This window comes from Alteromonas sp. BMJM2, from assembly GCF_027257845.1.
GTDB lineage: Bacteria > Pseudomonadota > Gammaproteobacteria > Enterobacterales > Alteromonadaceae > Alteromonas.
The window spans coordinates 115,344-230,686 of sequence record NZ_JAPVOT010000007.1; the positions used below are offsets into that span (position 1 = coordinate 115,344).

Consider the following 115,343-nt stretch of genomic DNA (forward strand, 5'->3'; position numbering starts at 1 on the left):
CACGGTGCTCATTGCCAAGCAGCCTGATTTAGGCACTTCTCTACTTATTGCCAGCTCAGGTGTGTTCGCCATATTTCTTGCTGGTATGAGCTGGCGTCTTATTTCCTTTGTAGGAGCACTTATTGGTGCATTTGCTCCTATTATGTGGTTCTTCCTCATGAAGGATTATCAAAAGCAAAGAGTGCTGACATTTTTAAACCCCGAAAGCGACCCGCTTGGCTCGGGATACCATATTATTCAATCTCAGATAGCGATTGGTTCCGGAGGCGTTGATGGTAAGGGCTGGCTCCAGGGTACGCAATCTCAACTAGAATTTTTACCCGAGCGGCATACCGACTTTATCTTTTCTGTATTTAGTGAAGAATTTGGCCTTACTGGCGTCATCGTTTTACTGGCTATTTATTTATATATCATTTTACGCGGTTTAATCATTTCTAGTCGAGCTCAAGATGCCTTTTCTAAACTACTTGGTGGTAGTATTACCCTTACCTTCTTTGTTTATGTATTCGTTAACATGGGCATGGTGTCGGGGTTGCTTCCAGTCGTGGGCGTTCCTTTACCGTTGGTGAGCTACGGTGGAACATCTATGGTGACATTGATGGCGGGTTTTGGCATTCTAATGTCAATTGCAACGCAAAAACGTTTAATATCCCGATGACCTTGCCGCTCTCACTATTTCCGCAAATTTCAAAGCTCAGGCATCAGCTTTGTCATACGTCGTTATTGTTGCCACCGGTTTTGTTGCCGTTGCTTTCGTTATTAAACGCGCCAAATTTAGTTAAGCGCTTCATTCATTTATGTACCCGAGGCCTTCTGCTTCTCTCGTGTGTATCGGGGATTCTATTAAGTGGATGTCAGTCAGGCCAAACTGGCCGCTATACACAATCGCAAGACTCCGCCCCTAATTACGTGGCTAAACTACCGGAAACCCTCGACGCAGTGCCCAGGTTTGAAGCCTACCGAACGTTTAATAACAGACCTTATAAAGTCCTCGGTAAGCATTATACGCCAATCTCTTCTGGCAAAGGCTACGAGAAAGTAGGATATGCCAGTTGGTACGGCCAGAAGTTTCATGGCCATTTAACGTCAAACGGTGAAACCTATAATATGTTCGCCATGAGTGCCGCACACAAAACCTTGCCGCTACCCTCATTCGTTAGAGTGACCAACTTAGAAAATAATAAACAAGCGATTGTCCGCGTTAATGATCGCGGCCCTTTTCACGATGATAGAATAATTGATTTGTCTTATGCTGCTGCGGTTAAGCTGGGGTATCACAGCAAAGGTACGGCAAAAGTTAAGCTAGAGGTTATTCACATCGATGAGAACAATAACGTCACGATAGGCAGCAATCCCACCGTTAGCTATGATGAATACTTGGGTATAGATGTTCCGGATAAGATTGCTACGAGTAAAATAGCGCCAAGTCAGATGGCGCACTCAGAAGTCGTAGAAGACACAGCACAACGCAATGAACAATCTATAGCCCCCCAAAATGAAAGCCCCATCAACGCTGGCGGTATGTTTATTCAGGTTGCAGCCCTATCTAACGCAGAGAAAGCAAAATCCATAAGCAATGTGCTGTCTGCTTTGTATCAGCTTCCGGCCCATCTTCCTGTAAGTAACAACATCTACAAACTTCAGCTTGGTCCTATTGAAGATGAACAAATGATTGAAGACGTGTTAAGTCAGCTTAAACAAAACGGCTACCCACATGCTTATGCAATAAAACAGCCTCAATAGCACTTTCATCGAAACTTTTTCGGTAAACCCTAGTCCTACTCTCACCCTTGCGATAGACTTCGGTACTAATGTTAGTTCTATTGTAATTCCTATCGCAATTTCAATGACAATCTCTATGAGTCATTTTGATATGCAATTACTATTCGCTCTTGATGGGTAGTCTTAGTGTTGGGAACATCAATCTAAGAGTAGCTGTAAACTCACACGGATATAACTCGGTAAAAGAAATAAACCATGCTCAAAATAATTAAACGCGCTAAAGCGCCTTCACTGTCATTTGCCTTCTTATTGCTTGGCGTATTTTTTAACATTGCTCACGCTGCTGTTGTTACCCCCCCAGCGCCTACTGTAGCCGCAGAAGGTTTTTTGCTTACTGATTTTGAAACCGGTCATGTCATCGCAGAAAAGAATGCCGATATGCAGCTCGCTCCAGCAAGTCTTACCAAAATAATGACTATCTATGTGATCGGGAAAGAACTTCAGTCGGGCAACATCAGCCTTGATGATGAAGTCACTATTTCAGAAAACGCATGGGCGAAGAAATTTCCAGATTCTTCGAAAATGTTTATCGAAGTGGGTACACAGGTTTCAGTAAGCGATCTACTTCGCGGTATCGTGGTGCAATCAGGTAACGACGCGTGTGTGGCGATGGCAGAGCACGTAGCAGGTTCTCAATCGGCCTTTGCAAGCATGATGAATGCGCATTCCCAGGCCCTTGGATTAACCAGCACCAACTGGGTTAATGCACATGGTTTACACGACCCAGACCACTACACCACACCCCGTGACATGGCAGTGCTATCTCGCGCACTTATTGCTGAAACGCCAGAAATGTATGCGATTTACAGCGAAAAAGAATTTACCTTTAACGGCATTAAGCAATATAACCGCAACAGCTTGTTGTGGGATAAAAGCCTCAATGTTGACGGTATCAAAACCGGGCATACTTCAGATGCAGGTTACAGCCTAATCACATCAGCAGAGCAAGGCGACATGCGCCTGATTTCAGTTGTTATGGGCACCGACAGCGAGCGAGCGCGTAAGGTTGAAAATAAGAAGCTGCTTAAATACGGTTTCCGCTTTTTCGAAACCGTCATTCCTTATGAAGCAGGACAGAGCTTTGTGGCACACCGAATTTACATGGGTGACAGAGAAACTGTAGACCTTGGAATTAATCAATCTACCCCCATTACCATTCCACGCGGTCAAGCTGAGAACCTAGAAGCTAATTTTGAGCTAGATAAAAAGCTTGAAGCACCACTGGCGAAAGGACAAGTTGTTGGAAAGCTTTACCTTCAGCTTGGTGGTGAAGACGTAGCTAGCTACCCCCTTGTTACACTTCAAGAAGTGAAGGAAGGCAGCATGTTCAACCGCCTAAAAGATTACATAATGCTTCAAATTGGTTTTGACGACGAATAAATAATTGCGTTAACACCTAGTTGTGAAGCGGCCAGATTGATACAATCTGGCCGTTTTTTTATATAAGTTTACATACCGAGAATATCGCATGGATACCCGTTTCGACGAACTGTTAGATTTTCCCACACACCAGACGTTTAAAGTAATGGGCGTTGCCCATGAAGACTTACCCGAACAGGTAATATCGTGCTTACAGCAGCACGCCCCTGGTGATTATGCGCCCGCTATTAAGCCAAGCAGTAAAGGCAGCTATCACTCTTTGTCTATTAGTGTGCGAGTAACCAGCAAAGAACATATGGAAACTATTTACACTGAACTGGCCGCCCTCGAACTGGTTAGGGTTGTTCTGTAAGTGAGTACGCAAGAGCAGGTTGCTAGAGCCAGCGATGACGTTAACTCGAAAAGTGACGTCATTATTCGCCAGTTGGGACGTCAATCTTATGAACCAATTTGGCAAGCAATGCAGCGCTTTACGGATGAGCGGGACAACGAAACAGCTGATGAGATTTGGCTTGTGGAACACGAACCTGTGTTCACCCAAGGCCAAGCTGGAAAAGCGGAACATATATTGTTGCCTGGCGACATTCCTGTTGTTCAAGTGGATAGAGGTGGCCAGGTCACCTATCACGGTCCAGGCCAGCAAGTTATTTATTTACTACTCAACATTAAACGAAGAAAGCTCGGTGTCAGGCACCTTGTGACCGCGATGGAAGAAGCGGTGGTAGGGTTATTAGCGCCTTACGATATTAGTGCGTATCCCAAGCCAGATGCACCAGGCGTTTATGTTAACGAACAAAAAGTCTGCTCCCTTGGCTTAAGAATACGTAATGGATGCTCATTTCATGGACTAGCGTTAAATGTTAACATGGACTTATCACCGTTTCAGCGTATCAATCCCTGTGGTTATGCTGGAATGGAAATGACGGACACTGCGCGTCTTAACGGTCCCGATTCGCTTGAACAGGCTGGCGATGAGCTTGTTCGCCTATTACTAAAGGCGCTTTCCTTTTCGGAAACAACATATAAAGAAGGTTTTGATGAGTAACGCACGACCTACAGCGGGGGTTAAACTCCGAGATGATGAAAAAGTAAAACACATTCCAGTCACCATTATTCCTACTGAAAAGGAACAGATGCTGCGAAAGCCTGAGTGGATCAAGATTAAACTTCCCCGCTCTACTGAAAAAATTGATCACATCAAGCGTACGCTGAGAAAGAACAATTTGCACTCAGTATGCGAAGAAGCAAGCTGTCCAAATTTGGCTGAGTGCTTTAACCATGGCACCGCTACTTTCATGATCCTTGGCGATATATGTACTCGCCGCTGTCCGTTTTGTGACGTCGCACATGGTAAGCCTTTACCGCCTAGCGCCGAAGAACCTGAAAAGCTAGCCAAAACCATTGCAGAGATGAACCTTCGTTACGTGGTTATTACATCGGTCGACCGAGACGATTTACGCGACGGTGGAGCACAGCATTTTGTAGACTGCATTAATGCCATTCGAGAGCACAGCCCTACCACCACCATTGAAGTGCTAGTACCAGACTTCAGAGGAAGAATGGACCGAGCGCTCGAGATATTCAAAAATGGCGAGCCGGATGTGTTCAATCATAACTTAGAAACTATTCCTCGCCTTTACCGCGAGTGTCGTCCTGGTGCCAATTATCAGTGGTCCCTTGATTTGCTCAAGAAGTTTAAAGCGCAGCACCCTCACATTAAAACCAAATCAGGTTTGATGATGGGTATGGGTGAAGAAAACGAAGAAATTCAAGGCGTATTAAGAGACCTTCGCGATCACGACGTGGATATGCTGACGCTAGGTCAATATCTACAGCCCAGCCGTCACCATTTCCCTGTGAAGCGATACGTGCACCCTACTGAGTTTGATGCTCTAGGTGATTACGCGAAGGAGATAGGATTTACGCACGCCGCGTGTGGTCCAATGGTTCGCTCAAGCTACCACGCCGATCAGCAAGCCGCCGGTGTAGAAGTAAAATAGGCATATCTATGTCAATAAGAGGCGGCCGTTAATAGCGAGCCGCCTTTTTTGTAGTACCAGTGACAATGCAAGGGTGGCTGCTAAAATACAGCCCAATTCTTGTGGAAAGCGGACAAAGGGTAATCATGCGTAAACATATTTATATCGCCTATACAGGTGGCACCATCGGGATGAAGCCATCGAACCAAGGGTATGTACCTGCTGCTGGATTTTTAACAGAAACACTGGCGAAAATGCCTGAGTTTAATCGCAGTGAAATGCCGCTTTTTACTATTCACGAGTACGACAACTTAATCGACTCTTCAGATATGGACCCATCGGATTGGCAGCGCATTGCAGACGATATTGCCAGTAACTACGACGACTACGACGGCTTTATTATTTTGCATGGTACAGACACCATGGCCTATACCTCATCAGCGTTAAGCTTTATGTTAGAGGACTTAGCCAAACCGGTAATCGTCACAGGCTCTCAAATCCCCTTAGCTGAACTGCGCTCAGATGGTCAGGTAAACTTATTGAATGCCCTGTTTATTGCTGCCAACTTTCCTATTGCAGAAGTTGGATTGTTTTTTAACAATCGTTTATTGCGCGGAAATCGAAGTCGAAAGGTAGACGCGGATGGTTTTAATGCCTTTGACTCTCCCAACTTTCCCCCCTTGCTTGAAGCCGGCATAAATATCAGGCTTAAAGCGGGTGAGTTAGCTAAGCCATCGGATAAAAAGTTAACGGTCTCAAATGTTTCAGCTCAGCCAATCGGCATGGTGAGCCTGTACCCAGGTATTGCGCCTGAAGTGATAAAAAACACACTTCAACAACCTGTAAACGCGCTTATATTACTCAGTTACGGTGTGGGCAATGCCCCACAAAATCCAAAACTCATTGAGCAGCTACGCTTTGCGAAATCTAGAGAAATCCCAGTGGTTAACTGCACGCAATGTGCCCGCGGTAGAGTGAACATGGGAGGCTATGCCACCGGCCACGGCCTGCAAGAGGTTGGCGTGTTATCCGGCAGCGATATGACCCCAGAGGCTGCACTGGCTAAACTGCATTACTTACTTAGTAAAAATCTCTCGTTTGAACAAATTAATTTACTGCTCACCGCAAATTTACGCGGCGAGTTAAGCGAATAAGGTATTAAATTTTGACACAACGCTATTCTGGTGCATTACGAAAAATGCGTACTCATGCAAACGATAATAACGAAGTCTGCTATCAACTCCCTATCGGGGAAAGCATCGTCGATATGAATGCATTGATAGGACAAGAAGTTTCATTGTCGTTTAGCAATGAAATTCACTGCGTGCACTGCAGCCGAAAAACGAAAAAAAGCTTTAACCAAGGCTATTGTTACCCTTGTCTGATATCTCTCGCACAGTGTGATAGCTGCATCATAAAGCCAGAAAAATGCCACTATCACGAAGGCACTTGCCGAGAGCCCGAATGGGGAGAAGCCCACTGCTTTAACGAACACTTTGTCTACTTAGCTAATACAGGCAATGTGAAAGTAGGAATTACCCGAGAAATAACCGAATCTGTCTCTCCTCGCTGGATGGACCAAGGCGCAACGCAAGCCACGGTTATGTTGCGCGTACCAGACAGGTTAACTAGCGGGCTTGTGGAAACGTTATGCAAAAACCATATTGCCGATAAGACTAACTGGCGCACCATGCTAAAAGGCAAGCCAGACGAAGTGGATTTGATAGCGGTAAAACACGAGCTTATGGAGAAAATTTCCGATGAACTTGCTGCGCTAAAACAAGAAAAAGGGCTTCAAGCTGTATCTGAAGTAGAGTCGAAAGTACATCAAATCAACTTTCCGGTAGACACCTACCCAGACAAAATAAAGTCGATTAATCTCGACAAGACGCCTGATTTTACTGGTGTACTTAAGGGTATTAAAGGGCAATACTGGATGCTTGATGGCGACCGGGTTATCAACATTCGAAAATTTGCTGGCTATAACGTCACGCTTCAAGTTTTCTAAAGTCTTATCTTATAGTCTCCGCAAAGAAAATTAACTGATAAAGGGCGCACGCAACGTGCGCCTTTACATTTATCTAAAATAGCTAGAGCTTTTCATTAAATCCAATGTTCAAAAAACGCAGAAGTGTCACGCTCTGGCTTTGGTGCTGGCTCAAAGACTGGGGTACCTAAGTATAAGAATCCCACTAGCTCATCTTCTTCTGACATCCCTAGCCCATTTTTTACTACGGGACACTGCGCATAGCTACCGGTGCGCCACATACCATTAAAACCTTGTGCTACCGCTGCCATTTGCATGGCCATAACACCACAAGAGGCAGATGCTATCTGCTCAACACGAGGGACTTTTTCGTGTTCTTTGTATTGTGCAATCGCAACAATAACCATAGGCGCACGCAAAGGAAGTTGTGGGGCTCTATCTATTTCTTTTTGACTTTTGTCGTTTTCAATTGCAGATGCTTCAAAAAGCGCCCCAAGTTTGTTTAACCCTTTGCCTTGGCATACCACAAAACGCCATGGGGTAAGGCAAGCGTGATCAGGGGCACGTAAAGCCGCTTGCATAATATTCTCCAGCGCATCTCCGCTTGGAGCAGGCTCGTTTAAGCGTGGCTGAGAGCTTCGATTAAGCAGTAGAGTTAGTGCATCCACTTTGGGGCCTCCTTAGTAACGCCTCATTAAAATAATATATTATGGTACTGTGGCATCAGTATTTTGATAAATAAACGAATTGGTTTGCACATCAATCTTACGGAGGACAGCGGTGACTGTCGACCAAAACCACCTCGTTTGGCATTAAATGAGGTCATTCAATCGCAACACCATATATCAGTCTCCGATTCTACGATATTGTTAAGCGTGAACTTCCTATTTCGTATATAACTACGTAATCTTTTTATTGTCAGATTACGTATTTTTAATATTCGTAATGCACTGCAAATAAGGAGATTAAGATTTTGAACAAGCCATCTAATACAACTCCTAACGCTTCTCCATTGTCTCGCTTAATGAAAAAAGGCCAGTCAAAAACAGGTTATAAATCAACCTCAGGAAACTTGCTTATGCAGATGAGTGAAAATGACCACAAACAAATTGCGAAACTTATTGGTACTTGGCTAGAACGAGACAAATAATTATAGCGCAGATGTTACGACTTACTTTTTATTCGTCCTGGTTACAAAAAATTACAATTAACTTAGCGATATTATGCTAAACAGGTAACATAATGAAATTAATGTAGTTGGATTTACCATCACACATAACGCTCTAACATTATAAAACAATCACATTTTTGAAAAAGGTAGTAAAATATGGCGGCCAAGGGAAATTGGACCAAATCCTTGTTTATTGGCTTGTGGACGGTACTGAACTTCACCCGCAAACTTTTCTTCAACGTAATATTCATTGTAATTTTCGTTGGCATTATCATGGCCATCGCGAACCAAGACGGTGATCAGCTAACAGTTAAATCCGATAGTGCGCTTTATCTCACACTCAATGGCCAACTGGTAATTGAAAAAGAGAGCGTTGACCCCTTCGAGCAATTTTTGCAAGAGTCATTAGGCAGCGAACCCGACAATCCAGAAGTGTTGGTACGCGATGTCGTAGACGTGCTTGAAAACGCGGCAAAAGACAGAAGAATTAAAGCACTCGTGCTAGACCTTCAAGGGCTTACTGGTGGTGGACTAGACAAGCTTCGCGTTGTAGCAGAGGCCATTGAGTCCTTTAAAGAATCTGAAAAGCCTGTTTACGCTATAGGCGACTACTACTCTCAAGATCAATACTACTTAGCAGCCCAAGCTGACCATGTGTACCTTAATCCCATGGGTGGCCTATTGCTTGAGGGTTACGGCCGTTACGGTCTGTATTTTAAAGACATGCTAGATAAACTCAAAGTGACTACACATATATTTAGAGTGGGCACATACAAGTCGGCAGTCGAGCCGGTCATGAGAAATGACATGTCTGCTGAAGCAAAAGAAGCAGAAAAGCAGTGGTTAGACGGGTATTGGAAACAATATAAAGAAGATGTTGCTGCAGCCCGCGGTATAGACGTCGCTAACTTCGATGAAACGGCTAACGAATTGCTTTCTAAGTTTGAGGCCGCTGGAGGCGATTTCGCTCAATATGCCCTTGATAACAATTGGGTAGATGCACTAAAGACCCGGGAAGAAGTGAGACAAGAACTTATCGAATTGGTGGGTGAAGGTGATAACCAGCAGGGAATCAATCTAACAGCCTTTAACACCTATTTAAAAGTGATTAATCCTCCGATGCCTAAGATCGATAGTGATATGGACAAGGTGGCAATCGTAGTGGCAAAAGGTACCATCTTAGACGGTAATCAAAAAGCCGGTACTATTGGTGGCGATAGCACAGCACGATTACTGCGTCAGGCTCGCTTAGACGACAATATTAAAGCAGTAGTGCTTCAAATAGACTCACCAGGTGGCAGTGCTTTTGCCTCAGAAGTGATTCGCCAAGAGATATTACAGCTGCGTCAAGCTGGTAAGCCAGTTATCTCTTCAATGAGTACGTACGCAGCATCTGGCGGTTATTGGATAGCAGCAAGCACTGATAAAATTATTGCAAGCCCAAGTACAATCACAGGCTCAATTGGTGTATTTGGTATGTTAATGACCTACGAAAACTCACTAGACTATTTAGGCATACACAGCGATGGCGTTGGCTCTACTGACATTGCAGGCTTATCGCCAGCAAGAGCGCTATCTCCAGCGTTTGGACAAATCCTTCAGCGCAATGTTGAAAACACCTACGGAAACTTTCTATCATTAGTAGCAAACGCTAGGGATATGACTGTTGAAGAAGTTGACACTGTTGCTCAGGGGCGCGTGTGGATTGGTGAAGATGCATTAGCGTTAGGCCTTGTTGATGAGCTTGGTGAGCTTGATGATGCAGTAGCTGCTGCAGCTGAATTCGCTGAGTTAGAAAATTACGACACAGTGTATGTACAGCGCAGCCTTAGTGCTCAAGAACTGTTTTGGAAAGAATTCTTTGGCCAGGCTATGACATTTGTTGGTAAATGGCAGTTCGCTAACAGCAACTCTGCGCTTATCAATGAATTTAAACGCGTCATGGGTGAGTTTAATACCTTAAATGAGCTCAACGATCCAAAAGGCACGTACATATTGTGCTTACCCTGTGATGTGAGATAATATTTAACGTGATCTACCTCACAATGCTTTGAGAAAACGCCGTTTAATACGGCGTTTTTTTATAGATGTACTTTTATAACTTTACTTTTATTAAACTTTGCTCTTTGCACTGTTTTTGTGGCAGCGCACCGAATTGTAAGCCTGTATTTAAAAGGACAAACGCCATCGCTACTCGTGACTTATCTGAGCAACAGCAATATGAAATCCATGCTGCGCTAACCGCTTGTTATGACAAAGCAGAAAACTATTTTAATAGGCAATTTGTCCGCCCTCACCTGTCATTTCGACGCTCGGGTAAAAACGCAGGCACGGCATTCCTACAGCAAAATAGAATTAATTTGCACCCTTTGCTGTTTAAGCAAAATCAACAGGCATTCTTACAAGAAGTGATACCTCATGAGGTAAGCCACCTGCTGGTTTGGACTTTGTTCGGACGAGTGAAGCCTCACGGTGAAAAGTGGCAGAGCATTATGATAGAGGTGTTTGGATGTGAGGCAAAAACAACGCATAGCTTTGACGTGAAAGCGGTGACAAACACCGTGGCTTATTCCTGTGAATGCAGTGAGCATAACCTCTCAATGCGACGCCATAAAAGCATTCTCAACGGTACACGCTATCGTTGTAGGAAGTGTAATTCAGAACTAAAACAGAATACTTAATTAAACCAATTCTCGGTAAACGCATTGTCTAAGTCTTTAAACGCTGTTTTGAGTAACTGCGCTAGTTCTTTATATTTTGGCTTTGATTTAACCGAAGCGACTTTACAGCCCTGCGAGCGCATTGAAGAATGTATTTCCTGATACCAGCTGTTCAACTGGGGCGGTAAATATTGGTCCGAGCGATGGCCTAGCCACAGCAAACCTTGTATGGGGAGACTAAGAAAAAACATGCCCATGGCAATAGTCTGTGGAATAAACTGCGTACCTAAGTTTTGAAGCAACAGTAAACATATCACCATGGTGGCTGGCGGCATGGTCTTTATAGCGAATTTAGTGGCAGCCACAACTCTGCACTCTGGAAAAAAACCATACAGCTCTTTCCTCATGGGCCATGTTTTCATGTATTGTTGACCGTCTTTCAGCATTGTCATCACTGACTGTGACATGTTTCACCTCTGGAAGTACTTATCGCACTGCATACAATCTAATGCTTACCGTAAATTGTAATGCTCTTTATATTTAATACAAGAAACACTGACGTGTTGCCCACTTTTTTTGCCTTATTTTGTCACTAGATTGCCGATTCTTAACTTATATTGACTGAAATTTTAAAATTTTTATCAACGTAGCTGTTCGAATATTGATATCCTTAGCGCCATTATGTGATTTGAAATACTGCCGATTCGTCATTTATCGATACAACGGAGCACATTTCAACAAACACAATTAAAAAGATTAAGATGGAAAAGGTTGATTTACGCCCAAGCGACCTCACCTTCTTGATACTAATTTTCGAATAGTTTACTCACCCTGTCATTGGGTGTTATTGGAGAGGAAAATGTCAGAAAGCAGACACGTCCGTCTACTTATCTTAGGATCGGGTCCTGCGGGTTACTCGGCAGCCGTTTATGCAGCGCGTGCTAACTTAGAACCGGTTCTGTTAACGGGAATACAGCAAGGCGGGCAGCTTACAACCACCACCGAAGTTGAAAATTGGCCTGGAGATCCTGAAGGTTTAACAGGTCCAGACTTAATGGTTCGTATGCAAAAACATGCTGAGAAGTTTGATACTGAAATCATTTTTGACCACATCAACAAAACTGATTTAAGCAAACGTCCATTCACTTTGCACGGTGATAACGGTACTTACACTTGCGACGCACTTATCATTTCTACAGGTGCATCGGCAAAGTATTTAGGTCTTGAATCAGAGCAAGCCTTCATGGGGAAAGGCGTATCAGCATGCGCAACCTGTGACGGATTTTTCTATCGCAACCAAAAAGTAGCCGTTGTTGGCGGTGGTAATACCGCGGTAGAAGAAGCGCTATATTTGTCTAACATTGCTTCTGAAGTTCATGTAATTCACAGAAGGGATACTTTCAGAAGTGAGAAGATCCTTGAGCAGCGTCTACGAGACAAAGCGGAAAACGGCAACGTTGTATTGCATCTAAATAAGACACTAGATGAAGTACTTGGTGATGATATGGGTGTTACAAAAATCCGAATCAAAGATACCGACGGCGATGCCACTGAAGAGCTTGATGTAATGGGCTTATTCATTGCCATTGGTCACAAGCCTAACACAGATATATTTGCCGACCAGCTCACTATGAAAGACGGCTATATAGTTGTGAACAGTGGTTTGCACGGCAACGCCACACAAACTAGCGTAGAAGGCGTTTTTGCCGCTGGTGACGTTAGTGACCACGTTTATCGTCAGGCGATCACGTCTGCCGGCACTGGCTGCATGGCAGCACTTGATGCAGAAAAATTCTTGGACGGAATGGCTTCTGAACAAGGGTAATCGCAGTGTGGGCCTCACTTATCCTGTGAGAAATCGGTGAGGCCTTTATTATGCTAGCACTACACTACATTGAAAATGATGCGCCCTTCCCTGCGGTACATGAGGCCTTAGCCGAACCCAATGGCTTACTCGCTTTTGGCGGCGACCTAAGTCCTCAGCGTTTGTTCTCAGCGTACTCTCAAGGCATTTTTCCTTGGTTCAGCGATGACGAACCTTTACTGTGGTGGTCTCCTGATCCGAGAGCTATCATTGAATTAGATGATTTCTGCGTTTCAAAAAGTTTAAAGAAACTCGTTAGACAGCGAAAGTATACCGTAACGCTTAATCATGCATTTGATAAAGTTATCGATACGTGCTCGGCAATACCGCGGGTTACGCAATCAGGAAGCGGCACTTCTAACGAAACTTGGATTACCGACGATATGAAAGCCGCCTATTCGCAACTTCATGGCTTAGGCATTGCCCACTCTGTTGAGGTATGGGAAAACGAACAGCTCGTTGGCGGCCTTTACGGCGTAGGTATTGGTAAGGTGTACTGCGGTGAGTCTATGTTTCACAAGAAAAGTAATGCATCTAAACTTGCAATGGTTGCCCTTGTAGAGCATATGCGTTCACAAAACATGGCTTTTATTGATTGCCAACTTCCTACCGATCATTTGGCCTCATTAGGCGCGTGCGCGGTCACTAGAGAAGACTTTATTAAGAAACTGAATGAAAATAATCAGACTGTAGCTACAAATGGAGAGCTATGTTCTGAATATTTAGAGCATTGGCGCCCAAGAGTAATAACACCATGAAATTTGGTATCACTCAGTCATTTTCCTGCAGCTACCTTCCTAACGAGGAAGAAAGACTGCTGGTCTATGCAGAAGAAGATGCATCGTTATCATCCCGATATTCTCAGCTGATTCAAGCAGGGTTTAGGCGAAGCGGCGAACAAATTTACCGCCCCCACTGTGTTAGTTGCAACAAATGCCAATCTGTAAGGCTCTCGGTGGATGTATTCACGCCCTCTCGCAGCCAAAAGCGGATTTTGAAAAGCAATGCTGCACTATCTGTAAAGTTTAGTACTTCATTAAAACCAGAATACTATCCGTTGTACGAGCGCTACATCAATGAGCGGCATTCTGATGGCTCGATGTATCCCCCTTCCTATGAACAATTTGATAATTTTTTAAACTGTACATGGATGGCACCACATTTTTTAGAAGCTTATGATAAAGATAAGCTTGTAGCGGTTGCAGTAACAGACGTACTAGAGGACAATGCATACTCAAGCGCGTTATCAGCGCTTTATACCTTTTTTGACCCTGACTATGCCGCATCATCTCTCGGTACGTGGATGATACTCATGCAAATTGAACAGGCAAGGTCATTAGGCCACCATTACGTTTACTTAGGGTACTATGTGGAAGGCTGTCAAAAAATGAGCTACAAGCACAAATTTCACCCCTTTGAACAGTTTATAGACAACCAATGGCATCTATTTACTAAAAAACCAGCTTAATCGCTTTACACTGCACGCAAGATTGGTTAATGTCTGCGCGGCAAAAATTTTGAATTACTGAGGTAACTGCTTTACATGGCAAAAGAAGATTGTATTGAAATGGAAGGTACGGTGCAAGACACTCTACCTAATACTATGTTCCGCGTAGAACTAGAGAATGGTCACGTAGTGACTGCACATATTTCTGGTAAAATGCGTAAGAACTATATCCGAATTCTTACTGGCGATAAGGTCACTGTTGAGATGACTCCCTATGATTTGACCAAAGGTCGTATCATTTATCGCGCAAGATAATGAGCCATTGAAGCGGTAACGCATAAAAAAAGCCCGATAATTTTTAAATTATCGGGCTTTTTAATTTGTGCGTCACTTTACCAATTAACTCGGCTCAGCTTGCTCTGACTTCGTATCCACGCCGCTGTATTCAAACGTTAATTTGTCATCAACGTAATCCACTTTAACGTTTCCGCCTTTCGCCAGCTCACCAAACAGCAGCTCATTGGCCAGTTCTTTCTTAAGCTCATCTTTTATGAGACGTGCCATTGGGCGCGCACCCATCGACTTGTCATACCCTTTTTCAGCCATGTAAGCTCGTGCTTCAGATGTCACCTCTAAAGACACACCTTTCACGTCTAACTGAGCCTGCAATTCGATAATGAACTTGTCTACCACCTGTAAGATGATTTCAGCATCCAAGTGATTAAACCATATGATGCCATCAAGACGATTACGGAACTCAGGGGTGAATATCTTATTGATTTCACTCAGGGCATCGTGACTATGATCTTGTTGCTTAAAGCCTATAGACTTGCGCACAGTTTCCTGTACACCTGCGTTGGTGGTCATCACCAATACCACATTTCTGAAATCAACCTTACGGCCGTTGTTATCAGTCAGTGTGCCGTGGTCCATTACCTGCAGTAATATGTTGTAAATATCGCTGTGGGCTTTCTCAATTTCATCAAGTAACACAACCGAATACGGGTTTTTAATTACCGCGTCAGTCAACAACCCGCCTTGGTCGAAACCAACATAGCCTGGAGGCGCACCAATTAAACGGCTAACAGCATGACGTTCCATGTACTCAGACATATCGAAGCGCACTAGCTCAACACCCATAATATTTGAAAGCTGTTGAGTGACCTCCGTTTTACCTACACCGGTTGGACCTGCAAATAAGAAACTACCAATTGGCTTTGTTTCAGCGCCTAATCCAGAGCGAGACAGCAATATAGCGTCATTAAGCGTCTCTATGGCTTTGTCCTGACCGAACACTACCATCTTAAGGTTGCGCCCTAGGTTTTTAAGTACTTCTTTGTCAGATGCCGATACGGACTTCTCAGGTATACGAGCCATTTTAGCTATAATTTGCTCGATATCACCCACATTGATTGTTTTCTTTCGCTTTGACGGTGCAAGGAGACGCTGACTAGCGCCGGCTTCGTCCATTACATCAATAGCTTTATCAGGTAGGTGCCTCTCATTAATGTATTTCGCAGACAGCTCCGCCGCAGCCTGAATCGCTTTTTGCGTGAATCGCACATTGTGGTGATCTTCGTAACGGCTTTTCAGTCCAAGTAAAATCTTCGTAGTGTCGCTAACACTTGGCTCTGTCACGTCGACCTTTTGGAAGCGACGAGCTAATGCACGATCTTTCTCAAAAATACCTTGATACTCTTGATACGTGGTTGATCCAATACAGCGTAATTCGCCGCTAGATAGTTTAGGTTTTAGTAAGTTAGAGGCATCCATGACGCCACCAGAAGCTGCACCTGCACCAATGATCGTATGAATTTCATCAATGAACAATATGGCATGTTCATCTTTACTGAGCTCTTTGAGTATGGCCTTAAGGCGCTTTTCAAAGTCGCCGCGGTATTTTGTTCCCGCCAGCAGGCCACCAAGGTCAAGAGAGTAAACGGTACTTTGTGCAATAACCTCTGGTACATCGTCGTTCACAATACGGTAAGCTAACCCTTCGGCGATAGCGGTTTTACCCACACCTGCTTCACCAACAAGTAGAGGGTTATTTTTACGACGTCTGCATAAGATTTGAATCGTACGTTCAACTTCAGCATCACGGCCGATAAGAGGGTCGATTTTGCCATCTTTAGCATGGCGGTTTAAATCGGTAGCGTATTTACCTAACGCTGTTCCGTTTTCTTCACCGCCCTCAGCCTCTTCTGGAGTTTCCGAATTTATTGACTCATCATCTTCAGCTTTACTCACACCATGGCTAATATAATTAACCACATCAAGTCTAGTCACGTCGGCTTTCTTCAAAATGAATACTGCCTGCGACTCTTGCTCGCTAAAGATAGCGACTAGCACATTGGCGCCGGTAACTTCATCTTTGCCTGACGACTGAACATGAAAAACGGCGCGCTGCAGCACTCGTTGAAACCCGAGGGTCGGCTGCGTTTCACGCTCGTTCAGCTGCTCGTCTAAAATAAGTGGCGTTGTATCTTTCACAAAAGATAGCAATTCGCTTTTAACGGCCTCAACGTCTGCGCCACACGCTTTTAATGCATCGCGAGCTGCTGTGTTGTCCAGCAATGCCAACAACAAGTGTTCTACCGTCATAAACTCATGACGGTGCTCTCTGGCAAATACAAACGCACTATTTAACGTCTGTTCTAATTCTTTATTTAACATATTGCTCGCCCTCTACAAATTGCCTTATGCCTGCTCCATTGTGCACATCAATGGGTGCTGGTGTTTGCGTGCGTACTGATTCACTTGCATGACTTTCGTTTCTGCAATCTCAGCGGTAAAAACACCACAAACCGCTTTACCTTCATAATGTACGGTAAGCATAAGTTGATTGGCTTTCTCAGCGTCCAAATTGAAAAACTGCGTGAGAACCTCTATAACAAAATCCATTGGTGTATAGTCGTCATTATTCAACAACACTTTATACATGGGAGGCGGCTGCGGCTTTTGTCGCTGCGCGTCTTTTTGTTTTTCCTTTTCAATACTAATAGCGTTGTCTTTACTCATAACTTAATAATAGTGTGTTACTGGCAGATGTCGTTAAACTTTTGGATAAAATTAATTCACATTAGCTCTTGACATAATATGGTTAAAAAATCTACATTTTGATAGTGACATTGAGTATCTGTCTATATCGATACTCAATACACTATGCGCTCGGATCTATAATGGGGGCATAAACGTGTGAGTTCAAGGATTAAGAGGAAGTCGAAGTATGGCGGTTGGCAAAGTTAAATGGTTTAACAACGCGAAAGGTTTTGGGTTTATCGTTCCAGAGGAAGGTGGTGATGACATATTCGCTCACTACTCCACAATTCAGATGGAAGGTTATCGCTCATTGAAAGCAGGGCAAGAGGTTCAGTTCGAAGTGCAACAAGGACCGAAAGGCTTGCATGCAGAGAACATAGGTTTCGTAGAAGAACCAGAGCGTTAAAGCAAGATTCTAAGCAGCCCGACGGCCATGTCGGGCGCTTCTAACTCTCTCTTCACATTAAATAAAATGATAAAGCGCCGCTTTCATTTGTCTATCGTATGGTGCATTTTTATCCAATTCACAACATCCCCCTCGTCACTGAAAGATGGTAACGAGAAATGGTAATACTGCATCAGCACATCGAATATGGGTGTTTTGAAAGGCGTTTTCACTTCGAATTTTTCTGAGTATTTTCCTAATTAAACTCGTTACCCTACGCATCTTGAATATAATTTCACCTAAAGTATGGAAAATTTGTAATAACAATTTGTCTATATCATTCACTTGCACTTAACCGCACAGGTTAGTTTCTAACCACTTTGGACTGTTAAAATATAGGACATCTCCTATTTTGGCTTTTCAATGCTCCGGCCCATTTCGTCAACTGAAAACTCACAAAAAGTATCACTCATGCAACAGACATTAAGGACTCTCTACTCTTGAATGTGATATGTGCCATTTCCCGGCATTTATGCCGCCATTTTATGTTGGCGGCTGCCATGCAGATTGCGGACAGTCGAGCATTTAGTTAGCCGGCTTAAAAAATAGATTGAGGTGCTAGTTACTTAGCAGTATTTTCGAACCTGAACCGTCGCTACGCCCAAAGTCTCAGCCCAATTAAGCCATTACTAAGCAATAGGACTGCCAAAAATAAATTAGCTAAGGTAAATAAAGTTGTGTGCCATCTAGTAAAACTGTTTATCGGTAATTTTCTGAGTTTGTACCACATCCATACCGACCACACAGCGCTAAACAGAAATCCTAAACTTCCCACAAAAATTAGTACCGACAGCAGCGATACTGAACCTGCTATTGAATACATACTGGGCGAACTCGTAATGATGCGTAAACAAAGTAGCGTCACAATTGCAATACACAGCGAAAGTAAAGGCCATGACCTATAGGCAACCGCTTGGCTCGTAATCGATTTTTTAACAAAAAAACGAGGAAGCCAAATTAACATGAATAACACGCTCGATAAGGCCATGAGTACCCAAAACATAATCACCAACAACGGCAATAATGCACTGACTATATTCGTTTTAATGAATGTTTGCGGGCCATAATAAATCCCATCACCAAAATCGCTATCCTTGATAGGAAGTAACACCGTAAGCCCGGTTGTATTTTGTTTAAATCCCTTGTTGGCATCAGGGATCAGAATACGGGTCGGTGAGCCTATCAATGGTTTTATCGTACTGCTAGTGTCTCCTATCTGTAATTGCCATGGAACAATAGTCGATAGTATCGAATAGGTTGCAGATATGGGTGCAGCGTTTTTGTACCAGCCTGACAGTGCCTTATCTTCTTGGCTCACTTCTCGCTCGGCTTTTACGTTTGGTACTGTAATATCTTTAGTTAAGTAATGACTTACTAAGCGATGTATTTGGCTAACCGCAGGGCTATTGTTATTAGCCGCGATAACATAAGCAAATTGATATTCTGGGTTGTAAATGAGCATTGCAGTAGCGCCGCGTAAACTACCTTCATGCCCATAAAGTACGACGCCATTTGCATGAAATAATTGATTTCCTAAGCCCCAACCAAAGCTAAGGCCTCTTTTTGCTGCGAGCGTGCCTGATGGCTTTCTAAATGATGCAAGTGCATTTCGACTGACGATATTCGTACTTTCTTCATTGGCTAAGAATTGCGCGAAACTTAGCATATCCCCCATTGTGCTATTGAGGCTACCTGCTGCGCGGTTGTTGAGGTGACGATAAGGTTGTTCTTGTTTGTTGATATATAAACTGACGGCCGACTCTCGGTATGTGTCTGAAAAATAGTACCCACTATTGTCCATTGACAATGGCTCGAAAAAACTACGTGTAACGTACGATTCAAATACCTCACCCGTCATCTTTTCAACGATATAAGCGCCAGCCAAAAAGCTCGTGTTATTGTAGGCCACACGGCTGCCCGGTTTCCAGCGAGACAAACGAGAGTGAGGGTGGGCATTTAATGCATCGATAATAGCAACTGGAGTATCTGATAGTGCCTTTTGCTCGTTGAAATGCGGACTGTCCCAGCCAGATGAGTGATTTAATAAATGCACAATTCGCAGCGGTTCCGTTGTCTCCCATGGATTCGTAAATTCAATTTCAGGCGCAAGGGTTTGCAATTTATCGTTCAGGCTAAGCTTGCCTTCCTCTTCAAGCTTGAGCAGTGACAAAGCTACAAACATTTTGGAAATTGAGCCAAAGCGAAATTGACTACTATCGTTTAGCGGTATTTTTGACTCAATGTTCGCAATTCCAGAATAGTAGCGCCAATGAGGCTGCCCGGCTTGCACTACTCCCACTGCAACGCCTTGTGTATTTGTGCGCACGCGTACTTGGTCTATCGCTATACTTAGCTCTTCTAAGCTATTAATCGGCTTTTGTTTTACAGGCACTTGTGCCATTGAAGTGCCAGAAAAAATAGCACCGAATAAACACAGTGTTATCGCCCAATATATTCTCATGATAAATCCCTTAACCTTCATTGTTAGTCGTGTTACAACTATTTGCACTGTCGCTTTTTTTCTTATCATGGTAAGCACTTTTCGTTGTGTGCTATTTTTGTATGCAAAATGACGGCACTACACAAATGATTCTTTATGACCGTGTGTGGCGAAATACGTTAACGCATGGCCACATCCTCTAAGTCACTGAATTTGATTGGTAAATATATAAAGCGAAATATGAGCATATGCTGTACGAATTTGGTGAATTTCATTTTAACGAGAGCACTTGTGACCTTTTTTATAGACAAGCACCGGTAAAAGTTGAACCACAAGTTGCGCAACTTTTGCGTTATTTTTTACAAAATAAAGGTAAAGTCTTGTCTCGCGATGACTTAATGCTAGTGTTGTGGTCTGACAGGGTAGTCACAGATGACGCTCTTCGTTCCAGTATCAAGAAATTACGTGACATTCTAAAAGACGATGCCAAATCACCAAAATTCATCAAAACACTACCCATGAAAGGCTATGAGTTTATCGGTGAGATAGAGCTTGTAACGTCTAAAACCTCATCGCTTGTTTCGATGAAAACTAAACTACTAGGTACTATATTTTTTTTGTGTTTACTCGTGCTATGTATTTGGCAGTCGGGCATTGTTGGTCCTACAAACAATAAACCACATATAACCAAGCTAACCGATATCGCGGGGTCTGAATTACTACCAAATTACGATCCTATCAACAAACGCTTAATTTTTTCACACCGCGCAAACAAAGATGACTTTTTACAATTGTATGTAAAGGAAATGGATAGCGGTAAGGTAACGCGCCTGACATGGGATGAGGCGAATTATGGCAACCCGATTTGGTCTCCCAATGGCGATCGTTTTGCTTATATTCGCAGTACCACTACATCAATGAATCACTATATTAGTGAGTTCGATACACTCAAAGGCATGATCAATTCAAACAAACTAGATAACGATATTCTATCTACTCATTATTTGCTGGGCTGGTCATCTAAGAAAATGGGGCTTTACTTAACTGACAAAACAAGTCCTTCTCGCCCACAAGGAATATGGTTTTTCGATATTATTAGGAACACGACAGAACAAATAACGTCGCCTAGCGTCCACGGCCAAGGTGACTACTTCGTTAAAGAGTCGTTTGACGGTACCCAACTCGCCATACTGCGAAGCCTATCCCTCAATAAGCATGAATTATTAGTACTGCATTTAAGCACTGGTGAAATATTATACGCTAATCAATTACCCAACAAAATGCATCGACTGGTTTGGAGCAACGACGATAGCAGTATTACCTTAGGAAATTTTGATGGCACATTGCTACGAGTCACCCTGAGTAACCGAGAGATCGAAGACATTACGCCCAAAGCCGACTTTGTTAACCACCTTTTCTATCAATGCGGACAAAACTGTTATTACATGCGTCAGCACAATGGAAACTATTTAGATATTGCAGAGCAACCGAACCCCTTCTCTGAAAAAAGTATAGGCTCTTTTGGATATTTTGAACTGAGCGGCGCAAATTCCTTTCCGGTGTATGCGAATACCGATAACAAAATTTATTTTTTTAGTCAGTATGGCCAAACCAGTCGAATTGAATATATTGATGGGAATGGTGCTCTAGCAACAGTGCTAAATTTTAAAAATGTTGTTGAAATACAGAGTTTGGCGCTTAACCGTGACGATACATATTTTGTAGGTTTGGTGGACTCAAGTTTGTTCATCTACGATATAAATAGAGGCGTGTTCAGCTACCTGAGTAAACAAACCGACATCACCTATCCGCCACACTGGCTTGATGAGAACCATTTTGTTTATGCAAAATTAGAGAAAAATGAAGCGATGCTCTATCAGTATTCACTGCTCGATAATACGTCTACACTTTTAATGAGTGGTTATGTTGGTTTACTAAATATTGGATTAAATGATCGTTTACTTATCGATAAAGACTATCATTTATGGCGACAACAAAATAATGAGGTCAAAGAAATAGGAATATTGCCGTCAAGTCAGCCTAATCGGTTTAAATTAGTGGGGAATAATATCTACTATACCGATAGGGAAGAAAATACGAATATGCTATTTAAATTATCGATTGATGACGCTTCGCTAAATAAAGTTGAGCTGGCTAAAAACCGTTTTAAAGCCCACTTTGATATCTCGGCAGATCAGGAGAAGCTCGCCGTTGTTGAGTCCTTATTGGCGCAAAGCGATATCATCAAGCTTGAGTTACGATAAGTCTTAAATGGCGAATACCTAACACTCGATTATTATTGGTAACGGTAACATTTTCCTCAACGGTCGGCCTAGGCTGCTGGCACTCGAAACTCTTAAGCGATAACCTACCAAAGGAATTGTGGCTAGTTCAGCATGATTTTTTGTTCCGCAATTCGCGCTTAGTCATCAGTTTTGCAAAAAACAGAAACTAAAAACAATCACTAGAAAACTCATCGGTAATATTGAGTTCTTTTGTCGCCATTTCTAACAAGGCTTCATCAATAGGTGGAGGCATTATATTTACTTCAAGGCTTAACCTTTCAACAATTGCCCGCAATACGTCTACCCTTGCCTGCCACTTATGCTCACCATCAATAATTTTCCACGGTGCGAATGGCGTGTTTGTTTTGTTAAACATGTCATTAATTGCATTAATATAGTGGTTTCTTTGCTTACTGTTATGTAAGTCTTCTGCAGTGAGCTTCCAGCGTTTGTAAGGATTGCGGAGTCTTTCTTCAAAGCGTTTTCGCTGCTCTGCAGCTGAGATATGCATAAACAGTTTTACAATACGAACGCCACTATTATGAAGTGTTTCTTCAAACTCGTTAATTTCTCGGTACCCACGCTGCCATTGTGCATCACTGGCCAATTGATCAACGCGTTCAACTAATACTCTTCCATAGTGGGAACGGTCGAATATAGTCATATTCCCAGGGGCTGGAACATGATGCCAAAAACGATAAAGAAAATGTTTTGCCTGGTCTATTTCATCAGGCTTAGCCACGGGTATTACTCGCACGCCGCGGGGATCGAGTTTTTCGGTAACTCGCCTTATCGCACCGCCTTTCCCCGATGCGTCCCAGCCTTCAAAAACGATGAGAGCTCGTCGATTTTGATGAAAATAGGCTTGTTGAATATGAAAAAGCTGTTCTTGCAACGCTTTTTCTTCTGCTTTGTAAGTCTCTTTGTCTGTATAGCGGGACGCAGGAAACTCATGCTGAAGAGTGAGTATGTTCGCGTTTTCCTGCTTTTGCATTTCAGACTTTTCGCTCAACATCACCGAACTTTGTTCTTTTTCGCTCATGATGAAACTCCCTTCGCATTACGCCTTATTCACTTAAGCTGCGGCCTATTGGTTTGAGTTACCGCCTACAAGCTGCAGCTTTGACACATTAACTAAAGCAGACGCAATATGTCGGCAGTTAAAAATAGGCGCCTGTTTTTACATCAACCATAGCAGAAAGAGGCTTTAGGGCGGAATAAAGACAATAAAAAACCCAGAAGCAGCACTTCTGGGTTTTTGGTATGTACACTAACTAGCGCGGTACTTATTCGCTATTTGCGCGCTAATTACGTGTTAACTGAGCGCTAATAGCGCCCTATCAACTGAGCTCAGGCTCTTAAGCGCCGATAATTGCTTTAAGCGTCTCACTAGGAGACATTGCAGCGTAAACCTTGTCTTCGTCTGGGTAGTAGTAACCACCAATTTCTTGCGCTTTGCCCTGTGTAGCATCAATCTCTGCAATAATGTCGTCCATTTTTGCAGAAAGCTCGTCATAAACAGACTTAAACTGCGCAGCAAGCTCAGCATCTTCGCTTTGATTCGCCACTTCTTGTGCCCAGTACATACCAAGGTAAACGTGGCTACCACGGTTATCAAGCTGCCCTGCTTTACGCTGTGGTGACTTACCGTTATTAAGCAGTGTTTCCGTTGCCTTGTCTAATGCTTGTGCAAGAATTTTTGCTCTAGAGTTTTTGTGCTTAATAGCAACATCTTCTAGAGACACGGCTAACGCAAGGAATTCGCCTAGTGAATCCCAGCGTAAATGGCCTTCTTCAACAAACTGCTGAACGTGCTTCGGTGCTGAACCACCTGCACCTGTCTCGTAAAGGCCACCACCTGCCATCAATGGAACAATGGATAGCATCTTAGCACTGGTACCAAGCTCTAGAATTGGGAACAAATCAGTGAGGTAATCACGAAGTACGTTACCGGTTACCGAAATAGTATCTAGCCCGCGAATTGCGCGTTCCATACTGTAACGAATAGCGCGTACTGGAGACATTATTTGAATGTCTAAGCCAGACGTATCATGATCTTTAAGATATGTATTCACTTTTTCAATTAGCTGAGAGTCATGAGCACGCTCATCATCTAGCCAAAATACAGCAGGCATACCTGATTGACGTGAACGAGTTACCGCTAGCTTCACCCAATCTTGAATAGGTGCGTCTTTCACCTGACACATACGCCAGATATCGCCTTCCTCGACGTCGTGAGAAATTAGTACGTTGCCGTCTTGGTCCACGATAGACACAGTACCATCAGCTTCCAGTTCAAATGTTTTATCATGAGAACCGTACTCTTCTGCTTTTTGCGCCATCAGGCCAACGTTTGGCACTGTACCCATTGTTGTTGGATCGAACGCACCATGTGTTTTACAGAAATTAATCGCTTCTTGATAAATAGTCGCGTAAGTACTTTCTGGAATTACTGCTTTAGTATCGTGTGCCTTTCCATCCGGTCCCCACATTTGACCAGAGTTACGGATCATAGCAGGCATTGAAGCATCTACAATAACGTCACTTGGTACGTGAAGGTTTGAAATGCCTTTATCTGAATTAACCATCGCCATTGGTGGTCTATCTGCGTAACACGCATTAATATCTTTTTGAATTTCAGAACGCTGACTTTCAGGTAAGGTCGCTATCTTGTCATAAACGCTACCTAAACCATTGTTAGGGTTAACGCCTAGCTCTTCGAAAAGCTCACCGTATTTGTTAAACAAGTCTTTATAGAAAACCTTTACGCAGTGTCCGAATACAATGGGATGCGACACTTTCATCATGGTTGCTTTCACGTGTAGTGAGAACAATACGCCAGAGTTTTTCGCATCTTCAATTTGCTCTTCAAAGAATTCACAAAGTGCTTTCTTACTCATGAACATGCCGTCGATAACTTCACCGGCTAACAAATCTACGCGTGGTTTAAGGGTTTTCTTACTGCCATCTTTACCCGTAAATTCGATACTCACGTAGCCGTCTTTCTCAACGGTAACCGACTTTTCTGCTGAGTAGAAATCTCCACCGCGCATGTGAGCCACGTGTGAACGAGACGCTTGAGACCACTCGCCCATTGAATGCGGATGCTTGCGAGCAAAGTTCTTCACGGCTGTTGGCGCTCTGCGATCGGAGTTGCCTTCACGCAAAACTGGGTTTACCGCGCTACCAAGTACTTTGCTATAACGCTCGCGAATTTCTTTGTCTTCATCAGTCTTCGGAGAGTCAGGGAACGCAGGTACGTTAAATCCTTTATCGTTTAGCTCTTTAATGGTTGCACGAAGCTGCGGAATTGAGGCACTGATATTAGGAAGCTTAATAATGTTTACATTAGGATCTTGAGTCAAATTACCAAGTTCAGATAATGCATCCGGTACTTTCTGTTCTTCTTTCAGATATTCTGGGAAGTTTGCTAACACACGAGCAGCTAATGAGATGTCAGTTAGTTCAACATCGATGCCTGCCGCAGCAGCAAATTTCTTGATAATTGGAAGTAACGAATACGTCGCCAACATTGGCGCTTCATCCGTCTTCGTATAGATGATCTTAGACTTGGTCATTATATACCTCTGTTAAGTCGGCAGAGTGCTGCCGTTTTTTAATCCATTTTGTTGCAACAACCCGCTACAACAGTAGCGCCCACGGTCACTGCAATACGTAATTACTCATCCGCTTCACAATGCGTTTTTGCTTGTAAAAGCGATTTAACTCTTTCGTCTTCATTTCCCGCCGCACATCCTTTTAACAATGCGCTTTTATGGCGATGTATTGCTACAAACGCCTATCACATATCACTCTGTCATTTTACAACGGGTAAACGAATGCACAGCCTATTATATTGACTGCGCTCATTAGTATAGGGTCGAAAGTTCGAGTTACAAGTCATACCATTGTCTTAGTGATAAAGATCAACGAATTAATTGGTCATTTAGCTCAATTAAAGGGGTATAAGTAGGCACCTTAATTTAAACCGTGCTACGATCGCAAGTTATTCAAGGTGAGCAATAGCCCGCTTGATAGCGTTATGTGCGACAGCCAAACTTGTGTAACAGCTGTCAAATTCTTACACCTAAAAGAACCTCATTGTAGTAATAGAGAATTACAGCTGGTGACTAAGTTACACGTAACGAGTAAATGCATAATTACGTTCCACCACAAACAGGTTTACTATGCCGTCAGATACCAAAGTTATTCTTTTCAACAAACCGTTTCAGGTGCTCTCTCAATTTACTGATGCCGACGGCCGAGAAACGTTAAAAGATTACATAGATGTACCAGATGTCTACGCAGCAGGTCGACTAGACAGAGATTCGGAAGGGCTTTTAGTCCTTACCAACAATGGGAAATTACAGCACAAGCTTGCTCATCCCAAGGCTAAAACCAGTAAGACATATTGGGTTCAAGTTGAAGGCATACCAGATAGTACCGCTATTCAGTCACTTAAAGCAGGCGTAGCGCTTAAAGATGGCATGACCAAGCCTGCGAAAGTTAAATTAATGTCTGAGCCCAACGTGTGGGACAGACACCCACCAGTCAGATTTCGCCAATCTATTCCTACCTCTTGGCTTGAAATAACCATTTCTGAGGGTCGTAACAGACAGGTTAGGCGGATGACTGCTCACGTAGGCTACCCCACGCTGCGACTTATCCGCTACCGCGTTGGAAACTGGACAATCGACGGCATTCAAAGCGGCAAGTACGTGAGCATAGATGGATGAGATAGATGGATAAGATAGATGGATTATACCAAATGCTTTTTCTTAGCAACGCGCATTAAACACAATAATCAATGTCTCCTTATATAAATAGCGAAAGTAACTACGAAAGGTGAATAGCTAATGTGGGGATGTATATTGAAATTGGATTTAAACACCCTACTGAATAAGCTATGCCGAATTGGCAAGATATTAGTGTGAATTACCCCTTCAATTCTGGTAAAATCCGCGACCTAAAATTGATACGCAAGCAAGTTGTCGTTCATTTATCAATCGACATTGAAAGAGCGGTCGAAAGGTCGTTTTTAAGAACTGTCCCAGTAAATACCCTGGGTTTTCCTGCAATTTCCTAAATATTGAGTGTGCAAGACGTAGTGACTGACATAGATTCAAACGCCAGCAAAAAAGTTATCGTCGGTATGTCCGGCGGTGTAGATTCATCCGTTTCGGCTTACCTACTTCAACAGCAGGGGTATCAAGTTGAAGGACTTTTCATGAAAAACTGGGAAGAAGATGACAACGACGAATATTGCGCCGCTGCTGAAGACTTAAAAGATGCCCAAGCAGTCGCTGACAAGCTTGGCATGGAGCTGCACACTATCAACTTTGCCGCAGAGTATTGGGATAACGTATTTGAATATTTTCTTGAAGAGTACAAAGCGGGTAGAACACCTAATCCCGACATTATGTGTAACAAGGAAATTAAGTTTAAAGCGTTTCTAGAGTTTGCAGCTGAAGACTTAGGTGCCGATTACATCGCAACAGGCCATTACGTAAGGCGTCGCGAATTAAACGGCAAATGGCAGATGCTGCGCGGTTTAGACAACAATAAAGATCAAAGCTACTTTCTTTACACCCTAGGTGAAGAACATGTTGCCAAAACACTATTTCCAGTGGGCGATATTGAGAAGCCACTGGTTAGAAAAATTGCAGAGGAACAAGGTCTCATCACCCATGATAAAAAAGACTCCACGGGCATCTGCTTTATCGGTGAGCGTAAATTCAAAGACTTTTTAGCGCAATATCTACCCGCTCAACCAGGTATTATTGAAACCGCTGAAGGCGAAGAGATAGGGAAACACGAAGGCTTGATGTATCACACATTAGGTCAGCGCAAGGGACTTCATATTGGCGGCCTAGCAAAATTTGGGGAGGACCCGTGGTATGTCGTCGATAAGGACGTTGCCAGAAATGTGCTTATTGTTGGTCAAGGTGCGGACCACCCTCGCCTGTATTCAAAAGGCTTGGTGGCGAAACAGCTGCATTGGGTTGATCGTCAAAATGTTACCGCCCCCTTTAAGGCAATGGTGAAAACACGCTATCGTCAGGCAGATATCCCCTGTACCATCACACCAAAAGACAACGACACCATCGAAGTGATGTTCGACGAACCACAAAAAGCCGTTACCCCAGGTCAGTCAGCTGTCTTCTACCTCGACGAGGTATGTTTAGGTGGCGGTATTATTGAGAGCTATATCCGATAATGTTAGATGCAGATATTGAAGATAACTTAGCCCTTGCCGGTGTATGCCAAGCGGCAGCGCTAGTTCAGCAGCTTGCAAGAAAAGGTACCGCGGATAATGATGCCATTGAGGCTAGCTTGTCTAGCATCCTTGTTACTGACCCAGAAACCCCACAGCATGTGTTTGGTCAATTAAGCAATCTGCAAGTAGGATATACCACGTTAGTATCACAAATATCCGACAAGCAAGCGACTAAAGATACAGAGCTTACGCGGTATATCGCTAGCATTCTCGGTTTAGAACGAAAGCTAGCCAAGAAGCCAAAGGCAATGCACGAGCTCGGCGACCGCATATCACACGTTCAGCGACAGCTTGCTCATGTGGACTTCCAAAACCCTCAAATTGTGACATCGCTAGCAAGTGTATATAGCGATATTGTCAGCCCGTTAGCCCCAAAAATTCAGGTTGCAGGCAATCCAGATTACCTTAGCCAACCCGCTGTTCAACACAAGGTACGTGCCTTGTTACTTTCAGGTGTAAGAGCTGCGGTGATGTGGCGACAAATGGGCGGTAGAAGACGCAATATTTTGTTCAAGCGTAAACAAATTTTAAGCAGTGCCGTAAAGGCGCTCAGATTAATCAACTAGTGCCGTTAAGGCGCTCATACTAATAAACTAGTGAGGAGCTCAAGGTGGAACTGAGTCAGTTAACTGCAATTTCCCCTGTCGATGGTCGATATGCTGGCAAAAGCGTAGAATTACGCAGTATTTTTAGCGAGTACGGCTTATTAAAGTACCGAGTAGAAGTAGAAGTTCGTTGGCTACAAATGCTGTCGAGCAACGAACATATTGAGGAAGTTCCCGCTTTTTCTGAATCATCGAATGCACTATTAGACAGCATTGTAGCTGACTTCAGTGTTGAAGACGCCACTCGTATCAAAGATATTGAGCGCACCACTAACCACGACGTAAAAGCGGTTGAATATTTTTTAAAAGAGAAAGTTGCAGATAACGCTGAACTCTCAGCAGTTAACGAATTTATTCACTTCGCATGCACATCAGAAGATATCAATAACTTATCTCACGGCCTCATGCTTACAGAAGCTCGCGAGAACGTCATTCTTCCTTACTGCGATAAGCTCATTGATGCGCTGATTACACTGGCGAAAAAGTATCAATCAATCCCTATGATGGCGAGAACTCACGGCCAGCCCGCCTCTCCAACTACCATGGGTAAGGAAATGGCGAATGTAGCTATTCGTCTTAAGCGCCAGCGCACTCAAATCGCTAATGTAGAGTTGCTAGGTAAAATAAATGGCGCTGTGGGCAATTACAATGCCCATTTGTCAGCTTACAAAGACGTAGATTGGCACAGTGTATCAGAGAAATTTGTGACTTCGTTAGGCCTAACGTGGAACCCTTTCACTACGCAAATTGAACCACATGATTACATTGCCGAGATGTTTGATGCCATTGCGCGCTTTAATACTATTCTAATCGACTTTGATAGAGACGTATGGGGTTATATTGCACTAGGTCATTTCAAGCAAAAAACCGTTGCTGGAGAAATTGGTTCATCAACCATGCCACATAAAGTGAATCCAATCGATTTTGAAAATTCGGAAGGCAACCTGGGTCTGGCCAACGCTATTTTCGACCACCTGTCCGCTAAACTGCCTATTTCTCGCTGGCAACGTGACCTTACCGATTCAACCGTTTTGCGTAATTTAGGTGTGGGTGTGGGTTATGCAGTAATTGCATACCAAGCTACGCTTAAAGGCATTAGTAAGCTTGAGGTAAACGAAAAAAGCCTCACAAACGAGCTAAATAACAACTGGGAGCTTCTTGCTGAGCCAATTCAAACCGTGATGCGTCGCTACGGTATAGAAAAGCCCTACGAGAAATTGAAAGAGTTAACTCGTGGTAAGAAGGTAGATGCCGACGCTATTGCAGCCTTTATCGACAACCTTGATATGCCGGAGCCGGCCAAAGTCGAGTTAAAAGCGCTAACACCGGCTAATTACATTGGCGATGCGATTAGGCTTGTAGACCAGCTGTAATAAGTGTAAACACAAGGGTGTATTAACCCTATCAAAGCGCGGTATTTTACCGCGCTTTTTTCTTTCTCTTCCTCCCTTTCTTAGCGAAAATTTTTAGCGAGATACTATGCAACATTTTGATATCGAGACATTTCTCAGTGAATACTGGCAACAAAAACCTGTTGTTTTAAAAGGTTTTTTTAAGAATTTTGCCGACCCTATTGATGAGAACGACCTCGCGGGCTTAGCGCAAGAGAGCGAAGTAGACAGCAGAATAATCAGTCATGACAATGGGCAATGGCATGTAGAAGAAGGGCCTATAGAAGACTTTGAGAAAGTGTGCCAAGGACAGTGGACATTACTCGTTCAAGGTGTAGACAAATACATTGGGGATGTCGCGCCAATTCTCGCGCCTTTCTCATTTATACCCAGCTGGCGCCTTGACGACCTTATGGTTAGCTATGCGACTGAAGGTGCAGGCGTTGGTGCTCATATAGACCAATACGACGTCTTTTTAGTGCAGGGAAAAGGTTCTCGGCGGTGGCGAGTGGGCGAGCCTGGTAATTATGCTGAAATACATCCCCATGGAAAGCTACGTCAAATTGAGGACTTTTCACCTATCATCGACGAAACCATGATGCCCGGCGATGTGCTTTATGTACCTCCAGGTTGGCCCCATGATGGTAAAACAATTGAAGATAGCTTAACCTACTCGGTCGGTTACCGAGCTCCTGATAACCTACAGTTGGCAGAAAGCCTTGCGATGATGCTCGATAAGGGAAGGGCCAATAAGCGTTTTAGCGACCCGTCTCGCTCTGCGACATCCCACCCTGCAAAGGTAATTGCCAGCGATGTGAGCGCACTGAAACAACAATTAGTAAATTCTATTCATTCCATAGACTATACACACTCATTATTAGAAGCAATGAGTGAACAAGGAATTCCGGAGTTTCCGTTAGAGCAAGAAGTGACTATTGAGCAAGTATCTAACGATTTAGCAACCGGCTTAAGCTTTCAGCCTGCCCCTGGCATAAGACCGTTATTGTGCGATGGCACTAATGGATTACCACTTGCCCTATATGTCAATGGCAGTCGGTTTGATGTGGCCGAAAACGATATTGAGTGGTATGAGATCCTAGCCTCAGGCAACACGTTTGATGCAACATCAAGCCAAGATACGCCGTCTTTTGCATTTTTACAGACATTAACTACACTTATTAACAATGGGTATTGGGAATAGTTAATAGGGTGGAATGTCAACATGGCGTTTACGGTAAGAAGCGTCGAATGGGAATGCGGAAAGCCAATTATTCAAGCACTCAGAGAAAGTGTGTTTGTCGTTGAGTGGCGCATCCCTCAAACCAGTGAATTTGACGATCAAGATAGCACGGCAACACACTTTATCGTTTTAGACAGCGATAACGAGGCTGTTGCCACCGCAAGGCTCACCAGAGGCGGTGAATTAGGGCGTATTGCAGTAAAGCGATCTTATCGAACGCTTCCACTTTACAAAATCCTTTTCGCTGCGCTACTTGAAGCCGCAAAACAGCAATCTTTTCCCACTATTAACGTGGTGTGTAACCTCGATAGTGTGGCCTACCATCGATCTTTGGGCTTTAAACCTACCGGAAGAGTATTTATGGATGCAGGTGTGCCTCGACAGCGGCTTGAATGTCAGGCACAGCAGTTCCCCCTCCCCGACGTTACGCAACTGCACTGACGTCTCGCAAATTCCTTTTACCCCCAATTTGTTAATGTGGATAAATCCGGTAGCCTTTTTATGAAGTACACCGCTTTTTAAACTAAAGTCGATTAGCGAAGAGTGCTCAAAACAACGATGCCTACACTTAGTTACATTTAACGTGTTGGCTTTTACGTCTCCTAAGTGCATTATCGATAATAAATGTGTAAGAGAAGACCAAATGCTTTGGGTATCTAAAGTATTGTTAGTATCTCTGTAATGAGACATATTCAGTGGAATAGATAAAATGAAAACAGTGCGATTAACCATTGGTGGGTTGCTGCTAATCAGCGGTATTATCCTTACCTTATTACCTGGCTCTATTCTCCTTGTACTTGGGGGGTTGATGCTGCTAAGTTACGATTGGCCCCGCGCTCGCGGATGGCTTAAGTTTAGCCAAAAATCGATGACAACCAGTGCGAGAAAATTAGACCGCATAATGTTAATGCGTCGGTTAAGAAAGTAGCGCTGAAGATGAGGCTAGTTAGCAGTTAACTAGCCGAGCTATGAACAAGTACTATGAACATAAAAAAACCGCTCAATTGAGCGGTTTTTTCGTTTTACTTTTGGCGTTTACTGTCCGTGCTTTTCAGCAAGGTACAACCACGTTTCGACTACTGAATCAGGATTTAATGATACAGAGTCAATGCCCTCAGCCACTAGCCACGCTGCAAAGTCTTCGTGATCCGATGGACCCTGTCCACAGATCCCCACGTACTTGCCACGCTTCTTGGCTGCTCTGATTGCCATAGATAATAGTGCTTTTACCGCATCATCACGTTCATCGAACAAGTGAGCAATAAGACCACTATCGCGGTCAAGCCCCAAGGTAAGTTGGGTCAGGTCGTTAGAGCCAATTGAGAAGCCGTCAAAAATATCTAAGAACTGATCAGCAAGCAGTGCGTTTGACGGTAACTCACACATCATAATGATGCGCAGACCTTTGTCGCCCTTCTTAAGCCCTTGCTCTTCTAAAAGCTCAATAACTTTACGTCCCTCTTCAACGGTTCTCACAAATGGGATCATGATTTCCACATTCGTAAGGTCCATCTTGTTGCGAACGCGCTTTATAGCTTCACACTCTAGAGCGAAACAGTCCCTGAAGTCTTCTGAGATATAGCGGCTCGCACCACGGAATCCCAGCATTGGGTTTTCTTCATCAGGCTCGTACTGATAACCACCAACAAGGTTGAAGTATTCATTCGACTTAAAGTCAGACATACGAACGATAACTTTTTCAGGCGCAAATGCTGCACCAATGGTTGAGATACCCTCAACAAGTTTCTCGATGTAGTATTCCGTTGGCGACTCGTAGCCCGCTATCATATCGGTAATTTCTTCTTTTAACTCTTCAGGCTGGCTGTCGAAGTTAAGAAGGGCTTTAGGATGAACGCCTATCATTCGGTTGATGATAAATTCTAAACGGGCAAGGCCTACTCCTGCATGAGGAAGACGTGCAAAGTCGAATGCGCGATCCGGATTGCCCACGTTCATCATTACGTTAAGAGGAAGGTCTGGCATAGAATCGATGCGTGAGGTCACAACATCAAACTCAAGCACGTCACCATAGATGTAACCAGTATCACCCTCTGCGCACGACACGGTGATTCTATCGCCGTTTTGAATGCTGTCCGTTGCGTTGGTACAACCCACAACGGCAGGAATACCCAGCTCACGTGCAATGATTGCTGCGTGACAAGTTCGTCCACCGCGGTTGGTCACAATCGCTGATGCTTTTTTCATGATAGGTTCCCAATCAGGGTCTGTCATGTCTGTAACTAACACATCGCCCGCTTGGATCTTATCCATCTCTTCGATAGAGCCTAAAACTTTCGCAACGCCTGCACCAATTTTATGGCCAATAGCGCGACCTTCGCACACAATATTGCTTTGGCCTTTAAGCTGGAAACGCTCGATACTTTGAGAATCTTCACGGCTGCGAACAGTTTCTGGACGAGCCTGTACAATGTAAAGTTTGCCGTCTACACCGTCTTTGGCCCATTCAATATCCATAGGGCGCTTGTAGTGCTTTTCAATGATTTGAGCTTGTTTAGCTAGCTCCATCACTTCATCGTCGGTTAACGAGAAAGTTTTACTCTGAACTGGCTCAATATCCACAATTGAAACCTGCTTACCGTGAGCTTCATCATCAGAATAAATCATTTTAGTAAGCTTGCTGCCAATGTTACGACGAACAATGGCCGGTAAACCTTTATCTAGTGTTGGCTTGTGCACATAAAACTCGTCAGGGTTTACCGCACCCTGAACCACCATTTCGCCTAAACCAAACGAGCTAGTGATGAACACAACATCTTCAAAGCCTGACTCAGTATCGATGGTGAACATAACGCCCGAAGACGCGATATCACTGCGCACCATGCGCTGAATACCTGCCGATAGCGCAACACCTTTATGGTCGTAACCTTGGTGCACGCGATATGAAATAGCGCGGTCATTAAACAATGAAGCAAATACGTGTTTAATGGCTACCATCACTGAGTCGTAGCCTTTCACGTTCAAAAAGGTTTCTTGTTGCCCAGCAAATGATGCATCTGGCATGTCTTCTGCGGTAGCTGAAGAACGAACGGCAAAAGAAGCCTCATCTCCTGCATCACCCTGCAGAGTGACAAATGCCTCTTTAATGGCGTCTTCAAGTTGTGGTTGGAAAGGCGTGTCTATTATCCACTGGCGGATATTCTTACCTGCTTCGGTAAGTGCACCAATATCGTCAACGTCTAGCGCGTCTAACGTTTCGTGTATTTTTGCTTCTAACCCGCTTTGTTCTAAAAACGCATTAAACGCTTCGGCGGTTGTTGCAAAGCCACCTGGCACCTGCACACCGGCGTTTGAAAGGTTTGAAATCATCTCGCCTAATGATGCATTTTTGCCGCCTACGCGACCCACATCGTGCATGCCCAGTTCTTGATACCAAAGTACGTAATCTTGCACAGCCCAAGCCTCCAGCTTTTTTTGTGTAGGGTATGAGGTTAATTTCAGGTCTTATTGAATTTATTACCTGAAAAATTCAATTCGTTAGTCGAAATGGTTAATGGCCAATGTTTACTACGCGATGACGATAAAACGTTTCTCTATCGTGATCATTCGCGATAAGCGTCTGGCTTTTCGACAAAATCATCATAGAATGGGCTTATTAAGAATGTAAACTCTTTATTAATTCTGTAATTAAATTACGACAATGTTAAGGATATGTTGTGAGAACAGCTTTTTATATTTCAGATGGCACAGCCATTACAGCAGAGGTGTTTGGTCACGCTCTGCTCTCGTTATTCCCCGTTGAGTTTAATCACAACACCATCCCATTCGTTGAAACTGAGGAACACGCACAAAAAGTTCTTGAGCAAATTTCTGAAAGTTTTCAAGATACCGGAGAACGCCCGCTCGTTTTTTATACAATTGTGAATGTAGATGTTCGCAAAATTATCTCTAAATCCGTTGGTATTAATTACAATTTCCTCGATCAATTTGTTGCTCCTTTGGAAAAAGTGCTTGGCGTACCGTCAAAACCAGAAAAACATCGCACCCACAGTATTCACGAAACCACCTACGATATCAGAATTGAGGCCGTGAATTACGCGTTAGCCAATGATGATGGCTCAAACTTAAAAGACTATGACGAGGCGGATATTATTCTTACTGGCGTATCTCGTTCAGGAAAAACGCCAACTAGTCTATATTTAGCGCTTCAATTTGGAATAAAAGCCGCTAATTATCCGTTTACTGAAGAAGACATGGGAGACATGCTTAAGCTACCTCCAGCATTAAGACGTTATAAAAACAAACTGTTTGGTTTAACTATTCAGCCAGAACGTTTGCATCAAATACGCTCTGAGCGCCGTGCAAACAGTAAATATGCGTCGATGCAGCAATGCCGGATGGAATTAAGAGAAGTGGAAAACTTGTACCGCAAAGAAAAAATTCCTTTTTTAAACAGCACTAAATATTCCATCGAAGAAATATCAGCAAAGATCTTAGCCGAAACCGGACTTAAGCGAAGAAAATATTAGTAATACCAGTGCGCATAAGAACAGGCTGTGAAATTACCGTTTTCAGTCAATATAAGCCATAAAGAAAAAGCAGCCTAGTGAAGTGACCCCAATAGTTGGACTATCCAATTACTGGGGGTCTTTTTATGTCCAAACATCAAAGAACATTTAAGTTAAAGCTAGCCCTTTACGCTAAGTTCTTATTTGTAGATTCAAGCCCTTTAATTCAATCTTTTAATCAAAGCTAAGCCTTCTTGCACTAAGCAACATTAAGACGGCAATCGAGTTAACGCATGTTTGAGCTCTGCCAAATATTCCTCAAAAGGTTTCCATTGTTCCATGCCTGTTTTATAAATAGGCTGGCGAACTTGCTCTGAGCTTGGCGTTTTGATGACCCGTTGTGTTTTGTAAAATGAGAGGCAACTTTCTTCAAACGGAAGGTCGCAAAACGCGAGTATGCGCTTTACCTGCCCTTCTAAATCATCAAGCACATCTTCATGCTGCACAGTTAATATTTCACCGGGAAGTACAGATTTCCAATGAGTCATTAGCGCCTCATAAGCGACATAGTATCGGCCAATATCGTCTTGTCCGTAGCTGAACTCTTGCCCTTCCCCAAACAATTGCTTAAAGCCGCTGAAGCAACAATCCATGGGAGCCCTGCGAGCATCAATAATTTTTGCGTTGGGAAGTATTTTCTTGATAAGACCAATATGAATAAAGTTATTTGGCATTTTATCAATAAAAAATGGTGCACCCTGGCGATAAGCTTGAGTTTGATCAATGTATCGCTGACCCAGTGCCTTACACGCTTCATCGTCTAATTCATTTACATTAAACGGATAAGGCGTTTTTTTGTTGCTCAGTGAAGATGCAATTCCCAATACGTCATGCAGCTCCATAGTGCCATCTACCATAGAATGAGAAGCCAATATTTGCTCTAGTAAGGTTGAGCCAGCGCGCGGCAGACCGACAATAAAAATAGGGTCTGGCGCCTGACAACCTTTGGCTTTATCAAAGCTTTCTGCATTAAAGGCTTTTTGCTGTGCTGCTAACGCTGCTTCAGTTCTCCTAATATCAAACTGTAAGGTTCGTTTTTTAAGCGCATTACCTAGGCTGTAATAGTGAAACGCAGTTTTAGCGTCCTTCCTATCTTCAAACCCTTTACCTAATGCAAAACAAAGATGAATTTTGTCATCTAATTTTGTCGACGCCAACGACTCCTGCTCTACCATTTCATCCATTGTTTTATCATCAAAACGGTAGGTTTTAGTATTGGCTAAGCTCCAGTAGGCGTCTCCAAAATCAGCGGCATAGGCAATTGATTTTTGATAAGCGCTAACCGCTTGCTCCATCTTGCCTTGCGCTTTAAAAGCGTGACCCAGAGCAACCCACAACGCAGGGCGATCGTCCTTGGCTGATAACAGTTCTTGGTATATGTGAATTGCTTCATCTAAGGAACCAATGCCTACCAGAGCATGAGCTAGTGAGACTTGCACGGTAAAATTATCCGGTGATAGCGCCAAGCGCTTTTTAGCCAGCGCCGCTGCTTCAGGAAATTTTCCTAATTTAGATAACAGACTTTGAAAAGCCGCAGCGGCTCTGTCATTTTCGGGATACATTTCAACGCAGCTTTCTAATAAAAATTCAGCGTCGCTATAAACCTTCAATTGAATGCCTAATTCAGCAAGCAGCATCATGGCTTCGGGGTGATGCTTGTTATTAGTAAGAAACTGTCTGCAGACCTGTTCCGCCTTGTGCAATTGGCCTTCGTGCATTAAATCTGTTGCACCTAAGAGCGGCTTTGGCAGTGAGGTTAAAAATTGAATTTGCTGCTGACATAATGCCAGGGCTTGCTTCTGTTGGTCTCGTTTATACACTTTTTCGAGCTGTTGCCACGATGCAAGTAATGCAGGATTAAATCGAGTGGCCTGATAAAAGCTGTGTGCAGACTTTTTACTATCAATATTCGCATAACAGTAACCCAGTTCTTGAAACGCTCTTCCGTAATCTGGAAATATGGCTATAACCTTATCAAGAGTGGAAATAGCATTTTGGGTGTTACCTGACAGCCTGTAGGCTACCGCTTGTAAATACAGCGCTTCACGCTGTGCATCACTACTGAGGGCAGTTTCGCCAGCTTCAATTAGACCAGCTTCTGCCCCGTTAGACTGAGGCTGTGCAGCGAGCAATTCACTGCATTGCGTAATCACCGATTGAAAGTGAGACTGCATTAAGGTTTTCTTAATAGTAAGAAGTGTTTGTTGTTCTTTTGTATTCATTTATACAGCATGCCTAAAAATAGAAAAAACGGCAAACCCGAAAGTTTGCCGTCTTAATTTTTTACCTATGGCTTAGCCAATGTCTCAAACAATAACTTAATAGTAGTCGTAAGAGAAACGCATTCCGATCGTGCGAGGTCTGTTTGTGACTACTTTTGGCGTAAACTGTTGCGTATCGATGTTTAACACCGCTCGCTCATCAAATACATTATCGATGTAAAGTTCAGCTTTCCACACGTCATTAGTAACACCTACTGCTAGGTTAGCAAGGAAGTATGACTCTTGAACATAACGACCGCCACGGAAGGTTTCACCATTTGAATCTGCGTAGGTAACGCCTTCATATACAGCGGCTTCCTGCTCAATTTTAAGACCAGAACCTGTGCCGTAAATATTTTGAGTGGCATCTTCCATTACAAAGGCATCCATTACCATGCCAGCATACCGGTCGCCAGTGTAGCTTACAGAGCCGTTAACGTAGCCGCGCTTGTCGCCTTCTAGTTCAAAGAAATAACGGGCGTTAATGTTGCCAGAAAATTCTGCAGAGTAAGGTAGTTGTGAACCAACACCTGCTGCAATGCCCACAAGCTCAGAATTAACGCTTGTCAATTCTGTGTCTAGTAAGCTAAACGCCGCGTTAATCACTAAGTCATCAGTGGCAAGCCATGTTAAATCAGCATCTAACCCTTTTATCTCAGCATCACCAACGTTATCAGTAAATACTAGGAATGAGATATTTGTGGGGTCGTAACGAGACGTTTGCAGGTCGGTAATTTCAGAGTAATACGCAGTGGCGTTAACACGGAACAGACCATCAAAGAAATCGCCTTTTAAACCAAGTTCGTAGTTATCCAGAGTATCCGTCGTTGAATAAACTGGGATACGGAAGTTATTGAACTTGCCTTCTTGGTTCGTCGACAAACCACCGCCAACACGGTTTGTAACCGGAGGACGGAAACCTTCAGAGTAGTTAGCAAACACCAATACGTCTTCATTCACTTTATAATCTAGTGAAAACTTAAAGATGGTATCGTCAACCGTTAGCACACCATTGCTGTCAAGAAGATCAGTTTCTAACTGACCGCTTTGAATGGCTGCATTAACCGCAACAGGGTCTAAGCCTACTGCTGCTAATTCGTCGGCATCCAGAGTGCCAAAGGCACGAATTCGGCGCGTTACGTCTACAGTAGATGTTGAACCTACGTAAATATCATCAATTTGATACCAACGCGCACCAATACTTGCAGTTAACTTCTCGGTTAGATCGTACTCAAATTGCCCAAATACCGCTATCTGTTCAATCGTATGAGTAATGTCGTTAACAAAGCTTACTTCAGCGGGGAATGGTCCGCCGTCGCTATTAATACCCTCATTACCCACTAGAGTGCGCTGAAGGTTATCAAAAAGTTCTGTGTTAGCAATTTTGAACTGACCAACGGTCGCTACTTCTTGTTCGTCGTAGAACAAACCAGCAGTTACGCGCCACGGTGTATCCATGGTGGTATTAAAGCGAAGTTCGTGAGTATTACGTGTAGAAGAAGTGTCTTCTTGATAGTATTTAGTCGGATCTAAACAACGCTCATCTGCAGCGTTATCTGGCGTATCGTAGTGATTACACAGATAATACGCGGAGAATAAACCGCCGTTAGTGTAGCCCGTATAGTCTGCTAATGTGTCGATTTCACGGTCTAAATAACCACCGGTATAAACAACATCTAGCTTGTCCATACGACCTTCAACGGTCCACGTTGTAAGGCCAAACTCATCTCTGTTTTCGTCTGGTTGAAAACGAATAGCAGATGTTTCGCCATCTAGCGTTGGGTCGTAAGAAAATACGCCTTCTGTGTCTAGCGTTTGCTGAGTATGCTGTACTAGCAAATCCCAATCGTCGTTAATGTGATACGACAATCCAAAGCGGGCACCAGAGTAGACCGCATCATTGAAATCTTCTTCAACAAGCGCGTCATTCTGAGGTGAGACCACCGACGCTTCAGAACTTGAAGATACGTTAGGATTATTAATGCGGCTAGCATCCATCGCCACTGGGTCGGCAAGAACACCACCCGAAATGCGATCAACAACAACCGCGCTTCCTATGTAACCACCCTCACCAGGCACGTTTCTTACGTTGTCAATCCAACCACCTTGTTGGTCGTTGTATGCTGCTACGCGAACGGCTAAATCGTCAGTAAGTGCCATGTTAAAGAAGGCCTGAACTGAGTTGCTCATCTCGCCGTCTTTAGTAAAGCCGATATTGGTGTCGAAACCAGCGCCAAAACCTGTGTGGTCTGGTTTATTGGTAATCAATCGAATAGTACCTGCCTGCGAGCTTGCGCCAAAAAGTGTGCCTTGTGGCCCAGGTAGCACTTCAACACGCTGTACGTCAGTGGCGTAAACGTCAAGGTTACGACCGGCCATCGAAACTGGCATTTCATCTAGATAAAAAGCTACCGATGGCTGTAATGCTTGTACTGAAGACAGCATGATATTTGATTGTGTTGTTGCGGCGCCGCGGATGTAAATCTCGTTTTGGCCAGGTCCCGTTCCTTGGAAAACAACGTTAGGTAGGAACTCGACGTACTCTTGGAAGTTGTCGATGCCAAGGTTTTCTAAGGCTTTTCCGTTAAGAGCTTGAACAGCAACAGGTACGTCTTGAATAGATTCAGTACGTTTAGTTGCGGTGACTTCAATAGTCTCGAGTTTCGCGGGTGCTTTCGACTCCTGCGCGGCTATAGATGTTGTTGCCAATGCAGCGACGATCGCACAGCTAAGCTGAGTTTTACGCATAATGTGTGTTTTCCCTTTGAAAATGGTTTTTATTCTTCGGACACTGTTTACTTGAAACACGTATCAATAAGATCAGTATTATTAACCCACAAACAGGAAATAATTTCTACTCTAACGATTAAGTTTCATGTAAAAACACTTTAAATATAAACTAATGACTAACAAAACAGGCCAAAACTAAACTCAATTAAGCACTTTTTTAAAATTCTTCATTTTATTACCTTCAAAGCTAATGATTTAATCTCATGTTTATAAAAACCATCAATTGCGGTATATTTAGTGTTAATAGTTTTAATCGAACAAAAAGTGGAAGGATTTTCTCTGCGTGATAGAAAATGAAAACAAGTCACCTTTAAATAAGCCGGTGTTTTACACATCATCTGCCATCATCATTTGCCTTCTGTGCTTCGCCGCCTTAATGCCAACGGTCGCCGATTCTCTATTTAAAACTGTTCAAAGCGCTATTGTTACTAACGGTAGCTGGTTTTATGTTCTTGCTGTTGCTTTTGTGGTGCTGTTTGTCGTTTATCTCGGCATGTCTCGCTACGGTGAGATAAAGCTTGGGCCAGACCATGCATCACCTGAATTTAGCTTTCCAACATGGTTAAGCATGTTGTTTGCTGCTGGAATGGGTATTGGGCTCATGTTCTTTGGCGTCTCTGAGCCGCTAATGCACTTTTTAGCCCCCCCAACAGCTGAAGCGGGTACCATAGATGCGGTAAGAGAAGCAATGAAAACCACCTTTTTCCACTGGGGTATCCATGCGTGGGCCATCTATGCGATTGTCGCGCTCATATTGGGCTATTTCTCTTACAGACAAAACTTGCCGCTAACCCTTCGTTCTGCGCTTTACCCACTTATTGGTGAAAGAATTTATGGGTGGCCTGGACATGTTGTCGATATCTTTGCAGTTACTTCTACGGTTTTTGGTATCGCTACTTCTTTGGGTCTCGGGGCTTCTCAGGTTAACGCTGGTTTCAATTATTTGTTCGGCATGCCATCTGGTACTGGCGTACAGATCCTTATTATGGCCTTTGTGGTCGGTCTTGCCGTCATTTCGGTAACCACTGGGCTAGACAAGGGCATAAGAAGACTGTCTGAAACAAACATGGTATTGGCCATAGCACTGTTACTGATCGTGCTAATTTTAGGCCCGACAGTTTTCTTGCTGCAGGCTTTTATGCAGAATACCGGCGCTTACCTAGCTGATATTGTAAGAAACACTTTTAACCTATTCGCCTACGACAAAACCGACTGGATTGGTGGATGGACAATTTTCTACTGGGGTTGGTGGTTAGCTTGGGCACCGTTTGTTGGCCTATTCATCGCTCGCATTTCTTACGGTAGAACAATCAGAGAATTTATACTGGGCGTGCTGCTCATCCCATCGGTATTTACGCTATTTTGGATGACCGTTTTTGGAAACAGCGCCATTGATCAAGTTCTTGTGCAGGGGCAAGATGTGCTTGCCAATATGGTGAACGAAGATACCGCCGTAGCACTATTTGTATTTTTAGAGCAATTCCCATATTCAAGCGTACTTAGCTTTATCGCAGTACTCATGGTTATCGTTTTCTTCGTGACCTCATGCGACTCTGGTGCCATGGTTGTTGATATGCTGTGTTCACACGGTCGCGACGACACACCTGTATGGCAACGAATTTATTGGGCCGTAGGTGTCGGTGTGGTGAGTGCTGTACTGCTTTACGCAGGAGGACTTGGTGCATTGCAAACCATGACCATAGCGGCAGCCTTGCCGTTTGCTATTGTATTACTTATCGCAATGTTTGGCTTACTAAAAGCGCTGCGCGTGGAAGGCTACAAACGCGAGAGCTTACAAGTACTTGCGGGTACACCACAGCATAGCGATGCTGACAAAAATTGGAAAGGGCGTTTAGAGAACATCGTATCGTTTCCTGATGAAGAAGCGGTGCTTCGCTTTATGAGAAAAGTGGCGTTACCCGCGATGAATGAAGTAGGTAAAGAATTTGAAGAGCAGAACTTTGAAGTGAACGTTGAAGAAACTGATGAAGCCTTTATTCTTACCGTAACGATGGGAGCAGATCCCGACTTTATTTACGCGGTCTACCCTACCCCAACCGATCAACCTGAGTTCGCGCCAACTGAGCAGATGGACGAAGGGCTACAAAAGACGTATTATCGCGCCGAAGTTCACCTGAGTGAAGGTGGTCAAAACTACGACATCATGGGTTGGTCGAAGTTATCGGTAATCAATGATGTGATAGATCATTATCACAAGCACCAGCACTTTATTCATTTGCTTAAGTAACACACGTTACGCATTTGTTGGAAAAAATATGCGAAAAGAAGAAGAATTGCTAGTTGCATTACGGCGTGTTATCCGCGCCGTAGATTTGCGCAGCAAACAGCTCAGCAAACATGTGGGCCTTACTGGCCCTCAATTGCTCGTTATGCAAAATATTGAAGAGCAACCAGGCATAATGGTTCGCGAAATTGCAGAAAACATTAATTTAAGTCCTGCAACAATCACTAATATTTTGGATCGGCTTGAGTCTCGCGATCTAGCCACACGTATTAGAAGTACACAAGACAAACGAAAGGTAGGCGTGTTTCTTACCGACCGCGGTAAAGTAGCAGTGAAAGACGCACCTCGCCCTTTGCAAGAACATTTTGTTGAGCGTTTTTCTCAGCTTAAAGAATGGGAACAAAGTCAGATGGTGGCAACAATGCAACGCATAGCCACCATGATGGATGCAGAAAATATCGACGCTTCTCCATTTTTGGAGCTAGGAAGCATTTCCGATAAATCTGTGTAGTACGTTTACTTCGCTTTGAGAGGGTTGACCTTGCCGCCAGTCACTTTGTCGGCTCTACCCTCTTCTTTCGCTTTCTCCGCTCGACGTTTTCTTATTTCTTTAGGATCGGCAATTAGTCCGCGATAAATCTCTATTCTGTCGCCATCGATAAGTGTGTCTTTAAGCCGAACTACGCGACTCCACACACCTACTTTAGTTTTTGACAAATCAATATCTGGATACTCGTGAAGAAGGTTAGAGGCCTGTATAGCTTCTTCCACGGTCGCGTTTTTATCGATGGCAATGCTAACCAGAGACTGCTTCGTAGGCAGCGCATAAGCTACCTCAACGGTAATTAGCTCGCTACTCATGCGTATACACTCTTTGCTCTTTCAGTAAACGCGGTCACCATGCTCGACGCCAAACTATTAAACACCTTTCCAAAGGCCATTTCAGCGAGCTTGTTGGCAAACTCAAAGTGCAAGTTAAGTTCTATTTTACACGCTTCATCAGATAGCGCTGAAAACGTCCAACCGCCGGATAGAGACCGAAAGGGGCCATCGACAAGCTGCATTTCAATTCGCTCACTTGGATACAATACGTTTTCGGTGGTAAACCACTGCTTAATGCCTGCTTTTGAGACTAACAACGATGCGCTCATCGCTTGTTCTGTATTGTTCAGAATTTTACTGTCTGCACACCCTGGTAAAAACTTTGGATAGGACTCAACGTCATTCACTAAGTTAAACATGGCCTCTGCACTATGAGCTACAAGCGCACTTCTATGAATACTTGGCATCTACTTCACTAATACAATTTCTAATCGCAAAATTATATCACAGTTATTTTTTATCTTTTTAGATCTGAAACCACATTTGTGCGTGAATAATCTGTCAGCAGTTGATACTTACCAGTGAATATAAAACCATTCACGCCTAAATTTGTCAGACACATTTAAAGACATTTATTCACACTATCAGTATAATAGCGCTTATGAAAAAGAATAAAGCAAACAAAAATACCACCGGAAACATCGCGCAGAACAAGAAAGCGCGTCATGATTATTTCTTAGAAGACAAGTTTGAAGCTGGTTTAGAGCTTCAAGGCTGGGAAATCAAGAGTATTCGGGCTGGTAAAGTAAACATTACCGATGCGTATATTATTATCCAAAACGCAGAAGCATACCTTGTTGGGTGCAGAATAAGCCCGCTGACTCAGGCATCGACCCACGTTATTGCTGCTCCTGAACGGGCACGTAAACTCCTGCTCAATAAACGAGAGATTGACCGTTTGATGGGAGCCCGTGATAGACAAGGTTACTCTATCGTAGCCACGTCTATGTATTGGAAGAAGTGCTGGGTTAAGCTAGAAATTCACCTAGCGAAAGGTAAGCACGCACACGACAAGCGAGATACGCTGAAAGACAAAGACTGGCAGCGCCAAAAAGAAAGAATGATGAAGCACAGCGTATAACGCTGTGCACTTCCCTTCTAAGAGTGCCTAGTTAGGCTGTCTACTCGGTTTCAATTTTACTGAGACGTTCTAAAAGCCACATCCCGCTTAGTCATTTTCTTGCGGTGCAGCAAGTCTAAAATTAAACTCAACAGCGGAGATGGACTTCGTAACGTAGTTAGGTTGTTGCCGAGGCGACGAAGCTGTCTTCTTACAATGGCCATGTTCGCAAGACTCGCCAAAGATTTATCTTTCCATGTGCAGTGCGGGATAATGCCGGAATACGTCCATTCCTGTTGCCATTTTTTCGCCAAATTCGGCGTAATGGCAAGTGCACTCGCTAAACCAACAAGCTCACACCCTTCTTGCACTACTCGCTCAGCGATTTCGGCACGTTTAATTCCACCGGTTGTCATTAACGGTATATCCGTCTTACTCTCTAACGTGTGGGCAAACTCTAAAAAGTAAGCTTCTCGGGCAAGAGTGGTATTGTCTTTAGTCTGCCCCTGCATAGCGGGCGCTTCATAGCTCCCCCCTGAAAGTTCGACAACATCGACACCCAGCGCCTCTAATCGATTTACCACTTCACAGGCATCGTCGAAGGAAAACCCATTTTTTTGAAAATCGGCTGAATTCAACTTCACCATAACGATGAAATCTTTTGCACACACCGCACGTATTTGACTGACAATATTAATCAGTAGCCGTGCTCTATTAATAATAGAACCGCCCCACTCGTCTTGACGTTGATTGGTTAGCGGTGAGAGAAACTGGGTGAGCAAGTAGCCATGAGCGGCGTGAACTTCCACGCCATCGAACCCGGCTTTTTCGGCTTGTTTGGCTGTTTGAACAAAACGCTGACACACATCGTGAATGTCTTGGCAGGTCATTTCTCGTGGTTCGGCAAACAATTTAGAGTGCTTACCCATATTTAGCGGTACCGCAGAAGGCGCTATCGCTTTACCCTGCATAGCTTTAAATACTTGGCGACCAGGATGGTTTATTTGCATTACGGCAAGCGCGCCGTTGGACTTTATAATTTTTGCCCATTTTTGAAAGGGTGCAAGATCTGTGTCTTTTTCTAGCACCACGCCACCTGGCCCTGTCATGGCCTCTTTATCTACCATGACATTTCCGGTGATAACCATACCTAAGTCACCATGAGCCCAATAGCGATAGAGGGAGTAAAGAGATTCGCCAGGAACACAGCCCTTGCTTGACATATTTTCTTCCATTGCCGCTTTAACTAAGCGATTTCTTACCGTAATACCACAGGGCAATGTATAGGGTGAATATAGAATAGAGTTTGAAGACATGCACAACACAGCTAGATTTGAGTGGCTGGTATCTTAAAGGTAATTGATTATAAATGCATCTTTTGAAAGCAATTTATAAAAGAAACGTTTAACGTACACAGAGTTATGTTATACTTCGCTCTCACACTCGGGGCTGATTAGGATTCGACAGGATCTAGGAAGCCGGAGGTGCATGCAGAGGTGCGGCTGGCCTCTTAAAAAAGCCGCTTTAAATAGTCGCAAACGACGAAAACTACGCACTAGCCGCTTAATAACCGGTATAGGCCCTTCCACCACAGCTTAGTTTGCTAGCGTGGGTTTGGAAGGTCATATAAGCAAACTAGCGAGGGAAACTTTCCTAAGGTTGAACCGCGAAATAGTATTAGGACAGCTACCAGGAACCCTGTTTGTCGGGGTCTAAAGTAGTTAAAGAAAAGACAAACTAAGCATGTAGTACCAAAGGTAGACATTTTCTGGACGCGGGTTCAAATCCCGCCAGCTCCACCAATTCGTATTAAGCCCCTATTTTTAGGGGCTTTTTGCTATCTAGCCCACCTAAGGCGCGTGTTTTGGTACACACACTGAGACACAATAGGTGGAGCTGGTATGGTAAGCACACTCCCTTCTTATCTTTTTAAACGCGCACAAATCTGGTATTTTCGTCAAAGGACGCCTCGCCATTTAGTGGCATACATTGGTAAAACTGAATTTAAGGTGTCGTTGAAGACACAAGATGTTTACGTTGCTAAACGCCGCTCTATTCCGCTGGCGTTTTCGCTTCAACAGTACTTTTCGAAGTATGAGAAGGAATTTATGACTAAAACCGTTCATGATGATGAGCAATTTACCCACCTAATTACTGTTGGCGAATCAAAGGTTGGGGATAATACCTTTCCTGCGGTGACGTTTGATCTTGACGATCCAAAAGCTGAAGCAGAGGCTTTCCAAGCGTATATGACCATGATCCACGATCATAAGTCTAAAGGTAGTCTCATCACGCCGCAGGAAAAAGCCAGTGCGAGAAATAACACCGTTTTGCTTTCTCAGGCTATCGACGAATATCTTACATTAAAGCGCGATGCCAACAATATCCACGAACATATTGATGAAAAGTCGGTCAATGCAATAGAGGGTAAGCTACGCCGTCTTGTTGATATATTCGGTGATGTGGCTGTTGATTCGCTTGTTTTAAAAGATGCTGAACAATATCGAAATACGCTACTTCGTTTACCTGCGAACATCAATAAGCTAGCCATATATAGAGAGCTTAGTATTGAAGAGATTTTGCAGTCACAACCCCAAGAAACGATGGCGGTATCGACCACAAAATCATATATCGAAGCTGTTTCGACATTCTATAAGTGGTGCAAAAAAAACCGCTATGTTCCAGATAATCCGTTTGAAGGATTGCGTGTAAAAAAACCCAAAGATGCAAAATTAGACAATGAGGAACGGGACCCATGGTCTAAGCCACAGCTAGAAACGCTATTTAGCCACGAAATATTTACTCAGCATAAAGCACTACATCCTCACTATTATTGGCTTCCGCTTATTGGTCTCTATACCGGTGCGAGAATGAACGAAATATGCCAACTCTATGTTGACGATATTGTCGATGATAATGGCGTCATGCTGTTTAAGTTTACCGACGAACGCCCAGACCAACGCCTGAAAAACAAGAACAGTCGACGTGTGGTCCCCATCCATTCAGAGCTGATAAGGTTGGGATTTTTGGACTATCTTAAAAACGTCAAGGAATTAAAACACCCTCGCCTATTTAACGCATTGACCAAAAGCCGAGATGGCTACAGTAAAAACGCCTCTAACTGGTTCGCTCGCTTTAGAGAGAAATTGAGTATAAACATTGAAGGGAAGAAGCAGGACTTCCATAGCTTTAGGCACAATGTCAGCGATTTCTACAAGCAAAGCGATAGCGCGAGAGAAGTTGATGCTGCTGCAATCCTAGGGCACTCAGACCAGATGATCACCTTTGGCCGCTATGGCAAAAATTTCGAAGCAAAGAAGTTACAGAATATAATCGAACAATTGGATTTTCGTGATGTCCTAAAAAATGTGAAGCCTTGGAAGGTGGAAAGTTGATCTCATCCCCGGAACTAGGCTAATCTTAGATAGACTTGTGGAAGCGCGGTGAGTATCATGCTTCGCACGTAGTTAGGGAGAGTCAGACATGTTTAATTTATTTTCATTCAACGAAGAAGATTTGAAAAACATTCAAAAGCTTAAAGAGAGCAAAGTTCGTTCACGCAAAGTTGTGGGACGTGGCACTCTCGTTGCTGACGCCTCAGAGATTCGTAAAACAAAGTCATTTCAGGATAACGCCGAGCGTGCAGCGAAGCTTGTAACCGCTGGTTAAGTCTTCTTTCAAGGATTGAATGAGAGGTAAGGATTGTTTCTTCTACTTTTACTACCTATTCTGACAGCGGGTTTTTTAATCTGCAAAAAGAGCCCTTTTCAATATTACAGACTGCATCGATATGAAGGTCAAATGCTCTATTTGCAGAGTGCATCTCTTGGCCTAGCATGCCTACTAGTCGCGTATACCCTATTAGTACTTATTGATTCACTTGTCCCCGCGACCATATGTTCGTATAACATTAATATTGAAGCACTTCTTATTGAGTTGACTCAGGTGTCACTCAATGTCAAACATGAGCAAGCGTCTGTGTTAACTTGGGTGTTTTTGCTCACAATAAGTACGTTAGCGATTGCACTGTCGTGGGTACGGCTTGACCAGCGTCGACTGAAAAAGCTAAGCAAAAAACATGAAGTAGATGCCCGCATTATCTTAATGGGAAGGGTGTTGGCAGACTCACCGTTAGATGCGCTTCTTTATGAATCTTACGTCTATGAAGACATTTATGTCATGTTGACACTATCAAACCGAAAGGTTTACGTGGGCGTAGTAAATAACATGGGTGAACCAAACGAAATTGAAGGCTTCGATCAAGAGATTAGTCTCGTTCCTATCCTATCTGGCTATCGTGATAAAGATGACCTTTCCGTTCATTGGACTACGTCATATCAAGAAGTTGACCCAGATGAAAATTTAAGGATTGTTATCCGACAGGAATTAATCGAGTCTGCTAGCGAATTTGATTTTGATACATGGGAAGCATTCGCTTCTTCTAGAAAGGAAAAGGATAAAAAAATTAAAGTGACTTTTAATCCTAATAAGAACTCTTTTTCGTGGACCTTGTCTTAATAGTCAAGATCTAAAGTAAGTAAAACCAGTCCAGTGGTTAATCCAATGGATTCAGACCGACTAAAATCCACTTAATCGTTTCGTCTCCCGAAGAAGCTTTAGTTTCTACCACTTTTTTGATATTTGCTTTGTATCTATTATTGATAGTGGCATTTTGCATTTTAGGAATGGCCTCATCTGACACTCGACCGGAAAAGGATTCATCACTGTCTAAAGATTCGATTTCATAACGCTTTGTGCGGATATTCAATCCAATTAGATTCGCGTTAATTTCGATTGATTCAGACATTTCAATATCTATTTTGTCTACAATTGTAAATGCTTTATCAATTTGCGCCTTTGTTAGCTCCACTTTCCGTCCCAACCCATCATTTGGGGATCCCCAGTCAAACGTCAGGCCAGTAGATAGTTTATTGAGCTCCTTCAGAACACGTCTATATTTAGAAGCCACCCTACCTTTGAGGAAGTGCAGTTTGTTGCTAAGCAACTCTTCTGTGTCACCAGCCATCAACAAACCAGATAATTCTTCGAGAGTTTTTGCAGCAAGCGATTCACTAAACATGTCACTCAAAGTAGCTGATTTTAATTGAACACCAAATGAGCCTTCAAAAATCTGACAGGCATTCAACTTTGTTTTCTGCAATATATCTTCTGCTATTGCTCCTTTGAGCGTAGCATCTCCATCGTTTGCGACCTGTCCTATTGCGTCAACAAGTTCTTGAATTGATACCAACACGCTACCAAAACTACGAGCATTTAATTCCGGCAGATGGGAATCCGCTGGAAATAAATGTAAGTTCAATGTTTCACGATGGGACGCCTTAGCAGCTATATGAGGAGTTATCTCTCCTAGCCCATATTGTTTTGCTTTATCAGCAACTTCAATATACGCATCAGGCAATGGAAGCTCATCTTCAGACAATAGCTCAGGCAATACGTAGTCAAATTTATCATCACCGCGATCTGTACAGACTACTTTTAATAAATATCCACATTCTGGCTTTGTGAAGGCGTCTTGTAACGAAACTTCTTTGGCGATTAATCGACGGATCTTTTCAGAAGATATTTCTAGATATAACCATTCTAAATAGTGATCTTCATCTAAAATAGATAACCCGAGGTAATAGCGTCCCGTTATTGATTTCGTTGTAAAGAGTCGTGGGAAATCGAAGTACTCAAACGTCTCAATAATTGAGAGCGACCCCATCGGCGTACCATTTGGAAGCCTAAACATCACTAAGCTCACTTTCATCAAATGAAAAAAACATCTCAACAGGATTTTCGAGCGACGTTGGCAACCACCACGTTTTATGTCTTTTCGATGAGTTGGAAGGCGTGTCTGCGATTACTCCCTCATCTTTTGATATGACAGCTTCACATACTTTTTTTCGTCTCAGCGCCGGTACGCTTTTTCTCATTTCCTTCAGTCCCACTAGACAGTTGACGACAGAGAGTCCACGGGCCTGACAAGGATCTTCCCAGTTCTCGTTGGGTTTTCTTTCGTAATGTGAAGTAAAGTCTTTTACTGAAGCATGTGTTCGATTGGTAAACCGAAAAATCCTCCCCTGATACCTGTAAGCGTCGGTAGGAGGACATTGTTCTGGATAATGGAGCGGCCAATTCATTACTAATTCCTTTTACTTCATTCCTTTAAACGTACTTACACAATGTAAAAATGCAAACACGTCATTATAATACACTAATTTCTAGTTTTTAGAAGGCGTAAAGTCAACACTGTAATTCACTCGGATAATAGCAAAAGGCATAGGCGCTTCTCTCAATCGGATGATGCGATTTTCAGGTATTCAAGAGGCGATAATGAAGATTGTCTAAGGAATGCTGCAAACATCAAAATATGGAAGTCATTATCAATATGGGCCTTTAGCTCATAATACAATCGGTCTTCAAAGTCTAAGTCACCTATGAGCCTTATCATAGATAAGTCAGTTTCGGTATTCAGATGCTTGTGCTCCCTCGTTCGCGAAAGAATAAACTCTTCAATAACGCCTAACTGTTTCTCTTTTGACTCAATATCGAGTTTGTTGTGCATTACCTTGAAGCATTCCATAGCATGATGATTGAAAGCTTCTACCAATAAGTACTTTTCCGATGCAGCTTTACTCAAAAACGTTTTATTATCATTAATCAGAGTCTCAAGAGCCATTGAGTTATCTTTCTCAATGGCCTCATAGACTGCTTTCAGAAGTACTTCAAGAACTAAAGTTAACTCGTTCAAATAAACTCCTGCTTTCCTTGGCAAATTTAACGACCAATCATCGCAAACATTTTATCTAAGTAAACACTGCCGCCATCATCCATAAATAGTACGTGACGATTTTCGAGTTCATGCTTTTTGATTTTGTCACCAATATTCAGAAGATCCGAGTAGTGAGTTGGCGATAGTACAAAGGCATTCAGTGTTAGCGAGGGCTCTCCGGCAGCAGCTTGCGAGGCTAAATCAGATTCAATTTTTTTGATTTCGCTATATAAACCAAGTTTAGGGTGGTCTAGATCCATATGTCTCAGTCCTTTAGGGTCAACGAAAGATAACCACTGCTCTCCTGAAGCGTCATCAACCAGCCAAAGTAAAAAGTCGGGATAAAAATTACCAGCCGTTGCGAAACCAATACCCTTACTTTTGGAATCTGCGTTTCTCAGCAGATATAAGCTACGCTCACCTATGGCATCTCTACCCTGAGCACTGTTGTAGAAAGCTTGCAAATCCTCTACGAACTGAACTTCACTTGGTGCGTCGAAGGCCATAGGGCGCATTTTTAATGGTACGGCATCTTTATCTTCGAGTGATAACAACGGATAAAAGAGGTGGCGGTCAAAGCTGAGTGCGACCATATGAGGCGCATTCCATTTGCTTGCCTCACCCAAATCACCTTTAGCAACAAGCGCCTTAAGTGCTTCTAACTTTTTGAGATATTCATGGCCATCATCACTATCTTCCACTTCAAACTGATAAAGTTTGAGCATAGAGCCGTGCTCATCATGCATCGGGATTACTTCATAAAACTGGCCTTCATATCCAGTTTTTAGTGCTTTATAAAAACGGTCAGTGTAATCACACAGCAAACGAATGAGTATATCTTCCAATCGTTTAATATCGGCTACACTTTTCGCTTTAAACTCAGACTCTGGCATATAGAGCGTGTACCAGTTTTGATCTCCTAAGCAAAAATCAATGAGTCTTTTCTTGTCTAAGCGAAGGTTGCTCCTGCTGCGCTGCTGTTTAAAAGCTTGCAACGCTAGGTAGATGCGATCAAAATCAAATAGCGCAAAATGTGATTGATTTAGCTTTCCTTCATTCCGCACATTGGTTTGAAGGGCTGCATTACCAGCAGTAGTACTTATCGCTTCCAACCGGGGATACATATCAAGTGCAATATGAGGCGTCTTTATCTTTCCATCAAACTCGGCAGGAATTTCGTATAACCAAGGAAAGTGCGTGCGCTTGAACCCAAGTTTCTGATTATCCTTGTATCCATCTTTTAAAGCTAACGTCTTCAGTTTTTTTGACGGCAAATTAGGTTGAGTTGGGAAGTCCAGCTCAATGATTTCATCACTTGGCGTGATACCCTTTTCTTTCAAATAATCCTTGAAGGCAGCCATGTAGTTAGCCCGCACGCCAAAAATATTCAATGTTTCGAGCTTATCTAAGTGTAAACCCTTCGGACGCTGGTTCGGCTCAGTACGCTTAAGTGAGTAACCCTTACCTTTCAGACGAACTCCACGACCAAACAACTGAATAATCTGAGAGCCTTCTCCTTGACCCATATTGAGCAATCCCATAGTAGATACGCGCCAACTACTCCAGCCTTCAGTAAACTTTCGAGAGCCGATTAGGACGTTTAACTTACTATCTTTGTCATTCAAGGTTCGGAACAAAGCCCTGCCAAAGTCATCTGACTCTGTATCAAAGCTATCGACATCTTCAGCCAACTTATAAAAACCAGAGTCATCGCCAATATTGATTAGGCCAAAGAGATCAGCGTCACCAACACGCAAGGCGAGTTCACCTTTGCTGTTTTTGATATTGATAAGCTTAAGACGCTGATGTGAGTTTGCATTGAATAACTTTTTCAATATATCACTGTATCAGGGCAAGATCATGAACATAAATTAGCCAGTTGTCATAACAAGTAGTATTACAGCTAGACGAATTATTGCGCCTGTGATCTTATACTCTCTTTTGCGGAGAGAGTCATGGACACAGGTGCGTTTGAGCAGTTCTTTGGTGAATTAGAAGATCCTCGCCAGTCGGCCAAGGTAGCACATTTATTCACTGATATTTTATTCCTTGTGGTGTGTGCATCCATCGCCGGAGCAAAGGGATGGGAAGATATCGAAGACTTTGGTGACTTGCACTTTAACTGGTTCACCGACAAAGGATTATTTAAGAATGGTTTGCCAGTCCACGACACCATAGCGCGCGTGGTATCCAGAATAGATAGCGAGCAGTTCCAGCGTTGCTTTATTGGCTGGATGCAGTCAGTGGCAGAGTTATCCGAGGGGCAGCTCATTGCGATTGATGGCAAACGGCTTTGCGGCTCTTACAACCGTGAGAACAGGCAATCAGCCATCCACATGGTGAATGCCTTTGCGTCGGAAAATAACGTGGTATTGGGGCAGATTAAGACCCAGAATAAGTCGAATGAAATCACGGCCATTCCGGCTTTACTTAACCTGCTGGATATCAAAGGTTGTTTGATATCAATTGATGCGATGGGCTGCCAAACCGATATCGCAGAGCAAATTATCGATAGCGGCGGTGATTACCTGCTGGCACTGAAAGGGAACCAAAAAGCGCTGCATGTTGCGGTGCGCAGCGCCCTTGCAGAGAGTGTTCATGAGGAAGTGATTTGCATTGAGAAAAGTCACGGCCGTGGCGAAGCCAGAGCGTATCATGTTATGGATGCTGCAACGTTAGCCGACACTTTTCCTGAATGGAAAGGACTAAAAAGCGTTGGTGTTACACTAAGCTATCGGCAGACAAAAAACGGCCAAGAATCGCTAGAGTATCGATATTACATCAGCTCAGCAGTGCTAACAAAAGCTCGCTTTGCCAAGACAGTGCGCAGCCACTGGGCCGTTGAAAACAGCCTTCACTGGGTACTTGATGTGTCGATGAAGGAAGATGAATGCCAGATATATCGTGGCAATGCGGCTGAAATATTATCAGGTGCCAGAAAAATAGCCTTAAATATGCTCCGGGCAGAAACGACCAGAAAAATCAGTATTCCACGTAAACAAAAGCGAGCACATGGCAGCACTGCCTATCTGGAGCAAGTATTAACAGCGGGTTTGCGGGCGTTGAGCGATATTTAAGCATTCATGCTCTCGCCCTGATCACTGTATAGGTTAACTGAATTAGTAAACTGGGGACTTTTAGCTATAAAAGGGAAGCTTTGGTAAATTTCTTTTGTATTTAAGTTTGAAAAAAATCGGTGTAACGCTATGACTTCGTTTTGTGCGTTTCCTATGACTTTTACAAGTGCAGATTTTATAGGGCTTTGAGGAGCTTTTTTTTCTTTTTCAATTTATATCCCTTATCTACATCCAAATCACTACTAATTAAATAAACATCTCTTGATTCGATATAATTGAGTCATATGATGTGAATTTCGAATCTAGAGTGAAAAAGTTCTTGATTTTATAACGTCCACTTTGGGTCGAAAACTGCAGTTAATCCAGACTATCAAATAAATTCAAATATGTCTGCTTTTCGCTCGCTGTTGAATCTGAAAAGCTAAATCGTGAAGCTCCGCACTACGTACACAACAGACAGCCAGTTTTAATTTAGCTTTTTCACCAAAAGTGTGTAATTCAATTTACAAAATTCAAAGATTAGGAAAACACGTGTAAATAGTCTGATTTAGTAAGACAAAATCAATCCGTCCGCTTAATTTTCTCTATCCGTTTTTCAAAGCTGGGATGCGAACTCAACCAACTGTGTTGGCCCTTCAACTGAATAGCTAATTTTTCGAAAATGCTAATCATTGACGTACCATCACCATACTTTTTAGTCATACGTTCGTGAGCATAAAAGTCGGCCTCTAATTCCGCTTGCTGAGAGTAGCCTTGATTTAGTCCCAGCATTGCTCCCTGCACTATTATATCTGAGAGAGCAGAGATATCTCCAAGTACTGCAGTTAAGGTAACAAATACAATAGAAGAGCTTACAAGCGACTCCATAACATGGTTATGTTCAACGTGGCCTATCTCATGAAGCAATATTGCACTAAGTTCTTGATCAGTATCGGTGAGCACCACCATACTATCGGTAATAATAATAGTACCATTTGCCAGAGCCATAGCATTCGCTTTACCACCCCATTGTCTAAATTCAAGCTTGTAATCTCGATTTCCATGGGTGTCTTTTGAGAGTAATAAGTTGAAAAGAGCACGTATTTTGCCCTGCTCTGCGTCGCTCAATTCAGAGGCCATGAACTCTAAATCATCTAATTCATTTAAACTGCTTTCGTCCACAACCTCGTAAACCTGTTCGGGTAACGATTCTGATATTTTTTCGGCAAAATAGGGAACACCTTTGGTGTAAAACTGATAACCGCTCATTAATACAATGGTTATTGTGGCAGCTAAAATTAATAGCCATTGCGTTCGTTTAGTCTGCTGGGATTGTTGGATTCTGCTTTGAATTGTTAAGCTCATCTAGTATTTCTCGCATCACGTCAATGTTGTATTGCCTAACTATTTTTTGGCTATTAAATAATTGAGGCAATTCAATTAAGCACACAAGAACTATTAACACCCAACCATGATAAGAAATTAGTGCGAGGCCAATCAGCATCAATACTAAATTCACGACACCTCGCGCTACTTTTCCAAGATAAAAGTGATGCAAACCAGCCGCGAAAAAATAGTTGAGTACAGCGTAGGTATCGGGATCTTTTACCAACTGCTCTTCAAATTGATAGTACTGTTTTCTTAATTCTGCGCTGAGTTGCGCAGCTTTGTTTCTCAGCGCTTCTTCTTGTTCTCTAAGTGCTATATCGTCCATGTAAAAACCTTATTAGTCTAGCGGATCTGACTTTACCGCAATACACTCTGGGTCATTGCAACGCCGGATTCGAGAAAAACCAAGATAAATGCCTTTCGTTAAGCCGTACTTTTCGATTGCTTGATATGTGTACTCAGAACATGTTGGAGTAAAGTTGCAGCTTATATTGAAATGAATTTGGGAGCCGCCACTCGTCTGGTATCGACGAATGGCAGAAAGTGCGACCCGTTTAAGCACGCTTACGGCCGAGGGTTAATATTACGGCTTCTCGGCTCCAGAAAAGCATAAATCGCTTATTCTCGATAACTTGGAAAACAAGCTGCCAGCCATCTTGTGCTTCCATGTTAAGCGTTGCTTCTAGCTTTTTTAAAGGTAATCCACTTGAGCCGAGTAATAACGTCCCGCAACCACCTTCTACCACATGTATTATTTTATATTCGTCATATTGTGTCATAACATCTTCCCTGAAATTTTATATTTAACAATTGACTACGATATAGTAATTGACAAAAGGCGGCAACAATAATTCATTATGTTACATATAGGGCTGAGTAGTTCGTTCATTCATCGTTAAGTATTATTGTCAACGAAAAAACTATAGCTGTATTTGAGTCTGAGGGCGAAAAAGAAAGGTTCCGCATTGCCCACACGCGAGCTGTGTGCGTCGCAGAAACAAAACTGGACGACAAAAGCATTGAGAACGTAAGAGCCATAAATAATCGCAGAATAGAAGAGCGTAAACAGGTTGAGGAAGCACAGAGAAAGGCTAGTCTAGACACCGAATCTAGGAAAAATGAATATGACCATATAATTCTAACCACTGAATCTATTTCTCCATTTACAGTTCGCAAACGGTTAGGAATAGTAACTGCCGAATACGTATATCGCTTTACTATTAGCTCTGGTTTTGCAGCCGCGATAGATAGTATCGGTGAAATTCGGCACTCGTCTATGCAAAACACTCTCCAAGAAGCCCGGTCTACGGCTTTAGTCGAATTGAGGCGTGAAGCGTATAAATTAGGCGCTGATGCCGTTGTAGCAGTAGATTTAGACTACAGTGAAATATCTGTTGCAGGAACTCCTTTGATGTTTCTCGTAGCGAGTGGGACCGCGATAGAAATTGAAAAATGACAAATTTAAAAGATTGAGTCACAAAGCTTCACCAGTCTATTAGTGTCGCGATATCTATCGAAAAATATTTACCTTTAAACTAGGTAGCACTTCCCGCCAGCTCCACCAATTCATAAAAAAGGCGTATTTACGCCTTTTTTTGTACCTGAAATTCAGTAAATTAAGGCCTTAGCAGCTCATCCCGCTTGGTTTTTAGTCGCATGGTTAGCTTGCATATACTCCATTAATGCAAACATACTCAAGGGTTTCGCAAAATGATAGCCCTGCATTGCCGTTGCGCCAATGCGTCTGGCAAAGCTCACCTGCTCGCTAGTTTCAAGGCCTTCCAAAGTACATGGCATATTTAAAGCAGAACATAACGAAATTACATTCTCTATGATAAGCGCCCTTCGCTTAGCGCTGTCGTCGTTAAGTGGAAAAGAGGGTAGCAAGGAGCGATCGATTTTTATCGCATCGTAAATATCTTCGGCAAGCTCAGATATGCATGAAAAGCCTGTACCGAAATCGTCTATCGACACTTTAAAACCAAGCAGCTTGAGCTTACTCAGCGTAACCCGCGCTCTTGAGTTTTGCAGCGTAGACTCGGTAATTTCGAGTACTAACTTTGATGAATCGATGTTATTAGCGTCGATGACCGCTTTAAACGCCTCCACTATCCCCTTCTTTTGCAGCTGCACTGCTGATAAATTAAGGTTAACTTTGATATCGTCGAAGCCCCAAGAATTCAGTGTTTTTAATGCTATACACGCTTCCGCTAGCATATGAAGACCAATTTCATGAATATGTTGCGTAAGCTCCGCAATAGGGATAAATTTTTCTGGGCTAACAGAGCCATAATTTGGAACGTGCCAGCGAGCCAATGCCTCCAACGACAAAACCTTGCCGTTGGTGTCTACTATTGGTTGAAAATAAGCACATATTTCTTTAGTGGCTACTGCGTTATCTAACCCTTGCTGTATAAACAGTCTATGCTCTATATCTTTTGACAAGCTCTCGTCAAAATTAACCACGCTATTTTTTCCATTTCGCTTGGCAGAATACATGGCGATATCTGCATTTTTAAGTAATTCACCAGCCGTCATCGATTCTGAAGATACCGCCACGCCCAAACTAGCAGTTATTCTAAATTTGCCAATATTGGTTTGAAAAGGCTCAACAAATATCTCTATAAGCCGTTTAGAAATACCATCCAGTTCTTCTCGTAAAATTGAGCTGGTGACAATGATAAATTCGTCGCCACCAAACCTAATTATTTTGTCCTCTTCCCGTACTATGGCTCTCAGCCTAGCTACACAGCCTTTCAGTACCTCATCACCTACCTCGTGACCGTGTGAATCGTTGATCAGCTTAAATTCATCAATATCAATGAACACAATGGCACAAGGTTCATTTGAAGACGTGTAACTCTCTATGATCGTATTTAAATAATTACGATTGCCAGCACCTGTCAATGAGTCGGTATACGCTAATTGCTTAAGCTGGCTTTCAGAAGACTTCAACTTCGTTATATCTGTGAATATAGCCACAAAAAATTGTTTAGGACTATCTTGATATAAAGAGGTGACAGACATAATAAGGTGATGCCTAATGCCAAAGTCGTTCACCACGGTCACTTCTGCTCTTAAACCATCTGTTAACACATCTGGATGCACGTCGTCTTTCCTATCGCTAGGGAATACCGACATGACATTATGGTTAAGCACTTCTTCTTTCACCTTGCCCAGCATGCCACAAAAGGCATCGTTAGCTTTCATCACAATACCGCAATCGTCACACACTAAGACTCCTTCCTGAATCTCACTTATAATTTTATCTGCAATGCTCAGTTTAGTTTTAACAGACTCCATCGGTGAAACGTCTTGAATCGCGCCAATTTGAACCGCCCCCTCCAACATTGTGACATCAGACAATACGACTTCGTACCAACGTGTATCGCTTTCGTCAAGTTGAACTTGCAGCATGGTGCGATAGCTATTTTTCTTTTTTACGGCGGATTTAAGCTTAACTCTCTCCTCCTCTGGAAACAGGTTATAAAAACTTTCTAAGCTAAGGGAGTGCGGAAAATCCATTAACTCTTCAACGCCATTCACCACTACCGAATTTGATGCAACGTCGACTTCTAACACACCGAGCTTCGCCACACTTGACGCCATTGAGAATCGAGAGTTTGTGTTTCTAATATCATCTTCAATTCGCCTGCGTTCCAGAGCAACACGTATCGCCGTTTCAAGCGACGACCGTCCATAGGGTTTAATCAGATACCCGTACGGAGAGATGGTTAGCGCACTGGCTATAGTGTCATCGTCGCTGTAAGACGTGGTAAAAATTATGGGAATACCGTAAGAGCCTGTTATCGCCTGCCCTATTTCTATTCCCGTCTCTTCTCCACCTAAGTTAATATCAAGCAGGATGAGATCGGGTATTTCGTTTTCTACTAAAGAAAAAACCTTTTCAGCGGATTTGGCAATGCCTAGTACTCGCATACCCAACCCTTCAACGTATCTACTCGCATTCAATGCATCAATGGTTTGATCTTCAACGATAACTGCTGTCTTGCCTTTAAAGTTACTCATTGACGGCGCTCTCACCAACGTTTTCGTTTATGGTGTCTTGCAATACCTCAAAATCTACTGGCTTAGTCAGTACCTGAACGTTTTTTAACGCTGGAGGTAAGTCCATGCCCGCGCCATATCCCGTTATAAACATAAAGGGAATGTGCTTTTGCAAGATTTCCATTCCCAATTCAAAGGAGTTTTCGTTGCCTAGATGTACATCGAGAAAGACCATTTGTGGCTTATTATGGTCTAGCCCAGCCCTTGCAGAGGCTAAATCGCCGTAAATATCAACGTTTTCAAATCCCGCTCGTTTAAGCTTTTTCTGAAGGTCCAGTGATATAAGTAAATTATCTTCTACAATTACCGCCCTCACTAACCGTTGCCTATTTGGTTGCTTATGACGAGTTACAGAACTCGTATCTATATTGGCCGCTCCCTGGTTTTCGATAGACGGTACCTCGCCTTCTCCTTTCTCAACGTATTTTTTAGGAATGACAAATGAAGCCTGCAAACCTGTAATCTTAGGCTCTATCAACGCTTCACCACCAAGCTCATGAGGAATAACCGATTTAATCACCGTCATACCGAAACCATCGTCTTGCAGTTTGGTAATCGGCGGCCCGCCCCATTCTTGCCATTTTATCTCGCAATCTCCTGCCTTATTGTAATTCCAAGTAATTGACACGGAGCCATTGCTGCTGGTTGCGCTTAGCGCTCCGTACTTTGCAGCATTAGTTATAAGCTCATGAAAAACAAGTACTAAGGGCGTAACAGCGTAGGCGGTTAATTTTACGTTTGGCCCTTCAATCTTAAAAGCAGCCTCATTAACCATGTAGGCTTTCAGTTCATTTAACAGTAGTGTGGAAAAACTGATGCTATTCCAAGAAGAATGGGTTAGTTGGTCATGGCCTAGAGCAAGAGCGGTAATGCGAGAAGAAAGTGATACAACAAAGTCGTTTAAATCTGTCTTGCTTTGCGAGGTTTGCCCAATAATGGCGCTCACTAAGTTGAGAATGTTCCTCACTCTGTGGTTCAATTCGCCAATTAAGAGTTCGAGTCGTTCGTTGGCCTCTCGCTGTAACGCTTCTTTTTCGTGAAGATGCCGTATTGTCAGCTCCATGATGCCAAGTCGAATTGATTTAGCTCGCTCAATGTCCAGCGTTGTCCAAGATTTTGCTTTACCCCCATTGTATTCCACCCATTTTTCAAAGCTTGTGCGTGGGGTGAGCACTTTACGATCGCCAATTTGGGTAACGCTCTTTTCAGGATTGCCGGCCCAATTAACTTCCTGAGTGACAGAGGTTCTAAAAAGAAAGATGTAATCACAAGGAAGCTTAGAAATCTGCAGCGCTAATACACCAGCTACATGTTTGTCAGATAATCTGCTGTCTGTGGCAACTAAATGGTCGAGCTCATGAATCTCCGTATTTGGTAATTTCTGAAGCACTTCCACCAACATGTGAATTTTCTTTTCACTCAGCGACACCCCATTGTGCTTATAGTCACCATTAAATGCACAACCAATTCCGTCAATGTCGATAAGCTTTTTAATCAAATCTAGCTGCTCAACCGTTGAAAGCGTTAACGAATTACTGATAGACAGATTACTGAGCATCTTAGTAAACGAGGCATTCGCTTTCTCGCTAACGATAATCCGCTCCATCACCAATCTACGAGCTAGCTCTAGCGAAAATAATTCACTAAACAGCTCTAATTCCTCTAATACACGAGAGGACATCAGTTTTGCAGTATTGTGATGGCATGCTATTAGCCCCCACAATTTGCCGTCAACAATCAATGAGATTGACATCGATGCTGCAACACCCATATTTTTAAGATACTTAATGTGCACTTCTGAAACGGCGCGGGTTCTAGAAAACGAGAGATCCAATGGCTGTTTTATATCATGGACGCATTCGATAGGCACAGTAACGTCGTGAACATCTGTAATAACGCGAATGAGGTTCTTTTTATACAGCTCTCGGGCCTGTTTTGGAATATCTGAAGCGGGATAACGCAGCCCCATAAAAGGCTCCATATTGCTTTCTTTCATTTCAGCAATAACTTCACCGGCCCCGTCATCAAGAAAGTGATAAAGCATCACTCTATCAAACCCTGTTGCTACTTTTATTCCCGCAACCAAAGCGGCGTAAAGTTCGTCTAAGGTATCCGGCTCTGCTATCTGACTCATCATCGCGGCCAGAATATTGTCTTGTGCAGCGCGGTGATCTCTGTTTTCAAACTCTATAATTGAGGAACGACCACTTTGGTGTACGCTTACATCGAAGAGTGTGTCTGTTGAAGGAAGTGTGAAAGCATAAAGTCGAGTTGGTTTTTTGATTATCGAGGCTTGATGAAGTGCTCCTCGAATAGAATGACTTGCGTCTCTTCCCACAAGCTCCCAGAAAGAGGTGCCCAACAGTGCGTTATTGTCGATACCAGGGCCAAAATCTGCGTTTCTGGAAATGTGGGTAAATATGCCTTCTTTGTCTATTGCAGTTAAAAAACCAAAAGACTGTACTCGGCCGAGTTCATGAATAGGCTCTTTATCGCACTCGCTTTCCAAGTTGCTATTGCTTTGACGTTGTAAATCCATCGCTATTTACCTTGTATATGGGTTCTATTTATATCGCAACATCAAAGCGTATCGAGTTGCTTTCTACTCTATCTACGACATATATAAGTAATAGACTATGAAGTCATAAAATACTATACGTAATTCCTCAATCTAGACAAAAGGTGTACCTCATGTGCATACAATGTCATAAGTGTCATTAAATTCGATAAATCAATAATTTAAAGAGTGCTATTTTGTGAAAAATAGTGCTCTAAAATTGAAAGAACGCTGACTATCTCCCGGCAAGTGCTCAAATATCACTCAAACCTTATGCAAAACATCATTTAACTAAATGATAACATTTTATTTACATAGATTGATTTTACGTTAAGTTAGACATCTGTTTTCGTTCGCCGATATGTATTTCACATAACACGCAATATTGACGGACGTCTTATAAAAATAAACACAACAAGAGAACGTACTATGGAAACGTGCCCACTTTCATTTTTTAAACGAAAGCCACTTGCGCTTATGGTTGCAGCTACCCTCGGCCTGTCAGGCCATGTCGCCCACGCACAAGAATCAACTACCAACACACCGCAAGCTGAAGCACAAACCGATGACGATCTCTTTGAACAAATTCTGATAACTGCCTCAAAACGACAAACCGGACTGCAAGAAACGCCTATCGCTGTTACCGTCACTACCGGAGAAGATATAGCGCAAACGCAAGTATTGGATATTCAAGACTTACAGGCTCTAGTCCCTACCCTTCGCGTAACGCCGCTGCAGCGCTCATCTAATACAAATTTTTCAATTCGCGGATTTGGTAACGGTACAAATAACACAGGTATCGAACCCTCTGTGGGCGTTTTCATCGATGGCGTTTATCGCTCTAGAGCTGCTGCACAAATTGGTGATTTGCCTCGCCTAGAACAAGTTGAAGTATTGAGCGGGCCGCAAAGCACATTGTTTGGTAAAAACGCCTCTGCGGGTGTTATCAATGTAAGAACAGCCGGCCCTTCTTTTGTAGAAGAAGCCAAAGTAGAATTAGGTATTGGTAACTTTAACCAACGCCTATTAAGAGGTTATTACACTAACGGTATTACCGAAGAATTGGCGTTTAGCGTGTCTGGTGGTATTAATAAGCGAGACGGCTATACCGACAGTGTAGTTGGGCTTGATGATATGAATAACCGCGATAGGTGGAATGTTCGTGGTCAAGCGCTGTACGAGCCAACCGAAGATACACGAATTCGATTTATTGCAGATTACAGTGAAATTGATGAACGTTGCTGCACCGTGGCCGACGTTATTAATGGCCCAACAACCGCCGCTGTGCGGGCTCTCGGTGGAACCGTTCTTGATGTAGAAGACCAGTTTGAATTTAAATCAGCGCTTAACCAAAACTCTACTAATACCGTTGAAGATGGCGGTATCTCTGTTCAAATAGACGTGGATTATGATTCTTTTACCCTCACATCAATTACCGCGTTTCGAAAAAATACGAGCAGCTACGACTCTGATGTAGATTACACCTCACTGGATATTCTCACCGAAGCGGGTAACACTGATATAGAAACATTTACTCAAGAATTTAGGTTAACCTCTACTGGCGATAATGAATTCGATTGGATGGTAGGCGGATTTTACTTCTCAGAAGAAGTGGATACTGGCGATGTACTTGACTATGGAGATGGCACACGTCCGTTTTTTAACATTCTTGGCTTACAACCTCTCCTAGAGACTGCTGAAGATTTATATGCCCAACCAAGAAACGCCTTTTTTGCCGCTGACAATTTCCTCGCTACTGACTTTTTGCAAGAAAACGATGCTTTCAGCTTATTTGCTACCTTCGATTATGATTTAAGTGACCAACTTACGGCAACCGTAGGCATTTCTTACACCGACGATGAAAAAGACGTATCGGTTGCTCAAGTTCACAATGAGACGTTAGCTGCTATTGATTTTGATACCGATCCTACTGTGTTCGGTGTGCCTCTCGCGTTTATTCCAGATTTACAGCCGTTTGTGCCTACGTTAAAAAGCGTTCAGTTCCTTCCACCGCAGCTTATCTTTCCTAATGAAGTGGAGGCAGGAAGTACAAGCGACAGCAAAACCACATGGAATGTGCGTCTAGCCTATGAAATTAATCGAAATTTCAATGTATTTGCCTCTGCGGCAACGGGTTTTAAAGCCTCTTCGTGGAACCTATCTCGAGATACTCGTCCTTTTCCTAGCGATCAACAAGCACTTGAAACTGCGAACTTAACGCGAGCAAATCAAAGCTACGGCACACGCTACGCAGGGGCTGAGGAGTCTACGGTTTACGAGCTTGGTGTTAAGGCTAGATTTAAACGGGGCGCCTTTAACGTCACATTATTCGACCAAACCATTGAAGGGTTTCAATCGAGTATTTTCGTAGGTACGGGCTTTGTTTTGGCGAATGCGGGAGAACAGTCCACCAAAGGTATAGAGTTTGACTCTACGTATAACCTAACCGATGAACTGGTATTTTCATTTGGCGGAACCATTCTCGACCCAGTGTACGACTCTTTTGTTGGAGCAAACGGCGTAGATGGCCCAGTGGATTTATCAGGAACGCAACCTGCAGGCATACACGAACGCAGCTTCGTTGCGGGGCTTACCTATAACTTCGAATTAGGTAACGGCATGTATGGTTTTGTGCGCTCAGACTACCTTTTTGAAAGTGAGGCACGACTTGTAGAGAACGTTCCAGCTGAACTCACTCGAGAGGTAGGTACATTAAACGCGAGTGCGGGCTTAACTATGGATAACGGTTTAAGCTTCAAAGTATGGGTACGGAATTTAAACAACGATGAGTATTTCTTGTCTGCATTTCCACCACCGATTCAAGCAGGCAGCTACAGTGCTTACCCTAATCAGCCGCGCACATTCGGTGCCACCGTGTCTTATGAGTTTTAAGCTCTAACAGACAACAAAGCCCGCTTTTGAAGTGTTTTAGCTTCTCAAAGCGGGCTTTTTTATTTTTTATTTCTATTAAAGATCGCTTTAATTCAACAATGTACTGAGCGGCACTAAGCGCAAACACGTCCCCTTCCCGTCGATTTTGCTCGGTAAAGCGCCTTGTCAGCCTTATCAATTAATTCAATGCAGTTACCATCACAATTATCTGCTTGAGTAGCAATGCCAATACTCACCGTTAACACACCATCGAGCGGCGATGCTTCGTGCTTAATACCCAACCCCTTAACACCCCCAATAATGCGATTGGCTACTTCCTTCGCTCTGTCGGTGGTTGTAGCAGGTAGGATAACAGCAAACTCCTCTCCGCCGTAGCGGGCGACTAAGTCATCTGTACCCACACAACTGTTTACTAGTGTTTGAGCAACTTTCTGAAGCACATTGTCACCGGCAACATGACCATATTGGTCGTTGTATAGTTTGAAAAAATCCACATCGATAAGCAAAAGAGAAAGAGAGTCTTGCTTTCGGCAACTTTGAGCTAAGTCTTTATCTAAAGTGCTGTTGAATAGGCGTCTGTTTGCTATGCCCGTTAATCCGTCAATATTGGCTAATTTTTGCAGTTGTTTATTCGCCTCTATGAGCTCTAACTGCATGGTATGAATAGCTTTACGGTTATAGATGTTTTGCAACGTGTTGCCTAACATATCTCCTATTCGCTGTAGATATTCAATATCTGAAGGGCTCCATGTGTAAGGACTTCCGGTGATGTCACAACCTATAAAGCCGTGAGTTTTACCATTTGCTATAATTCGCGAGCACAAGATAGAACATATATTTTCTTTCTGAAATTCTTCTCGTTCTACTATTGCTGAATCGGGAATGTTACCTACGTCGTCTATTTTGAATAGGCCCTGCTTGATGTGGTACATGAGGTATGGCATTTCACTTGTCGGCATACTTTGTAATTGGTCGATATAAGGTGTAACACCAGCAGCAACCCACTCATGAGTATTAGACATAAGCTGCAAATTGTCAGTAAACTCGAACAAGTAACAGCGATCCACATCACAAAATTCACCAAAAGCAGCGAGACTTTGAGAAATAATAATATCTAAATCGTTAGCACTGGCGTTAATGAGTTTTGAAGAGAATTTTGTCAGAAGTTGGTTGAATTCTATATGACGCTTTGCCCCGGCTCTTTCACTGTTGATTTCCATTAAGTGATTATTCGCTTCAATATGAAATACTAACCATTCAGTATCATCATTTTTGATCACAGAACCTGTGATAAAACAAAGTAAACCGCGTTCACTTGTTTTTAAGCGAACCCACGTGCTTGCGAAGCCGCTTTTTTCAATCTTTTGGAAGGGACACTCTTCACCAATGAGCTCTCTTTTCGTAAGGGGATCGTAAAAACGAAAGACAGTGGGTTTCGCCCTATAGTCTTTACCCGCAGCAAAGCCGAAAAGCTTCAATAATGCAGCATTTAGGCAATAACTGGTTTCTCCTCTACGTTTGAACATAAGAGGCGCGGGAAGTTGCTGAAGCAATGTAGTCCTTTTATTACTCTGCAATCTTTACCTCTCGTTTCTAAAACATTGGAAACTGAAATGATTTTAAGGAGTGTTAACAAAACCACGCCATATTACTAAGCCACAGCGCTCGTAGCATATTGATTCGAACTGCCTTAGTTTGAATGGTTTTATCTGTTTACCAATACGAATTCTACAAAAAGACTCTGTATAAGCATAAAGTATAGCAACCATTTTAAATCAGGGATCACTTTCTTATGGCCGATACATCATCGGTCGAAGAGAAAAACGGCTGTCGAAGCAGTGATAATAGCGTTGCATTACCTTTTGTGGCTGGAACATCTCTTTGCCCTATTGGCAAACTTTCGTCGCTTTCATGCGCGCGAGCCTTAAAGCTATTAAAGACCTTATCCCACCATGAAACGCTAAAGCCAAAGTTACTATTAGATTCTTCTTTCACTTGGCTGTGATGAATTCGGTGTAATCGTTGGGTAATGATAAATTTCGATAATCTATCATCCCACTGTTGAGGCAGCCGAATATTGGCATGATTAAATAGCGCAAAACCATTTAAGGCGACTTCAAAAATGATGATGGCTAGCACGGGTAAACCAAAAGCCACAACGGCTGCTGCTTTTATACCTAAGCTAATAACTATTTCTATTGGGTGAAAACGCAGCCCCGTTGTGGTGTCTACATGGCTATCAGCGTGATGCATTTTGTGAACACGCCACAATAGTGGCACCGTATGAAACAATCGATGCTGCCAATAAATGACGATATCGAGTATTAGCACGCCCACAGTAACGGCCACAGTACTCACTAAGTCACTTTCCCCTACAGAAAGCATATTGAGCAGACCGTAGCCTCTTTCGCTTGCCCAAAACGATATACCTACGAGCGATGCAGGAATAATCAGACGAGAGAGCACAGCGCCAAAAATAACCATAGAGAGATTACCAACCCATCGTTCTTTGCGAGACAGAATGGATTTCCGCGCGGGTATGCATGCCTCTAGCACTGCCATGATACAGAAAACCGATATAAATACGGAAAGTCGAACCACTGATACCGTATCCATTAATGAATCTCTGCTTGGTATGCGCAGGAAGTTTTGTTTACGCTAAAGAAATTAACGAGCATATTTGCTGGCCCATTACCAAATTTCACTTTTTAGACCTCACTCAATTCGCTTCAATTCTGTTAACCCTACTCAATAAGGCTCAATCATCCAATTTCTGACGGTTTGAAAAAGACTTTTCTACCCGTTTAAGTGTAGCAAACCCGCCGCCTATTCTTGTTACTATGGTAATGAAACAGGCTGCGGCAAAGCAGTAGGCTATAATAGGAAAGTAGTTAGGCCAGATACAAAACGCTAAAAAGACAGCTATCGTCTCGGTGCCTTCGGTTAGCCCTTGCATGTAATAAAAGCTTTTATTCGCAAACTGTGGGCGGTCGATATTGAATTTCTCTGCCGCTACTGCGAATGCAAGAAAGCTGCTTCCCGTGCCAATAAAGGTGGCCAACAATACCACGGCAGGTATCCCCCATTCACTGGGGTTAGCAATGCCAAACGCTAATGGGATTGAGGCATAAAACAAAAAATCTAGACAGATATCTAAATAGCCACCAGCACTGCTACTGCTTTTTTGATATCTAGCAAGCTCGCCGTCGATACCATCACACACTCTATTGAGTATGATGAAGCCAAGGGCCCCTAGCCACCAGTTAAGAATTATTAAAGGCACGGCTATCAAACCAACAATAAACCCTGCGAGAGTAACGTGATTGGGCGTGATACCGCGCTTGTCTAACCCAACAACGATGGGCCTTAGCAGCGGCTTGATAAGCGGGGTGATTTTGGCATCTAACATGATAGTAACTCAACAATTTGACCACCCGCTGAAACAGCATCGGCATTGTCATGAGTAACGAGTAGTGCGGGTATATTGCGCTCGCGCAACTGAGTAAATGTCCATTCACGAATTTGCTCTCGCAGCGCTGTGTCTAATTTACTGAAAGGCTCATCAAGTAATACCGCCTGCGGCTCCGCAGCTAGCGTACGTAAAAGGGAAATACGACTTTGCTGACCGCCAGAGAGTGAAGTTACCGCCCTATGTTGCATGCCGCCAAGCTCTACGGCCTCAAGAAGGGTAGCCGCTGCTTCTCGCTTTTTGTTTATTGATTGATACTTGCCACTAGGCATAGCGAACATAATGTTTTGCTCTACCGTCATGTGCTCGAACAAAAGTGCATCTTGAAACATAACGCCAACACCGCGCCGATGTGGCGACTTACTGGCTAGATCTGTTCCATCTATTAAAATGGAACCCGAGAACGAAAAAGGCGTGTTAAGATGCCCTGCTATTACCTGAAGCAGCGTTGACTTACCCGACCCACTTGGCCCCATTACCGTTAAAATTTCACCATCTTTAACGGTGACATCAAGGGAAAGTAGTAAAGCGCTCCCTTTAAAAATCTTAAGCTCTTTGAGTGTCAGTGCCATTTACGCTCTCTTTTCTGTTGGATAGATCATACGCTTCTTACACTTTTGCCTGTGCTAGATTTATTCGTGCTTGTTATGTTTGTGCTAGGTTTGAAGAGAACGTTCGATAGCCACCATGCCAAACCAAACCCACACAATGGCATTACAGCTTGTATAACCACATAAGCCGCACTTAATCTTGCGCTGCTTCCCGCAGCTAACGCCACTGCCTCTGTGGTAACTGTAGAAATTGCCCCGCCAGTGGTGAGTAACGTAGGAAGGTACTGGCTGAAGCTAATTGCCAACCCTAAGGCGAAGGCGACCAGAATTGGCCCAATAAGCAGCGGAATTTTTACTAAAAAGAACACTTTCATTGGTGATGTGCCAAGGCTTAACGCCACCATTTCATAACGGTTATCAAACTTTCGGTACGCAACAGCCAGTGATAGGTACACATAAGGAATAACGTAAACCATGTGCGCCACATACACATGAAACCAAACGGCATCTTTTAAAATAAGCTGCTGAAACCACACTAAGCCATACAGAAAGGCTACCCCAGGCACTAACAGAGGTAAAAATAAGGCGGTAGAAAGTAGCAGCGAAGCCCGTGTCTTTGCAGCATTCAATGGTTCGCTCTCAAGCGTAAGTAACACTAATACTAATGCACTGAAGCTTACGCTAACACCTAATAACAAGGTATTCGATAAGGGCGTTAACACCGCGTCAAACACAGTGTTCCAGTGAAGCATGGTGAGGTCAGCCGGTATAATGTTAGGAAACGTCCATTGCTTTGCAAACGAGTACGCAATCAGTGTGTAAACCGCGCTAACTACTAGCACCACGTACACTACCAACAGTAAATAGGCTGTAGCGCTAATTGCTTTATCGGTAGCCTGTCGCTTCCCGCGCTGCAGCCATTTTTTACCATAAAAGGTGAAGCCCTTCTCGACTGCCAACATCGCAAAAACAGCAAACACAGCGATACCCACCTGAACCACCGCGGCAGAAGAGGCCTGCAAACGCATAGATAAATCAATATGATTAAACCAATGCAGTATCGCTACAGCTAGGGTACTAGGATCATTGGGCCCAAGTATGAGCGGAATCTCTACGTTTGAAACCGCAAAAACCAATACAGCTAAAAGGGGCAGTCGTATTTGTGGAAACACTATTGGCAGCACTAATTTGAAGAAAATAGCGATAGGTGAGTATCCAAGAGCGGTACCTGCTTTAAAGTAACCGTTGATTTTCTCCTGTATCAGCGGCTGTGACATCACACTTATTGCCATAAGAAGAATGAACGGAATTTCTTTTAACACTAACGCTAATATAATGCTGATGCCGTAACTATCGAAAAGGAAAACACCTTCATTTGCAGAGGCAATGGCGCTGCTATCAAACGTAAAAAGCCGGGCAAAGAACCCCGAGGGACTCAGTAAGAATACGAGTGCTATTGCTGCACCGGCGTGTGGCAGTACCAAGAAAGGGCTTAGTACTATCTGTAATCGAGAGAGCATTCGCGAGCGATAAAATACAGACAGCAACACAAACGCAAATAGCGCTGCAGTCACCGTCGCCGCCACGCCGGTGAAAAGCGAAAGCCATATCATGGTGTGAATGTCTGCAACATCAAGTAATGCGGCAAACACGCTAAGATCAAATTGATTTGCGCCAATGGCCGGAAAGTAACCCATGGCAGGCAAGAAAACCCCAACAACGCCAGCCACCACGGGAATAATCAGTAAGCAAAGTAATAACCACTTCGCACCAACGGTAACGCGATTGAAACTGCCTTGAGGTGCTATGTTAACCATCAATATCTCGCCCCGTATCGCTCTTCCCAGGCCTTTCTCAGTGCATCGGTCCAGCTTGCGTGAGGCTCTGCATACAAGGGCGTTGACTGAGACTTATCAATTGCTGAAGGATGAGACTGCTGGGTTTCATACATGCTTTTTTGCGATGCGGATAACACGCTAGCATCAAGTACAGTGTCATCTCCCCATACCTGTAAACGTTGTTTTTTTGCTTGAGCCTCGGGGGATAAAAGAAAATCGACTACCGTTTTTGCCGCCGCTTGATTAGGCGAATTAAACGTTAGCCCTATAAAATGGACATTTGCCAAACTACCGTCTGACATTGCAAAAGTACGCACATCCCGCGGTAAATCAAAACGCTCCACCGCACTTGGTATTTCTGCAGCGGTAAACGAAAAGGCCAGCGAAAGTTCACCGCTGCCAATTAATCGCTGTAGCTGAGATGCTTGTCGTACCATGTATTCGCCATTACGCCACATTGTGGGATGTAGCGCATCAAGGTACGTCCATAACGAAGGAGTAATCTTCTCTAGGGCATTTTGGGTTACGGGGCTATAAAATAGCGATTGGTTTGACGAATTAAGTGCAATAGCAGCGTACTTGATAAAGCTTATACCTAAATAGTCTGTTACCACTGGATAGGTAAACCGACCAGGCTGCTGTTGACTGAACTGCAAAAGGGCCTGAAGAGTCTGGGGTACTGGCTCATTGAGTGAATCAAAGTGCGCTTTGCGGTAGTAAAACACCATAGATGCTTTACCCCACGGCGCTTCCATTCCTAACGTTGGCTCACCAAAGTCTGTCACCATTGCCGAGTTATTACTTGGGTTTGTTAACGCAAAGTTTGCAATATCACTTACCCACCCCGTTGCCAGCAACGCATTCTTTTTCATAGCAGCGAAGTTTTCACCATTGATCCAAATAAGATCGACACTGCCATTATTTAAATTACCCGCAGCTTTTTCTGCTAATACTCTTGAAACCGCGTCGCTGGTATCGGCAAGCTTCACGTGCTTTAACCTAATACCGTGTTTGCGCTCAACCCTATCGGCAGCCCACTTAAGGTAACTATTTACCTGCGCACTGCCGCCCCATGCGTGAAATCGCACAACGGGGTTGGGATCAGTTTTGGGGTTAGTCTCGGGATTAGTGTTCGCATCAGTATTGGGATTAGCACCTGGGCCTGTAATAGTAATAGCAATGTCATTGCCATCTACAGACGGCTCAGCATAAGCACTACCTGCGATAATTAACATCGTTAGGCATGCTAACCGGATGCATGCCAAACGGCCGAGAGCCATGATTGCATCGCAAGTGTTTTTAGCGCCGCACAACAATAAGAGAAAACACATACTTCTCATTATGACTAATTTTTCACTGCCGCATTTGTGTCGTTCAGCGACCAGTCGTATTCTAGGTAATCAACATCAGCTTTACCGCTTTCAATTAAATCAACTTGAGCACTGCTTAGCGCCATCGCGTCTTTATAAAAAAGGATAAATTCAGACACCGACTGAGTGCCCTTCCAGTTTTTTTCAAAGTCGCCTTTATACCATGAGAAAATTTTTGATAAATAGAGTGTCTCGTTTTCTATCTTGTTGCGGGAACTATCGCTTAAAAAACGCTTCGTTTGCATATCGAGTTGAGCGTCTAATCGCTCGCCCACATAGGCCTCTTCTCGCAACGCAGGGCAGCCAACGCTTGCACAGTTAACAGCAAAATGGATACGTGGCTCGCTGTATTTATTGTCCCCTCTTATTAAATTGTGCTCTATATCGTCAAGGGAGCGGGATTTACCGAGAAGCGGCGCTATCTCTTTGTCCCAAGGAGAGGAAAAAAAGCTGCCTAAGTCTCGAATAGATTCAAGTTCAGGATATTCGGTAAGAATTAAATCGATGGTATAGGCGTTATACGCATTTATAAGAAATGCTAGCTGCGTATTCTGATCCCACGAGTCGAAAGTACGAGACGGCACTGCGGCGAGTTGGTTAAGGTAACTGCTTAATTGGTTTTGATCACGCTTAAACCCTTTATAGTCAACTTGAGTACTGGCTCCACCGTCGATAGTCACCACATGTTTGCCTAGCAGAGCGTTGTATTTCTCATGTAATTTGCTGTCTGCCAATGCGTTTAGCGAAAACACGAATAACGCGCAGCCTATAGCTGCGCCTGTGCTTATTCTCTTCAGCATTTTCATAAGTGCATTTTCACGTATTTTTTTAGGTGCCCTTCTAGTTGTTAATTTAGGTACTAGTTTAGGTGCACTGTTATAAAAGCCACTCTCAGCGGTAGGTGAGAACATACCGAACTTCACGTTACTCAATTGCATGATTAGCCCCTGCGCCATGTGTGAAACTTCTCAACAAAGCTTAATAGCTTTTCAGGTTGATTCGCGCGCTTCCAATTACCGGCAGCGTACTTAGCGCCTTCAGCCCACGTTGGATAGGTATGAATGGTGCCTAAAATTTTGTTTAGCCCCAATCCGTGCTTCATGGCGATAACAAACTCTGCCAGTAAGTCTCCAGCGTGTTCAGACACCACCGTTACCCCTAAAATTTTGTCTTTGCCAGGCGGTGTAAGTACCTTAATAAATCCTTTGCGGGCGCTTTCTGTCACCGCTCTGTCTAATTCTGCAAACTCGTATCGCGTCACTTCTACGTCAATGTCTTGCTCCACGGCGTCTCGTTCACTTAAGCCAACTCTCGCTACTTCAGGGTCGATGAACGTTGTCCAAGGAATAACGCTGTAATCCACTTTGAATTTTTTAAACGTTCCAAATAACGCATTGACCGCTGCAAACCAAGCTTGATGCGCGGCAACATGGGTAAATTGATACGGCCCTACTACATCTCCTGCAGCATAGATGTTCGGCATGAGTGTTTGCAGGTACTCATCGGTTTCAATCGTTCTGTCAAACTGAATACCCAGCTTCTCAAGGCCAAAGCCATTGAGGCGCGCTTTACGCCCTACTGCAATAATAACTTCGTCATAGGCAACGTCGATTTCATTGCCATCTTTAGCAACCACCAACACTTTGTCATCACCACGGGTTTCAAATCGCAATGCATCATGCTGTGTTAATACGTTAACGTTACTCTCTGTGAGCACAGATTCCACATAGTCGGCCACATCCGTATCTTCACGCCCCATTAAACGCGGAGCACGCTCTACCTGAGTAACCTCACTGCCCAATCGGGCAAAGGCCTGCGCAAGTTCACAACCTATAGGGCCGCCCCCAAGCACGATTAATCGCTTAGGTGCATCGTCTAATTCGGCAAACTTAGTCCACAGGGTGTCTGAAGTAACGTATCCGCTTTCCTCGATGCCAGGAAGCTCTGGAATAAACGGGCTAGCGCCAGTAGCAACAACAATATTTTTGGTGGTTAAGCGCTTTACTTCGCCTTCATTGGTTTTAATTTCTACGGTCCATGGGTCGATGATGGTTGCATAGCCTTTTACCACATCCACACCTAGCTCTGTGTAGCGCTCTACACTGTCGTTAGGGGCGATGGTTGCGATAACTTCATGCACCCTTTTCATTACCTTTTTAAACGACATAGACGGTGAAACAGGGTTTAGCCCGTAATCATCGGCATGGCGCATTTGATTAGCGACTTTGGCCGTTTTTATTATTGCTTTACTTGGCACACAGCCATAGTTAAGACAATCTCCACCCATCTCGCCTGCTTCGATAAGCGTTACTTTCGCTTTAACCGCTGCAGCAATGTAGCTAGTCACCAGACCGCCAGCGCCTGCACCGATAACCACTAAGTTTCTGTCGAAGGTTTTGGGTTTGGTATAGCCTTTGTAAACGCGACGACGGTTAACAATGGCCACAATCCCTTTCGCAATCCAAGGAAATATACCCAGCAGAACAAAAGAGAAAAGTAGCTCAGGCGATAAAATGCCCGAAAGACTATCAATCTGCGCTAACTGGGTACCTGCATTAACGTAAACAACCGTACCGGCAAGCATGCCTACTTGGCTTACCCAGTAAAATGTCCAGGTTTTGATAGACGTTAAGCCCATCAATAAATTGATTAAAAAGAATGGAAATACCGGCACTAACCTAAGGGTAAACAAATAGAATGGCCCTTGCTTTTCAACGCCCTCATCAATTTTCTTCAGCTTCTCTTTAAACTTATTACGTACCGTGTCCCGCAAAATGAACCGGGCAACTAAAAAGGCCAGTGTTGCGCCTAAACTAGACGCAAACGACACAATAATGAGGCCTTGGAACAAGCCAAATAACGCGCCAGCGGCTAAAGTGAGAATAGCCGCTCCGGGTAACGACAGCGCCGTTACCGCTACATAAATCGCAAAGAAAATCGCGACGCTTAACACCGGGTTTTCAGATATTTGAGTTTTGAACGTATCTAGCGAGCCTTTCATTCCCTCTAGCGTCAAATACGTGTTTAGGTCAAAATAGAAAAACCCAACGACAGCAGCTGCAATGACGGCAAGCAACGCGACTTTCTTAAACATTTTTATTCCTTATGTGCGCTTAAAACGCATACTGCATAGTTAACTGAACATGACGGGGTACGTTTGGCATAACAAGGGTTGCACCAAAAAAACCGCCTTCAAACAGTGGTTGCCAGTTGTCCTGATCAGTCACATTTATAACGTCAGCACGAACACGTAATTGTTCATTAATGCGATAGTCCGCATTTAAGTCAAGGGAATACTGGTCGCGAATGTTTACCGTTTGCAAGAAATCTAATGGGAACGACTTGGTGTAAAGAGCGCTAGCGCCTACTGCGAAATCATCGGTTAACTGCCATCCTGTATTCAGTGACACCATTTGACGAGGTATCCCCTGCACTCGACTATCCGAAGGGGCAAACGCCGCAAACGATGGTGAGCCAACGCCTGTGCCGTTAATAATATCTGGTCGACTGTTATCGAAGGCATCAATCACTTGTGACGTTCCTTGAAAGGCTGCTGAGTCATCAAAGCGGGCGTCTAAGTAGCTATACGCTGCGTTCACCCACACATCATTGTGTTGGTAAAACACTTGGAACTCTGCACCTTGTGTTTTAACGCCACTATTGCTGCCATCGCGGTTACGCAAACTCCGGGTTTGGTCAAACACCGATGCCTCTGCATACCATTCGCTGCTAGGTGAATATTTTACACCCACTTCATACAGCGTATTTTCAGTGGCGAAATTCAGCGGGTTAATCTCGTTATTTCCGCCCAGTACCGTACCACCACCCATGCTATTTGAGGTGGCATCGTTTTCGGAAAATGCAGCGTAAAGATTTATCGCGTTGGTAAGCTTGTAAACCGCACTTAGCTGATAACTACTTAAGGTATCGCTGTAGGTATCAGAGGCTGCTTCAACGCCCTCTGGCGATAATGGATCTCGCGCCTCAACGTCGTAGTAATCAATTCGCACACCGGCAATAGTGGTTAAATTATCAGTCCACTTTGATTGCTGCTGCACCGCTATGCCGGTTTGCCACGTAGTTGAGTCTGTGGTGTCAGATAAATTGAAATCGCCGGCTCCGTCACCGTTTAGGTCATATTGAGCACCAGGCGAGACAAATACGCCTGGGCGCAACTGCACTAAACGGGCTTTTTGTGCATCAGTAAGGGGAATTACGCGGTTTGAAAGCGGGCCTGTCAAGTCGATAGGGTTATCGGCTTCAGTGGTAAATTGGCTGTAGCCCAACACATCGTTATAGCGAATTGATAATCCAACCGTTGTGGTTTGCGAGTCAGACCACTGATAATCAACCTCAGTTCTATTTTCGAAGGTATCAGCACCATCGATTATTTCGACAAAGCTGTTTTGCGCCACTTCTTCGCGCTCTAAATATTGATAATACGATAAGTTGCGAATAGTGATGTTGTCAGCGTATTGATAGTCGATGCTGCTACGCACCACGGTGGTGGTTGCACCATTAATATCATCAGGGTTGGTAAATACACGATTACGTGGAATAACAACCTCACCGGTGGGTGAAATTATTGCGCCTGCACCAGGTACCGTGCTGCCGTTAGGCTGAACGCCCTGACCGGTAATGTACAAGCCATCATCGATTAACGATTGAGTGGGTCTGTTAATACCCGCGTTGTCCGGATAATCGGTATCGTAGTATTCAGCACTAATATCCCAAGTTAGCGCATCACTTGGGGTATAGCGATAGGCAGCGAAGAGATTAACGCTGTCTCGCTCTGCAAAATCGTAAAAGCTGCCGTGATCGAGGTATTCTGCGCTTATGCGAAAGCCGCTTTTGCCTTCTTCAATAGCCGTATTAACATCGACCTGTCCAGAGTATTGCTCCCAACGGCCGGCGCGAAGTGTCACCTTACCTTGCGTCCCTTGTGTTGAGGCGGCTTTAGTTTGCAAATTAACAAACCCGCCGTTTCGCTGTGTACTACCAAATAATACAGGAGACGGGCCTTTAACCACGTCGACTTGTTCTACGCCATTGAAAGACAGCGGCAGTCCGAAACCATTGTTACCGGCCTGACGACGAATACCGTCTTGGAACAATTCACCTAGCTGGCCTCTTATGCTTGGTAAGCTTGGTGTACCAAAACCACTTGATGCATAGGCATTGGGAGCAGCTTTGACAATGTCGTGTAAATCATTAATGTTGAATGCTTCTAGTGCCTCGCTAGACAAGGATGTTACTGAACGGGGTGTTTCTGCCGCCGACATTCCGGCGCCAAAGATACCTTTTAACTGATTGTCACCCGGATTTAAATTGCCAAGTGAAGACGCATTTCCTTTCACTTCGACAACTTCAATATCCCGTTCTTGGGTTTGTTGTGCTTGCACGCCTTGGCTAACTGCAAGAGCCAAGGTACTGATGGCGAGGCCTACTAGGTTATTCATGTATTTTTCCGTTTTTTAATATTATGTGACAAGACCGATACGTTATTAAAAAAATTTCAGCGCATTTTTTATTTTTTGAAATTTTTTGTTCTCGACCCCGTTCTTTATTAACCACATTTATCTCATAACCAATTGGAGACCTTTATGGGTCAATCAGCTACACATTCACACCTTTCTGCGCAATCAGATGTTATTACTACTCGACTACCTTGGGCGCTACTGGCGCTGCGAGTCACTGTGTTTATCGTGATGTTCGTGTGGACACTCGATAAATTTGTAAACCCTGCCCACGGCATGGCTATCTTTGAAAAGTTCTACGGTATTGGCGGTGTGCCAGAAATGGCAGTATACATTATGGGCCTATTTCAGCTTGCGCTTGTTTTTGCTTTTCTTGGCGGCGTGGCTAAGCGATATACCTATGGGCTTATCTTCTTACTTCACGGTGGCTCAACGCTGTCGTCATTCCCGCAGTATATTGATGCGTTCAGTCATTTGCTCTTTTTTGCCGCTTGGCCAATGTGGGGCGCGTGCTTTGCACTGTATATTCTTCGCGAAGCAGACACTAAATTCACCCTATCTAAAAAGTAGCCTTAAACACTGAAGCGCCAACACAGTAAGCTAGCCCACTGGACTAAATGCCAGGCCAAATGCGGGGCTAGCATACTGAGCTAAATAGACGAGCTTGTATGCTGAGCTAACAATCCGAGTCAGCATTGCGATCTCAATAGACGAGCTAACGCGCTATTTGGCAGCAGCATATAGCTGCTGCCATTCATTATCTATTACCGGCATCACCGATAAACGCCCGCCTTTGGTTACCAATGGTATTTCTGTAATATTTGGCATCGCTTTTATTTCAGAAAGAGGAAGCACACGGTTAAACGACTCTACGTGCTTTACGTCTACGCAGTACCACCTAGGCTTGTCAGTGGTTGCCTTAATATCGTAGTAGTTGGACTCGGGGTTAAATTGACTAACATCTGGATAGCCTGCTTTCACAACTTCGGCCACTCCCGCGATACCCACCGTTTTGCAACTCGAGTGATAAATAAATACTAAGTCGCCTAGCTTTATACTGTCGCGAAGAAAGTTTCTCGCTTGATAGTTTCTTATACCATCCCAGGGTTCAGTTTGGTTTGGCCGTTGTGCTAAATCATCAATAGAAAAAGCGTCGGGCTCGGTTTTAAACAACCAGTAAGCCATAGCGGTATCTTCATTTTTCTTATTCACATTCCCTTAAGTATACAAAGAGCGTTTATTGAATGACAGCGCTAAACCCCTTCGCAACAATATTGCTATTGTTGAACTGGCGAAGTTACCGCTTTTGCGGGAAAAACGACTTTTCGCCCCAAACATATTGCAAACCCAAAATGTTGGTGCTAAGTTCATTCTGTACAATTATTAAGCAGCTCGACTTTTACACTGATGCCAAGGGACTAATGGACGCCGCACGTTGATTTCCGCGAAGTATGGCTTAATGCGCACTGATACGTAAAGGATAATGTATGTCGTACGATGTGTTTAAATTTGTAGCGTTGCGCCCGCCTGAAGCTACAAAAATAAAAAATAAAAAAAATACCATCACTCTCGCTTCTGTTTCTTCTTCAGAAGCTTTCACCATCTATTCACAGCTCAACCGTGTTGAAAAACAACAGGCGGAGTTCAAAGCCCTAGTGACCGAAATTGGCGCCGAAAAAGCACTGTCTGCTTTAATGATATCGGGAGTCGATGCTGCACTTATCAACAAAGTTATAGCAGTATCTGAATTAGACTCAGACGATGTTGTCGTGCTGAATAACGAAACAACAAACACTGAGCCAAGCAACGTCAACCCAGTTGTGAACAGTTTACAACCAAACACGGTGCTTTCAGCTACTTTGAACCCAAACTTAGCCCGTTTTTTTCGCAATAATCGTTTTGATGGTATTAGGTTAAATGATACCAACGCATTAAATGAGGGGAACAGTGATACCGCACTCAATGAAGGAAACGATGATTCGGTATTAAATGAAGGCCCTAATATCAATGTACTTGATGAGGGTATAGGTAGCGTGTTGGACGAAGGACCAACGCTCCCCGACTTAGATAACGTATTCAATGAGGGGCCTGGTATCGACGATAGAATAAATGAAGAAGATATCGATACGACCGCGAGTTTTTTCCGTCCAGTAGGTGTTGGCGATCTTCAAATTGTTCAACAAGAATTGCATCGTTATGAGTTGGGTGAAATTGCCTACGTTGAAAATGTACTTGCCAGCGAGTATAGAGAGCGCTCTCACAAACAAACGAATGAGCAGGAAGTAACTTTGTTTGAGGAAGAAGAAACTGAGCACTACATGGAAACAAACCTTCAAAGTTCAGAACGTTTCGAGCTGCAGCTAGCGTCTAAAGAAGAGATAGAAAAAAGAGCCAAGAACGAGCTTAGTATGAATGTGTCAGGTTCGTATGGGCCTACCGTTGAGGTGAAAGCGGGCATGCAGTTTTCAATCGAGAATGCCAAGCGTTCATCAAACGAGCGCTCAAGCCAATTTGCTCAAGAAGTAACAGAAAGCGCTGTTCAAAGAACTCAATCTCGGGTTAAAGAATCACGTAATGAAATTCAGCGTTCGAGAACAGAGCAATCGAATATCCATCGCTTCGATAATACGCAAAGTAGCGAGCATATCGCCGGTGTTTACCGTTATGTAGATAAAATCTATAAGATGCGCCTTGTAAACCGCGGTGTTCGTTTCTTCTATGAGTTTTATATCCCATCGCCAGGCGCATACCTGCGGCAACTTAGCGATAATCAACGCAAAAAACCTGCAGCAAACTTCCCTAAAGAGCCCGTGCTCAGAATTGCAGATATCACACCGAAAAATTACCAACGCTACGTAGAAGAATGGGGAGTAAGAAATGCACCTGTTCCACCTGAGCCGAAGGGTGAAACGATGACGGAAGTAGCCTCTGATGCCGACTCGGGCTCAAACGGTGCGCAAAAAGTAAGAAAAGAAGGTTCACTATTAATCGAGCGTGACTACGAAATTACCTCTGTAAAAGTCTCGGTCACTGCTTTTAAACAGCACAGCACCGACCCTGAAGTTTGGGTGACGATAGGAAGCGAAACACAACAAAAATCTGGGGGCTGGCCAAAACTAACAGGCTCTGACGATGCCACAGTTTTCGAGTTTGAGACTGCGAGAGGTCAGCGCGGTACACTCGGATTTTCGCTTTATGCACGACATGACGCAACTGTTCAACTTCTGATTCAGGTGGATACAAAACCAACTGAGCGCGCCATGACAGAATGGAAACACAAGGTGTATGATGCTATTTTCGAAGCCTATCAAGCGCAACTATCGGCTGCCAAAGCAGAGTATGCTGAAACCTTAGCCAACCAGTCTATAGGTGACCTAGTTGATGCTCCACCAGATCGTTTAAGGGAGCTAGAGCGCGACGAATTGAAGCGTTTGTGCTTGCAGCTTATGGGCGGAGAAGCGAAATTAGCAGAGGAGCGCGTAACCAATGAGAGTAGTTGGGATACGCCACTTGTTGTAGAGTCAAAAGAGGGACCAATGCTGGAAGGCAATTTGCCGATCAGCCGAAAACGCCTCGACCCGCTCGCAGTTGAAGTGCGGTTTGCTGAGCAGGCATTCGAATGGTCTAACATGTCATTTACCTTGTACCCTTACTATTGGAATGAGCCGGATCAGTGGGCAAAACTAGTTGCCCTGAAGCATGCTGACCCTTTACATGCAAATTTCTTACGCTCAGGCATAGCAAGAGTACTAGTACCTGTAAGACTTAATTTTGAAGATAGCGTACGTGACTTTGTTTATCGTGGGCGACCCGCATTGTATTCAACTGAACCTGCAAATATTACTGACGACAGATGGCTGCCATTACATCAAGAAATGCGCGAAGCAACTCAGCGTCGACAGAAAGGCGATATTGAAGTAGATACTTGGTTAACGCGCATGTCTACCCCATTAGTAATGCTCGATACAAATGTGCAGGTTGATGAACATGGGCATATGATGCAACGGAAAAATGACGACGAAAGTGAAGAGGATAATGACTAAGATGTCAGGCTCACTACCACTAATAGTAGGAGTGACTGGCACTAACGGCAAAACCTCAGTCACAACAATGTTAGCGTCGTTGTTGAATAAATTCGGCATTCCAGCCGCCGCTATTGGACAGCGAATTGAAACACCCAATGGTGTGAGAGACCGCTCAGAGGTGCCTGCAGGTGTGAAAGGTCTTCCAAGTTATATCGCTTGGCTCACTCAGAAATACAGCCTAAAAGTGATTACCATCGAAGTATATAGTGCTGCGCTAGCAAAAGGTCTGCACCAGTTAGTAACTTATGATGCAGTTGCATTCACTAACATAACCGAAGACCATATTAATGTGCATGGCGATTACGACGCCTACGTTCAAGCCAAATTAAGGATATTTTCGCACCTAGCGCCTCACGGCATCGTTATTTTAGACCCAAATGAGAGTGGTCTTCAGCCAGTATGCTCTCGATGTAAGGACCTCGGGCATGAGTACATTACGCCAGAGAAACATGCCACCCCCTTCGAATTAAGCTACCAAGAACAAAATTGTCGACTTGCGCTGTCATTAGCAGAGCAGCTTTTGCAAACTAGCCTACGGAATGTTCCAACAGACCATATTTCACAGGAGCAGTTACTGGAAAAAGTAATGCAACTAGATTCGCCTCCCGGACGTTATGAAAAATGGAGAATGCCAAATGGTGTGATAGCGGTAATAGACTTTGCTCACAACCCTGGTGGCATAAAAACGGTTATCAGCAACACTCGAAATGCTTTCAAGAATAATGAAAGAGTCGGCTTTTTACTAAGCTCTAAAGGAGGATGGGGAGAACAGAAGCGAACGTCCATGGCGAATGCTGCCAGCAGCGCTGACTTCGTAATTGTGAGCGATGATGACCCTAGGCAAGAGGACCCTGCGATTATTCGTTCGCAACTCGCCCACATGCATGGTTACCAAGAATGTTCGCCGCGCAGCCATGCTATTCATACTTTATGTGCGGCAATGAAAAAGGGCGATGTTGCCATTATTGCTGGTAGAGGCGCAGACCAACGTTGGGAAAGTTTAGTGGGTAGATATCCATACAGTGATGTTCATGTGTTACAGCAACTAGGTGGCAAAAAAATAACATGAATAAAGAAGCTCACTTTTTTAGCATTTCGGGTTACAACTTTAATCTGCCGAAGCGAAAAGACAAAACCTATAATGTAAATTACATGCATCGCAATGCGACTAATCACGACGAGCTTGCAATCAATCGACTAAAAATGCTTTTCCAAAAAGAAGGGTTTCTGTTTGAGCAAAGCTGTCGGGAAATAAGTAATTCAAATACTGTGATGGTGCGAGCGCATATCATTTTTTTTGCTGATCGCAGTTTCGATTTCAGAAGAAGTGAAAGATTCAAAAAATTACCTAAAGACTTACCTCCGGCTAATCCCGGCGTTACCCTCAGCTTTAGCGGAGCTGATTTGCACAATGGCATAGTGCGAATTCCAGACGAAGAAACACTTCGTAAAATCGCCCTAATGCAAGCACCACCTTTTGATCGCAAAAGCACTATGTCGGGAGCTGAGTACGCTCAACATATACTTAAATTTAATAGAAAAAAAAGTGCCTACTATGATCAAGTTCAATCGAAATGTGCTGTACGCCCATCAGATTGTGAATATACTCGTGGAAAAACCGGAGTAAACCTTTATCACTATTATTATAAAACCAAATATAACCGCCTATATCAGGAATACGGTGGTATATCGAGTTACCCCAAAACTTTCGGTGGATTCTTACGTTTATTTGATTGGTTTGTTGAAGCGAAGGATATTAGCTTAAGCCCTCTTGCCAAAGAGTTTGTGAGAGACTTATCAGACCATATTGACAATGGTGAGTTAGCAAAAGTACAAAATGTTCTATCAATTTCTGACATTTATGCGGCAATAGAAGAGTTAGGTAAAGCTAGATCTATCGTCTTGGAGCTCTCTATTTTTTCTCACGCGTGGTGGGGAGGCCCCGTTCTAGTTAACAGCTTTGATGAACGTTCGGACAGCAAAACGGGCTTGTGGTTTAAATACGATAGCAACAGTGCAAAACCCAGTGAATTTGCACAGAAATTTAGCGACGCTGAGTTTATCGCAGCACCAATTAGAAACCCTTATGATAAAGATGCTCGTTCAGAATATGATTTTGTATCATCTAAAATACGCTTTCAACACTGGTTAAGAAGCACCTTTCCAGACGGTGCCGACAATGTTCACGGGACATTAGATGACGAACAGTTGAAGTGGTTGAGAAAACAAGATTTTGCGATAAAAGGGAATTTAGCTCAGCGTAATGCTCATGCCCAAAAATCGTTTAATGAAAACTCACGCGTATTATTATGGGGGTGCAGTGCAGTTAGGGTGCATAAGAAACTCATTGATGCTTTTCTTCGAAGTGACTCTAAGCGTTATCGCAAGTCTTTTTCTAATAAAGAAAATATAAAGCAGAGGCTCACTCAATATTGGTCGCAACAACTATCCCTTTGGCAAACAGATCTAGAAGGACCCAAAATTGGCGATATTGAAAATATTCAAGCAAGCGGCATATCTTCTTACTACGAGCACATCAACCAAGTTAGTGCTGAAAAACCGCCCCTTTCTCACGCTTATCAACAGTCCAAAAGCATATCAACGTCGCCTCTGGGCCTAAAATATGGCTTAGTTTCCCCGTGCGATCCACTTCCTGAATCGAACGAGAGCATGAAAAGTAGTGATCGGATGCATAATGTGGTATTCCGGGCTAGTGACACGCCTTATATTTATGGTTTATCGAGCCCACCTAAATACTCAGACTGGGAAGAGTTGAAGAGCAATTCAAGCTTTATCGAAGCCTTGGGCATCTTTGGGCCCTTCCCTGAGGAATCAAACGCTTTGGCTAGTATTTCTGACAGTAAAAAATACTGGCAGCGATATGTTGATGAACGTGACAATGCCAATTCGATTTTCACAGAAGAACAGCTGCGCAAGGTACTCACCGCTGTTTCAGAGCGATTCAGACACTCATGGACTATTCAAATTTCACCCTGTCTTATTCCAGAGTATATGGCAATTTATCAATCCTTTAATTGGATATTATCACTGTCATGGAGTGTTAAAGTTCATTCTGCGCCACCGGGCACTGGCACTTTATTTCAGAGCCAGCGTAGCGATAGTGTTTTTAAATCAAGGGTTAGCAAAGCCAAAAAGCGAACGCCTAAAAAAGTATTTTATCCTCTGAATGATATTGGGTATCAGCATAAAAACTACCGTGGATACGCAGAAAAAAATCAAGCCAGAATCAATTTTTATAGAGAGCTGTTTGGTGTTGATACAGCGAAAGACGAAATACTCAACGAAACGATAGGCTATTTTGTGCTAGATCCAAAAGATACTAGCTTTTGGAACTTTGTATCATGGCCCGCAATACGTGATGCATTAAGAGTAGAGTGGTTAGATAGACAAAACGAGTAACTAAACCCTAATCAGACAAGTTATAGGTCCAATCATATTCCTTCGATTCATGGTGTCGAGAATCTGATGCATATTCAAGTGATGGTCTGTTTTTGTGTTTCGCTGGGTCGGTGACCGACCCAGCGAAACCAAAGTCACATTGAATGATAGAGTCGTTGCATGTGGCAACGTTCGGTGGAGCTCGAAGTGGCGGCATAAGAGAATCGTTTTTTCGCCAGGAAGAGCCTGCTTGGCAAAGTACGCCAAAATCTTATGGGTAACAGCGGGGTCCGTAATACAAGCAATTATCCTTTATTCTTCAATTTAAACACCAGAACATGCAGTAACCAAAGCAAAACAGTCCAAGAAATAAGAAAAACAATAAACAACATCGACATATGTTCCCAAATAATATTTTTGATCAAAACGGACTCTGCCGGGTTATTTGGGTTTACGTAAATATCTATTGGTTCAGAAGCTGCAAACTTTCTCTTTAACTCTTGTCCTAATTCAAGCATGAAACCGTCGTCATATATATCGTACCAAGTTACTTTACTTCCGATATATTCTGTATCTCTAAAAATGTACTTATACCGAATACGAGGCGTATATAGCGTATATTGGCTTCGATTATCTCTAGTCGATGTTGTAACCGATTCCTCAATATAAATATTTACTATCGCCGCTTTATTGGGTAGCCAATTAATAGAAAAAATTGGAACAGCTACTCCTTTAAATACCTGTATTGAGAATACGATTACAAATATTAGCGCTATTAAAGCGACAAAACAGACACCCAATCTGGCCTTTCTGAGTTCTGCGCTACTAACCTTTATTGTCATAAAAGCACTCTTTTTAATTCATTTTTTACGATATTGTCATGAAAGATAAGATACCCGCATTCCTAGCTCGAGCAGTCGCTTAATTTGCTGGGTTTTCTGTTCCAGCAATAGCAAAAAAGGAACACAGTAGATTAGCTGAACATTGTTATCACTGATAAAAAGGCGAATGTTTGCTGTGGCATGTAATTTTACGCTTACTAGTGTCTTGTGCCATCAAGGTATTTAGTTTGGCCGTTGTGCTAAATCATCAATAGAAAAAGCGTCGGGCTCGGTCTTAAACAACCAGTAAGCCATAGCGGTATCTTCATTTTTATTATTCACATTCCCTTAAGTATACAAAGGGCGCTTATTTAATGACAGCGCTATACCCCCACCGCAGCAACACTGCTATAATTACCGCTCATTTCTGAAAATTTGCCTAGGGCCAGCACGCCCAAGCTTTTCAGGCAAACTCTGTTTTTTTATATGTGATCATTATGCAAGCCACCATTAAAGCTGACCGCAGTCTGTTTTCTTACCCTAAATATTGGCCCCACTGCCTCGGCACAGCGCCGTTTCTTCCTATGTCAAAGGAGGAGATGGATGCATTAGGTTGGGATAGCTGCGATGTTATTTTGGTCACCGGCGACGCCTATGTAGATCACCCAAGCTTTGGTATGGCGGTAATAGGTCGCGTATTAGAAGCTCATGGCTTTCGCGTAGGCATCATTGCCCAACCAGACTGGAAGAGCAAAGACGACTTTATGAAGCTTGGCAAGCCTAATCTCTATTTTGGTGTGACTGCCGGCAACATGGACTCCATGATTAACCGCTACACGTCAGACAAAAAGCTGCGTCATGACGATGCCTATACGCCGGGCAACGTCGGTGGTAAGCGTCCAGATAGAGCGGTGACGGTGTATGCACAGCGTTGTCGTGAGGCCTTTAAAGGCGTGCCCGTTATTGCTGGTGGCATTGAAGCAAGCCTTCGCCGTATCGCCCATTATGACTATTGGAGCGAGAAAGTGCGTCGCTCGGTGTTATTTGACTCAAAAGCCGATATGCTTTTCTTTGGAAATGCGGAGCGTCCATTGGTTGAAGTTACGCACCGTTTAGCTGCGGGTGAAAATATAGCTGACATGCGCGATATTCGCGGCACCGCGATTATTGTGAAAGAGGCATTGCCCGAGTGGCAAGGCGTAGATTCCACATCCCTTGACCGTCCTGGCAAAATAGATCCTATTCCAAGCCCTTATATTATGGAGCCGGAATGTGATTCTGAGGAAAAAAATAGCAAAAGTAGCGAAGCGCCCGACGCAGCGCCCATTGTTATTCAGCCACCTCAGAAAGAGAAAGAAAAGCGTAAGCCTTGGGAAAATGTGTACGTTAAACTTCCTGCTTATGAAACGGTAAAAGACAACAAAACGCTTTACGCCCACACATCGCGAATTTTGCATCAAGAAACAAATCCGGGCTGCGCACGAGCACTTATGCAGCGCCATGGCGACCGACATATCTGGATAAATCCACCAGCGATGCCTCTTGAAACTGAAGAAATGGATGCTGTGTTCGACTTGCCCTATCAGCGCATACCTCACCCTGTTTATGGTGATGCGAAAATTCCAGCCTACGACATGATCCGCTTCAGTATCAATATTATGCGAGGCTGTTACGGTGGCTGTACGTTCTGTTCAATTACTGAGCATGAAGGACGTATTATTCAAAGTCGCTCTGAAGACTCTATTATCAGAGAGATAGAGCAAATTCGCGATACCGTCCCAGGGTTTACGGGCGTAATTTCTGACTTGGGCGGCCCTACGGCAAACATGTATCGCCTGCGCTGTAAAAGCCCTAAAGCGGAAGCAACCTGTCGTCGCCCCTCTTGCGTATACCCAAGTATCTGTGCCCATATGGACACCGATCATAAGCCGACGATAGACCTCTATCGCCGTGCGCGTAACTTACCGGGAATAAAGAAAATTCTTATTGCTTCAGGCGTTCGTTACGACTTAGCCATTGAAGATCCTGAATACATTAAAGAGCTGGCGTTGCACCATGTGGGTGGCTATCTAAAAATTGCCCCAGAACACACTGAAGAAGGTCCGCTTTCTAAAATGATGAAGCCTGGTATGGGCACCTACGATCGCTTTAAAGAGTTGTTTGACAAATACTCTGAAGAAGCAGGTAAAAAGCAGTACTTAATTCCATATTTTATTGCCTCTCATCCAGGTACTACTGATGAAGACATGCTTAGTCTTGCTATATGGCTTAAAGAAAATAAGTTTAAACTAGATCAAGTGCAAAACTTTTACCCCTCGCCCATGGCCACAGCAACGACCATGTACCACACAGAGGTAAACTCTCTTCGTAAAGTCACAAAAGACAGTGAAGAAGTACCATCAGCAAAAGGTGAAATCCATCGCCGTTTGCATAAGGCTATGCTGCGTTATCACGATCCTAAAAACTTTGCGCAAATTCGTAAAGCGTTGGTCAATATGGGTAGAGAAGATCTTATTGGTCGTGGCCCTCAGCACTTGGTGCCACCTGAAACTGCCGATGAAAAACGTCAAAAAGCGCAACGTGGGCGCAAAGGTGAGCGCGCGTTGACCAAGCACACCGGCTTACCTCCTTCATTCCAGCGTAAAAGCAATGGCAAGACCGGTGGTAAAAGCAACACCCAGAACACCAAATCAGGTGGCCGTCAGGAGCAAAGCTCTGGTTCAAATAGGAGCGGCGGCAAAGGCGGATTTAGCGGCAACCAAGCTGTAAACGTTGGCAACAAGTCAAACAGGCCTAAAGCCCAGCGGTCTAAATAAGCGCGGTATAAATAAGCGCGGCATAAATAAGCGCGGTATAAATAAACGAAAGACAGCGCAATAAAAAAGCAGTGTTAAACACAAGCTTTAAAAAAACTAAAAAAGGGCCTTTTGATAACTGAAAGGCCCTTTTTGTCTTTAAGCATGTGTATACCGCAGTTCACAACTAATACATATCAAACTATCGTTTCACTGCCACACAATCAACCCCGTCAAGCAGCATCTCTTCATTGTTTTGTTCGTTACGAATAAAACACTCATCACCGCGCTTTAACAACGTAAACACAAACGCAGGGTTACTGTGTCTGCCGTCAATAGGCAAACCTCGTTTATCTATAGTGCTTTTGCGCTCGATACTTAAGTTAGGCGACGCAGTAAACGCATTATCTGCGAGGGTGATATCCATGCCGCCAAACCACTCACCAATCGCCGTTTCGATAACAGCCACGCTGTCTAATTCAGCCCCTGAGGTCGCCACAGTTTGAGGTGATGTCGCGAGTAAGGCCATTTCAGGTGGATCAGCTTTTGTGGAAGTGCACCCTACTGTCGTGGTTAAAACAAGCGTCAACACACAAGCTAACAGGCGTTTTGCTTTGCCTATTGCCCATGCCGCCTTGGTGTTGGCAGTGCTTGCGCCAACACCTGTACCAGCGTCTCTTCTGCGCTCTAAACACGCCATTAGTTGTCGCCTCGAAGAATAGGCTCGTTAATTTTATTATGCAGTATCAACTCATCTCGCTGGGTACGAGGTGGCTTAATTGATAGGGACGATTCATTCGCATTAGCTTGACCACTTGCTTGGCTGTCAGATGACGCACTAGAGTGTGACACAGACATTGAAGATGCAGTACTTACTGGGCATGCGCCAGATTCTGCATATTGTATTGCCGCAGACAGCATACCTTCACTGGCATCGCCAAGTGGTTTTGTGAAGTCATCTTGCACATCGCAACCTGGTAACTCAAAGTCAAAGTTGGGCGTTGAGGTAGGAATAAAGCCATCGGCAAAGTCACCAAACCCTTTGTTATTCACACCTTGGAATTGAATAGTGAAATAGGTGGTTCCGCAGTTATCTGTCGGATAAAACCCATAAGGCTTGCCACACGTGGGGGTACCTATCTGCACCACTTCAACATCAACACCGCGAAGCGAGTTGATCACCGCTTCACTGGCAGAACAGGTAGAGCCTGTCGTAATTACGTAAACTGTGGTTAGCGATAAGCTAGGAAGTAACGTATTGGTGAGCACACCCGCATTGTAATCTATTTCTGTTGAGTAAAACGGTGTGGGGCTTATCGTAGAGCCAGTTACGGGGTTTCTTGTTGGATACTTATCGTTAAACTGTAACGTCTCAAAAATAGCGCCGTTGGTTTGGTTTGGGCCCGCCACCATGTAAGAAAGCTGAGACGCTAAGGCAAGTAGCCCACCACCGTTATAACGAAGGTCGATAACAAGCTCGGTAACGTTGTCATTCACAAATTGATCAAATGCGTTTATTAGCGAGCCTTGTGCTGTACGAATAAAGGTATTGAACTGAAAATACCCCATTTTACCCGCACTGGTCTCAAGCACAGTGATGTTTTGAACCGGCGATACTTCTATATCAGCAGAGGTAACGCTCACTGATAGCTCGCTACCGTCTACAAGCTCAAAAGTCAGGTTGGTGGTGGTACCACTTTCACTGGGAAATAACCCTGCGTTGATCACATCCACCTCGGCCTGTGTATTGGCATTAACGAAATCAACGCCGTCGATGGATTTAAGCGACGCACCACGAGGAACACCAGAGTTCGCTGCGGGTGAATTTGGTTCGGTATACTGCACAATGAGTTCTCGAGGCGCAGTCAAATTGACAAACTCCCACTCAAAACCGTAACCAGATGACACCCCAGTTTGCGTTAGCGTATTGTATTCATCGGTAGCGCGGGAGAAATGAAAATTGTCCTTAGGTGTGCCGCTAGGCGTAAGCTCTGTAGTTTTGAGTTGATCAAAATATGCAGCGACTGAAAAATTGGCAGGGTCGTTGTCGTCAACTTCGTCATACCAAAGGTATGTATCGTTGGTCCATGAACGCATCCACAGCTTTTCATCCATTGCAGTACCCGCTTCATCAGGATAAGGATTACCTGAAAACGGATCGATACCACTTCTTGGCGATTCACACTGGTTGATAAAATTTGATTCCGGCTCGTAAACGCCTGCCTGCCAGTCAGGTTCACTTGGCGTTTCTGACACAGGAGGAGTGACGCTCGACTCAGGTGTGGTATTAGAAGAACCACTACCACCGCACGCAGTGACAGATGAAATCACAAGAGCAGCTATCGTGAGCTCTCTTAGTGATGAAAAATTGCTTACCTTCATACAATATTCCTTGTAGCAACCAGTGGAGTAAACCTTGCTTTTTGCTTAGATGTTGCTCTGTCCACAGCGCACTGATCAAAAAATAAACTCGGTGTTGATATTGCCACACACATCCGCAATTTAACATTTATCTACTTTAAAATTTTGTAAACAAACGCTAATGACAAAATTAGAGTACAGCAAGAATATTACTGGAACATTGTTAGGGCATTGCTCGTTTAAAATGAGTTACTCACTGTCTTTAAATGGCAGTTCTGCACTAGGGATAAAACCTACAAAAGGCTCTGTTAAACTTGAGATATAAAGCCCGTCCGCCGTTTGAAGTGCACCGGTGGTAAACGCATAGCCCCCGTCGGCAGATTGAAGGCTTTGCAGCACCTCACCTGTTGCGCTCACTTTTATGACGTGCCCGAAGGATTCGGCACGCGGACTTAGCGCGTCGGGCAACCGCATTAGGGCCTTTCTTAAAAAAGGGCTGGCGGAGAGTTCATCAATCATACTCTTGCGCGGTGCGGCAAAGCCTAGCCAGTAATCCCCTTCCTTGGTGGTACTAATATTATCTGGAAAACCAGGTAGGTTATCCATAAATACCGTCACCCTGCCTTTATTAACGCCTTTTAGCCAATAGCGTAATACACGGTATTTTCCCGTTTCATTCACTAATACGCTATCGCCGTTGTTACTTATTGCGACTCCATTGGCAAAAATAAGAGCATCCATTATCACAGCTGAAGCCCCAGTAACGGGGTTATATTCGATAAGCCTCCCATTCCCCCTGTGCTCCATTATCTCAAGCATACTGGCCTTCAGCGTTCCGCCGTATTCTTGAGCAGCAAATTTGGATGTCGCATCAGTAAAGTAGACCATTCCATTATCGGCAATATCAACATCGTCGGCGAAAACAACTGCAGTAACTTTGCCACCATCCTCAACTTTATCGACTAACACGCTAACTGTGCCAGCGACATCAATCTTAAGTAGGCCTCGGTGTGCATCAGCAACGAATAAATTGTCATCACTATCGTACTCTAACCCAAGAGGACGACCTCCTGTGTTAACCCAAACCTCAAACTGGGTATCACTGGGACGCTTTCTAAGAATATTTCCAGAATGACTCGATACAGCAATAACACCGCTTGCACTTACTGCAAGGTCCTCGGGGCCATAGTCATCAGCCATTGATATATGTCGAAGCGCCTTTAATTTTTCATTCTGCTTGAAGCTTCCAACCAGGCCATTATCTTTTGGCGCTTGCCAGGATGCGGGTGAAATGGGTACAGGCCAAACAGAGAAATAGGCCGCGCAGATACAAAGAAGGAAAAACGATATTAATAGGAAGCGAAATAGGAAGCGAAAAATGCCAGTGCCCATGGTGCAATCTCATGTTTTTTTATATCAATTTATTTAATTAACATACCTATTCTATTTAAAAATAGACTCTTTATTTTAGTTATATTAAGTCATGCTGCACTGAATCATGTTTTGCTAAGTCGTGCTGTACTAAATCATGTTTCCTAGGCCGTATGATTCTGGCCCACGCTGTCCTTTGCTGGTCACGTTGTCAGCGACCCTGTCCTTTTTTGGCGAACCAAATGGTTAAATGTCTAGCGTATGCATCTAATTTTATGCCTCGCCTTTTTTTAAAAATTACAATTCGTTAAGTATCAATCTTTTACTGTAGCCACAGCGGTATTAACTATTCATTTATTACGAGTGCTGTGTTTATGTTTCTTCTATTGTGCGGGTGTCTTGTGGTTATTATTGGCGGCATGGTGACTTTCCAAGCTCTATTTGCGCCATTAATTTTTATAAAACTCCCAATCGAAGTCGCCCGGCCCTTTATTCGCACCTTTTTTCCCTTTTACTATTTGTATTTTGGCGCACTGAGTTTACTTGCTACCGCTTCTGCAATTATGAGCAACCATTGTCAAGTGGCCTGGTTAATAGCGCCTGTCACACTCGGCTTTATTATTAGCCGTCAGATACTTATGCCGCTGGCAAATCACGCCACCGATAACCAACGGGAAAAGAAATTCCAACTATACCATCGCCTTACCGTGTTGATTAATACGGTACAGCTGGTAGCGCTATGCATGGCTTTCTATGGGTTGTTGGCCCCCTATTAACGAGGAAAAATGATGTCGATAATAAGCAAAGCGATGACCGACAACTCGATAAGTCTAGTAGACAAGGAGTTACGAGCTAGTCACGCCGGCGAGACCGGAGCAGTTTGGATTTACCGCGGCGCCCTTACCGCCGATTTCTTAGTGAGCATAGTGGCAGGCCTTTGGGCTAAGTTAAGCCCACAAACACAGAGTCGAGAAAAAGAGGAAAAGCAAAAGACAGAATATAGAGTGTCTTCGTTTGCTTCTGAGCATCTGGCCACTGAAAAGAATCATCTCGATATATTTGAAAGCCACATGCCTCCGTTTAGAGGTAGCTATATGCTGTTACTTTGGATGGTAGCGGGGTTTATGACAGGTTTTCTTCCGAGGATTTTGGGGCGTAACTGGTTTTTTTATACCATCTATTGCGTTGAATATTTCGTTGATGAGCACTATGAAGAACAGTGCGCCCTGCTTGAGAGCCTTGAACCTACGCCCTTTGATGTTCTGGAAAAATTTAGACAGTGCCAGTCAGACGAGCAGGGTCACAGAGACGAAGCGTACAATGCAATGACCACTCCCCCAACGCATGCCATGAAATTATGGGGTAACATGGTAGGTAAAGGTTCGGCTATCGCCGTTGTTGTAGCAAAGAAAATCTAATGCTTGTCAGCGTAAATAGATAACCATTAAGTTGGTGTGCTTTTGAGTAAGAAAGTACAAGTTGGAAAGTACAAGTTAGAAGGTGTAGATAGGAAAACGTAAGTGGGAAAAAAGACAAGGGAAAGGCCGCCACGACAATGTGACAACTGCAAGGTGGAAGCAGACGTTCAGTATCGTGTTAGTTACAAGGGCGAGTGGCATATAATCTGTAAAACTTGCCAGCTAGAGGCGTCTGATTGTAGTGATTATATTTACGGCGGTACATGGAAACGCAATAAGCGTAATTAAAACCGCATGGGTTCGGCTCACCTAACCCCCATCGCCCACAAATCGCCCACAATATGAACGCCAATTCCTTTAAACCATCATTTTTAGCGACAACTTTAGCTACAATCCACTTCCTCATTCGTGCAAAATAGCGGAAGATAGCAAGGAAACTTAACATGGCTACGCGTAGATAAAGCCATTAATAACAGGGTAAGACCATGCCAAAGGCAAGTGAAATCAAAAAAAATCACACCATCGTTTACGGTGGAAAAACGTGTATTGTAAGAGATATTGATCGTTCAGTACCTCAGGGCCGCGCTGGCGGAAGCATATATCGTATGCGTATGTACGATGTCGTTAGCGGCGCTAAATTCGACGAAACATTTAAAGACTCAGACATGTTAGAGATGGCTGATTTAGTGCGCCGCCCGGTGATGTTTTCATACATGGACGGCGACGAATTTGTCTTTCTAGATAACGAAGACTACACGCCTTACCACCTAAACAAAGAAAGTATTGCTGATGAAGCCTTGTTCATTAATGAAAAGACTGAGTCTATTCAGGTGTTAATTGTGAGTGACGTGCCCGTTGCCCTCGACTTGCCAATGAGCGTAGAGCTAGAAGTGGTTGAAACTGACCCGTCAATCAAAGGCGCTTCAGCAACCTCGCGTACCAAGCCAGCTACTTTATCTACTGGCCTTGTGGTGCAAGTTCCTGAATACATCAGCACTGGCGAATGGATTAAAGTGAACACTGAAGAACGCAAGTTCCAAAGCCGCGCGTAAATTCAACTAGACCGCGCCCATAAAAAAACCGGATAAGTAAACTTATCCGGTTTTTGGTATCTGCTGCCGCTTTTTAGTTAGGCAGCTTCTGTTTCTTTTTCACTATTTTTTTCGCTAGTTTCTTCAGTGTCAGCTACTTCATGACTTAGCAAGTATTCAAAAGCGGCTAGCGACGCTTTAGCACCCTCGCCCATCGAGATTACGATCTGCTTATAAGGCACTGTTGTCACGTCACCGGCAGCGAATATGCCAGGCTCAGAAGTATGACATTTACCGTCAATAACAACTTCGCCATATTGAGTAAGCTCAACAGTATCCTTCATAAATTGGCTATTCGGTACCAATCCAATTTGAACAAACACACCGACTAATTCTTTCGTGTGTACTTCGTTGGTACTGCGATCTTGGTACTCGATAGCATTTACTTTGCCATTTTCAGCTAAAATCTGACGCGTTGCCGCATTCTTGATAATGGTAATGTTGTCACGCTTGTTTGCTTGATCAATCAGTACTTGGTCTGCTTTTAATTCAGGCATGAATTCAAAAACAGTTACCGATTTCACAATACCGGCTAAATCAAGGGCCGCCTCAATACCTGAGTTACCGCCACCAATCACTGCAACATCTTTACCTTTAAAGAATGGACCGTCACAGTGTGGGCAATATGCCACGCCGTTGCCTATGTTCTCTCTCTCACCAGGCACACCTAGTTCTCTCCAACGAGCGCCGGTGGCAACAATAAGACTACGAGTACGAATTTGCTCGCCAGAAGAAAGCGTAATCGTTTTGATATTGCCTTTTTCGATGTTATCAACACGCACATGCTCTTTAAGAGTAATGTCATAGTCGCGCACGTGTTCCATCAAGTTGCCTACAAGCTCTGGGCCTGTGGTTTTCGACACTGAAATTAAATTCTCAATGCCCATAGTATCTTTAACTTGGCCGCCAAATGTTTCTGCGATAACCGATACCTTTAAGCCTTTACGAGCGCTGTAGATAGCGGATGCCACACCAGCTGGACCACCGCCAATCACAGTTACGTCTTGTAAAGGCATTGACTCGCCTTTGTTGGCGTCTTTTAAACTTGGATCTTGCTCAATCAGCTTATTAATAAGCACAGCGGCATCAACTTTACCGTTAGCGAATAGTTCGCCGTTTAGGTAAACACTTGGTACACCCTGAATGTCACGTTCTTCAATAACGTTCTGATACAAACCGCCATCTATCATCTCAGACGTAATGTTCGGATTGATTAGCGCAAACTGATTAAGCGCTTGTACGACTTCTGGGCAGTTGTGGCAGCTTAGGCTGATAAACACTTCGAAATTAAGTGGTTCGCTCACTGCTTTAACTATAGACGCTACGCTGTCATCTAGTTTTAATTCAGTTCCTGAAGCATGCAGCATGGCTAGAATCAGTGAGTTAAACTCATGACCGCCCGGAATACCTGAAAATCTGATCCCCGTATCTTCTCCATCAGCTTCTAATAAAAAGCTTATAGAGCTGCGAAGTACGCCGTTTGTGTCGCGTTCTTCAACACTAAGTTTATCGCTTACACCTGCAATGTCGGACAGAAAGCCAACAAGCTCTTCACGCTTGCTGTGTTCACCGGTCTGTACGACAAAGGTTACGTCTTTTTGCATTGTCTCGGTATAACCCTTCAATGCTTGTAAAATTTCTTTAGTTAACACGGTTGTCCTGCCTTATTTTCGACATGCCGATCCCCGCCAACCATTTTTGATGGTCAACTTATAAGCGGAAACTGGAAAGTTAAATAAAAATTGAATAGAGGGAGTGAGAATTCACTCCCTATCGACTAGTTGCGTTTCTGTAAAAACGCGCTAGTTGCGTCAGTGCTTAGATTTTACCAACTAGGTCTAGTGAAGGTGCTAGTGTTGCTTCGCCTTCTTTCCATTTAGCTGGACATACTTCGCCTGGGTTGTTCGCTACGTACTGAGCCGCTTTAATCTTACGTACTAGGTCATCTGCGTCACGGCCAATGCCTTCAGACGTGATTTCCATTGCTTGTACAATACCTTCTGGGTCTACAACAAATGTTGCACGGTCAGCTAGGCCCATTGTTTCACGCATGCAGTCGAAGTTGCGTGTGATTTCGCCAGTTGGGTCGCCAATCATTGCAAATTTGATTTTGTTGATTGTATCTGAAGAATCGTGCCATGCTTTGTGAGTGAAGTGAGTGTCAGTAGATACTGAGAATACTTCTACGCCACGAGACTGTAGCTCTTCGTACTTATCAGCGATGTCACCAAGCTCAGTTGGGCATACAAATGTGAAGTCAGCTGGGTAAAATACGAATACTGACCATTTGCCTTTGATATCTTCATTACTTACGTCAATAAATTCGCCGTCTTTAAATGCTGTTGCTTTAAAAGGCTTAACAGCAGTATTGATCATTGCCATGTTTAAATTCTCCGTTATGGTTTAAGAAAGATTGTTTTTAAATTAGATTCGTAAGCCAGTAGCATACGAGAGTAATCTTTACGTTTTATATGACCACTTGGTTTTGCAATTTTTGTTTCGCTTACTTCAAGTGCCCTTCAACTTGATGCAAAGAATAGCGCGCTAATTTATAAAACACTAATTGGTAAATATGAATCGTCTAATCAAGTTATTGAATCGAACGATTAAAACTTATCAAATATGATTAAAAACAACGCGATATAACACCGGAGTAGTCTAATGCGAAACTCGCGACTTGCCCAAGACATTGCTAGAATTGATGGTTCGACACCGTCAAGGACCATCGGAAAACATATAAAAATGGCTTCAAGCCCTTTTGTTTTCTTCCGCGGTTCTGCACAGCTATTTTACTCCGATGTGTATAATGGGGTCATATCCCTGCCAGACAACCTCAATGCCATACCGCTAACAAGTATTGTGGGCGATTGCCACTTGTCTAATTTTGGGTTTCTTACCGAAGAGGGCTCCCACGGTGATACCGTTATTTTTTCACCCAATGATTTTGACGATGCCTGCGTTGGCAGAGCGCACTGGGACATAATCCGGTTGCTCACGTCATTTGCTCTATCTCAAATACACTGTGAAGGTATTGTAAGTGGGGTCTATGTGGATAACGACGTTGACGCAACGAAACCCGTCATTAGCAAAAACGACGTGATTAATGCACAACATACTTTTTTAAGCGCTTACATCGAAACCTGCCGCAGAGTGACCGAAGATGAAAGCGTAATTAACGAAGCGGTTAACTGGCGACCTGAAAAAGTAGCCACAAAATTGGCCAAGCTTTACGATAAAGCAGTATTGAGAAGTGCTAACGGCAGCGCTTTTACAACAAAAAGTGCCCTTGCTCGGGCGGTAGTTTTTAACAATGATATTTTATCATTTAACGCGAATAGCCCAAAATTCACTCCACTAACCGACAAACAATATTCTGAACTCTACAACGCCTTTGCGCCTTTTATGGATGACTCGGTGGTTGATATCGTGCGCCGCGAGGATGCCGGAACCGGCTCGGTAAACCTCGACCGCTTCTATTTTTTAGTCGGCCCCCAAAAACCCCATACCTCAGTGAGTTTTTCCCATTGTCATATTGTAGAAGTAAAGCAACAGCGTGAAGCCGCGCCTCTTCATCACTTCGCATCCCTTTGCCCCGTCAATCAGCTTAATCCTGCTCATTTAACCGCACGAAGCCAGCGACGAATGCAGCGCAATCCAGACCTGATCTTAGATGAGGCAATTTTCGAGAATAAGCACTATCTCATCCGTTCGCGCCATCACGCTAAAGTTGGCATTTCACCTGAAGATGTTGTCATGGGCAAAAAAGCGACCCAAGGTGGCTTTGACTATTTTGCAGAGCTTTGTGGCTATACATTAGCACTCGCCCATTGCCGTGGAGACCGTCGCAGTACACGATTTGCCACCGCTGCTTGTAATTTATTGCCAGACGCACGTGAACAAATGGTTACCGCCTCGAACGAATATGCAAATAAAGTGCTCGACGATTATGCTTACTTTTGCGGGGAACTGGCTTTGTCATGATTTGCTTTTGTAAGGGGTGCGCTTCGATATGCACTTTTTGTGAAGGTATGAGCTTCTGGGGTATGGGCTTCTGGGGTATGAGCTTTTAAGATATGGTTTTTTTAAAGGTATCCGCGTATCTCACGATAGTGCATTGCTCCACCACGTTTCTAGCTATTAAATACAACGCAGTACTGTTACTTAACGCAAACGCCGAGTTCCTTAACAGTAGCCAACGTGATAAATAAACTCACCCATACAACCTAAACTACTGTTTTTAATTGGAATTTTAAAAAACAGCTTGAATAAGCTTAAGTCATAGTTACGCTTAAAAATTCCCTATACGGTAGTGTAAGCAACATTCATGTTGCCTGCCCTCAAGGGCATAAAAAAATAAAAAAACACTACTACAAAAGGGAAAACAACGTGAGAACATCACTATCTTTACTTAGCGCAGGCATTCTATCTGCGCTCTCACTTTCTGCAGCAACTAACGTCGCCATGGCAAACGACATTGTCATCAGCGGTGTGATTGACGGCCCTTTATCGAGCGGTGTACCAAAAGCCGTTCAGCTTTATGTGATAAATGACGTTGCTGACCTATCCGAGTATGGCATTGGAAGTGCCAATAACGGTGGCGGTAGCGATGGTGAAGAATACCAGTTGCATTAGGCGTTTGTGGCGATGATGCAACACTCATAAGCGCAATACAAGGCCCTGACGCTGCCTCTTTAGAAGCGGGAAATAGTCATATTGTTGAAGCCATCATTACCGGCACACGACAAGGCGGCTTCTTTATCCAAGAAGAAAATGCTGATAGCGATGGTGATACAACGACGTCTGAGGCGATTATTGTCGAAGGCGAGACGGACATCACAGTTGGCAATGTTATTCGTTTATACGGAAGCGTAACTGAAAACTTCGGCATGACAACCATAGAGATGGATAGTGACGTTGTAGCAGCAGATTGCGGTGCGAGTGATGATGTGGTTACCACTAGCATTTCAATGCCTTACGAAGAAGATTTAGAAGCTTTTGAAGGTATGTTAGTTAGCGTCACCAATGCCACGGTAACCAGCACCAACTCGCTTTGGCGTTTCGGTGAAATTGTGGTGAGTAATGGTGTTAAACGTCAGCCAAGCGATATTGCCCCTCCCCTTTCTGATGCCTTCGCTGCTGCACAGACAGAGAGTGAAGCTAGCCTATTAACTATTGAAGATAACAGCGGTTCACAATACCCAGATGCAATCAGCTTCTTCCCCAACTTTAGCTACGCAAATACCATTCGTATTGGCGACACTGTGTCTGCATCGGGCCCGCTGAATTTCAGCTTTGGGACTTACCGCATCAACCCTACCGAAGTCATTGCGGTTACCTCTACCCGTGAAGATACCCCAGTGGTCAGCGAAGGTAATCTGTCAGTGGCTACCTTTAACGTCCTGAACTATTTCAATGGTGATGAAGATGAAAACGGTGAACTGACCTTCGACTACGACGATAATCGCGGCGCTGAAAGCGAAACGGCTTTTGCACTTCAAGAAAGTCGTATAGTAGAGGCTATTATAGTAGAGGCTATTGTTGACTTAAATGCTGACGTTGTCGGCCTAATGGAAATCGAGAACGACGGTTTTGGCGATGATAGTGCCATTCAATCTTTACTTAATGCCATTAATGCTCAGCTTGGCGAAGCAGAGCAATACGCGTTTATCAGTACTGCTGATAACTCGCAAATTGGCACTGACGCAATTACCGTTGGGCTTTTGTATCGCGGCACAGTGGAGACGCCACAAGGCGATGCGGTAATAGTGGCGATGCCTGAACAACAAGTATCGGAAGATAGGCTAGCAAGAATGGGGCCGTCGCTGGTGCGAACCTTCGAGCACACCGAAAGCGGCGAAACGTTTGCTGTTGCAGTCAACCACTTTAAGTCAAAGGGTTCTCAGTGTGCGGAAGATGTTGCAGAAGCGCCATCTGATATTGACACCATTCAGGGCAGTTGTAACGCACTTAGAGTATCTGCTGCCATCACACTAGGTAATGCGCTAAATGATGAAACACTGCCTGAGCGCAAAATAATACTCGGTGATTTAAATGCCTACAGTGCAGAAGACCCTGTTGCAGTGCTTACCGACTACACGCAAGAAAACCGTGGATACACAATTAAAACTGCGATTAACACTGGAATGGATGAAGGTGAAGCTGTCGAGGTGGATACAAACTTTGGTTACCATAATCTTGCAGAAACCTTTGATGAAGATGGTTTTTCTTACTGGTTCTTTGGTACCGAGCAAGTGGGTAGCCTAGACCACGTATTAGCAAGCGATGCCATACTAGCAGACGCCGTTGATGGCACACATTGGAACATCAACTCTGTTGAAGCCTATCAACTTCAATATAACCAGGCACTTCGATTCTACCCAGATGAAGAAGGTTATGCGTTTACTGATATTGGTCCGGTTAGAAGTTCTGATCACGACCCGTTTATTGCTACCTTCAATTTAGTCGCAGACGAACCAGCTGCGCTTCCGATACCTAATGAGGACGAGGATAGTTCTGGTGGCTCAATGGGAGGAATTCTGACATTGCTTGCTGCAATGGTTGGTTTTCGCCGTTGGTCTGCTGTTTCTAAAAACAGCGCGTCAAAAAAACGCGCTAGCTAAACGTTGAAAATAACACGACAACACAAAGAGGCAGCGTTTGGCTGCCTCTTTTTATTTAATTATAAAAACATGAAGTTTATTTGTACGGTAGTTATCTATTGAGATGCTTCACGTTCCTTTGCGCCGTCCTTACTATTGCTTTGTAATGAGCTACTGCTTGAAGCGCTGGAATCTAATGCACTGACTTCTTGTGACAGAACGCCAATAAAGTCTGACGCTTTCACATCATCAATTTCAAGTCCTAACCGCTGAATATATATGTCGCGCTTTTCAGCTTGAGTGGGAGAAAGTTTGCCTTCTAACAATACCTTTGCCGCCGCCTTAGCCGAATTTATTTGTTCGTCAGTTAAATCTTCACCTACATGAATATTCGTAATGATTTTAAGTAAACTTAGGGCCACTTGCTTGTCGGTAGGAGAAATTGTTAGTGCCTGTCGAAGGTTATTGTAGGCTGGACCAAGGCGATTTTCTTTGTAGTTCACCGTCGCCATATGCTTAAGCTCTTTAGTCGTAAATTGAATTTCGTTTCGTTCTATAGACTCTTGCTTGAGATATTCATCAACCACTTGCGATGTGAACGTATCGCCCTCAATTTGCTTTCTAAGTTTTTCCAAAATACTAATACAATGCTCGCGCATACCCAACTCATGAAAAGCTTTCATTTTATCTAGGCTGTCTTCCATAGACAGGCCATCCGTACTCGCCGAGCTTTGCTTCATCACTTGCTCAGCGGCTTTCTTGTCATCTTTTAGACAAAGCACTCTGGCTTTAATAACGTTCACTTGCTCGCCCAGTTCAGTGCGTACACCTTTTTGCTGCGCGACATTATTAAGTTCGTTTTGCGCACGCTGAATATATTTTTCAGCATCAGTGCCGCCAAGGCTAGTGGCTAAATCAATGGTAGAACGTATCACATTTAAAGAAAGCTGAGGTGAGTCATGAATAGAGTTTTTGGCAAACTTTGCCATATTTTGCACGGCAGAAAGCTGTCCAAGTTTATCGTGATTTAACCGTGCTAAATCCCACAAGCGTTTATTTCGTTCGATGTTTCGCGGTGCAAGCCGACTCGCCTCTTTCATTTGTTCGTAGGCAATATCAAACTGCTCTTTTTCAATAAAATACTGGGCCAGTAAATCGAACGTAAGAAAGCGAGTGTCAGGCCGCTGAAGCAAATCATCTACAATTAGCTGAGCCTCTTCTAGCTCGTCTTGGCGAAGCAGCGAGCGAGTGAGCCCAATGTGCACCCAAGCGTGATCCATACTTTGCAACAGCTCTCGAAAATAATTCTCAGCGGTTTCAAAGTCTCGCAATTGCAGCAGACAATCGCCAATTAAGCGCTTTATTCTCGGGTGATATTCTATTAACGAACTGTCTTTTAATTGTCGCTCTGCGTAATACATGGCCGTGGAATAATCGCCATTTTGCATGCAGTGCAGCATTTTATGAAGTTTGTATCGAATATGAAGAAGATACTGAAGACGAGAAACTATTTTCGTTCGCTGTAATGGTTTTACCCAAAAGTCATGGGGCTGCAACTCGACAATGCAGTTTACCAGCTCTGTGGACGTTTCAGCGCTTAAGAAAATAACCGTGGTGGTATCGTTGATATAGTTGAGATGCTTTAACTCTTCAAATAAATGAAAGCCGTCTTTATCGTGACTGACATTAAAGGCAAGTAAAACAAAATCAAACTGTCTGGTTTCGCATAAGCGCTTCGCATGAAAGGCATTAAATGCGCTACTTACATGTTTTATCCCAACTTCGTGCAGTGCTGAGGCCACTACATCGTGCACTAACCCTTGATTATCAATAACCAATACATGAAGGTCTTCTCTTGGTACGGGATCAGGGATTTTTTCCAACATTTAACAACCACTTCTTACGTCTTTTCCTTGAGTAACACAACGTTGATTGTAAGCGCATCTACTTGGGTGAAAGACTTACAGTAATGAAAAAACAACGCTGTGGGCAAGTATGCATAATATTGCATCTCCTCTCCGATATTAGCACTTACCCCCTATATTGCGCTAGTCATGGTTATCTTGGTGGGTCTATTTGACCATTAATACTACCATTTACTCTAAACCACCCCGCCACTGAATGACGCTGACGCTTTGACGTTAACACTTCATGGGGAAATTGTTCACTTAAGAAAATCACAAACGTTCCCTTTTCGGGTCGCACTGTAAAACCCGTAGCATCGTTTTCACTTGTGTACAAAACGAGTTCGCCGCCATCGCTTTCTAGCCATTGTTCATTGAGATATGCTACCAGTGAGAGCGCCCTGTTACTTTGCCCTTTAAAGGCGTCTACGTGGCGTTTGTAATAGGCCCCCACGTCGTAACAAGCAAAGTGACTCTCAAATGAAAACAACCCCATAAACAGGGTTTTATTAATATAGGTTTTCAGTGCATCACACCACGATAGCCAAATTTCCCCCTCAACCGTGCTGCCGGTAATCCAGCTAATATCGTCTGTGCGTATAGCGTCCACATGCTGAAAACTTGATGCTCTACCAATGCCAGCTTTTTGATATTCACTGTCTGCCATAGCACGCTGACAAGACAGCAATGCATCAGTAATAAAACTAGGCAGCGCACAGTGCTGAACACTAAACCCTTGCGTCACTAAGTCGTTGACGATTGACTCGAAAAGAGCCTCATCAAAAACGGGAAGAGGGCTAACATTGGTAAGGTGAGTAACGTTAAGACTTTGCATTATGTATTCTAAAATTGATTTGGAAGCGTTATAAATTTAATCACCTTTATTCACAACCAGAATCATTCCAAACCAGCCGCTATTTTTTTGTTGTGAACCACAAAATTTTTCATCGCTAAATAAAAAGCATGGTTTTTGCTTATTTTTAATGAAATGTATGATTGAATGTAGGCATACCTTGAACGGCCCTACCAAGACGTAACGCAAAAGAGAGTTGTTAATGAGTCAAGATCAAACACAAATAGAAGAGACAGAGCATCACCTCGACTTACGAAATTTACGATTAGATGACTACAACGATGTCAAAGATCTTATGGATACGGTTTACGCCAATGTTGGCGGTGCGTGGCCTTACTCAAATTACAAAGCACAGGTAACCACATTTTCTGATGGTCAAATTTGTATAGAAGATAAGGGCAAAGTGGTTGCTTTCGCTATATCAGTCATTGTTGATTATGATCAATTTGGTGACAAACATAGCTACGATGAAATCACAGGCGATGCCTATCTTACTACTCACGATCCAAATGGTGATGTACTGTACGGCGTAGAGGTCATTGTTTGCCCTGAATACAGAGGGTTAAGACTTGGCAGAAGGTTGTATGAAGCAAGAAAAGAGTTGTGCCGAAACCTTAATCTGAAATCGATTATGGCCGGTGGTCGTATTCCTAACTACCGCAACCATGCCCAGGAACTGACGCCATATGAATACATTGAGCAGGTAAAACTGAAGGATATTTACGATCCTATCCTTACCTTTCAATTATCTAATGGGTTTGAAGTAAAGCAAGTCATGACTGCTTACCTCCCCGAAGATGAGGCGTCACAAGGGTATGCAACGCTTTTACAATGGCACAATATCTATTATGAACCAGGCACGCCATCACTGATAGCCAGTAGAAAACTGAGTGCCAGAATTGGCTGTATTCAGTGGCAAATGCGCTATTTCAACAATGTAGAAGAGCTATTGCAGCAGGTTGAATACTTTGTGGATGCGTTGTCAGATTACTCCTGTGATGTGGCGCTGTTCCCTGAGTTTTTCAATGCACCTCTCATGGGGCTGTGCCCGACAGAGTCGTCCATTGACGCAATTTGGCACCTTGCTACCTATACCGATGAAATCCTTACGTCGGTGTCTCATTTAGCCGTGTCTTATAACATTACCATTATCGCGGGCTCAATGCCTGTAGTAGAAGACGATTTGCTTTATAACGTAAGCTATATCTGTAAGCGTGATGGCACGATAGAAAGTCAGTATAAGCTGCACCCTACCCCGCATGAAAAAGAAGACTGGATCATGAAAGGCGGAAATAGCCTGAAAACCTTTGATACCGACTTCGGAAAAATAGGCGTGCTTATTTGTTACGACGTTGAGTTTCCAGAGCTGGCGCGCATTCTTGCCGATCAGGAAATGCAAATTCTCTTCGTACCGTTTTGGACAGACACAAAAAATGGCTACTTACGCGTTAGACGCTGTGCGCAAGCAAGAGCTATTGAAAATGAGTGTTACGTGGCAATTGCTGGCAGCGTGGGTAACTTACCGAAAGTAGACAACGTTGACATTCAATACGGACAAACTGCGGTATTTTCACCGAGCGATTTTGCTTTTCCTCACGATGCTATTGTGTCTGAAACAACGCCAAATACAGAAATGACTTTGATTGTTGATTTAGATTTAGACAAGCTGACTAAACTGCAAAACGAAGGTTCGGTGAGAAACTATTTAGATAGACGTCGCGACCTGTACCGAGTTGAGTGGATGGGCGATTAAACTTCATTTGAAGGCGAACACTTCACATCATAGTGTTCGCCTTTTTTTGATACTCCATTTGTATACAGGCTTTGCTCGGATAAGCCGTGGCATTTAATTAAAATAAGCGATACCATGCGGTAGTGAGCAAAGAATTAGCGTTTCTTGCGGTAAACCTGTGCCTTAGGCTTTGTAAAATAAGGTTTAATCGATGAAGAAACAACCAGAATGAGAATGTAACGATATTATGCCTAACAACTCAAAAAATGATGAATTTCCAACTATTAGGTTAGATGACGAAGACCGTCGCGATTATCAAACCAAGCGCCAAACTTCACCTAGTAGTGCTCCCTCAGCCTCGTCAGTGTCAACCCCATCATCTTCATCCGGTGGCAACGGTTTGTGGGTAGCTTTGATTGCCCTTATTGCCTTATCTGCGTGCGGTGGCTGTTATTATTTATTCACATTACTTGAACAGCAAAAAGCGATTGCTGAGCGAGCAGAAGAGCGCATCATGTTGCTGGAGAATAAACTCTCTGCTACAGGTGAGGAAATGGGCGAATCGACGGTTGCTCTGCAAGTAAAAGTCAATGAACTGAATGATAAAACCAGTGAATTATGGGAACAAATGGATAAGCTCTGGGCTTCTGCATGGCGTAGAAACCAAAAAGAAATTGCAGATTTAGGCGAGCGCGTGAGTAAGGTTCAAAGTGCCGCAAATAAAGACATAAATGCGGTATCTGAAGATGTAGATGCCCAATCAGCCACCATGGGTTCTTTGAAAAATCAGCTCGCCTCAGTAGCCGATGAGCTTCTAGCAGTGAATGTTCGTCTTGAGCAAACTGCGGATGACAAAGCAGGAACCCAGCAAGACGTTAAAAACTTAGCTGACACCTTATCAGTGCTTGAAAAGCGCAACGCAACGTTATCTGGCAGGCTGAACAGCTTAGAAAACGAAATTAGGGAAATTGCTACCAAAGTGGTATCTGGTACAAGTGCCAACAATACTAATAGCGCCGCCCCAGCAGGTTCAAGCCCTGCCGCATCGCCAAATGCCGGCTAGATAGCACTTCAACATTAGGCAAAATAGTACGAATATATAAAGGGGCTGACTGCCCCTTTGTTCGTGAAATAATCGCCACTTTTATTTTAGAAAGTTATAGTTGCTTACTAAAGTAACCCCTATACAACAAAGGAAACTGAGTTCAATGAGCGAGCAGACGCTTAAACGCTTGAATAAATACATTAGTGATACCGGTTTATGCTCTCGCCGTGAGGCCGACAAACTCATTGAGCAAAATCGCGTCACCATTAATGGTAAAACTCCAGAGTTAGGCACTAAAGTAGGCCCTAACGACACTGTGGAAGTAGATAAAAAGCGTATTGGCGCAGTTGCCAAAGACAAATCAGATCGCGTCTACCTTGTTTATAACAAGCCCATTGGGATCACCTGCACCACAGAGCGCCATGTGAAAGGCAACATTATTGATGCCATTGGCCACAAAGAGCGAATTTTTCCCGTAGGCCGCTTAGATAAGCCTTCAGAGGGGCTTATTATCTTAACCAGCGACGGTGATATTGTGAATAAGATATTGCGTGCTGAGAACGCTCATGACAAGGAATATGAAGTCACGGTAGATCAACCAGTAAGTGAAAGGTTCTTAACTAAAATGGCCCGCGGCGTGCCTATATTAGGAACAGTGACAAAGCCGTGCACGGTAAGGCAGATAGGCAGAAATAAGTTTTCTATTATTCTAACTCAGGGCCTAAACAGGCAAATTCGCAGAATGTGCGAATTTTTAGGGTATGAAGTAACGAAGCTTAAGCGCACGCGAATTATGCACTTAGCGCTAAGCAACCTTCGCCCCGGACAATGGCGAGAACTCACCACTCGGGAACTAGCTACTTTGAATAGTGCGGTGAAACACTCAACTAAGACATTGCAAGAAAAGTAAGACGGTGAAGATGTTTAAAAGAAGAGTGCTCATCGGTAATCGCAAAAGCACGTGTAAAAGTACTCATAAACAGTTACAAAACATCTGTAGACCCCGAGTAAGATAGCAGTAAAAAAATAGCACTAAATTCAAGGTACAAAAAAAGCGTCCAATGGACGCTTTTTTTGTACAACCCAGGTCTTATCGACGAAGGCCTAGACGCTTGATAAGGTCAAGGTAACGCTGAGCGTTCTTGCCTTTAAGGTAATCTAGTAGCTTACGACGCTGGCTAACCATACGAAGAAGACCACGACGTGAATGGTGATCTTTCTTATGATCAGCAAAGTGACCTTGAAGCTTGTTGATATTGTGAGTAAGCAAAGCTACTTGAACTTCTGGTGAACCAGTGTCGCCTTCTTTTACGCCGTACTCAGCAATGATTTTTGCAGTTTGTTCTTTAGTTAGTGACATAACATTCTCCTAAATTATGTTCCGCCGATCACTAATTCAGCAGAACGGAATGAAGCGCGTATTATAATGACGCTTGCCCAGTTAGCAAGCCACAAAGGCATTTTCTTTTCTATTAATTCATTACTGTGGATAAACCACTCGCCGTTTTGGATTGACGAAGATTTCGTTTTTGGGCTGTCCCTGATCTCGCGGGTCTTTTACCCCCTCGCCTACGCCTAAAAATAACAAGTCGTCTGCTTGCTGATGATATACGCGGTAGGAAACACCCACAACAAGATCTGCTTCGCATACCCCCTTAACACTTTGTCCATGATCGAAACGACTGCGTTCTTCATCATTTATAGTGACGCGGGGCAAGCGACTTACAGCTGTATCCATGGGGATAAGAAAGGCATCTAATGCCGCAAAGTCACCCTCATCGAGGGATTCTTGCGTGCTGATAAGGGTATCTAATGACACCATTTTATCCGTCGGATAATCTGCAACTTCAGTGCGATGCAAACGTGTTACATACGCGCCGCAACCTAGATTTTGACCTAGGTCGTCAACAATTGAGCGTATGTAAGTTCCTTTGCTGCACTTTATTCGCATTTCCACGTAAGGCAATTCGATGCGCAAAACATCAAGCTCAAAAACCTCAATATCGCGAGGCTCTCTCTCTATTTCAATACCTTGACGGGCATAGAAATACAAAGGCTTGCCTTGATGCTTGAGCGCGGAAAACATAGAGGGTATCTGCTTGCTTTTACCTAAAAATGCAAGGCAAGCTTCGTTAACCTGTGCATCAGTAACATCAACGGGTTTCTCTTCAACTACTTCGCCATCAGCGTCTGAGGTGGTGGTACGAACACCTAATTGAGCGGTAACTTCATAGGTTTTTTCGGCATCGAGCAAGAACTGAGAAAACTTAGTTGCCTCGCCTAAACACAATGGCAACATGCCGCTCGCTAAAGGGTCTAGTGCACCTGTATGCCCAGCTTTTACTGCCTTATACAACCATCGAACCTTTTGAAGCAGCTGGTTAGATGAGCCGCCAAGCGGCTTATCAAGTAGTACTATGCCGTTAATATCACGGCCTTTACGTCGTCTTGCCATTTACTCCGACTCTTGTTCGTCATCAAGTTCGCGCTTTGACTCATCAGTAGCAATGGTCTGGGAAACCAAGTTTGAGATACGCATACCTTCGATGATCGACCTGTCTTCGAAGAAATGAAGATCAGGCACCGAGCGCATACGTAAACGCTTCGCTAGTATGCTGCGCACAAAGCCTTTAAGTTCTTTAAGCTGCTTAAGCTGCACTTTGCCTTCTTCTTCAGTGCTGTTGTAGATAGTGACGTAGATTTTCGCGTGTGCTAAATCTCGTGATACCTCAACTTCAGACACAGTGATTAGCGGCATGTCGCCTACTCTGTGCTTGTATTCGTTTTGAAGGATACTCGCTACTTCTTTATGAACTTGCTGAGCGACCCTATCGGTACGTGAAAATTCACGAGCCATTCTAAACTCCTTACCCTATTTATAATAAGCGTATAGACAAAAGCGGGAGCACTCGGCCCCCGCTTTTTAAATGCCAATTAAAACAGGCAATTAAATTTCGCGCTTAACCTCAACGATTTCGAAGACCTCAATTTGGTCACCTACTTTCACATCGTTGTAGTTCTTCACGCCAATACCACATTCCATACCGTTACGAACCTCTTGCACGTCGTCTTTAAAGCGACGTAGCGACTCTAGTTCGCCTTCGTATATAACAACGTTTTCACGAAGTACACGGATTGGGTTGCTGCGCTTAATGTTACCTTCGGTAACCATACAACCTGCAATCGCACCAAGCTTAGGCGATTTGAATACGTCACGCACTTCAGCCAAACCAATGATTTCTTGTTTGAACTCAGGTGCAAGCATACCGCTCATGGCCGCTTTCACTTCGTCGATAAGGCTGTAAATTACGCTGTAGTAGCGCAAATCAATTTCTTCTGCTTCAAGCACTTTACGCGCAGATGCGTCGGCACGAACGTTAAAGCCAACAACAATTGCACCAGATGCCGCTGCAAGTGTAGCGTCAGTTTCAGTAATTCCACCAACACCGCTACCAACGATGTTAACTTTTACTTCTGATGTAGAAAGTTTAGTGAGTGATTCAGCAATCGCTTCAACAGAGCCCTGCACATCGGCTTTAAGTACGATGTTCAATTCGCTCACGTCGCCTGATGCCATGTTCGCAAACATGTTTTCAAGTTTCGCTTTTTGCTGACGTGCTAATTTAAGCTCACGTTTTTTCTGATGACGCTTCGCAGCTACTTCACGAGCTTTACGCTCATCTTGCACTACTGCCGCATCTTCACCGGCAACCGGTACACCAGATAAACCGAGTACTTCAACAGGCGTTGATGGACCAGCAAACTTCATCTCTTGTCCATTTTCATCGCGCATTGCACGAACACGACCGTACTCTTCACCACATAACAGGATGTCACCTGGGCGAAGTTGTCCTTCTTGAACCAATACAGACGCTACAGGACCACGGCCTTTATCAAGACGTGATTCAATAACGATACCGCGACATGGACCTTCAGGTACCGCTTTTAAATCAAGCAATTCAGCTTGAAGTACGATAGCTTCTAGTAATTCTTCAACACCCATACCAGTTTTAGCTGATACGTTACAGAACTGGTGCTCACCGCCGTATTCTTCTGGAATAACTTCAAGTTGAAGAAGCTCGCTCTTAACGCGATCAGGGTCAGCAGACTCTTTATCCATTTTGTTTACAGCAACAATCAAAGGAACGCCAGCCGCTTTAGCATGCTGAACCGCTTCTTTAGTTTGTGGCATAACACCATCATCGGCAGCAACAACCAAGATAACAATATCAGTCGCCGTTGCACCACGTGCACGCATTGCAGTAAATGCCGCGTGTCCAGGTGTATCTAGGAAAGTAATCTCGCCGTTATCAGTTTCTACTTTGTAGGCACCGATATGCTGAGTAATACCACCTGCTTCTCCGTCTGCTACTTTAGCGCGACGAATGAAATCGAGTAATGATGTCTTACCATGGTCAACGTGACCCATGATAGTTACTACTGGAGCACGAGTTGTTTTAACACCGTCCATGCCTTCAGCAAGTAATTCATCTTCTAGCGCATTGTCATTCACTAACTCAAACTTATGACCCATTTCTTCAACCACTAAAACGGCTGTGTCTTGGTCAAGCACTTGGTTAATCGTTGCCATCTCACCCATTTTCATCATGGCTTTGATAACTTCATTAGACTTAATCGCTAACTTGCTTGCTAATTCACCAACCGTAATAGTAGCGCCAAGTTTAACTACGCGCTCTACAGGTTGTGCAGGCTTGTTAAAGCCTTGCTTAAGGTGTTCACCAGCATGTTTTTTCGACTTGCGACGACGGCGTGATGAACGCTCAACCTGCATGTCTTCTTCGTCTTCTGCTTCTTGAGCATAGCGATTTGAGTGCAAGTGAACTTCTTCAGCTTCCGCTTTCTTACGACGCTCTTCTTCTTCTTTCCAGCGACGTTCATTTTCTTCAGCTAGTTTACGCGCTTCTTCAGCTGCCTTTTTGGCATCTTCTTCAAGCTTCTTCTGAGACTCTTCTTCTTGAGCCTTACGTAAACGTTCTTCTTCTTGACGAGCAGCTTCTTGCTTCGCTTTTTCAGCTTCAGAAAGCTCCGGCTCGTTTTTCTTGCGAGCTTCAGCGTCTTTCTTAGCTTGCTCTGCACGACGGGCACGCTCTTCGTCAGCTGCCTTTTTCGCTTCAGCTGCTTTGCGTGCTTTTTCTTCCGCTGCTTGCTTAGCTTCTGCTGCCGCTTTTTCTTCAGCTTCGCGCTTAATACGCTCTTCTTCCTGACGCTTCGCTTCTTCTTCAACGTCAGTACGTTTAACGTAAGTACGTTTTTTGCGTACTTCAACTTTTACTTCTTTCGACTTTCCAACGCTTAGTGTACTGGTCGTCTTGCGCTTTAATGTCATGCGCGTGGGCTCTGCTGAGCTACCGTGTTGCTTACTTAAATGATCCAACAGTTTTTGTTTCTCTTCTTCGTTAACTTGACCGCCGGCATTCTTTACAATACCCGCGTCTTTAAATTGGCCAACCAATCGGTCAACGGTCGTACCAATGTCGCTGGCGAGCTTTTCTATAGATACATCTGCCATTACGTAATTATCCCCCTGTTGACCTTACTCTTCTTCACTGAACCAAACGATGTTACGAGCAGCCATTATTAATGCACCTGCAGTTTCGTCGTTAAGTTCATCGATATCATTGATATCATCGGTGCCTTGTTCTGCTAATTCTTCTAGGTCGGTAATACCGCGGCTGGCCAACACATAAGCCACGTGTTTACTCATACCTTCAAGATTTAATAAGGCTTCTGTCGGTTCTGCACCTTCAAGGGACTCTTCGTCCGCTAGTGCTCGCGTAGTTAGGAAGGCACGCGCTCTTGTACGCAGTTCTTCAACGGTATCTTCATCTAATCCTTCAACCGCTAAAAGTTCACTTACTGGAACGTAGGCTACCTCTTCTAACGTGGTAAAGCCTTCATCTACTAGTACTGATGCAAAATCTTCATCAATATCAAGACCAGCTGTGAATAGGTTAAGTACCTTCGCATTTTCTTCTTCGTGTTTCTTGTTGAGATCGTCAACCGTCATCACGTTAAGTTCCCAGCCACTTAGTTGGCTGGCTAGACGTACGTTTTGACCGCTTCTACCAATTGCTTGCGCAAGGTTATCTGCTTCAACTGCTACGTCCATCGTGTTGTTATCTTCATCAACAACAATCGATGCTACCTCTGCAGGCGCCATGGCGTTGATAACAAATTGCGCCGGATTCTCATCCCACAATACGATATCGACACGCTCACCGCCTAGCTCTCCAGATACTGCCTGTACGCGTGAACCACGCATACCAACACACGCACCCACTGGGTCTAAGCGTTTGTCGTTAGTTTTAACGGCAATTTTTGCTCGTGAACCTGGATCTCGTGCTGCAGATTTTATCTCTAATGTTTCTTCCGCGATTTCTGGTACTTCAAGGCGGAATAATTCAACCAGCATGTCTGGGTGAGTACGGCTAATAAATAGCTGTGCACCACGGGCTTCTGGACGAATAACATAAAGCAGACCACGTACTCTATCACCTGGACGGAATGTCTCTCTTGGGAGCATATCGTCGCGGTAAATAACACCTTCTGCGTTATTACCTAAATCAATAATGATGTTGTCGCGATTAACTTTCTTAACCGTACCAGTCACTAACTCGCCAACTCTGTCTTCGTACTCAGCAATCATT

General features: G+C 43.7%; 93 protein-coding genes, 1 other RNA gene and 2 pseudogenes (2 of these 96 cut by a window edge). 48 read left to right on the plus strand and 48 right to left on the minus strand.

Annotated elements, in window-relative coordinates:
* The 8 genes from rodA to O9X84_RS09785 form a co-directional block, all read left to right on the plus strand.
* A protein-coding gene (rodA, locus tag O9X84_RS09750; protein ID WP_269519549.1) for a rod shape-determining protein RodA crosses the window boundary here: on the plus strand, window positions 1–658 show its 3' portion. The gene continues 458 nt to the left of window position 1, outside the view; only the last 658 of its 1,116 coding nucleotides appear in the window; its start codon lies off the left edge, out of view; its stop codon occupies window positions 656–658.
* A complete protein-coding gene (locus O9X84_RS09755; protein ID WP_269519550.1) occupies window positions 655–1,743 on the plus strand; it encodes a septal ring lytic transglycosylase RlpA family protein in 1,089 nt (362 codons plus the stop codon). The genes rodA and O9X84_RS09755 overlap by 4 nt, the downstream gene beginning before the upstream one ends.
* 234 nt (window positions 1,744–1,977) lie before the next feature.
* The gene (locus tag O9X84_RS09760; RefSeq protein ID WP_052010217.1) at window positions 1,978–3,162 is read left to right on the plus strand and encodes a serine hydrolase; all 1,185 of its coding nucleotides are present in this window, start codon (window positions 1,978–1,980) and stop codon (window positions 3,160–3,162) included.
* Window positions 3,163–3,250: 88 nt separating this feature from the next.
* The gene (ybeD, locus tag O9X84_RS09765) at window positions 3,251–3,514 is read left to right on the plus strand and encodes a DUF493 family protein YbeD (RefSeq protein ID WP_269519551.1); all 264 of its coding nucleotides are present in this window, start codon (window positions 3,251–3,253) and stop codon (window positions 3,512–3,514) included.
* The gene (lipB, locus tag O9X84_RS09770; protein WP_269519553.1) at window positions 3,515–4,207 is read left to right on the plus strand and encodes a lipoyl(octanoyl) transferase LipB; all 693 of its coding nucleotides are present in this window, start codon (window positions 3,515–3,517) and stop codon (window positions 4,205–4,207) included. It begins immediately after the preceding gene.
* The gene (gene lipA, locus O9X84_RS09775; RefSeq protein ID WP_269519554.1) at window positions 4,200–5,162 is read left to right on the plus strand and encodes a lipoyl synthase; all 963 of its coding nucleotides are present in this window, start codon (window positions 4,200–4,202) and stop codon (window positions 5,160–5,162) included. The genes lipB and lipA overlap by 8 nt, the downstream gene beginning before the upstream one ends.
* A 125-nt stretch (window positions 5,163–5,287) precedes the next feature.
* Window positions 5,288–6,295, plus strand: a complete 1,008-nt coding sequence (gene ansA / locus O9X84_RS09780) for an asparaginase (protein ID WP_269519555.1) — start codon at window positions 5,288–5,290, stop codon at window positions 6,293–6,295.
* 11 nt (window positions 6,296–6,306) lie between these two features.
* Window positions 6,307–7,149: a DUF2797 domain-containing protein gene (locus tag O9X84_RS09785; RefSeq protein ID WP_269519556.1), complete on the plus strand. Its 843-nt coding sequence runs from the start codon at window positions 6,307–6,309 to the stop codon at window positions 7,147–7,149.
* A gap of 95 nt (window positions 7,150–7,244) precedes the next feature.
* On the opposite strand, the gene O9X84_RS09790 is transcribed toward O9X84_RS09785, so the two are convergent.
* Window positions 7,245–7,796, minus strand: a complete 552-nt coding sequence (locus tag O9X84_RS09790; protein ID WP_269519557.1) for an NAD(P)H nitroreductase — start codon at window positions 7,794–7,796, stop codon at window positions 7,245–7,247.
* A 305-nt stretch (window positions 7,797–8,101) separates the two neighbouring features.
* Here O9X84_RS09790 and O9X84_RS09795 point away from each other — a divergent pair, with 305 nt between their 5' ends.
* The 3 genes from O9X84_RS09795 (at window position 8,102) to O9X84_RS09805 (ending at window position 10,980) form a co-directional block, all read left to right on the plus strand.
* A complete protein-coding gene (locus O9X84_RS09795; RefSeq protein WP_269519558.1) occupies window positions 8,102–8,278 on the plus strand; it encodes a hypothetical protein in 177 nt (58 codons plus the stop codon).
* Between the two features lie 177 nt (window positions 8,279–8,455).
* The gene (sppA, locus tag O9X84_RS09800) at window positions 8,456–10,321 is read left to right on the plus strand and encodes a signal peptide peptidase SppA (RefSeq protein ID WP_269519559.1); all 1,866 of its coding nucleotides are present in this window, start codon (window positions 8,456–8,458) and stop codon (window positions 10,319–10,321) included.
* Between the two features lie 65 nt (window positions 10,322–10,386).
* The gene (locus O9X84_RS09805; protein ID WP_269519561.1) at window positions 10,387–10,980 is read left to right on the plus strand and encodes a SprT family zinc-dependent metalloprotease; all 594 of its coding nucleotides are present in this window, start codon (window positions 10,387–10,389) and stop codon (window positions 10,978–10,980) included.
* Here the strand turns inward: O9X84_RS09805 and yfbV are convergent.
* Entirely contained in the window at window positions 10,977–11,426 is a 450-nt protein-coding gene (yfbV, locus tag O9X84_RS09810) for a terminus macrodomain insulation protein YfbV (RefSeq protein WP_269519562.1), read from the minus strand. The two genes, O9X84_RS09805 and yfbV, sit on opposite strands and share 4 nt — an antisense overlap.
* A 392-nt stretch (window positions 11,427–11,818) precedes the next feature.
* On the opposite strand from yfbV, the gene trxB reads away from it, so the two are divergent.
* From trxB to infA, 4 genes are all read left to right on the plus strand, one after another.
* Entirely contained in the window at window positions 11,819–12,784 is a 966-nt protein-coding gene (gene trxB, locus O9X84_RS09815) for a thioredoxin-disulfide reductase (RefSeq protein ID WP_163107074.1), read from the plus strand.
* Between the two features lie 50 nt (window positions 12,785–12,834).
* Window positions 12,835–13,581, plus strand: coding sequence for a leucyl/phenylalanyl-tRNA--protein transferase (gene aat, locus O9X84_RS09820; protein ID WP_269519563.1), 747 nt, complete (start codon window positions 12,835–12,837; stop codon window positions 13,579–13,581).
* Entirely contained in the window at window positions 13,578–14,291 is a 714-nt protein-coding gene (locus O9X84_RS09825; RefSeq protein WP_269519564.1) for an arginyltransferase, read from the plus strand. Before aat ends, O9X84_RS09825 begins: the two co-directional genes overlap by 4 nt.
* Window positions 14,292–14,366: 75 nt before the next feature.
* Window positions 14,367–14,585: a translation initiation factor IF-1 gene (infA, locus tag O9X84_RS09830; RefSeq protein WP_013784390.1), complete on the plus strand. Its 219-nt coding sequence runs from the start codon at window positions 14,367–14,369 to the stop codon at window positions 14,583–14,585.
* 84 nt (window positions 14,586–14,669) lie between these two features.
* Here the strand turns inward: infA and clpA are convergent, their stop codons facing one another.
* The gene (gene clpA, locus O9X84_RS09835) at window positions 14,670–16,946 is read right to left on the minus strand and encodes an ATP-dependent Clp protease ATP-binding subunit ClpA (protein ID WP_269519566.1); all 2,277 of its coding nucleotides are present in this window, start codon (window positions 16,944–16,946) and stop codon (window positions 14,670–14,672) included.
* Between the two features lie 24 nt (window positions 16,947–16,970).
* On the minus strand, window positions 16,971–17,291 hold the full coding sequence (gene clpS, locus O9X84_RS09840) for an ATP-dependent Clp protease adapter ClpS (protein ID WP_269519567.1): 321 nt from the start codon (window positions 17,289–17,291) through the stop codon (window positions 16,971–16,973).
* Window positions 17,292–17,499: 208 nt separating this feature from the next.
* Between clpS and cspD the strand changes: the two genes are divergently transcribed.
* Window positions 17,500–17,718 carry a cold shock domain-containing protein CspD gene (gene cspD, locus O9X84_RS09845; RefSeq protein ID WP_032096523.1) on the plus strand — a complete coding sequence of 73 codons (219 nt, stop codon included), beginning with the start codon at window positions 17,500–17,502 and terminating at the stop codon, window positions 17,716–17,718.
* A 634-nt stretch (window positions 17,719–18,352) separates the two neighbouring features.
* On the opposite strand, the gene O9X84_RS09850 is transcribed toward cspD, so the two are convergent.
* Window positions 18,353–20,218 (minus strand): serine hydrolase domain-containing protein, encoded by a 1,866-nt coding sequence (locus O9X84_RS09850; RefSeq protein ID WP_269519568.1) that lies wholly within the window; start codon window positions 20,216–20,218, stop codon window positions 18,353–18,355.
* A gap of 227 nt (window positions 20,219–20,445) precedes the next feature.
* On the opposite strand from O9X84_RS09850, the gene O9X84_RS09855 reads away from it, so the two are divergent.
* Window positions 20,446–22,461: a winged helix-turn-helix domain-containing protein gene (locus tag O9X84_RS09855; RefSeq protein WP_269519570.1), complete on the plus strand. Its 2,016-nt coding sequence runs from the start codon at window positions 20,446–20,448 to the stop codon at window positions 22,459–22,461.
* Between the two features lie 187 nt (window positions 22,462–22,648).
* On the opposite strand, the gene O9X84_RS09860 is transcribed toward O9X84_RS09855, so the two are convergent.
* Complete coding sequence (locus tag O9X84_RS09860) at window positions 22,649–23,476, minus strand: polyphosphate kinase 2 family protein (RefSeq protein ID WP_269519653.1); 828 nt, start codon at window positions 23,474–23,476, stop codon at window positions 22,649–22,651.
* Between the two features lie 364 nt (window positions 23,477–23,840).
* Entirely contained in the window at window positions 23,841–26,060 is a 2,220-nt protein-coding gene (locus O9X84_RS09865) for an NADP-dependent isocitrate dehydrogenase (RefSeq protein ID WP_269519571.1), read from the minus strand.
* Window positions 26,061–26,669: 609 nt separating this feature from the next.
* Between O9X84_RS09865 and O9X84_RS09870 the strand changes: the two genes are divergently transcribed.
* The 7 genes from O9X84_RS09870 (at window position 26,670) to O9X84_RS09900 (ending at window position 32,923) form a co-directional block, all read left to right on the plus strand.
* Window positions 26,670–27,218: a pseudouridine synthase gene (locus tag O9X84_RS09870; protein ID WP_269519572.1), complete on the plus strand. Its 549-nt coding sequence runs from the start codon at window positions 26,670–26,672 to the stop codon at window positions 27,216–27,218.
* A 371-nt stretch (window positions 27,219–27,589) separates the two neighbouring features.
* A complete protein-coding gene (gene mnmA / locus O9X84_RS09875) occupies window positions 27,590–28,699 on the plus strand; it encodes a tRNA 2-thiouridine(34) synthase MnmA (RefSeq protein ID WP_269519654.1) in 1,110 nt (369 codons plus the stop codon).
* The gene (gene hflD / locus O9X84_RS09880) at window positions 28,699–29,325 is read left to right on the plus strand and encodes a high frequency lysogenization protein HflD (protein ID WP_269519573.1); all 627 of its coding nucleotides are present in this window, start codon (window positions 28,699–28,701) and stop codon (window positions 29,323–29,325) included. The genes mnmA and hflD overlap by 1 nt, the downstream gene beginning before the upstream one ends.
* 44 nt (window positions 29,326–29,369) lie before the next feature.
* Window positions 29,370–30,737: an adenylosuccinate lyase gene (gene purB, locus O9X84_RS09885; protein WP_269519574.1), complete on the plus strand. Its 1,368-nt coding sequence runs from the start codon at window positions 29,370–29,372 to the stop codon at window positions 30,735–30,737.
* A gap of 106 nt (window positions 30,738–30,843) precedes the next feature.
* Complete coding sequence (locus tag O9X84_RS09890) at window positions 30,844–31,956, plus strand: JmjC domain-containing protein (RefSeq protein WP_269519575.1); 1,113 nt, start codon at window positions 30,844–30,846, stop codon at window positions 31,954–31,956.
* 21 nt (window positions 31,957–31,977) lie between these two features.
* A complete protein-coding gene (locus tag O9X84_RS09895; protein ID WP_269519576.1) occupies window positions 31,978–32,436 on the plus strand; it encodes a GNAT family N-acetyltransferase in 459 nt (152 codons plus the stop codon).
* A 268-nt stretch (window positions 32,437–32,704) separates the two neighbouring features.
* Window positions 32,705–32,923 (plus strand): PGPGW domain-containing protein, encoded by a 219-nt coding sequence (locus O9X84_RS09900; protein WP_032096531.1) that lies wholly within the window; start codon window positions 32,705–32,707, stop codon window positions 32,921–32,923.
* A 107-nt stretch (window positions 32,924–33,030) separates the two neighbouring features.
* Here O9X84_RS09900 and ppsA read toward each other — a convergent pair whose 3' ends face one another.
* Window positions 33,031–35,406: a phosphoenolpyruvate synthase gene (ppsA, locus tag O9X84_RS09905; RefSeq protein WP_269519579.1), complete on the minus strand. Its 2,376-nt coding sequence runs from the start codon at window positions 35,404–35,406 to the stop codon at window positions 33,031–33,033.
* Between the two features lie 263 nt (window positions 35,407–35,669).
* Here ppsA and ppsR point away from each other — a divergent pair, with 263 nt between their 5' ends.
* Window positions 35,670–36,482, plus strand: a complete 813-nt coding sequence (ppsR, locus tag O9X84_RS09910) for a posphoenolpyruvate synthetase regulatory kinase/phosphorylase PpsR (RefSeq protein ID WP_269519582.1) — start codon at window positions 35,670–35,672, stop codon at window positions 36,480–36,482.
* A 248-nt stretch (window positions 36,483–36,730) separates the two neighbouring features.
* On the opposite strand, the gene O9X84_RS09915 is transcribed toward ppsR, so the two are convergent.
* Window positions 36,731–38,743, minus strand: coding sequence for a tetratricopeptide repeat-containing sulfotransferase family protein (locus O9X84_RS09915; protein WP_269519583.1), 2,013 nt, complete (start codon window positions 38,741–38,743; stop codon window positions 36,731–36,733).
* A 96-nt stretch (window positions 38,744–38,839) separates the two neighbouring features.
* Complete coding sequence (locus O9X84_RS09920; RefSeq protein WP_269519584.1) at window positions 38,840–41,530, minus strand: TonB-dependent receptor; 2,691 nt, start codon at window positions 41,528–41,530, stop codon at window positions 38,840–38,842.
* A gap of 325 nt (window positions 41,531–41,855) precedes the next feature.
* Here O9X84_RS09920 and O9X84_RS09925 point away from each other — a divergent pair, with 325 nt between their 5' ends.
* Together O9X84_RS09925 and O9X84_RS09930 are read left to right on the plus strand one after the other, a co-directional pair.
* The gene (locus O9X84_RS09925) at window positions 41,856–43,820 is read left to right on the plus strand and encodes a BCCT family transporter (protein ID WP_269519586.1); all 1,965 of its coding nucleotides are present in this window, start codon (window positions 41,856–41,858) and stop codon (window positions 43,818–43,820) included.
* Between the two features lie 28 nt (window positions 43,821–43,848).
* A complete protein-coding gene (locus tag O9X84_RS09930; RefSeq protein ID WP_269519587.1) occupies window positions 43,849–44,328 on the plus strand; it encodes a MarR family winged helix-turn-helix transcriptional regulator in 480 nt (159 codons plus the stop codon).
* 5 nt (window positions 44,329–44,333) lie between these two features.
* Here O9X84_RS09930 and O9X84_RS09935 read toward each other — a convergent pair whose 3' ends face one another.
* Window positions 44,334–44,678, minus strand: coding sequence for an RnfH family protein (locus O9X84_RS09935; RefSeq protein WP_269519588.1), 345 nt, complete (start codon window positions 44,676–44,678; stop codon window positions 44,334–44,336).
* Complete coding sequence (locus O9X84_RS09940) at window positions 44,675–45,106, minus strand: type II toxin-antitoxin system RatA family toxin (RefSeq protein WP_269519589.1); 432 nt, start codon at window positions 45,104–45,106, stop codon at window positions 44,675–44,677. Before O9X84_RS09940 ends, O9X84_RS09935 begins: the two co-directional genes overlap by 4 nt.
* Before the next feature lie 194 nt (window positions 45,107–45,300).
* Between O9X84_RS09940 and smpB the strand changes: the two genes are divergently transcribed.
* Window positions 45,301–45,780: an SsrA-binding protein SmpB gene (gene smpB / locus O9X84_RS09945; RefSeq protein ID WP_269519590.1), complete on the plus strand. Its 480-nt coding sequence runs from the start codon at window positions 45,301–45,303 to the stop codon at window positions 45,778–45,780.
* Between the two features lie 56 nt (window positions 45,781–45,836).
* Here the strand turns inward: smpB and O9X84_RS09950 are convergent, their stop codons facing one another.
* The gene (locus O9X84_RS09950) at window positions 45,837–47,075 is read right to left on the minus strand and encodes an NADH:flavin oxidoreductase/NADH oxidase family protein (protein WP_269519591.1); all 1,239 of its coding nucleotides are present in this window, start codon (window positions 47,073–47,075) and stop codon (window positions 45,837–45,839) included.
* Window positions 47,076–47,204: 129 nt separating this feature from the next.
* Between O9X84_RS09950 and ssrA the strand changes: the two genes are divergently transcribed.
* The 4 genes from ssrA (at window position 47,205) to O9X84_RS09970 (ending at window position 50,277) form a co-directional block, all read left to right on the plus strand.
* Window positions 47,205–47,561: a transfer-messenger RNA gene (gene ssrA / locus O9X84_RS09955) on the plus strand.
* 99 nt (window positions 47,562–47,660) lie between these two features.
* Window positions 47,661–49,154, plus strand: a complete 1,494-nt coding sequence (locus tag O9X84_RS09960) for a site-specific integrase (protein WP_269519592.1) — start codon at window positions 47,661–47,663, stop codon at window positions 49,152–49,154.
* Between the two features lie 88 nt (window positions 49,155–49,242).
* Window positions 49,243–49,428: a hypothetical protein gene (locus O9X84_RS09965; protein WP_269519593.1), complete on the plus strand. Its 186-nt coding sequence runs from the start codon at window positions 49,243–49,245 to the stop codon at window positions 49,426–49,428.
* A 132-nt stretch (window positions 49,429–49,560) separates the two neighbouring features.
* Complete coding sequence (locus O9X84_RS09970) at window positions 49,561–50,277, plus strand: hypothetical protein (RefSeq protein WP_269519594.1); 717 nt, start codon at window positions 49,561–49,563, stop codon at window positions 50,275–50,277.
* A 37-nt stretch (window positions 50,278–50,314) separates the two neighbouring features.
* Here the strand turns inward: O9X84_RS09970 and O9X84_RS09975 are convergent, their stop codons facing one another.
* The 4 genes from O9X84_RS09975 to O9X84_RS09990 form a co-directional block, all read right to left on the minus strand.
* Window positions 50,315–51,529, minus strand: coding sequence for a DUF6575 domain-containing protein (locus O9X84_RS09975; RefSeq protein ID WP_332108325.1), 1,215 nt, complete (start codon window positions 51,527–51,529; stop codon window positions 50,315–50,317).
* Window positions 51,504–51,902, minus strand: coding sequence for a hypothetical protein (locus O9X84_RS09980; RefSeq protein WP_269519596.1), 399 nt, complete (start codon window positions 51,900–51,902; stop codon window positions 51,504–51,506). The genes O9X84_RS09975 and O9X84_RS09980 overlap by 26 nt, the downstream gene beginning before the upstream one ends.
* A gap of 152 nt (window positions 51,903–52,054) precedes the next feature.
* Window positions 52,055–52,513, minus strand: a complete 459-nt coding sequence (locus tag O9X84_RS09985; protein WP_269519597.1) for a hypothetical protein — start codon at window positions 52,511–52,513, stop codon at window positions 52,055–52,057.
* A 26-nt stretch (window positions 52,514–52,539) separates the two neighbouring features.
* A complete protein-coding gene (locus tag O9X84_RS09990; protein WP_269519598.1) occupies window positions 52,540–54,369 on the minus strand; it encodes a hypothetical protein in 1,830 nt (609 codons plus the stop codon).
* A gap of 120 nt (window positions 54,370–54,489) precedes the next feature.
* Between O9X84_RS09990 and O9X84_RS09995 the strand changes: the two genes are divergently transcribed.
* A complete protein-coding gene (locus O9X84_RS09995) occupies window positions 54,490–55,611 on the plus strand; it encodes an ISAs1 family transposase (protein WP_269519599.1) in 1,122 nt (373 codons plus the stop codon).
* A 561-nt stretch (window positions 55,612–56,172) separates the two neighbouring features.
* On the opposite strand, the gene O9X84_RS10000 is transcribed toward O9X84_RS09995, so the two are convergent.
* Genes O9X84_RS10000 through O9X84_RS10015 form a run of 4 tightly spaced genes read right to left on the minus strand, consistent with a single transcriptional unit; the run spans window position 56,173 to window position 57,758 of the window.
* A complete protein-coding gene (locus tag O9X84_RS10000) occupies window positions 56,173–56,955 on the minus strand; it encodes a M48 family metallopeptidase (protein WP_269519600.1) in 783 nt (260 codons plus the stop codon).
* The gene (locus O9X84_RS10005) at window positions 56,909–57,304 is read right to left on the minus strand and encodes a TM2 domain-containing protein (RefSeq protein WP_269519601.1); all 396 of its coding nucleotides are present in this window, start codon (window positions 57,302–57,304) and stop codon (window positions 56,909–56,911) included. Before O9X84_RS10005 ends, O9X84_RS10000 begins: the two co-directional genes overlap by 47 nt.
* A gap of 12 nt (window positions 57,305–57,316) precedes the next feature.
* Window positions 57,317–57,541, minus strand: coding sequence for a membrane protein insertion efficiency factor YidD (gene yidD, locus O9X84_RS10010; protein ID WP_269519602.1), 225 nt, complete (start codon window positions 57,539–57,541; stop codon window positions 57,317–57,319).
* On the minus strand, window positions 57,534–57,758 hold the full coding sequence (locus O9X84_RS10015) for a DUF4177 domain-containing protein (protein WP_269519603.1): 225 nt from the start codon (window positions 57,756–57,758) through the stop codon (window positions 57,534–57,536). Before O9X84_RS10015 ends, yidD begins: the two co-directional genes overlap by 8 nt.
* Before the next feature lie 203 nt (window positions 57,759–57,961).
* On the opposite strand from O9X84_RS10015, the gene O9X84_RS10020 reads away from it, so the two are divergent.
* Window positions 57,962–58,435: a YbjQ family protein gene (locus O9X84_RS10020; protein ID WP_269519604.1), complete on the plus strand. Its 474-nt coding sequence runs from the start codon at window positions 57,962–57,964 to the stop codon at window positions 58,433–58,435.
* A gap of 176 nt (window positions 58,436–58,611) precedes the next feature.
* On the opposite strand, the gene O9X84_RS10025 is transcribed toward O9X84_RS10020, so the two are convergent.
* A complete protein-coding gene (locus tag O9X84_RS10025; RefSeq protein ID WP_269519606.1) occupies window positions 58,612–61,008 on the minus strand; it encodes an EAL domain-containing protein in 2,397 nt (798 codons plus the stop codon).
* Entirely contained in the window at window positions 61,001–63,586 is a 2,586-nt protein-coding gene (locus O9X84_RS10030; RefSeq protein ID WP_269519607.1) for an HWE histidine kinase domain-containing protein, read from the minus strand. The genes O9X84_RS10025 and O9X84_RS10030 overlap by 8 nt, the downstream gene beginning before the upstream one ends.
* 447 nt (window positions 63,587–64,033) lie before the next feature.
* Between O9X84_RS10030 and O9X84_RS10035 the strand changes: the two genes are divergently transcribed.
* Complete coding sequence (locus tag O9X84_RS10035; protein ID WP_269519608.1) at window positions 64,034–66,496, plus strand: TonB-dependent receptor; 2,463 nt, start codon at window positions 64,034–64,036, stop codon at window positions 66,494–66,496.
* A 113-nt stretch (window positions 66,497–66,609) separates the two neighbouring features.
* On the opposite strand, the gene O9X84_RS10040 is transcribed toward O9X84_RS10035, so the two are convergent.
* The 9 genes from O9X84_RS10040 to O9X84_RS10080 form a co-directional block, all read right to left on the minus strand.
* The gene (locus O9X84_RS10040; protein ID WP_269519609.1) at window positions 66,610–68,073 is read right to left on the minus strand and encodes a sensor domain-containing diguanylate cyclase; all 1,464 of its coding nucleotides are present in this window, start codon (window positions 68,071–68,073) and stop codon (window positions 66,610–66,612) included.
* Between the two features lie 205 nt (window positions 68,074–68,278).
* Window positions 68,279–69,112, minus strand: a complete 834-nt coding sequence (locus tag O9X84_RS10045) for a sterol desaturase family protein (RefSeq protein ID WP_269519610.1) — start codon at window positions 69,110–69,112, stop codon at window positions 68,279–68,281.
* A gap of 142 nt (window positions 69,113–69,254) precedes the next feature.
* Window positions 69,255–69,905, minus strand: coding sequence for a CDP-alcohol phosphatidyltransferase family protein (locus tag O9X84_RS10050; RefSeq protein WP_269519612.1), 651 nt, complete (start codon window positions 69,903–69,905; stop codon window positions 69,255–69,257).
* On the minus strand, window positions 69,899–70,537 hold the full coding sequence (locus O9X84_RS10055; protein WP_269519614.1) for an ATP-binding cassette domain-containing protein: 639 nt from the start codon (window positions 70,535–70,537) through the stop codon (window positions 69,899–69,901). Before O9X84_RS10055 ends, O9X84_RS10050 begins: the two co-directional genes overlap by 7 nt.
* Before the next feature lie 26 nt (window positions 70,538–70,563).
* On the minus strand, window positions 70,564–72,333 hold the full coding sequence (locus O9X84_RS10060; RefSeq protein WP_269519615.1) for an ABC transporter permease: 1,770 nt from the start codon (window positions 72,331–72,333) through the stop codon (window positions 70,564–70,566).
* Window positions 72,333–73,589, minus strand: a complete 1,257-nt coding sequence (locus tag O9X84_RS10065) for an ABC transporter substrate-binding protein (RefSeq protein WP_269519616.1) — start codon at window positions 73,587–73,589, stop codon at window positions 72,333–72,335. The genes O9X84_RS10060 and O9X84_RS10065 overlap by 1 nt, the downstream gene beginning before the upstream one ends.
* A 110-nt stretch (window positions 73,590–73,699) precedes the next feature.
* Window positions 73,700–74,530: a DUF547 domain-containing protein gene (locus O9X84_RS10070; RefSeq protein ID WP_442864525.1), complete on the minus strand. Its 831-nt coding sequence runs from the start codon at window positions 74,528–74,530 to the stop codon at window positions 73,700–73,702.
* A gap of 134 nt (window positions 74,531–74,664) precedes the next feature.
* Window positions 74,665–76,818 carry an FAD-dependent oxidoreductase gene (locus O9X84_RS10075; RefSeq protein WP_269519618.1) on the minus strand — a complete coding sequence of 718 codons (2,154 nt, stop codon included), beginning with the start codon at window positions 76,816–76,818 and terminating at the stop codon, window positions 74,665–74,667.
* A gap of 19 nt (window positions 76,819–76,837) precedes the next feature.
* A complete protein-coding gene (locus O9X84_RS10080) occupies window positions 76,838–79,183 on the minus strand; it encodes a TonB-dependent receptor (RefSeq protein ID WP_269519619.1) in 2,346 nt (781 codons plus the stop codon).
* 144 nt (window positions 79,184–79,327) lie between these two features.
* Between O9X84_RS10080 and O9X84_RS10085 the strand changes: the two genes are divergently transcribed.
* Window positions 79,328–79,771 (plus strand): hypothetical protein, encoded by a 444-nt coding sequence (locus tag O9X84_RS10085; RefSeq protein WP_032096550.1) that lies wholly within the window; start codon window positions 79,328–79,330, stop codon window positions 79,769–79,771.
* Between the two features lie 153 nt (window positions 79,772–79,924).
* Here the strand turns inward: O9X84_RS10085 and O9X84_RS10090 are convergent, their stop codons facing one another.
* A complete protein-coding gene (locus tag O9X84_RS10090) occupies window positions 79,925–80,386 on the minus strand; it encodes an EVE domain-containing protein (protein ID WP_269519655.1) in 462 nt (153 codons plus the stop codon).
* 302 nt (window positions 80,387–80,688) lie between these two features.
* Here O9X84_RS10090 and O9X84_RS10095 point away from each other — a divergent pair, with 302 nt between their 5' ends.
* The 3 genes from O9X84_RS10095 to O9X84_RS10105 are packed head-to-tail and all read left to right on the plus strand — an operon-like array spanning window position 80,689 to window position 86,706.
* A complete protein-coding gene (locus O9X84_RS10095) occupies window positions 80,689–83,244 on the plus strand; it encodes a hypothetical protein (RefSeq protein WP_269519620.1) in 2,556 nt (851 codons plus the stop codon).
* On the plus strand, window positions 83,237–84,355 hold the full coding sequence (locus O9X84_RS10100) for a Mur ligase family protein (protein ID WP_269519621.1): 1,119 nt from the start codon (window positions 83,237–83,239) through the stop codon (window positions 84,353–84,355). The genes O9X84_RS10095 and O9X84_RS10100 overlap by 8 nt, the downstream gene beginning before the upstream one ends.
* On the plus strand, window positions 84,352–86,706 hold the full coding sequence (locus tag O9X84_RS10105) for a hypothetical protein (RefSeq protein ID WP_269519622.1): 2,355 nt from the start codon (window positions 84,352–84,354) through the stop codon (window positions 86,704–86,706). The genes O9X84_RS10100 and O9X84_RS10105 overlap by 4 nt, the downstream gene beginning before the upstream one ends.
* A gap of 7 nt (window positions 86,707–86,713) precedes the next feature.
* Here the strand turns inward: O9X84_RS10105 and O9X84_RS10110 are convergent, their stop codons facing one another.
* From O9X84_RS10110 to O9X84_RS10120, 3 genes and pseudogenes are all read right to left on the minus strand, one after another.
* Window positions 86,714–86,902 (minus strand): hypothetical protein, encoded by a 189-nt coding sequence (locus tag O9X84_RS10110; protein ID WP_269519623.1) that lies wholly within the window; start codon window positions 86,900–86,902, stop codon window positions 86,714–86,716.
* 88 nt (window positions 86,903–86,990) lie between these two features.
* The gene (locus tag O9X84_RS10115; protein WP_269519624.1) at window positions 86,991–87,527 is read right to left on the minus strand and encodes a DUF3592 domain-containing protein; all 537 of its coding nucleotides are present in this window, start codon (window positions 87,525–87,527) and stop codon (window positions 86,991–86,993) included.
* Window positions 87,528–87,752: 225 nt separating this feature from the next.
* Window positions 87,753–87,821 (minus strand): annotated as a pseudogene (locus O9X84_RS10120) (EVE domain-containing protein); the annotation flags it as partial.
* Between the two features lie 182 nt (window positions 87,822–88,003).
* Here O9X84_RS10120 and O9X84_RS10125 point away from each other — a divergent pair.
* Window positions 88,004–90,322, plus strand: coding sequence for a YgiQ family radical SAM protein (locus tag O9X84_RS10125; RefSeq protein WP_269519625.1), 2,319 nt, complete (start codon window positions 88,004–88,006; stop codon window positions 90,320–90,322).
* A gap of 181 nt (window positions 90,323–90,503) precedes the next feature.
* Here O9X84_RS10125 and O9X84_RS10130 read toward each other — a convergent pair whose 3' ends face one another.
* The 3 genes from O9X84_RS10130 to O9X84_RS10140 all read right to left on the minus strand — a co-directional run bounded on the left by O9X84_RS10130 (window position 90,504) and on the right by O9X84_RS10140 (window position 94,054).
* A complete protein-coding gene (locus O9X84_RS10130; protein WP_269519626.1) occupies window positions 90,504–91,001 on the minus strand; it encodes a hypothetical protein in 498 nt (165 codons plus the stop codon).
* On the minus strand, window positions 91,001–92,683 hold the full coding sequence (locus O9X84_RS10135; RefSeq protein WP_269519627.1) for a S41 family peptidase: 1,683 nt from the start codon (window positions 92,681–92,683) through the stop codon (window positions 91,001–91,003). Before O9X84_RS10135 ends, O9X84_RS10130 begins: the two co-directional genes overlap by 1 nt.
* A 228-nt stretch (window positions 92,684–92,911) precedes the next feature.
* Window positions 92,912–94,054, minus strand: a complete 1,143-nt coding sequence (locus tag O9X84_RS10140; protein ID WP_269519628.1) for an SMP-30/gluconolactonase/LRE family protein — start codon at window positions 94,052–94,054, stop codon at window positions 92,912–92,914.
* Window positions 94,055–94,434: 380 nt separating this feature from the next.
* Between O9X84_RS10140 and O9X84_RS10145 the strand changes: the two genes are divergently transcribed.
* From O9X84_RS10145 to efpL, 3 genes are all read left to right on the plus strand, one after another.
* Window positions 94,435–94,809, plus strand: a complete 375-nt coding sequence (locus tag O9X84_RS10145; RefSeq protein WP_269519629.1) for a hypothetical protein — start codon at window positions 94,435–94,437, stop codon at window positions 94,807–94,809.
* Between the two features lie 12 nt (window positions 94,810–94,821).
* Entirely contained in the window at window positions 94,822–95,451 is a 630-nt protein-coding gene (locus tag O9X84_RS10150) for a demethoxyubiquinone hydroxylase family protein (protein WP_269519630.1), read from the plus strand.
* Window positions 95,452–95,936: 485 nt separating this feature from the next.
* Entirely contained in the window at window positions 95,937–96,503 is a 567-nt protein-coding gene (gene efpL / locus O9X84_RS10155; protein ID WP_032096555.1) for an elongation factor P-like protein EfpL, read from the plus strand.
* A 77-nt stretch (window positions 96,504–96,580) separates the two neighbouring features.
* On the opposite strand, the gene ahpF is transcribed toward efpL, so the two are convergent.
* Together ahpF and ahpC are read right to left on the minus strand one after the other, a co-directional pair.
* Complete coding sequence (gene ahpF, locus O9X84_RS10160; protein WP_269519632.1) at window positions 96,581–98,194, minus strand: alkyl hydroperoxide reductase subunit F; 1,614 nt, start codon at window positions 98,192–98,194, stop codon at window positions 96,581–96,583.
* 166 nt (window positions 98,195–98,360) lie between these two features.
* Window positions 98,361–98,918 carry an alkyl hydroperoxide reductase subunit C gene (gene ahpC, locus O9X84_RS10165; protein WP_442864526.1) on the minus strand — a complete coding sequence of 186 codons (558 nt, stop codon included), beginning with the start codon at window positions 98,916–98,918 and terminating at the stop codon, window positions 98,361–98,363.
* A gap of 285 nt (window positions 98,919–99,203) precedes the next feature.
* Between ahpC and O9X84_RS10170 the strand changes: the two genes are divergently transcribed.
* Window positions 99,204–100,523 (plus strand): DUF2252 family protein, encoded by a 1,320-nt coding sequence (locus O9X84_RS10170; RefSeq protein ID WP_269519635.1) that lies wholly within the window; start codon window positions 99,204–99,206, stop codon window positions 100,521–100,523.
* A gap of 405 nt (window positions 100,524–100,928) precedes the next feature.
* Window positions 100,929–103,162: pseudogene (locus O9X84_RS10180) on the plus strand (ExeM/NucH family extracellular endonuclease).
* A gap of 95 nt (window positions 103,163–103,257) precedes the next feature.
* Here the strand turns inward: O9X84_RS10180 and O9X84_RS10185 are convergent.
* A complete protein-coding gene (locus O9X84_RS10185; protein ID WP_269519639.1) occupies window positions 103,258–105,027 on the minus strand; it encodes a response regulator in 1,770 nt (589 codons plus the stop codon).
* 172 nt (window positions 105,028–105,199) lie between these two features.
* Entirely contained in the window at window positions 105,200–105,880 is a 681-nt protein-coding gene (locus O9X84_RS10190) for a 2OG-Fe(II) oxygenase (protein WP_269519641.1), read from the minus strand.
* A gap of 220 nt (window positions 105,881–106,100) precedes the next feature.
* Here O9X84_RS10190 and O9X84_RS10195 point away from each other — a divergent pair, with 220 nt between their 5' ends.
* From O9X84_RS10195 to rluF, 3 genes are all read left to right on the plus strand, one after another.
* Entirely contained in the window at window positions 106,101–107,651 is a 1,551-nt protein-coding gene (locus tag O9X84_RS10195; RefSeq protein WP_269519643.1) for a carbon-nitrogen hydrolase family protein, read from the plus strand.
* A gap of 226 nt (window positions 107,652–107,877) precedes the next feature.
* Window positions 107,878–108,693 (plus strand): hypothetical protein, encoded by an 816-nt coding sequence (locus O9X84_RS10200; protein WP_269519645.1) that lies wholly within the window; start codon window positions 107,878–107,880, stop codon window positions 108,691–108,693.
* A 145-nt stretch (window positions 108,694–108,838) separates the two neighbouring features.
* On the plus strand, window positions 108,839–109,585 hold the full coding sequence (rluF, locus tag O9X84_RS10205; protein WP_269519646.1) for a 23S rRNA pseudouridine(2604) synthase RluF: 747 nt from the start codon (window positions 108,839–108,841) through the stop codon (window positions 109,583–109,585).
* A 180-nt stretch (window positions 109,586–109,765) separates the two neighbouring features.
* On the opposite strand, the gene rpsO is transcribed toward rluF, so the two are convergent.
* The 5 genes from rpsO to nusA form a co-directional block, all read right to left on the minus strand.
* On the minus strand, window positions 109,766–110,035 hold the full coding sequence (rpsO, locus tag O9X84_RS10210) for a 30S ribosomal protein S15 (RefSeq protein ID WP_032096567.1): 270 nt from the start codon (window positions 110,033–110,035) through the stop codon (window positions 109,766–109,768).
* 120 nt (window positions 110,036–110,155) lie between these two features.
* Complete coding sequence (gene truB / locus O9X84_RS10215) at window positions 110,156–111,130, minus strand: tRNA pseudouridine(55) synthase TruB (protein WP_269519648.1); 975 nt, start codon at window positions 111,128–111,130, stop codon at window positions 110,156–110,158.
* Entirely contained in the window at window positions 111,131–111,532 is a 402-nt protein-coding gene (gene rbfA / locus O9X84_RS10220; protein WP_269519649.1) for a 30S ribosome-binding factor RbfA, read from the minus strand. It lies immediately after the preceding gene.
* Window positions 111,533–111,622: 90 nt separating this feature from the next.
* A complete protein-coding gene (gene infB, locus O9X84_RS10225; RefSeq protein WP_269519651.1) occupies window positions 111,623–114,205 on the minus strand; it encodes a translation initiation factor IF-2 in 2,583 nt (860 codons plus the stop codon).
* A gap of 24 nt (window positions 114,206–114,229) precedes the next feature.
* A protein-coding gene (nusA, locus tag O9X84_RS10230; protein ID WP_032096571.1) for a transcription termination factor NusA crosses the window boundary here: on the minus strand, window positions 114,230–115,343 show its 3' portion. Its footprint extends 383 nt past the window's final position; the window shows 1,114 of its 1,497 coding nt (coding positions 384–1,497); the start codon falls outside the window, past its right edge; its stop codon occupies window positions 114,230–114,232.

Coding starts and splice junctions, on each gene's coding strand:
- O9X84_RS09755 (WP_269519550.1), top strand. CDS start 655: ATGACCTTGCCGCTCTCACTATTTCCGCAAATTTCAAAGCTCAGGCAT.
- O9X84_RS09760 (WP_052010217.1), top strand. CDS start 1,978: ATGCTCAAAATAATTAAACGCGCTAAAGCGCCTTCACTGTCATTTGCC.
- ybeD (WP_269519551.1), top strand. CDS start 3,251: ATGGATACCCGTTTCGACGAACTGTTAGATTTTCCCACACACCAGACG.
- lipA (WP_269519554.1), top strand. CDS start 4,200: ATGAGTAACGCACGACCTACAGCGGGGGTTAAACTCCGAGATGATGAA.
- ansA (WP_269519555.1), top strand. CDS start 5,288: ATGCGTAAACATATTTATATCGCCTATACAGGTGGCACCATCGGGATG.
- sppA (WP_269519559.1), top strand. CDS start 8,456: ATGGCGGCCAAGGGAAATTGGACCAAATCCTTGTTTATTGGCTTGTGG.
- O9X84_RS09805 (WP_269519561.1), top strand. CDS start 10,387: ATGTACTTTTATAACTTTACTTTTATTAAACTTTGCTCTTTGCACTGT.
- yfbV (WP_269519562.1), bottom strand. CDS start 11,426: ATGTCACAGTCAGTGATGACAATGCTGAAAGACGGTCAACAATACATG.
- trxB (WP_163107074.1), top strand. CDS start 11,819: ATGTCAGAAAGCAGACACGTCCGTCTACTTATCTTAGGATCGGGTCCT.
- aat (WP_269519563.1), top strand. CDS start 12,835: ATGCTAGCACTACACTACATTGAAAATGATGCGCCCTTCCCTGCGGTA.
- O9X84_RS09825 (WP_269519564.1), top strand. CDS start 13,578: ATGAAATTTGGTATCACTCAGTCATTTTCCTGCAGCTACCTTCCTAAC.
- infA (WP_013784390.1), top strand. CDS start 14,367: ATGGCAAAAGAAGATTGTATTGAAATGGAAGGTACGGTGCAAGACACT.
- clpA (WP_269519566.1), bottom strand. CDS start 16,946: ATGTTAAATAAAGAATTAGAACAGACGTTAAATAGTGCGTTTGTATTT.
- clpS (WP_269519567.1), bottom strand. CDS start 17,291: ATGAGTAAAGACAACGCTATTAGTATTGAAAAGGAAAAACAAAAAGAC.
- cspD (WP_032096523.1), top strand. CDS start 17,500: ATGGCGGTTGGCAAAGTTAAATGGTTTAACAACGCGAAAGGTTTTGGG.
- O9X84_RS09850 (WP_269519568.1), bottom strand. CDS start 20,218: ATGAGAATATATTGGGCGATAACACTGTGTTTATTCGGTGCTATTTTT.
- O9X84_RS09855 (WP_269519570.1), top strand. CDS start 20,446: ATGCTGTACGAATTTGGTGAATTTCATTTTAACGAGAGCACTTGTGAC.
- O9X84_RS09860 (WP_269519653.1), bottom strand. CDS start 23,476: ATGCAAAAGCAGGAAAACGCGAACATACTCACTCTTCAGCATGAGTTT.
- O9X84_RS09865 (WP_269519571.1), bottom strand. CDS start 26,060: ATGACCAAGTCTAAGATCATCTATACGAAGACGGATGAAGCGCCAATG.
- O9X84_RS09870 (WP_269519572.1), top strand. CDS start 26,670: ATGCCGTCAGATACCAAAGTTATTCTTTTCAACAAACCGTTTCAGGTG.
- hflD (WP_269519573.1), top strand. CDS start 28,699: ATGTTAGATGCAGATATTGAAGATAACTTAGCCCTTGCCGGTGTATGC.
- O9X84_RS09890 (WP_269519575.1), top strand. CDS start 30,844: ATGCAACATTTTGATATCGAGACATTTCTCAGTGAATACTGGCAACAA.
- O9X84_RS09895 (WP_269519576.1), top strand. CDS start 31,978: ATGGCGTTTACGGTAAGAAGCGTCGAATGGGAATGCGGAAAGCCAATT.
- O9X84_RS09900 (WP_032096531.1), top strand. CDS start 32,705: ATGAAAACAGTGCGATTAACCATTGGTGGGTTGCTGCTAATCAGCGGT.
- O9X84_RS09915 (WP_269519583.1), bottom strand. CDS start 38,743: ATGAATACAAAAGAACAACAAACACTTCTTACTATTAAGAAAACCTTA.
- O9X84_RS09920 (WP_269519584.1), bottom strand. CDS start 41,530: ATGCGTAAAACTCAGCTTAGCTGTGCGATCGTCGCTGCATTGGCAACA.
- O9X84_RS09930 (WP_269519587.1), top strand. CDS start 43,849: ATGCGAAAAGAAGAAGAATTGCTAGTTGCATTACGGCGTGTTATCCGC.
- O9X84_RS09935 (WP_269519588.1), bottom strand. CDS start 44,678: ATGAGTAGCGAGCTAATTACCGTTGAGGTAGCTTATGCGCTGCCTACG.
- O9X84_RS09940 (WP_269519589.1), bottom strand. CDS start 45,106: ATGCCAAGTATTCATAGAAGTGCGCTTGTAGCTCATAGTGCAGAGGCC.
- smpB (WP_269519590.1), top strand. CDS start 45,301: ATGAAAAAGAATAAAGCAAACAAAAATACCACCGGAAACATCGCGCAG.
- O9X84_RS09950 (WP_269519591.1), bottom strand. CDS start 47,075: ATGTCTTCAAACTCTATTCTATATTCACCCTATACATTGCCCTGTGGT.
- O9X84_RS09960 (WP_269519592.1), top strand. CDS start 47,661: ATGGTAAGCACACTCCCTTCTTATCTTTTTAAACGCGCACAAATCTGG.
- O9X84_RS09965 (WP_269519593.1), top strand. CDS start 49,243: ATGTTTAATTTATTTTCATTCAACGAAGAAGATTTGAAAAACATTCAA.
- O9X84_RS09970 (WP_269519594.1), top strand. CDS start 49,561: ATGCTCTATTTGCAGAGTGCATCTCTTGGCCTAGCATGCCTACTAGTC.
- O9X84_RS09975 (WP_332108325.1), bottom strand. CDS start 51,529: ATGAAAGTGAGCTTAGTGATGTTTAGGCTTCCAAATGGTACGCCGATG.
- O9X84_RS09980 (WP_269519596.1), bottom strand. CDS start 51,902: ATGAATTGGCCGCTCCATTATCCAGAACAATGTCCTCCTACCGACGCT.
- O9X84_RS09995 (WP_269519599.1), top strand. CDS start 54,490: ATGGACACAGGTGCGTTTGAGCAGTTCTTTGGTGAATTAGAAGATCCT.
- O9X84_RS10000 (WP_269519600.1), bottom strand. CDS start 56,955: ATGAGCTTAACAATTCAAAGCAGAATCCAACAATCCCAGCAGACTAAA.
- O9X84_RS10005 (WP_269519601.1), bottom strand. CDS start 57,304: ATGGACGATATAGCACTTAGAGAACAAGAAGAAGCGCTGAGAAACAAA.
- O9X84_RS10015 (WP_269519603.1), bottom strand. CDS start 57,758: ATGACACAATATGACGAATATAAAATAATACATGTGGTAGAAGGTGGT.
- O9X84_RS10025 (WP_269519606.1), bottom strand. CDS start 61,008: ATGAGTAACTTTAAAGGCAAGACAGCAGTTATCGTTGAAGATCAAACC.
- O9X84_RS10030 (WP_269519607.1), bottom strand. CDS start 63,586: ATGGATTTACAACGTCAAAGCAATAGCAACTTGGAAAGCGAGTGCGAT.
- O9X84_RS10035 (WP_269519608.1), top strand. CDS start 64,034: ATGGAAACGTGCCCACTTTCATTTTTTAAACGAAAGCCACTTGCGCTT.
- O9X84_RS10045 (WP_269519610.1), bottom strand. CDS start 69,112: ATGGATACGGTATCAGTGGTTCGACTTTCCGTATTTATATCGGTTTTC.
- O9X84_RS10050 (WP_269519612.1), bottom strand. CDS start 69,905: ATGTTAGATGCCAAAATCACCCCGCTTATCAAGCCGCTGCTAAGGCCC.
- O9X84_RS10055 (WP_269519614.1), bottom strand. CDS start 70,537: ATGGCACTGACACTCAAAGAGCTTAAGATTTTTAAAGGGAGCGCTTTA.
- O9X84_RS10060 (WP_269519615.1), bottom strand. CDS start 72,333: ATGGTTAACATAGCACCTCAAGGCAGTTTCAATCGCGTTACCGTTGGT.
- O9X84_RS10065 (WP_269519616.1), bottom strand. CDS start 73,589: ATGTTAATTATCGCAGGTAGTGCTTATGCTGAGCCGTCTGTAGATGGC.
- O9X84_RS10070 (WP_442864525.1), bottom strand. CDS start 74,530: ATGAAAATGCTGAAGAGAATAAGCACAGGCGCAGCTATAGGCTGCGCG.
- O9X84_RS10075 (WP_269519618.1), bottom strand. CDS start 76,818: ATGTTTAAGAAAGTCGCGTTGCTTGCCGTCATTGCAGCTGCTGTCGTT.
- O9X84_RS10080 (WP_269519619.1), bottom strand. CDS start 79,183: ATGAATAACCTAGTAGGCCTCGCCATCAGTACCTTGGCTCTTGCAGTT.
- O9X84_RS10085 (WP_032096550.1), top strand. CDS start 79,328: ATGGGTCAATCAGCTACACATTCACACCTTTCTGCGCAATCAGATGTT.
- O9X84_RS10090 (WP_269519655.1), bottom strand. CDS start 80,386: ATGGCTTACTGGTTGTTTAAAACCGAGCCCGACGCTTTTTCTATTGAT.
- O9X84_RS10095 (WP_269519620.1), top strand. CDS start 80,689: ATGTCGTACGATGTGTTTAAATTTGTAGCGTTGCGCCCGCCTGAAGCT.
- O9X84_RS10100 (WP_269519621.1), top strand. CDS start 83,237: ATGACTAAGATGTCAGGCTCACTACCACTAATAGTAGGAGTGACTGGC.
- O9X84_RS10105 (WP_269519622.1), top strand. CDS start 84,352: ATGAATAAAGAAGCTCACTTTTTTAGCATTTCGGGTTACAACTTTAAT.
- O9X84_RS10110 (WP_269519623.1), bottom strand. CDS start 86,902: ATGCCGCCACTTCGAGCTCCACCGAACGTTGCCACATGCAACGACTCT.
- O9X84_RS10115 (WP_269519624.1), bottom strand. CDS start 87,527: ATGACAATAAAGGTTAGTAGCGCAGAACTCAGAAAGGCCAGATTGGGT.
- O9X84_RS10125 (WP_269519625.1), top strand. CDS start 88,004: ATGCAAGCCACCATTAAAGCTGACCGCAGTCTGTTTTCTTACCCTAAA.
- O9X84_RS10130 (WP_269519626.1), bottom strand. CDS start 91,001: ATGGCGTGTTTAGAGCGCAGAAGAGACGCTGGTACAGGTGTTGGCGCA.
- O9X84_RS10135 (WP_269519627.1), bottom strand. CDS start 92,683: ATGAAGGTAAGCAATTTTTCATCACTAAGAGAGCTCACGATAGCTGCT.
- O9X84_RS10140 (WP_269519628.1), bottom strand. CDS start 94,054: ATGGGCACTGGCATTTTTCGCTTCCTATTTCGCTTCCTATTAATATCG.
- O9X84_RS10150 (WP_269519630.1), top strand. CDS start 94,822: ATGTCGATAATAAGCAAAGCGATGACCGACAACTCGATAAGTCTAGTA.
- efpL (WP_032096555.1), top strand. CDS start 95,937: ATGCCAAAGGCAAGTGAAATCAAAAAAAATCACACCATCGTTTACGGT.
- ahpC (WP_442864526.1), bottom strand. CDS start 98,918: ATGATCAATACTGCTGTTAAGCCTTTTAAAGCAACAGCATTTAAAGAC.
- O9X84_RS10170 (WP_269519635.1), top strand. CDS start 99,204: ATGCGAAACTCGCGACTTGCCCAAGACATTGCTAGAATTGATGGTTCG.
- O9X84_RS10185 (WP_269519639.1), bottom strand. CDS start 105,027: ATGTTGGAAAAAATCCCTGATCCCGTACCAAGAGAAGACCTTCATGTA.
- O9X84_RS10190 (WP_269519641.1), bottom strand. CDS start 105,880: ATGCAAAGTCTTAACGTTACTCACCTTACCAATGTTAGCCCTCTTCCC.
- O9X84_RS10195 (WP_269519643.1), top strand. CDS start 106,101: ATGAGTCAAGATCAAACACAAATAGAAGAGACAGAGCATCACCTCGAC.
- O9X84_RS10200 (WP_269519645.1), top strand. CDS start 107,878: ATGCCTAACAACTCAAAAAATGATGAATTTCCAACTATTAGGTTAGAT.
- rluF (WP_269519646.1), top strand. CDS start 108,839: ATGAGCGAGCAGACGCTTAAACGCTTGAATAAATACATTAGTGATACC.
- rpsO (WP_032096567.1), bottom strand. CDS start 110,035: ATGTCACTAACTAAAGAACAAACTGCAAAAATCATTGCTGAGTACGGC.
- truB (WP_269519648.1), bottom strand. CDS start 111,130: ATGGCAAGACGACGTAAAGGCCGTGATATTAACGGCATAGTACTACTT.
- rbfA (WP_269519649.1), bottom strand. CDS start 111,532: ATGGCTCGTGAATTTTCACGTACCGATAGGGTCGCTCAGCAAGTTCAT.
- infB (WP_269519651.1), bottom strand. CDS start 114,205: ATGGCAGATGTATCTATAGAAAAGCTCGCCAGCGACATTGGTACGACC.